Annotated in this window: 110 protein-coding genes; 40 read left to right on the top strand and 70 right to left on the bottom strand. The window is 60.4% G+C overall.

What is annotated here, in order from left to right; all coding sequences use genetic code 11:
- Positions 1-100 precede the first annotated feature (100 nt).
- From KHO33_RS12025 to KHO33_RS11985, 9 genes are all read right to left on the bottom strand, one after another.
- Positions 101-1,135: a zinc-dependent alcohol dehydrogenase gene (locus KHO33_RS12025; RefSeq protein ID WP_200565016.1), complete on the bottom strand. Its 1,035-nt coding sequence runs from the start codon at positions 1,133-1,135 to the stop codon at positions 101-103.
- 33 nt (positions 1,136-1,168) lie between these two features.
- Positions 1,169-2,620, bottom strand: coding sequence for an NAD(P)(+) transhydrogenase (Re/Si-specific) subunit beta (locus KHO33_RS12020; protein WP_200565017.1), 1,452 nt, complete (start codon positions 2,618-2,620; stop codon positions 1,169-1,171).
- A gap of 10 nt (positions 2,621-2,630) precedes the next feature.
- Positions 2,631-3,002, bottom strand: coding sequence for an NAD(P) transhydrogenase subunit alpha (locus KHO33_RS12015; RefSeq protein ID WP_054034215.1), 372 nt, complete (start codon positions 3,000-3,002; stop codon positions 2,631-2,633).
- 61 nt (positions 3,003-3,063) lie between these two features.
- Positions 3,064-4,239: an NAD(P) transhydrogenase subunit alpha gene (locus KHO33_RS12010; RefSeq protein ID WP_234480556.1), complete on the bottom strand. Its 1,176-nt coding sequence runs from the start codon at positions 4,237-4,239 to the stop codon at positions 3,064-3,066.
- 21 nt (positions 4,240-4,260) lie between these two features.
- Entirely contained in the window at positions 4,261-5,643 is a 1,383-nt protein-coding gene (locus KHO33_RS12005; RefSeq protein ID WP_154559352.1) for an NAD-dependent succinate-semialdehyde dehydrogenase, read from the bottom strand.
- A gap of 146 nt (positions 5,644-5,789) precedes the next feature.
- Positions 5,790-5,954 (bottom strand): hypothetical protein, encoded by a 165-nt coding sequence (locus KHO33_RS12000; RefSeq protein WP_200565018.1) that lies wholly within the window; start codon positions 5,952-5,954, stop codon positions 5,790-5,792.
- A 213-nt stretch (positions 5,955-6,167) separates the two neighbouring features.
- On the bottom strand, positions 6,168-7,724 hold the full coding sequence (locus KHO33_RS11995; protein ID WP_200565019.1) for a DUF2235 domain-containing protein: 1,557 nt from the start codon (positions 7,722-7,724) through the stop codon (positions 6,168-6,170).
- Between the two features lie 30 nt (positions 7,725-7,754).
- Positions 7,755-9,680, bottom strand: coding sequence for a potassium transporter Kup (locus KHO33_RS11990; RefSeq protein WP_407946173.1), 1,926 nt, complete (start codon positions 9,678-9,680; stop codon positions 7,755-7,757).
- A 203-nt stretch (positions 9,681-9,883) separates the two neighbouring features.
- A complete protein-coding gene (locus KHO33_RS11985; protein WP_200565020.1) occupies positions 9,884-10,687 on the bottom strand; it encodes a helix-turn-helix transcriptional regulator in 804 nt (267 codons plus the stop codon).
- Positions 10,688-10,842: 155 nt separating this feature from the next.
- Between KHO33_RS11985 and KHO33_RS11980 the strand changes: the two genes are divergently transcribed.
- From KHO33_RS11980 to KHO33_RS11970, 3 genes are all read left to right on the top strand, one after another.
- Positions 10,843-11,955 carry a DmpA family aminopeptidase gene (locus tag KHO33_RS11980; RefSeq protein ID WP_200565021.1) on the top strand — a complete coding sequence of 371 codons (1,113 nt, stop codon included), beginning with the start codon at positions 10,843-10,845 and terminating at the stop codon, positions 11,953-11,955.
- A 50-nt stretch (positions 11,956-12,005) separates the two neighbouring features.
- On the top strand, positions 12,006-13,115 hold the full coding sequence (locus tag KHO33_RS11975; protein ID WP_200565022.1) for a polyamine ABC transporter substrate-binding protein: 1,110 nt from the start codon (positions 12,006-12,008) through the stop codon (positions 13,113-13,115).
- 147 nt (positions 13,116-13,262) lie between these two features.
- Positions 13,263-14,150: an SDR family oxidoreductase gene (locus KHO33_RS11970; protein ID WP_200565023.1), complete on the top strand. Its 888-nt coding sequence runs from the start codon at positions 13,263-13,265 to the stop codon at positions 14,148-14,150.
- 71 nt (positions 14,151-14,221) lie between these two features.
- On the opposite strand, the gene KHO33_RS11965 is transcribed toward KHO33_RS11970, so the two are convergent.
- From KHO33_RS11965 to KHO33_RS11950, 4 genes are all read right to left on the bottom strand, one after another.
- Positions 14,222-14,584 carry a translation initiation factor Sui1 gene (locus tag KHO33_RS11965; RefSeq protein WP_054034216.1) on the bottom strand — a complete coding sequence of 121 codons (363 nt, stop codon included), beginning with the start codon at positions 14,582-14,584 and terminating at the stop codon, positions 14,222-14,224.
- 20 nt (positions 14,585-14,604) lie between these two features.
- A complete protein-coding gene (locus KHO33_RS11960; protein WP_054033446.1) occupies positions 14,605-14,970 on the bottom strand; it encodes a VOC family protein in 366 nt (121 codons plus the stop codon).
- An 80-nt stretch (positions 14,971-15,050) separates the two neighbouring features.
- Positions 15,051-15,422 carry a VOC family protein gene (locus tag KHO33_RS11955; protein WP_054033448.1) on the bottom strand — a complete coding sequence of 124 codons (372 nt, stop codon included), beginning with the start codon at positions 15,420-15,422 and terminating at the stop codon, positions 15,051-15,053.
- Positions 15,423-15,515: 93 nt separating this feature from the next.
- Positions 15,516-16,523, bottom strand: coding sequence for a DnaJ C-terminal domain-containing protein (locus KHO33_RS11950; RefSeq protein WP_200565024.1), 1,008 nt, complete (start codon positions 16,521-16,523; stop codon positions 15,516-15,518).
- A gap of 340 nt (positions 16,524-16,863) precedes the next feature.
- Between KHO33_RS11950 and KHO33_RS11945 the strand changes: the two genes are divergently transcribed.
- Positions 16,864-18,600, top strand: a complete 1,737-nt coding sequence (locus tag KHO33_RS11945) for a methyl-accepting chemotaxis protein (RefSeq protein ID WP_200565025.1) — start codon at positions 16,864-16,866, stop codon at positions 18,598-18,600.
- 376 nt (positions 18,601-18,976) lie between these two features.
- Positions 18,977-20,719 carry a thiamine pyrophosphate-binding protein gene (locus KHO33_RS11940; protein ID WP_200565026.1) on the top strand — a complete coding sequence of 581 codons (1,743 nt, stop codon included), beginning with the start codon at positions 18,977-18,979 and terminating at the stop codon, positions 20,717-20,719.
- Positions 20,720-20,768: 49 nt separating this feature from the next.
- On the opposite strand, the gene KHO33_RS11935 is transcribed toward KHO33_RS11940, so the two are convergent.
- From KHO33_RS11935 to KHO33_RS11910, 6 genes are read right to left on the bottom strand one after another with little or no spacing between them, the layout of a single operon-like run.
- On the bottom strand, positions 20,769-20,990 hold the full coding sequence (locus tag KHO33_RS11935; protein WP_200565027.1) for an FmdB family zinc ribbon protein: 222 nt from the start codon (positions 20,988-20,990) through the stop codon (positions 20,769-20,771).
- Between the two features lie 6 nt (positions 20,991-20,996).
- Positions 20,997-22,418 carry a dihydropyrimidinase gene (gene hydA, locus KHO33_RS11930; RefSeq protein ID WP_200565028.1) on the bottom strand — a complete coding sequence of 474 codons (1,422 nt, stop codon included), beginning with the start codon at positions 22,416-22,418 and terminating at the stop codon, positions 20,997-20,999.
- Positions 22,415-23,365 carry a dihydrodipicolinate synthase family protein gene (locus KHO33_RS11925; RefSeq protein ID WP_200565029.1) on the bottom strand — a complete coding sequence of 317 codons (951 nt, stop codon included), beginning with the start codon at positions 23,363-23,365 and terminating at the stop codon, positions 22,415-22,417. The genes hydA and KHO33_RS11925 overlap by 4 nt, the downstream gene beginning before the upstream one ends.
- On the bottom strand, positions 23,362-24,522 hold the full coding sequence (locus tag KHO33_RS11920) for an NAD(P)/FAD-dependent oxidoreductase (protein WP_200565030.1): 1,161 nt from the start codon (positions 24,520-24,522) through the stop codon (positions 23,362-23,364). The genes KHO33_RS11925 and KHO33_RS11920 overlap by 4 nt, the downstream gene beginning before the upstream one ends.
- The gene (locus tag KHO33_RS11915; RefSeq protein WP_234480558.1) at positions 24,519-25,943 is read right to left on the bottom strand and encodes an NAD(P)/FAD-dependent oxidoreductase; all 1,425 of its coding nucleotides are present in this window, start codon (positions 25,941-25,943) and stop codon (positions 24,519-24,521) included. The genes KHO33_RS11920 and KHO33_RS11915 overlap by 4 nt, the downstream gene beginning before the upstream one ends.
- Positions 25,933-26,238: a (2Fe-2S)-binding protein gene (locus tag KHO33_RS11910; protein WP_234480559.1), complete on the bottom strand. Its 306-nt coding sequence runs from the start codon at positions 26,236-26,238 to the stop codon at positions 25,933-25,935. The genes KHO33_RS11915 and KHO33_RS11910 overlap by 11 nt, the downstream gene beginning before the upstream one ends.
- 160 nt (positions 26,239-26,398) lie before the next feature.
- Here KHO33_RS11910 and KHO33_RS11905 point away from each other — a divergent pair, with 160 nt between their 5' ends.
- The 4 genes from KHO33_RS11905 (at position 26,399) to KHO33_RS11890 (ending at position 29,371) form a co-directional block, all read left to right on the top strand.
- A complete protein-coding gene (locus tag KHO33_RS11905) occupies positions 26,399-27,229 on the top strand; it encodes a transporter substrate-binding domain-containing protein (RefSeq protein WP_054033460.1) in 831 nt (276 codons plus the stop codon).
- Positions 27,230-27,298: 69 nt separating this feature from the next.
- Positions 27,299-27,967 carry an amino acid ABC transporter permease gene (locus tag KHO33_RS11900; RefSeq protein ID WP_175049186.1) on the top strand — a complete coding sequence of 223 codons (669 nt, stop codon included), beginning with the start codon at positions 27,299-27,301 and terminating at the stop codon, positions 27,965-27,967.
- The gene (locus KHO33_RS11895; protein WP_054033465.1) at positions 27,967-28,656 is read left to right on the top strand and encodes an amino acid ABC transporter permease; all 690 of its coding nucleotides are present in this window, start codon (positions 27,967-27,969) and stop codon (positions 28,654-28,656) included. Before KHO33_RS11900 ends, KHO33_RS11895 begins: the two co-directional genes overlap by 1 nt.
- Complete coding sequence (locus tag KHO33_RS11890) at positions 28,634-29,371, top strand: amino acid ABC transporter ATP-binding protein (protein WP_054033467.1); 738 nt, start codon at positions 28,634-28,636, stop codon at positions 29,369-29,371. Before KHO33_RS11895 ends, KHO33_RS11890 begins: the two co-directional genes overlap by 23 nt.
- Before the next feature lie 42 nt (positions 29,372-29,413).
- Here the strand turns inward: KHO33_RS11890 and KHO33_RS11885 are convergent, their stop codons facing one another.
- The 4 genes from KHO33_RS11885 to KHO33_RS11870 all read right to left on the bottom strand — a co-directional run bounded on the left by KHO33_RS11885 (position 29,414) and on the right by KHO33_RS11870 (position 32,361).
- Complete coding sequence (locus tag KHO33_RS11885; protein ID WP_054033469.1) at positions 29,414-30,070, bottom strand: GntR family transcriptional regulator; 657 nt, start codon at positions 30,068-30,070, stop codon at positions 29,414-29,416.
- Between the two features lie 119 nt (positions 30,071-30,189).
- Positions 30,190-31,428 carry an EAL and HDOD domain-containing protein gene (locus tag KHO33_RS11880; RefSeq protein WP_200565031.1) on the bottom strand — a complete coding sequence of 413 codons (1,239 nt, stop codon included), beginning with the start codon at positions 31,426-31,428 and terminating at the stop codon, positions 30,190-30,192.
- 57 nt (positions 31,429-31,485) lie between these two features.
- Positions 31,486-31,773 (bottom strand): DUF1330 domain-containing protein, encoded by a 288-nt coding sequence (locus tag KHO33_RS11875; RefSeq protein ID WP_054033472.1) that lies wholly within the window; start codon positions 31,771-31,773, stop codon positions 31,486-31,488.
- Between the two features lie 159 nt (positions 31,774-31,932).
- Positions 31,933-32,361: a YciI family protein gene (locus KHO33_RS11870; protein ID WP_054033475.1), complete on the bottom strand. Its 429-nt coding sequence runs from the start codon at positions 32,359-32,361 to the stop codon at positions 31,933-31,935.
- A gap of 474 nt (positions 32,362-32,835) precedes the next feature.
- Between KHO33_RS11870 and KHO33_RS11865 the strand changes: the two genes are divergently transcribed.
- Positions 32,836-34,692 (top strand): hybrid sensor histidine kinase/response regulator, encoded by a 1,857-nt coding sequence (locus KHO33_RS11865; protein ID WP_200565032.1) that lies wholly within the window; start codon positions 32,836-32,838, stop codon positions 34,690-34,692.
- Positions 34,693-34,953: 261 nt separating this feature from the next.
- Positions 34,954-36,777, top strand: coding sequence for a hybrid sensor histidine kinase/response regulator (locus KHO33_RS11860; RefSeq protein ID WP_200565033.1), 1,824 nt, complete (start codon positions 34,954-34,956; stop codon positions 36,775-36,777).
- A gap of 279 nt (positions 36,778-37,056) precedes the next feature.
- On the opposite strand, the gene KHO33_RS11855 is transcribed toward KHO33_RS11860, so the two are convergent.
- The 3 genes from KHO33_RS11855 to KHO33_RS11845 all read right to left on the bottom strand — a co-directional run bounded on the left by KHO33_RS11855 (position 37,057) and on the right by KHO33_RS11845 (position 39,872).
- Positions 37,057-37,638, bottom strand: a complete 582-nt coding sequence (locus tag KHO33_RS11855) for an OsmC family protein (RefSeq protein ID WP_200565034.1) — start codon at positions 37,636-37,638, stop codon at positions 37,057-37,059.
- 46 nt (positions 37,639-37,684) lie between these two features.
- Entirely contained in the window at positions 37,685-38,617 is a 933-nt protein-coding gene (locus KHO33_RS11850) for a hypothetical protein (protein WP_200565035.1), read from the bottom strand.
- 211 nt (positions 38,618-38,828) lie between these two features.
- Positions 38,829-39,872 (bottom strand): AraC family transcriptional regulator, encoded by a 1,044-nt coding sequence (locus KHO33_RS11845; protein ID WP_200565036.1) that lies wholly within the window; start codon positions 39,870-39,872, stop codon positions 38,829-38,831.
- Positions 39,873-40,340: 468 nt separating this feature from the next.
- On the opposite strand from KHO33_RS11845, the gene KHO33_RS11840 reads away from it, so the two are divergent.
- A complete protein-coding gene (locus tag KHO33_RS11840) occupies positions 40,341-40,505 on the top strand; it encodes a hypothetical protein (RefSeq protein WP_200565129.1) in 165 nt (54 codons plus the stop codon).
- A 173-nt stretch (positions 40,506-40,678) separates the two neighbouring features.
- On the opposite strand, the gene KHO33_RS11835 is transcribed toward KHO33_RS11840, so the two are convergent.
- The 3 genes from KHO33_RS11835 to KHO33_RS11825 all read right to left on the bottom strand — a co-directional run bounded on the left by KHO33_RS11835 (position 40,679) and on the right by KHO33_RS11825 (position 43,346).
- A complete protein-coding gene (locus KHO33_RS11835; protein ID WP_200565037.1) occupies positions 40,679-41,884 on the bottom strand; it encodes a tetratricopeptide repeat protein in 1,206 nt (401 codons plus the stop codon).
- A 146-nt stretch (positions 41,885-42,030) separates the two neighbouring features.
- Entirely contained in the window at positions 42,031-42,438 is a 408-nt protein-coding gene (locus tag KHO33_RS11830; RefSeq protein WP_128575964.1) for a hypothetical protein, read from the bottom strand.
- A gap of 17 nt (positions 42,439-42,455) precedes the next feature.
- Positions 42,456-43,346 carry a LysR family transcriptional regulator gene (locus KHO33_RS11825; protein ID WP_054033489.1) on the bottom strand — a complete coding sequence of 297 codons (891 nt, stop codon included), beginning with the start codon at positions 43,344-43,346 and terminating at the stop codon, positions 42,456-42,458.
- 92 nt (positions 43,347-43,438) lie between these two features.
- On the opposite strand from KHO33_RS11825, the gene KHO33_RS11820 reads away from it, so the two are divergent.
- A complete protein-coding gene (locus KHO33_RS11820; protein ID WP_054033491.1) occupies positions 43,439-44,413 on the top strand; it encodes a zinc-binding dehydrogenase in 975 nt (324 codons plus the stop codon).
- A 98-nt stretch (positions 44,414-44,511) separates the two neighbouring features.
- On the opposite strand, the gene KHO33_RS11815 is transcribed toward KHO33_RS11820, so the two are convergent.
- The 4 genes from KHO33_RS11815 to KHO33_RS11800 form a co-directional block, all read right to left on the bottom strand.
- Complete coding sequence (locus tag KHO33_RS11815; protein WP_200565038.1) at positions 44,512-45,549, bottom strand: IS481 family transposase; 1,038 nt, start codon at positions 45,547-45,549, stop codon at positions 44,512-44,514.
- 147 nt (positions 45,550-45,696) lie between these two features.
- Entirely contained in the window at positions 45,697-46,080 is a 384-nt protein-coding gene (locus KHO33_RS11810; RefSeq protein ID WP_200565039.1) for a nuclear transport factor 2 family protein, read from the bottom strand.
- A gap of 30 nt (positions 46,081-46,110) precedes the next feature.
- Positions 46,111-47,052: an aldo/keto reductase gene (locus KHO33_RS11805; protein WP_200565040.1), complete on the bottom strand. Its 942-nt coding sequence runs from the start codon at positions 47,050-47,052 to the stop codon at positions 46,111-46,113.
- 213 nt (positions 47,053-47,265) lie between these two features.
- On the bottom strand, positions 47,266-47,988 hold the full coding sequence (locus KHO33_RS11800; RefSeq protein WP_200565041.1) for a transporter substrate-binding domain-containing protein: 723 nt from the start codon (positions 47,986-47,988) through the stop codon (positions 47,266-47,268).
- Positions 47,989-48,142: 154 nt separating this feature from the next.
- On the opposite strand from KHO33_RS11800, the gene rimJ reads away from it, so the two are divergent.
- Together rimJ and KHO33_RS11790 are read left to right on the top strand one after the other, a co-directional pair.
- Complete coding sequence (rimJ, locus tag KHO33_RS11795) at positions 48,143-48,745, top strand: ribosomal protein S5-alanine N-acetyltransferase (RefSeq protein ID WP_054033495.1); 603 nt, start codon at positions 48,143-48,145, stop codon at positions 48,743-48,745.
- A gap of 25 nt (positions 48,746-48,770) precedes the next feature.
- Complete coding sequence (locus KHO33_RS11790) at positions 48,771-49,631, top strand: alpha/beta hydrolase family protein (protein ID WP_200565042.1); 861 nt, start codon at positions 48,771-48,773, stop codon at positions 49,629-49,631.
- Between the two features lie 93 nt (positions 49,632-49,724).
- Here KHO33_RS11790 and KHO33_RS11785 read toward each other — a convergent pair whose 3' ends face one another.
- The gene (locus tag KHO33_RS11785) at positions 49,725-50,099 is read right to left on the bottom strand and encodes a hypothetical protein (RefSeq protein ID WP_200565043.1); all 375 of its coding nucleotides are present in this window, start codon (positions 50,097-50,099) and stop codon (positions 49,725-49,727) included.
- Between the two features lie 71 nt (positions 50,100-50,170).
- Positions 50,171-50,653, bottom strand: coding sequence for a Spy/CpxP family protein refolding chaperone (locus KHO33_RS11780; RefSeq protein WP_234475225.1), 483 nt, complete (start codon positions 50,651-50,653; stop codon positions 50,171-50,173).
- 179 nt (positions 50,654-50,832) lie between these two features.
- Between KHO33_RS11780 and KHO33_RS11775 the strand changes: the two genes are divergently transcribed.
- Positions 50,833-51,006: a CsbD family protein gene (locus KHO33_RS11775; RefSeq protein ID WP_054034219.1), complete on the top strand. Its 174-nt coding sequence runs from the start codon at positions 50,833-50,835 to the stop codon at positions 51,004-51,006.
- A gap of 65 nt (positions 51,007-51,071) precedes the next feature.
- Here KHO33_RS11775 and KHO33_RS11770 read toward each other — a convergent pair whose 3' ends face one another.
- From KHO33_RS11770 to KHO33_RS11755, 4 genes are all read right to left on the bottom strand, one after another.
- Positions 51,072-52,103, bottom strand: a complete 1,032-nt coding sequence (locus KHO33_RS11770; RefSeq protein ID WP_200565044.1) for an alpha/beta fold hydrolase — start codon at positions 52,101-52,103, stop codon at positions 51,072-51,074.
- Positions 52,104-52,344: 241 nt separating this feature from the next.
- Entirely contained in the window at positions 52,345-53,661 is a 1,317-nt protein-coding gene (locus KHO33_RS11765) for a sensor histidine kinase (RefSeq protein ID WP_200565045.1), read from the bottom strand.
- A complete protein-coding gene (locus tag KHO33_RS11760; protein ID WP_054033505.1) occupies positions 53,658-54,398 on the bottom strand; it encodes a response regulator in 741 nt (246 codons plus the stop codon). The genes KHO33_RS11765 and KHO33_RS11760 overlap by 4 nt, the downstream gene beginning before the upstream one ends.
- Positions 54,399-54,524: 126 nt before the next feature.
- Positions 54,525-54,896: a GFA family protein gene (locus KHO33_RS11755; protein WP_054033507.1), complete on the bottom strand. Its 372-nt coding sequence runs from the start codon at positions 54,894-54,896 to the stop codon at positions 54,525-54,527.
- A gap of 237 nt (positions 54,897-55,133) precedes the next feature.
- On the opposite strand from KHO33_RS11755, the gene KHO33_RS11750 reads away from it, so the two are divergent.
- Positions 55,134-55,715: a thioredoxin family protein gene (locus KHO33_RS11750; RefSeq protein WP_054033509.1), complete on the top strand. Its 582-nt coding sequence runs from the start codon at positions 55,134-55,136 to the stop codon at positions 55,713-55,715.
- Positions 55,716-55,745: 30 nt separating this feature from the next.
- Here KHO33_RS11750 and KHO33_RS11745 read toward each other — a convergent pair whose 3' ends face one another.
- Entirely contained in the window at positions 55,746-56,504 is a 759-nt protein-coding gene (locus tag KHO33_RS11745) for a creatininase family protein (RefSeq protein WP_054033511.1), read from the bottom strand.
- 126 nt (positions 56,505-56,630) lie between these two features.
- Positions 56,631-57,914, bottom strand: a complete 1,284-nt coding sequence (locus KHO33_RS11740; RefSeq protein ID WP_200565046.1) for an MFS transporter — start codon at positions 57,912-57,914, stop codon at positions 56,631-56,633.
- A gap of 137 nt (positions 57,915-58,051) precedes the next feature.
- On the opposite strand from KHO33_RS11740, the gene KHO33_RS11735 reads away from it, so the two are divergent.
- Both KHO33_RS11735 and KHO33_RS11730 read left to right on the top strand, forming a co-directional pair.
- Complete coding sequence (locus KHO33_RS11735) at positions 58,052-58,975, top strand: LysR family transcriptional regulator (RefSeq protein ID WP_200565047.1); 924 nt, start codon at positions 58,052-58,054, stop codon at positions 58,973-58,975.
- 209 nt (positions 58,976-59,184) lie between these two features.
- Entirely contained in the window at positions 59,185-59,421 is a 237-nt protein-coding gene (locus tag KHO33_RS11730; protein WP_054033513.1) for a DUF4148 domain-containing protein, read from the top strand.
- 124 nt (positions 59,422-59,545) lie between these two features.
- Here the strand turns inward: KHO33_RS11730 and KHO33_RS11725 are convergent, their stop codons facing one another.
- Positions 59,546-60,559: an aldo/keto reductase gene (locus KHO33_RS11725; protein WP_200565048.1), complete on the bottom strand. Its 1,014-nt coding sequence runs from the start codon at positions 60,557-60,559 to the stop codon at positions 59,546-59,548.
- A gap of 235 nt (positions 60,560-60,794) precedes the next feature.
- Here KHO33_RS11725 and KHO33_RS11720 point away from each other — a divergent pair, with 235 nt between their 5' ends.
- From KHO33_RS11720 to cuyB, 6 genes are all read left to right on the top strand, one after another.
- Positions 60,795-61,697 carry an AraC family transcriptional regulator gene (locus KHO33_RS11720; RefSeq protein WP_054033516.1) on the top strand — a complete coding sequence of 301 codons (903 nt, stop codon included), beginning with the start codon at positions 60,795-60,797 and terminating at the stop codon, positions 61,695-61,697.
- Positions 61,698-61,872: 175 nt separating this feature from the next.
- Positions 61,873-62,172: a helix-turn-helix domain-containing protein gene (locus KHO33_RS11715; protein ID WP_234475223.1), complete on the top strand. Its 300-nt coding sequence runs from the start codon at positions 61,873-61,875 to the stop codon at positions 62,170-62,172.
- A gap of 2 nt (positions 62,173-62,174) precedes the next feature.
- Positions 62,175-63,398: a type II toxin-antitoxin system HipA family toxin gene (locus tag KHO33_RS11710; RefSeq protein ID WP_200565049.1), complete on the top strand. Its 1,224-nt coding sequence runs from the start codon at positions 62,175-62,177 to the stop codon at positions 63,396-63,398.
- Positions 63,399-63,460: 62 nt separating this feature from the next.
- Positions 63,461-64,375 (top strand): LysR substrate-binding domain-containing protein, encoded by a 915-nt coding sequence (locus tag KHO33_RS11705; protein WP_200565050.1) that lies wholly within the window; start codon positions 63,461-63,463, stop codon positions 64,373-64,375.
- A gap of 180 nt (positions 64,376-64,555) precedes the next feature.
- Complete coding sequence (locus KHO33_RS11700; protein ID WP_200565051.1) at positions 64,556-65,845, top strand: dicarboxylate/amino acid:cation symporter; 1,290 nt, start codon at positions 64,556-64,558, stop codon at positions 65,843-65,845.
- Complete coding sequence (gene cuyB, locus KHO33_RS11695; protein ID WP_200565052.1) at positions 65,842-67,323, top strand: cysteate racemase; 1,482 nt, start codon at positions 65,842-65,844, stop codon at positions 67,321-67,323. The genes KHO33_RS11700 and cuyB overlap by 4 nt, the downstream gene beginning before the upstream one ends.
- A 94-nt stretch (positions 67,324-67,417) precedes the next feature.
- Here cuyB and betA read toward each other — a convergent pair whose 3' ends face one another.
- The 3 genes from betA to KHO33_RS11680 all read right to left on the bottom strand — a co-directional run bounded on the left by betA (position 67,418) and on the right by KHO33_RS11680 (position 72,293).
- Entirely contained in the window at positions 67,418-69,109 is a 1,692-nt protein-coding gene (betA, locus tag KHO33_RS11690) for a choline dehydrogenase (RefSeq protein WP_200565119.1), read from the bottom strand.
- A gap of 44 nt (positions 69,110-69,153) precedes the next feature.
- Positions 69,154-70,680 (bottom strand): purine-cytosine permease family protein, encoded by a 1,527-nt coding sequence (locus tag KHO33_RS11685; RefSeq protein ID WP_200565053.1) that lies wholly within the window; start codon positions 70,678-70,680, stop codon positions 69,154-69,156.
- A gap of 104 nt (positions 70,681-70,784) precedes the next feature.
- Positions 70,785-72,293, bottom strand: a complete 1,509-nt coding sequence (locus tag KHO33_RS11680) for an aldehyde dehydrogenase family protein (RefSeq protein WP_200565054.1) — start codon at positions 72,291-72,293, stop codon at positions 70,785-70,787.
- A gap of 280 nt (positions 72,294-72,573) precedes the next feature.
- Between KHO33_RS11680 and KHO33_RS11675 the strand changes: the two genes are divergently transcribed.
- Entirely contained in the window at positions 72,574-73,500 is a 927-nt protein-coding gene (locus KHO33_RS11675) for a LysR family transcriptional regulator (protein WP_054033525.1), read from the top strand.
- A gap of 57 nt (positions 73,501-73,557) precedes the next feature.
- Here KHO33_RS11675 and KHO33_RS11670 read toward each other — a convergent pair whose 3' ends face one another.
- Positions 73,558-74,700 carry a branched-chain amino acid ABC transporter substrate-binding protein gene (locus tag KHO33_RS11670; RefSeq protein ID WP_200565055.1) on the bottom strand — a complete coding sequence of 381 codons (1,143 nt, stop codon included), beginning with the start codon at positions 74,698-74,700 and terminating at the stop codon, positions 73,558-73,560.
- Between the two features lie 228 nt (positions 74,701-74,928).
- Between KHO33_RS11670 and KHO33_RS11665 the strand changes: the two genes are divergently transcribed.
- Positions 74,929-75,852: a LysR family transcriptional regulator gene (locus KHO33_RS11665; protein ID WP_200565056.1), complete on the top strand. Its 924-nt coding sequence runs from the start codon at positions 74,929-74,931 to the stop codon at positions 75,850-75,852.
- Between the two features lie 78 nt (positions 75,853-75,930).
- Here the strand turns inward: KHO33_RS11665 and speB are convergent, their stop codons facing one another.
- Complete coding sequence (gene speB, locus KHO33_RS11660; RefSeq protein ID WP_200565057.1) at positions 75,931-76,908, bottom strand: agmatinase; 978 nt, start codon at positions 76,906-76,908, stop codon at positions 75,931-75,933.
- A gap of 279 nt (positions 76,909-77,187) precedes the next feature.
- Positions 77,188-80,505 carry an adenylate/guanylate cyclase domain-containing protein gene (locus KHO33_RS11655; RefSeq protein WP_236074665.1) on the bottom strand — a complete coding sequence of 1,106 codons (3,318 nt, stop codon included), beginning with the start codon at positions 80,503-80,505 and terminating at the stop codon, positions 77,188-77,190.
- 225 nt (positions 80,506-80,730) lie between these two features.
- On the opposite strand from KHO33_RS11655, the gene KHO33_RS11650 reads away from it, so the two are divergent.
- Entirely contained in the window at positions 80,731-82,962 is a 2,232-nt protein-coding gene (locus tag KHO33_RS11650) for a SulP family inorganic anion transporter (RefSeq protein WP_054033533.1), read from the top strand.
- A 72-nt stretch (positions 82,963-83,034) separates the two neighbouring features.
- On the opposite strand, the gene KHO33_RS11645 is transcribed toward KHO33_RS11650, so the two are convergent.
- From KHO33_RS11645 to nac, 15 genes are all read right to left on the bottom strand, one after another.
- Entirely contained in the window at positions 83,035-83,790 is a 756-nt protein-coding gene (locus tag KHO33_RS11645) for a glucose 1-dehydrogenase (RefSeq protein WP_200565121.1), read from the bottom strand.
- A 19-nt stretch (positions 83,791-83,809) separates the two neighbouring features.
- A complete protein-coding gene (locus KHO33_RS11640) occupies positions 83,810-84,349 on the bottom strand; it encodes a gluconokinase (RefSeq protein ID WP_236074669.1) in 540 nt (179 codons plus the stop codon).
- A gap of 113 nt (positions 84,350-84,462) precedes the next feature.
- Positions 84,463-85,311 (bottom strand): transporter substrate-binding domain-containing protein, encoded by an 849-nt coding sequence (locus tag KHO33_RS11635; protein ID WP_054033536.1) that lies wholly within the window; start codon positions 85,309-85,311, stop codon positions 84,463-84,465.
- A gap of 127 nt (positions 85,312-85,438) precedes the next feature.
- Positions 85,439-86,167, bottom strand: coding sequence for an amino acid ABC transporter ATP-binding protein (locus tag KHO33_RS11630; protein WP_054033538.1), 729 nt, complete (start codon positions 86,165-86,167; stop codon positions 85,439-85,441).
- 27 nt (positions 86,168-86,194) lie between these two features.
- Entirely contained in the window at positions 86,195-86,944 is a 750-nt protein-coding gene (locus tag KHO33_RS11625; protein ID WP_131240328.1) for an amino acid ABC transporter permease, read from the bottom strand.
- Between the two features lies 1 nt (position 86,945).
- A complete protein-coding gene (locus KHO33_RS11620) occupies positions 86,946-87,647 on the bottom strand; it encodes an amino acid ABC transporter permease (protein WP_054033540.1) in 702 nt (233 codons plus the stop codon).
- A gap of 350 nt (positions 87,648-87,997) precedes the next feature.
- Complete coding sequence (locus tag KHO33_RS11615; protein WP_200565059.1) at positions 87,998-89,008, bottom strand: 2-hydroxyacid dehydrogenase; 1,011 nt, start codon at positions 89,006-89,008, stop codon at positions 87,998-88,000.
- Positions 89,009-89,040: 32 nt separating this feature from the next.
- Entirely contained in the window at positions 89,041-89,799 is a 759-nt protein-coding gene (locus KHO33_RS11610) for an SDR family oxidoreductase (RefSeq protein WP_054033544.1), read from the bottom strand.
- Between the two features lie 172 nt (positions 89,800-89,971).
- Complete coding sequence (locus KHO33_RS11605; protein WP_200565060.1) at positions 89,972-90,739, bottom strand: LamB/YcsF family protein; 768 nt, start codon at positions 90,737-90,739, stop codon at positions 89,972-89,974.
- 85 nt (positions 90,740-90,824) lie between these two features.
- Entirely contained in the window at positions 90,825-91,295 is a 471-nt protein-coding gene (locus KHO33_RS11600; protein WP_200565061.1) for an acetyl-CoA carboxylase biotin carboxyl carrier protein, read from the bottom strand.
- 3 nt (positions 91,296-91,298) lie between these two features.
- Entirely contained in the window at positions 91,299-92,306 is a 1,008-nt protein-coding gene (locus KHO33_RS11595; protein ID WP_200565062.1) for a 5-oxoprolinase subunit C family protein, read from the bottom strand.
- Positions 92,303-92,974: a 5-oxoprolinase subunit PxpB gene (gene pxpB, locus KHO33_RS11590; protein WP_233464789.1), complete on the bottom strand. Its 672-nt coding sequence runs from the start codon at positions 92,972-92,974 to the stop codon at positions 92,303-92,305. The genes KHO33_RS11595 and pxpB overlap by 4 nt, the downstream gene beginning before the upstream one ends.
- Before the next feature lie 83 nt (positions 92,975-93,057).
- On the bottom strand, positions 93,058-94,410 hold the full coding sequence (gene accC / locus KHO33_RS11585; RefSeq protein ID WP_131240323.1) for an acetyl-CoA carboxylase biotin carboxylase subunit: 1,353 nt from the start codon (positions 94,408-94,410) through the stop codon (positions 93,058-93,060).
- 6 nt (positions 94,411-94,416) lie between these two features.
- Positions 94,417-94,923, bottom strand: a complete 507-nt coding sequence (gene accB / locus KHO33_RS11580) for an acetyl-CoA carboxylase biotin carboxyl carrier protein (RefSeq protein ID WP_200565063.1) — start codon at positions 94,921-94,923, stop codon at positions 94,417-94,419.
- Between the two features lie 224 nt (positions 94,924-95,147).
- Positions 95,148-96,074 carry a nitrogen assimilation transcriptional regulator NAC gene (nac, locus tag KHO33_RS11575; RefSeq protein ID WP_054033557.1) on the bottom strand — a complete coding sequence of 309 codons (927 nt, stop codon included), beginning with the start codon at positions 96,072-96,074 and terminating at the stop codon, positions 95,148-95,150.
- 275 nt (positions 96,075-96,349) lie between these two features.
- Between nac and KHO33_RS11570 the strand changes: the two genes are divergently transcribed.
- From KHO33_RS11570 to KHO33_RS11560, 3 genes are all read left to right on the top strand, one after another.
- Positions 96,350-97,558 (top strand): aspartate transaminase, encoded by a 1,209-nt coding sequence (locus KHO33_RS11570; protein WP_200565064.1) that lies wholly within the window; start codon positions 96,350-96,352, stop codon positions 97,556-97,558.
- A 123-nt stretch (positions 97,559-97,681) separates the two neighbouring features.
- Positions 97,682-98,794 (top strand): porin, encoded by a 1,113-nt coding sequence (locus KHO33_RS11565; protein WP_236074664.1) that lies wholly within the window; start codon positions 97,682-97,684, stop codon positions 98,792-98,794.
- A 249-nt stretch (positions 98,795-99,043) separates the two neighbouring features.
- Entirely contained in the window at positions 99,044-100,078 is a 1,035-nt protein-coding gene (locus KHO33_RS11560) for an L-idonate 5-dehydrogenase (RefSeq protein WP_200565065.1), read from the top strand.
- A 125-nt stretch (positions 100,079-100,203) separates the two neighbouring features.
- On the opposite strand, the gene KHO33_RS11555 is transcribed toward KHO33_RS11560, so the two are convergent.
- The gene (locus KHO33_RS11555) at positions 100,204-100,872 is read right to left on the bottom strand and encodes an RraA family protein (RefSeq protein WP_054033565.1); all 669 of its coding nucleotides are present in this window, start codon (positions 100,870-100,872) and stop codon (positions 100,204-100,206) included.
- Positions 100,873-101,145: 273 nt separating this feature from the next.
- Here KHO33_RS11555 and KHO33_RS11550 point away from each other — a divergent pair, with 273 nt between their 5' ends.
- Positions 101,146-101,529 (top strand): hypothetical protein, encoded by a 384-nt coding sequence (locus KHO33_RS11550; RefSeq protein WP_054033567.1) that lies wholly within the window; start codon positions 101,146-101,148, stop codon positions 101,527-101,529.
- A 52-nt stretch (positions 101,530-101,581) separates the two neighbouring features.
- On the opposite strand, the gene KHO33_RS11545 is transcribed toward KHO33_RS11550, so the two are convergent.
- Positions 101,582-102,517, bottom strand: coding sequence for a LysR family transcriptional regulator (locus KHO33_RS11545; protein WP_054033569.1), 936 nt, complete (start codon positions 102,515-102,517; stop codon positions 101,582-101,584).
- A 116-nt stretch (positions 102,518-102,633) separates the two neighbouring features.
- On the opposite strand from KHO33_RS11545, the gene KHO33_RS11540 reads away from it, so the two are divergent.
- Both KHO33_RS11540 and KHO33_RS11535 read left to right on the top strand, forming a co-directional pair.
- Positions 102,634-103,491, top strand: a complete 858-nt coding sequence (locus KHO33_RS11540; RefSeq protein WP_054033571.1) for an oxidoreductase — start codon at positions 102,634-102,636, stop codon at positions 103,489-103,491.
- 182 nt (positions 103,492-103,673) lie between these two features.
- Positions 103,674-105,362 carry a hypothetical protein gene (locus KHO33_RS11535; protein ID WP_054033573.1) on the top strand — a complete coding sequence of 563 codons (1,689 nt, stop codon included), beginning with the start codon at positions 103,674-103,676 and terminating at the stop codon, positions 105,360-105,362.
- Positions 105,363-105,442: 80 nt separating this feature from the next.
- Here the strand turns inward: KHO33_RS11535 and KHO33_RS11530 are convergent, their stop codons facing one another.
- Positions 105,443-106,465 carry an aldo/keto reductase gene (locus tag KHO33_RS11530; RefSeq protein WP_054033576.1) on the bottom strand — a complete coding sequence of 341 codons (1,023 nt, stop codon included), beginning with the start codon at positions 106,463-106,465 and terminating at the stop codon, positions 105,443-105,445.
- A 111-nt stretch (positions 106,466-106,576) separates the two neighbouring features.
- Between KHO33_RS11530 and KHO33_RS11525 the strand changes: the two genes are divergently transcribed.
- Positions 106,577-107,488, top strand: a complete 912-nt coding sequence (locus KHO33_RS11525) for a LysR family transcriptional regulator (RefSeq protein ID WP_054033578.1) — start codon at positions 106,577-106,579, stop codon at positions 107,486-107,488.
- An 84-nt stretch (positions 107,489-107,572) separates the two neighbouring features.
- Here the strand turns inward: KHO33_RS11525 and KHO33_RS11520 are convergent, their stop codons facing one another.
- Complete coding sequence (locus KHO33_RS11520; RefSeq protein ID WP_054034224.1) at positions 107,573-107,905, bottom strand: DUF2322 family protein; 333 nt, start codon at positions 107,903-107,905, stop codon at positions 107,573-107,575.
- A gap of 219 nt (positions 107,906-108,124) precedes the next feature.
- Between KHO33_RS11520 and KHO33_RS11515 the strand changes: the two genes are divergently transcribed.
- On the top strand, positions 108,125-108,586 hold the full coding sequence (locus KHO33_RS11515; RefSeq protein WP_200565066.1) for a TerB family tellurite resistance protein: 462 nt from the start codon (positions 108,125-108,127) through the stop codon (positions 108,584-108,586).
- On the opposite strand, the gene KHO33_RS11510 is transcribed toward KHO33_RS11515, so the two are convergent.
- Complete coding sequence (locus tag KHO33_RS11510) at positions 108,559-109,440, bottom strand: LysR family transcriptional regulator (protein WP_054033580.1); 882 nt, start codon at positions 109,438-109,440, stop codon at positions 108,559-108,561. The genes KHO33_RS11515 and KHO33_RS11510 overlap by 28 nt on opposite strands.
- Before the next feature lie 121 nt (positions 109,441-109,561).
- Here KHO33_RS11510 and KHO33_RS11505 point away from each other — a divergent pair, with 121 nt between their 5' ends.
- From KHO33_RS11505 to KHO33_RS11490, 4 genes are all read left to right on the top strand, one after another.
- Complete coding sequence (locus tag KHO33_RS11505; RefSeq protein WP_054033582.1) at positions 109,562-110,311, top strand: TerC family protein; 750 nt, start codon at positions 109,562-109,564, stop codon at positions 110,309-110,311.
- A 40-nt stretch (positions 110,312-110,351) separates the two neighbouring features.
- Positions 110,352-110,675 (top strand): TFIIB-type zinc ribbon-containing protein, encoded by a 324-nt coding sequence (locus KHO33_RS11500; RefSeq protein ID WP_200565067.1) that lies wholly within the window; start codon positions 110,352-110,354, stop codon positions 110,673-110,675.
- 360 nt (positions 110,676-111,035) lie between these two features.
- Positions 111,036-111,977: a YVTN family beta-propeller repeat protein gene (locus KHO33_RS11495; RefSeq protein WP_234480568.1), complete on the top strand. Its 942-nt coding sequence runs from the start codon at positions 111,036-111,038 to the stop codon at positions 111,975-111,977.
- Between the two features lie 48 nt (positions 111,978-112,025).
- Positions 112,026-113,030 (top strand): sterol desaturase family protein, encoded by a 1,005-nt coding sequence (locus tag KHO33_RS11490; RefSeq protein ID WP_054033583.1) that lies wholly within the window; start codon positions 112,026-112,028, stop codon positions 113,028-113,030.
- Between the two features lie 25 nt (positions 113,031-113,055).
- Here the strand turns inward: KHO33_RS11490 and KHO33_RS11485 are convergent, their stop codons facing one another.
- Positions 113,056-113,901: a DUF2182 domain-containing protein gene (locus KHO33_RS11485; protein WP_054033585.1), complete on the bottom strand. Its 846-nt coding sequence runs from the start codon at positions 113,899-113,901 to the stop codon at positions 113,056-113,058.
- Between the two features lie 8 nt (positions 113,902-113,909).
- Positions 113,910-114,683 (bottom strand): DUF899 domain-containing protein, encoded by a 774-nt coding sequence (locus KHO33_RS11480; RefSeq protein ID WP_054033587.1) that lies wholly within the window; start codon positions 114,681-114,683, stop codon positions 113,910-113,912.
- Between the last annotated feature and the right edge of the window lie 15 nt (positions 114,684-114,698).

The following is a 114,698-nucleotide window of genomic DNA, read 5'->3' as shown; positions in this document are numbered from 1 at the left end:
CTGGCGACCGGAGTGTTCGGCGTCAGCTCCGTTTAGTTCGATTGCGTTATATGGCCATAGCGCCGGACCGGAGTCCGGCAGCCACGATAGCGCCCTCCTCTCAGCCCTTGGCGAACTCGAGCACCACGCGCGATGGGACATCGCCATGCGCGAGACGATGGAACACGCTGTTGATCGCCGAGAGCGGCTGCAACTCGATATCGGCCTTGACCTTGCCGTCAGCGGCGAAGGCAAGCGCTTCGGCCATGTCCCGGCGATTGCCGACAAACGAGCCGCGAATCGTGATGCAGTTCGCCACGACGTCGAACAGGGGTGTCGGAAACTCGCCCGGCGGCAGCCCAACCAGCACACAAGTACCGCATTTGCGCGTCATGCCAACGCCTTGCTTGAATGCGGCCAGCGACGGCGCCGTAATCAGTACGCCATGCGCACCGCCCCCAGTGGCCTTTCTGACGGCCGCAATCGCATCGCCGTCTTTGGCGTTGACCATGGCATCGGCGCCAAGGCGTTTGGCATGCGCGAGCTTGCCGTCATCAATGTCGACTGCACACACATGCAAGCCCATCGCCTTGGCATACTGAATGCCGAGGTGTCCGAGGCCACCGACGCCCGAGACCACGACCCATTCACCTGGGCGCGCCTGAGTCTCCTTGATGCCTTTGTACGAGGTGATCCCGGCACAGATGAGGGGCGCCGCGTCGCGGGCCGCCAGATGGGCTGGGATATGGGCCACATAGTTCGGATCGGCGACGATGTACTCGGCGAATCCACCGTTCTTCGTATAACCGCCGAACTGCGCTTCGGCACATACGGGCTCACGCGCCGCGAGGCAAAACTCGCAGTGTCCGCAAGCGGAGTAGAGCCACGGTACGCCGACCCGGTCGCCTTCCTTCACGGCCGTTACACCCGCACCAAGGGCGGTGACGATGCCGATGCCTTCATGGCCCGGTATGAATGGCAACGTGGGCTTTAACGGCCAGTCCCCGCTCGCGGCATGCAAATCGGTGTGGCATACGCCGCACGCTTCGGTCTTCACCAGGATCTGGCCTGGACCGGGCTCGGGAATATCCAGTTCCTTTAGCACCAACGGCTTGCCGAACTGTTCAACGACGGCAGCTTGCATTTTCGATGTCATGGCTTGTTCCTCGGTAGCGATGAATTCAGCGTGCTAGGCAACAGCGGGCAATCCAAGCCCTCTGACCGCTTCACTCATCTTGATGAGCACGGCCTGGGCGTCGCCATAGACCATGTTGCAGTTGTCTGCGTAAAAGAGTTCATTGACGATGCCGGCGTAGCCCTTGCCTTCCCCGCGCTTGATCACAAACACCTGCTTGGCGTGATCGGCGTTGAGAATCGGCATGCCGTAAATGGCCGACGATTTGTCGGTGCGCGCGGCCGGGTTGACCACGTCGTTGGCGCCGATCACTAGCGCAACATCCGTAGTGGCGAACTGATCGTTGATGTCTTCGAGTTGGAAGATCACGTCGTAGGGCACGCCGGCTTCGGCCAGCAGCACGTCCATCTGGCCCGGCATCCGGCCAGCCACCGGGTGCACCGCAAACTTCACCGACACGCCGCCCGCCTGCAGCAACTTGACGAATTCGTACAGCTTGCCTTGCCCCTGCGAGACCGCGAGACCGTAACCCGGGACGATAATCACCGAGGCCGCATAGCGCATCGCGATGCCGGCGTCGCCGGGCTGCGTCGGCTTCAGGCTGCCCTTGATCTTCCCCTGCTTGCGCGTGGCGACCTCACCAAAGTTGGTGAAGATCACATTGCTCACGGAACGGTTCATGGCCTTGGCCATCAGCAGTGTCAGCAACATGCCGGCTGCGCCGACCACCATGCCGGCGATCATCAGTGCGGGGTTCTGCAACACGTAGCCTTCAATGCCGACCGCGAGGCCGGTAAAGGCGTTAAAGATCGAAATCACCACCGGCATATCGGCACCGCCGATTGGCAGCGTTATCAGAACGCCGAGCGCCAGCGCACAACCGAAGAACAGATAGATCCAGGTCGGCATCGTCAATATCAGCGCGGAGTTGTCCGCGCTTGCGACGACGATGTAGCCGCCAACCACGAAGGTAGCCAGCAGCACCAGTCCATTGAACACCTGCTGCCCTTTCACTCGTACGGGCTTATTGATGACCCCATCGAGCTTAGCCCAGGCGATCAGCGAACCAGACAGCGACACCGCGCCGATCAGCGCGCCTAGCAAGGTCATGATGAGCGCGGTCGCGCCCTGCGCCTTGTTGCCGAACAGTTCCACCGCGGCAATCGCACCGGCCGCTCCGCCACCCATGCCGTTGTAAATCGCCACCATCTGCGGCATGGCGGTCATCGCCACCTTGCGGCCTCCCCACCAGGCCACGCCGCCGCCCAGCACCAAAGCAACGACGGCAAGCCCCAGGTTGACCGGCAGGTTGGGCCGGGCCGCCGCGCCGACGTCGAAGGCATACAGGAAGCTCGCGAGCACGGCCACGGCCATGCCGATACCAGCGACGAAAATGCCCGAAGGCGCCGTAACAGGCGACGACATGCGGTGCAGGCCGTAGAGAAAGAGAAACGCAGCGGCGAGATCGACCACGCCGATGCCGAGTTGGGGGATCAGGGTCAACATGGCGGCGTCCTTAATGCTTCTTTGCGTGGATGGACTTCACGGTGCCGGACTTGCTGTGCGCACCGTGCGTGCCGTGCGCCGCGGGATGACCGCTGGTCTTGAACATCGCGAGCATGCGATCGGTGACGGCATAACCGCCTGCGGCATTGCCCGCGCCGAGCAACACAGCAACGAAGCCGATGACTTGCTCCTGGACCGTACTCGCGTTCAGGAGCGCATAGATGCCGCCCACCACGACAATGCCGTGTACGAAATTCGAGCCCGACATCAACGGGGTATGGAGGATGGCCGGTACGTGTCCGATGATCACCCAGCCGGCGAAAGCGGCCAGCATGAAGATGTAAATCGCGACGAAGCCGGAAATGCTGATCTGGAAGTCCATCACTTGGTCCTTGGTCAGAGCGTGTTTGTGCCGGTGTTGATACAGGCGCTGATACCCGCGCTCATGCCGGCGTAACAGGTTCGGCTTTCGCAGGGGGTTTCTTCGCGTCGGCAACAGGCTTGGCCGCCGCGTCGCTCGCCTCAGCCTTGTTCTCGCCTGCGTGGGTGAGCACCGTTTTGGCGAGCACTTCGTCGCTCCAGTCGATCTCGATGACGTTGTTTTTCATGATCAACGCGAGCAGGTTGTACTGATTCTTCGCGTACAGTTCGCTCGCATCCTCGCCGAGCAGCGAGGGCACATTCAGCGGCGCGACGATCGTCACGTTGCCGATCCGCGTGGTCTCGCCAGGCCGCGTGTCTTCGCAGTTGCCGCCGCCCTCCGCCGACAGATCGACGATCACCGAGCCCGCTTTCATGCCGGCCACCTGTGCGTGGCTGATGAGCTTGGGCGAGGCCTTACCGGGAATCGCGGCGGTTGTGATGATCAGATCGGCGCTCTGAATGTGCTTCGTCAGCACATCCGCGACCCGGGTCTTTTCCTCGGCGCTCAGCTCACGGGCATAGCCGCCTTTACCACGCGCATCGATACCGGTATCGACGAAGGTGGCGCCCAGCGAGAGCGCCTGCTCCTGCGTTTCCGGCCGCACGTCGTAGCCCTCGACGACAGCCCCAAGGCGGTGCGCCGTCGCGATCGCCTCCAGCCCTGCCACACCGAGCCCCATTACCAGAACGTGAGCCGGTCCGATCGAGCCTGCCGCGCTGGTAATCTTGGGCACCACGCGAGCGAGACGGGTCGAGCCGAGTTGCACCGCGTAGTAGCCTGCAAGCGCGGACTGGCTCGATAACGCGTCCATGGATTGGGCACGCGTAATGCGTGGCACCCGCTCCATCGCGAAGCAGGTGATCTTCTTGTCGAGCAGGCGCTTCACCAGCGCGGGCTCGTTGTGCGCATAGATGAACGAAACGAGGATCGCGCCTTCCTTCATCGCGTTGACCACCTCGAGCGCGGGAGGCTGAACGGCAAGCACGACATCGGCGTCTTTCACCAGCGCCGTGCGATCCGCTATAAAGGCGACGTTCTCGAACGCGGCATCATCCAGATGAATCGCCGCGCCCGCCCCCGGCTGCATATGCAGCCGGGCACCCAGTTTGACCAGTTTCTGGACCACGGAGGGCACGAGCGCCACACGGCGTTCATGGGCCCGGGTCTCCGTCAGAACGGCAACGTTGACATACATGGCGGGCTTTCCTTGTGGAGATCAGGCCGGTGCATCGAGGCGGGCGGTACGGACCAGCTTCGTATTGACGAACTCCTGGATGCCCATGTTGCCGAGCTCACGGCCGTAGCCGGAATCCTTGATGCCGCCAAACGGCAGTTCCGCATCGGACCAGTCGATGTTGTTGATGAACATCATCCCGGTCTCGACCCCACTCGCCACACGCTTGCCGCGCGCTTCGTCTTTCGTGAAGACCGAACCACCAAGGCCAAAGTCCGAATCGTTGGCTAACGCGATGGCCGCGGCTTCGTCCTTGACGCGGAAGAACGACACCACCGGACCGAAGAATTCGTCGCGGAAAGCCGGATTGTCCGGTTTGATATCCGTGAGGATCGTCGTTTCCATGAACGAGCCGGGTCGGTCGATGCGTTTGCCGCCCATCACCAGCGTGGCGCCATGTGCCACTGCATCGTCGACCTGCTTGAGCAGTTGAACCAGCGCCGCCTCGGTGGACAAGGGGCCGTGCGTGGTCTTCTCGTCCATCGGGTCGCCTGCCTTCAGTTCGGAGAGCGCGGTCTTGAACTTCGCAAGAAATTTGTCGGCAATCGAATCGAGCACGATGAATCGCTTCGCCGCGCAACAGGTCTGGCCGGCGTTATACATCCGCCCCCACACGGCCCACGGAACGGTCTTTTCCAGGTCGGCGTCGTCGAGCACGATGAACGCATCGCTGCCGCCTAGCTCCATCGAAGTCTTCTTGAGGTTTTGCCCCGCTCGCGCCGCAATACTTCTGCCGGCCTCGACGCTGCCCGTCAATGCCACACCCTTGATGCGCGGGTCGTCGATGATTCGCTCAGACTGCTCGTGCGAGATCAACAGGTTGGTGTACGCCCCCTTAGGCGCGCCGGCGTCGAGCAGGAGTTTCTCGAAAGCAATCGCGCATTGCGGTACGCAGCCGGCATGCTTGACCACCAGCACGTTACCCGCCATCAGTTGCGGGCCGGCAACGCGTGCAAGCTGGTAGTACGGGAAATTCCACGGCTCCACGCAGAAGAGCACGCCGAATGGACTATTTTCCATATGCGCCTCACCGACTTTCGGATTCAGTTTGGTCGGTGCCAGGAAAGTTTTCGCGTGCTCGGCGTAATAAGCAAGGATGTCGGCGCTGAACCTGACTTCGCCACGCGCTTCGTCGATGCGCTTGCCCATTTCAAGGGTCGCCAGTTTGGCAAATTCATCGACGTTCTTACGCATCAGCGTTGCGGCCTTATCCACGATTTCGGCACGCTGGGCGTAGGTCGTATGCTTCCATGTCTGGAAACAGGTCTCGGCGGCAGCGATCGACTTTTCAAGTTGCTCATCGGTCAGTTTTTCGAAGCTCTTCAGAACCTTGCCGGTGTTAGGGTTGACGCTTTGATAAGCCATGATTTGTTTTCTCTTTAAATGGAGGTTGGCTTGAGTTCCGGGGCGGAACGTCAAGCACGTGTCGAACACCAGTACATCTTGTGTTCGACATCCTAAATATTAGTTTTCGAACGATCCTAATTCGGACGCCACTTGCGTGCCTGACCTCAGGCGCCCTGCTTCTTCATCGCGGTCTTCGACTCTTTCACGTCATGCTCAGCCCTCGGACCGAAATCACGCAAAATGATCTGTCTTGCCGCGCCATTGCATAGCAGCGACTGCCTCCGCCATGAGCGCGGCGGAAAGAAATAGTGTTTTCGGATTGTGAGCATGATGGCCACTCCTTGCTGGAGGGGGCGGCCCGGGCGAGCGATTGAAGAAAATCATACTGCGCGAGGGTGTTTCGGGCGCTTTTGGATGAAAGACGCAAGGCGCGTGTAACCACGGTGCGCTTAACCTCCGTGGAGGTCGGTACGGTGCCGTACAAGTGCGGACCCGGCCCCAATGAGCACGAAAAGAAGTCCCGATCTCCGTCGCGGTACCGTTCAGGACGGTTCGCCCGCTCCAGACCCTCCGGGTGCTGTTGCCGGCGCAGTCAGGTCTTCGTCTGAGTGCCGGAATGCCGCCCCCTTGCTGCCCGGCAGCCCGCTTGATTCGACAATATCGACCCGCAGACTGCCTTGATTGTTCCAATACGCCCAGGTGGCGTCGTTGGCAAAGCAATACAGGTAACCCGAGTAAGGAGCCTTGATCTCCATCTCTCTGCCAATTCTGAAGTAGAAGGGTTGCGGTGACACGCCTGCTTCGCTCGGTTCCCCTGGGTATGAGATCGCACCACAGAGTTCGAACCAGTTCGCGTCCCTAACCCGCTTGGACCATGCAAACAGGCGTAGCATCCAGTTGCCTGGCGTGCCCTCCGCTCCCGATACGGTGTCCCCATCCAGCCATGTTTGACCTTCAAGCACCTTGAACCGGTAGCTCACTCCCTCCTTCATGAAAATACCTGTCCAGTTCCACAACGTGCCGGCGAAAACGCGCACCTGCACCCCCGTCCCAGGGTTGATGTTCGGTCGATAAGGAGCCTGAAAGATTGGCGGACTGGCCTGCCGTGCCAATGCCAGATCCGAGATCGATTCGGAGCATATGCGTGAATCCTTCGCCAGATAGGGAAACGACCGAGGACGAAATCCGATCCTCCTGTAAAAGCCTGTGAGCGAGTTGTGCAGGACGCCATGTACCGCGGATGGCGACAACTGGCCCGCATCGGCTATCTGGTCCAACATCTTCGGTTCAAACACCGCACCGCATTGCGCGGCCTCGGCAATCATCCATTTGAGCGTGGCGTCGGAAAGCCCGGTCTCCTTGTAGCCGCCCCCAACGTCCGCGTGCACGCCAGGGAACCACACTTGCGTCACGCGTGCCGGGTCGCACCCATCGGCGTCCGTCCACAACGTTGGAAAGAAAGTGTTCCGCTGCTCATCAATGGCAAGGGCTTGCACTGCGCGTTCAACTTCTGGCGAAAGCGTCGTGTCGTGAAATTCGAGGCGCTGTCTCCCTAAGCCGAATAAGTTCGCAATTTCAGGAATACCGAGCGCGCCCACCGTCTCCCACACACCCAAAAAGCGAATGGGAGGCGGTTTGCCATTCTCGATGCAGAACCGCTCCTGTCGGGTGACGTTTTCCGGTACCTTTGGATCGAGCCGGTACAGGTTCCATGCCTGCTTGACTAGCGCCCAGCTTGCCTCGCGAGGAAGTCCACAACGGTGAAGCATGCCCACCAGGCTTCGTGCCGTGAACGCGCCGCGCGAAAAGCCAATGACAAAAATTTCAGAACCTTCCTCGTAGTGGTCGGACAGCCACTTGTACGCAGTTCGAATGTCTCGGGAGAGACCCAATCCCAGCGCACCGTCTACGAGGCGACGAACCCGCCCTTCGTTGGCGCCAATGCCGACGTGGTAGTAGCGGAGCTGCTCGACGCCGTCTTCGCCGTGCTCGCTCAGCGCGTTGAAAAAGCGAACGACATTGGTTGGAACAGGCACCCCCTGAAACTCGTCGCTATCCGAGTTCCATGTGCCGTCGCAGCAAACGAAAAGTCTCTTCATGTTTGCAGGTTCTACCTTATAGGTTCTACCTCATATTTCGACGCGCGAGCCCAGCTCGATCACCCGGTTTGAGCTCAGCTTGAAATAAGCCGCAGGGTTGCCGATATTGTGCGCCATCACGCTGAACACTCGTTCACGCCAAACCGGCATGCCCTTGCCTCCAGTCGCCACTACGGTGGCATGACTGAGGAAATAGGAGACCTTCGCCGGGTCGACCACCAGGCCCTTCGGCTCGCAATCGCGCAGCGCTTGCGGCAGGCTGGCCTCGTCCTTGAAGCCGTAAGTCACGAGGATGCTGTGGCAGTTGTGGCCCAGCGCCGTGATCGCCACGCGCTGCTCACGCGGGACATAGGGCACATCCAGGTTAGTCACGTGCACGAACAGCACACGCTCGTGCAGCACGTGGTTATGTGCCAGGTTGTTGATCAGCGCGTGCGGCACGGTGTTCGGGTCGATGGTCAGGAACGCCGCGGTACCGGGCACGCGTATGGTTTCCTTCGCGAACAGGCTGTCCAGGTACTTGCCCAGCGGCAACGCGCCGGCATGGATGCTGGCCTCTTCGACCATCAGCGCACGGCCGCGGTGCCAGGTGGACATTACGGTGAACATGATGGCGCCCAGCAGCAGCGGGAACCATCCGCCATCCACGAATTTGAGCAGGTTAGCCGAGAAGAACGCGAGGTCGATAACGAAGAAGAAGCCGGTGGCCAGCACGCACAGCCACCAGTTGTAGTGCCAGGCGTAGCGCACCACGTAGAACGTGAGGAAGGTGGTGATCATCATGGTGCCCGTCACCGCGATACCGTAGGCCGAACCCAGCGCCGTAGAGGAACCGAAGCCCAGCACCGCCCCTACCACCGCGATCAGCAACAACCAGTTGATGGCGGGCACATAGATCTGGCCGACCTCGCGTTCAGAGGTGTAGACAATGCCCATGCGCGGCATGAAGCCGAGTTGCATAGCCTGCTTGGTCATGGAAAACGCGCCGCTGATCACTGCCTGCGACGCGATCACAGTCGCCACCGTGGCCAGCACCACCATCGGAAACAGCGCCACCGACGGGAAGAGGTGGAAGAAGGGGTTGTCGACGGCCTTGGGGTCCGACAACAGCAGCGCGCCCTGGCCCAGGTAGTTGAGCGCCAGCGCGGGTAGCACGAGTGCGAACCACGACAGGCGGATCGGCGGCGCGCCGAAGTGGCCCATGTCGGCATACAGCGCCTCGGCGCCGGTCAGCGCCAACACCACCGCGCCGAGCGAGACAAAGGCCCGCCAACCGTTACGGATCAGGAATTCGAGGCCCACGAACGGGTTGAAAGCATCAAGGATGGCCGGCGCGCGGCCGATGCAGAGCAGTCCCGACACCGCAATCACGACAAACCACAGTACCATCACCGGCCCGAACACCGCGCCGATGCCGGCCGTGCCGCGCCGCTGCACCAGGAACAAGGCGATCAGCACGACCAGCGCGATCGACACCACGAAGGGCTTGAGCTGCGGCTCCGCCACTTCCAGCCCTTCCACCGCGCTGAGCACCGAGATGGCCGGCGTGATGACGCCGTCGCCGTAGAACAGCGCCGCGCCGAACACGCCGGCGAGCAGCAGCCCGTTGCGCAGGCGTGGCCGGTCCATTACAGAACTGGAAGCCAGCGCCAGCAGCGCCATGATGCCGCCCTCGCCGTGGTTGTGGGCGCGCATGATCAGCGTCACGTACTTCAGCGTCACCACGATGATCAATGACCAGATGATGAGCGACACCACGCCCAGCACATTGAAGCGGTCGAGCACCAGCCCGTGGCCCGAGTCGAACACCGTGCTCATGGTGTAGAGCGGACTGGTGCCGATGTCGCCGAACACGATGCCGATGGCAGCCAGCGCCAGCTTGGGCATCGACCCGTGGCTGCTTTCCGCGACGTGGCCGGCAGGGGCGCCCGGTTGTTGGCCTGAAGACGATTCCATGAATGGCTCCTTCTCAGTGGGTGGCCCCCCGGCCAGCGAACGGTGCGCCGGCGCTCAAGCGCCTGGCGGCCCGCCTGGTCACGCTAATCCCCCTGCAGCAATGGGCTGATCGGCGGACGGCCTGTCGGTGACAGCCTACAGAAGAAAGGGCGCGGCTCAAAGCCGGGCATCTCCTTAGGATCGCCCATCAGAACCGGTTCGCCTCAGTTAGGCTCCGGCTCTTCATCCATGATGAGCAGAAACAGTGTCGCCTGAGATGAGATGTTCAGCTTCCTGTAAAGATTGCGCCGATGAACTTTGGCAGTAGCGGGTGACACGCCAAGCAGCCTTGCCATATTCTTGGTCGAATGACCGGCAAGAATCATCAGCGCGATTTCGATTTCGCGGTTGGTCAACGATGTGTTGGAGCGCTTGCGCAACGCCTGTTCGAAGTGAAGGCGTCGATCACCTCCGGCGGGTGAACTTACCGGCGGCGGGAGCACGGCTGTTTGTGCTACCAAGGCGTGGCACATCAACGGAAGCAACCATGCGCCGTAAAGACAGAGGGTTCCGATTTCAGTCGAGCTAAAGCGGCGTTCACTGCCCATCGATACGGACAGCGTTCCGCCCGCAGGCAGCGGGGCCAGCAACTGCACCTCATCTTCCAGCACGTTGACCGAAAAATAGCGGCGAAAATATTCGGTTTCCCGGAAGTGATCGGGCGCGACTTCGTCCAGACAATACACACCCGGACTGATCTCGCCCAGGCTGAATTGATAGAAAGGGTCCAGCAAATAGACGCTGTTCAAATATCCCTTGAACAGTTCGTCGTTCGGCGTGCGCGACTGGATCTCCGCAATTAACTGGGGTTTCCCGTTGGGCCAGAAGATCACCACTACCCAGTTGTCAAAGTGGACCACTTTGCGCAACAGGTCGATCAGCGCATGCCAGAACTGTTTGTCGTCGAGCTTTTCGACCAGACGTCCAAGCCGCTGATGAAAGGCAACGTCCGATACATCGAGCTGCATGTCAGTTTCCCCCACTACCCCTTAAAGGGTAGGTCGTCCCATCGTTCTAGCCCTTCGGCCTGATTTTCACCCGTCGTCCCCCACCCTACCATCTCTGTACCCCGTCGCATGCGCGTCGGCAGGCTTGCTCGCAGCGAGCAACACAGGAGAAAAGTATGGGTATCAGAGACATCGGTGTTCGAGTTGGCCACGGCACGCCCGGTCCGTTTAACAGCATCACCGACGTGCAAGGCGTAAGAGTCGGTCATCGTACCCTGGTCGAAAACGACGCAGAAGCTTCGATTCGAACCGGCGTGACGATCATCGAACCACGCGCCGGCATGGCGCGGCTCGATCCATGTTTTGCCGGGTGTCATGTGCTCAACGGAAACGGCGATGCCACCGGCCTGGAATGGATCCGCGAATCAGGCTTGCTGACTACGCCTATCGCCTACACCAACACGCACAGCGTCGGCGTGGTTCGCGACGCATTGGTCGCCGCCGAACGCGCATGCGTCGGCAATAGCCAGTACTGGTGCATGCCGGTAGTGCTGGAAACGTTTGATGGAGTGCTCAACGACATCTGGGGGCAGCATGTCACCGCTGCGCACGTTCACGAGGCGCAGGCCGACGCTCGCAGTGGACCGGTGGCCGAGGGTTCGGTTGGCGGTGGTACCGGCATGATTTGTCACGAGTTCAAAGGCGGCATCGGAACAGCCTCACGCAAGCTCGCAGCAGCGGACGGTGGCTGGACCGTCGGCGCGTTAGTCCAGGCGAACTACGGCCGTCGCGATGCGCTGCGTGTGGCCGGCTATCCGGTGGGCGAAGTGCTGCGAGGTCTGCCGTCGCCATTCGACCGACGTCGTGCGGGTGTCCCCGGAATGGGATCGATCGTAGTGACGCTTGCGACCGACGCGCCACTTCTGCCGCATCAGTGCGAGCAGATTGCACGGCGCGCGAGCATCGGATTAGCCCGCGTGGGCGGCGGCACCGAATACTCCAGTGGCGACATCTTCATCGCCTTCTCGGTAGGCAACCGTGGCATACCGCCGGCGGATTACGGCAAGGCGATCGAGCCTGTCATCAGCGTGCGCAGCGTCATTCACGATTTCATTTCTCCGCTATTCGTCGCGGCTGCGGAAGCGGTCGAAGAGGCCATTCTCAACGCCCTCGTTGCTGCCGAAGATATGGACGGCCAAGGCGTTCATGTCCCGGCGCTCGGCGCCGCCCGGTTGCTGAAAGCACTGGAACAAGTTGGGTGGCGCCGTGACCGCCCGATTGTTGACTGACGCTTCTTCCCCCCTCGCATGAGTTCCTTCATTAAAACCGAAAGGCTGATATGACACCCCGCCATCTCATCACTGTCGTCACTGGAATCCTCGCAACTGCGGGGATACTGGCCGCGACCGCAAATCATGCTCAAGCCGAAGAGCTGAATGTCTACAACTGGTCGGATAATATCGCCGACGACACCATCTCGGGATTCGAAAAGGAAACCGGCATTCACACGCGCTACGACGTCTATGACGGCGACGACACCTTGCAGGCAAAGTTGCTAAGCGGGTCATCGGGCTATGACGTTGTCGTGCCGTCATCCAGCTACGCCGGCAAGCAGATCGAAGCGGGGGTCTATCGGAAGCTCGACAAGAGCAAGATTCCAAACCTGGCCAATCTGGATCCCGTGCTCATGAAGATGCTTGCGTCGGCCGATCCGGGCAATCAATACACCGTGCCATGGTCATGGGGAACAGACGGCATTGGTTACAACGTCACGAAGGTAACGCAGATATTAGGCAAGGATGCCCCCTACGATAGCTGGGACCTGCTGTTCGATCCGCAATACGTATCGAAGCTGAAAACCTGCGGCGTTTCCGTGCTCGACTCCGCCGAGGATGCGTTCTCGGTTGGGTTGATCTACCTGCATAAGGATCCCAACAGCAAGAACCCCGCTGATTATCAGGAAGTGTTCAAGCTGCTCAAAACGATTCGCCCGTACATCACCCAGTTCAATTCGTCCGGCTACATCAACGATCTCGCCAATAACGATGTCTGCATCGCGCTAGCGTGGTCGGGCGACGTCGGGATAGCGAAGCGGCGTGCAGAAGAGGCGCATCGCTCGTATGAGATTCGCTACGTCATTCCTAAGGGCGATGGGGTGTTGTGGTTCGACCTGATGGGTGTTCCCAAAGACGCGCCGCACCCGGAAGCTGCAATGCAATGGATCAATTACATTCTTCAGCCGAAGGTGAGCGCGGCGATCACCAATCAGGTTTTCTATCCGAACGCTAATGCTTCGGCCCGTGCCTATGTGAAGCCGGCGATCCTCGAGAATGAAGCGGTTTATCCTCGCGGAGAAAAGATGAAATCGCTCACGCTGTCATTGCCTTTGCCGGCCGATATCCTGCGCCTTGAAAACAGGCTGTGGACACAGCTTAAGGCCGGGCGCTGAGGTTGAGGCGGGTCGACGTATTGCGTCAGCGTTGGATTGACCGGCCGACATCGGCATCCTGTTAGTTCTTTTCATAGGATGACGTCACCACTTCAACAGAACGGGAAATGGTCAGATAGTCGCAGTGACAATCACGGAGGTTTCACTATGCGTATCTTTCTGACGGGCGCGACAGGTTTCATCGGCGCGGCCATCGTTCCCGAACTCATCAACGCTGGCCATCACGTGATCGGCATGACGCGTTCGGACGCGGGAGCGCAAGCGCTTATCGATGCAGGGGCGGAGGTGCATCGCGGAACCCTGGAGGATGCGAAGAGCCTGCGCAGCGGCGCCGCAAAAGCAGATGCCGCTATTCACACGGCGTTCGATCACGATTTCTCAAGATTCGTGGAGAACTGCGAAAAGGACAAGCGTGCGATTGCGGCACTCGGTTCGGCGCTCGCTGGCTCTGACCGCCCTTTAATCATCACCTCCGGGACCGGCATGGGTAGCGGTGAGCATGGTCAACTGGCGACCGAGGATGTCTTTAATGTCAGTCATCCCAATCCGCGGATCGCATCTGAGCTGGCTGGGAATGCTCTCCTGGAGGCGGGTGTCAACGTGTCGGTGGTACGTCTACCTCAGGTTCACAACCCGTTCAAGCAGGGACTCATCTCGCCGCTCGTTGCTATCGCTCGGGAGAAAGGCGTCTCTGCTTTCGTGGGCGAGGGTCGTAACCGCTGGCCGGCCGGCCATCTCTCCGATGTGGCGCATCTCTATCGGCTCGCCGTAGAAGAGCGCCAACAGGGGGCTCGATATCATGCGGTCGGCGAAGAAGGGATCAGTAGCCGAGAAATCGCCGAGGCGCTTGGTCGGGGTCTGAAATTGCCCGTCGTTTCGATCAACCCGGATGAAGCAGCGGCGCATTTTGGATGGATGGCAATGTTCATCGGATTGGATATGCCGGCTTCCAGTGTTCAGACTCAAGCTCGGCTGGACTGGCATCCAACCGGGCCGACGCTCATCGCCGATCTCAACGAAGCGCAGTATGTTTAGTCACCTTTGTTGAGTGGCACGAAGCGAAGCAGAATCGATCTGCACCGGGGCGTTAACTCTCACTGAAGCGATTAACCCCCGGCGCGCTTCGCGCTGTGTCCGTACTTCTTGAGCGCTTCGATGACTCGCTCGCAATGATCACCCTGCACTTCAATCACGCCGTCCTTGACCGTTCCACCAGAACCGCAGGCCGTGCGCAATTGCTTGCCTAACACGGCCAAAGCAAGAGGATCGAGCGCCAACCCTTTAACGATCGTTACGCTTTTCCCGCCCCGGCCCTTGGTCTCGCGTGACACCCGCACCACGCCATCGCCCACCGGCAATGCCCTGGCAACTGCCTTGCAGATACATTCCGCGAGCGCCTTTCTGCATTCGGGACACATCTGTCCGCCATCGGTGGAATAGACAAGGCCACCTTTTGAACTATGTTTCATGATTGGTTTATTCAAAGTCACTACTTTGCTGCGAAACTGCGGCTCGAAATAGATATGGAGTTCCCGTCTGGGTCTTTCGCATTGGCAAAACTGTAGCCATTCGCTTGATGGGTTGCGCCAAATTCAAGACCGCCTCTCGCGCATTTGTTCTTGAAGCCTTCGACGTCGTCGATGTCGAACACCAACTTCACCGTAGCTTGCCCTGACCTTACTCCCTTCGCGGCTTGATGCACCATGATGATGACGCCTCCGTGCGGCGATACGAGTTCGGCAATACGATCGTCGTCATCGAACTTGTAGGCGAAACTGAAGTATCGTTCGTAGAACGTGCAGGTTTTTTTCACATCTTTTGCATACAGCAATATCCGGTTTAGAGACGGACCCATCTTTCCCTCGACTATTTTTGTAAGCTATCGCGCAGTGCAAAAATCGCAAGCAATCGGACCGCACCTGACACGCCGCGATATCAGTCCGCTTGCGAAAGCTGGAACACATTCCCTTCCGGATCCTCGCCGTCACACATCAGTTGGGCGAAGCCGTCGTAGCGCTTCAGGTTGCGCATCGGCACACCGGCATTCACAAGTTTCTCGCGCAACTCTGGCAATCCCGATAGCACCGAGAAAACGATTTTGGAATTCGAGGTGTTGGCGCCTGCTGGTCGGTCGCGGTAAGGCTCGCCGATACGATGCAGGGCAATCTCGACCTCGCCCGCCTTTAGCACAACCCATTCGCCTTCAATTTCTTCCGTGACAGCAAGGTCGAAATGTGTCTGATAGAACGATTTCAGCAGTGCAACATCGCGGACATACAGCATCAACCTCGTCATGGATACGGACATTGGATTCTCCGAATATGTTGTGCGACGGATCTTGAGCTTTGGCAGCATGCTGCTGTTCGTATTCGGTGCGCCAGAGCAGCGCTGATTGTCCAGCTATGACGGCACGCCGTTTGGCGCGGCCGCTGTGATTACCTGCATTGCTCGACGCCCGGCGTCCGCAAACATCTCACGCAGCCGTTGTCGTTCGTCGTCGGTGAGATGTGACGCCGCAGCCGGCATCGCGAGCACCAATTGCAGCGTCAGGTCACCGCGCGAGCCGTTGCGGTCCGTGAGTCCATGGCCGCGCAGACGGATCGTGCTGCCCTGTTGCGCATTCGGCGGAATCGTCATCTGGTGGGCGCGGCCGAGGATCTGCGCTTCGAAGTTACCGCCGAGCGTGGCGGTCACGAAATCAACCTGAATCTCGCTTGCGAGGTTCAGGCCGTCTCGACGAAAGGCCGCGCCGCACACAATCACGATCGAGAAGATCGCGTCGCCCGGTGGACCGCCATTCGGCCCGGGATGCCCGCCACCTTCGACGACAAGACGCTGGCCGTCCCACACACCCGCTGGAACCTTCACTGTCTCGGACTTCCGCCAGGTTCTGATACCCGTGCCGAGACACGCTTGACACCGCTCACTCGCTGGCGGGCGACCGGTCCCTCCACAGGCGGTGCAGTGCGTACCCGAGACCGACAGACCACTGCCGTTGCAGTTCGCGCACTGGGCGCCTCTTTCTTGACATGGGTGACACGGTCCCCTCACCGCATAGCTCGCTTCGACCTCGCCGCCGTGGATCGCGGCTTCGAGCGGCACGAAAAGTTCGATCAGGCAGTTCGCACCGCGCATCGGCGGCGGGCTGCGGTGTTCGCGTGAGTGGGCTGGCTCGTCGCGGCGCTCGGTCGATGCCGCCATCGGATTGAAGACGGGCGGCTCACGCTTGCCGGTCAGGATCTCGAACGCCTCCTGAATGCGCTTGAACACCGGCTCGACTGTCGATTCGCGCCCCTTGTTGCGATCGGGGTGGTACTTCGCTCTTAGCCGTCGGTACGCGCGCTTGACGTCTGCCGGCGACGCGGTGCCCGGCAACTTCAGCCGCCCATAGTATTCGTCAAGACTCACGCACTTCCCCCGCATTTCTTTCTGTACGCGCAAGTCTATCAAGACGCGACGCAAGGACTGCCAGTTGTCGAAACGTCATCTCATCTGCCGGGTTCAGTCGCTGAACCTGCGACCGTCGTCTTCGCGCCAACCTTACAAAGTAATAACTTGAAAGTATAAAAATACAAAGAATTTGCGCGTAAACGATAATTGGTATGAAGAATAGATTGTGCCTGCCGTTAACTGAATACATGGAGCACTTGCCGCATCCCCGGACGGCATTGCCGACTATCCGGCGACGCGCGAGCGTTGTCGGATCTATTTCTTTGTTCCAATTTTTTTCACGTTGACGAAGCAAGCTATGAATATCGGCAATATGAAGCTCGGCGCCAAACTAATCAGCGCCTTCATCCTCGTATCAGTCATCAGTGCCATCGTCAGTGTGATCGGCGTCCGCAGCATGGGACAGATCAGCGCAAACGCAGACACGACCTATCGAATGGATCTCGTGGGGCTTAACCAGATCCAGCAAGCAAACGCCGATGTGCTGAGAGTCGGTACCTATCTACGCAACGCCATTCTGGCCGCCACTGCCGAGCAGCGGACCGCCTCGCTAGGCCAGGCTGAAAAAGCCCTGGCTTCGGCGCGCGAGCACCTCAATCAAGCCGAGCCCCTCGTCTACACCGATAAAGGGAAGGCGACCTTCGCCGAGCTGGATCAGGGCTGGCACGACTACATACAGGCCTTCGATGAAATGAAAGGCCGGATTAACGCCGCCGGGCTACAGGATCAAGCTGCCCTGACTGCCTATCTGTTGGGCGAATACCATGAGAAGGGTTTCAAGACCCTGGTCCTGATGGGCACGCTGGTCAATGTGAAACAGAGCGACGCCCAAGCGACGGCCGGATCTAACGACAAGGTCTACGAGGACGGCCGCAATCTGATGCTTGTTCTGGTGGTCCTGTCCGTGTTGATCGGTTGGGGAATCGGCGTCTGGATGGCGCGCAGTCTGACACGGCAACTGGGCACTGAGCCGGCAACAGCCGCCGACCTCGCCAGAAGCGTGGCAGCCGGCGATCTCAGCGTAAGCATCGACCTCCGGCCCGGCGACACGACCAGCCTCATGGCATCGCTAAAGGCAATGCGTGATGCGCTGGCTCAGGTCGTGGCGGAAGTCCGCGAAAACGCCGAAGGCGTGGCGACGGCGAGTTCGCAGATCGCACAAGGGAATCTGGATCTGTCGAGCCGCACAGAGGAGCAGGCAGCATCGCTCGAAGAAACCGCCTCGAGCATCGAAGAACTGACCGCTGCGGTCCGTCACAACACGGACAACGCGAAGCAGGCAGCAACGCTCGCCGGTACGGCCTCCGGCATCGCCCAGCAAGGCGGCGAGGTCGTCGGACAGGTGGTCGAAACGATGCGCGATATCTCCGCGAGCTCGACCAAAATGTCCGAGATCATCAGTGTGATCGAGGGTATTGCCTTCCAGACCAACATCCTCGCGCTCAACGCGGCAGTCGAGGCGGCTCGTGCCGGCGAACAGGGTCGCGGCTTCGCTGTCGTGGCCGGTGAAGTGCGTGCGCTCGCGCAGCGCAGTGCCAGCGCCGCAAAGGAAATCAAGGACTTGATCGCGGATTCGGTCAACCGGGTGGAGGTGGGCTCGGCTCTTGTCGAGCAGGCGGGCGGCACGATCAATGAGATCGTTGGGTCGGTGAAGCGTGTCACCGATATCGTGGGCGAAATCTCATCGGCGTCGCAAGAACAGAGCACCGGCATCGAACAGGTCAATCAGGCAGTCAACCAGATGGACCAGGTCACCCAGCAGAATGCCGCGTTGGTGGAAGAAGCTTCGGCGGCGGCCCAGTCGATGGCGCAGCAGGCGCAAAGCCTGCGTGCAGCGGTAGCCTTCTTCAAGATCGACGTCAAGCGCGTATCTGCGTCACCGGTGAACACCGCCCGGAAGGAACCGCATCGAAAGCCGCACGCAGCGGCCACTGCAAGGTTGGCAAAGCCCGCGGCGACGCCACGTTTAACAAGCGGCGGAAGCACCGCGGCCGCGACCAGTGCAAATGAAGCTGCCGATTGGCAGACATTCTGAACGGGGCAACGCATTCAAGCTGGACGACAACCTGTAGTCGAACGGACCGAGGTTCGCGATTCACGCGCACCGCACGGCCGATAACACCTCGCAGCCCTCGCCTCAGCCATCGAGGCAGCGCATGCGAGCGACGTCGTAACCGAGAAAGAGTACTCACGGATGGAGACACGGGCCCATTTCAGACGGGCTTGATGAAGCAGCACGGGACGCGATTGCAGCCGGTGTGCAACGCGTTCAGGGCCGTCTCGCTGTCTCCACATACCGGCGTTGTGCCGCCGGCTTCGTCACGTTGCTCTTTCGAGGGCCACGCGCGACATCCGGATGAGGGATAGCGAGATCCGATTATTGGTTTCTACTCGGATCGTACTCAAAAAATATGGAATCACACGCTCCTCTCAATGTATCGACAACGGTCGTGAAGTCGTTGGAAGTCGCGAAAATCGACCACGTCTTCCTCGTGCCGGGGAAGATGATCTACCCCCTGCTGGATGCAATCGACAAGTCGCCATCGATTCGCGGAATTGTTTGCGCGCATGAGACCAGCAGTGCTTTCATGGCCGACGGTTATGCGCGGGCCAGCCGGAAATTCGGCGTATGCGTGGGAATCTCCGGACCAGGCACCATGAATTTCGTGCCCGGTATGGCGGCCGCTCACGCCGACCGGATTCCCATGCTCTATATCGCCGGAGGGGTTTCGTCGCGTGCGGAAGGCAAAGGCGCGTTCCAGGACGCTACGATGAGTGGCATTTTCGAAAGCGGCGTGGTGAGGAGCCTGGTCGAAAATGTCGTTGAACTGAAGAACAAGGACAATCTTCAGGCCGAGATGCGTCGCGCGACAGACGGTTTGAACTGGATGCGTCGAGCGCAGTCGTTCGTGAGCATCCCTGTCGACGTTCAACGGCAGGAAGTGCTACCCGGCCACAACGCATCACGGCAACCGTACGATCATGACGAGTTCAACGCCTGCGAGGTCCCCGCGAACCGCGCTGCGTTGGAGGCCTTGTGCAATCGGTATCTGCTGAAATCGAAGAGGGTCGCTTTCCTGATCGGCAGCCGCGGCAACGACCCGGAAACCGCGAAGGTCCTGCTCGACGTGGCCGAAAAATTCTGCATTCCTGTTGCGACCACGCTATCGGGAAAGGGTGCGTTTCCTGAGGATCATGTCCTCTCGCTCGGCGTGTACGGATTCTCGGGCCACTCGCGGGCCGTTCGCGTCATCAACTCGGACGAGCTCGACGTCCTCGTCGTATTCGGCAGCGATCTGAATCAACGCGACAGCATGAACTGGACGGAGAAGCTCTCTGCCTGGAAGGAACTGATCATCTTCGACGACAGCTTCGACGCACCCGCGACGGGGCATGTCGCGCGCGGCAGAGTTTTCTCCGGGATTGGCGCCACATTCCGCTTGCTGTCCCAGATGGACACGGACCGGACCGCCGACTTTCACACGGTGTTGGAAAGAAGAAAAGCGTGGGTCGCCGAGGTCAACGAAACTCCTCTGTACGACTATAAGTTCGAGCAACCCGGCGTGCGGGGTTCAGATGGCGATCAAGCGCTCTATACAGGCGACGTCGTCAAGCAACTGTGTCAACTCCTGCCCAAGGATGCAAACGTTGTCGTGGATTCCGGCGCCCACCGGATATTCATGGCTCACTACTGGCTCTCATCGGGCATTGGCAACTATTTCTCATCCAGCTCCCTTGCGCCGATGGGTTGGGCAGTCGCCGCCGGGATCGGCGTCAAGCTTGCGGCGCCGGAGCGTCCGTGTGTCGTCGTGACCGGAGACGGATGCATGCTGATGCACGGCATGGAAATCCAGACCGCAGCCCGATACGGCGTAAAGGTGCTTTATGTCGTGTTGAACAACGCTGCGCATGGCGCGGTCCATATCGACGCAATCAGCAATGGCTCTATTCCGGCGCAGTTCAGCGAGCTGCCGAGTCATGACTGGGCCGCTTTTGCCGCTTCGCTTGGTGTCGCGTCGCGCAGGGTCGAGCACCTCGATGATCTGGCAGATGCGCTGAGCGAAGCGTCACAGCTTAACGGTCCATTCCTGATCGAAGTGATGACCGGCGTCTTTCCGGCACCGAATCGGTACTACGCGGAATGTGCGGCTTGAACAGCAGCTATCAAGGTGCAACGGTGGTTTGCGCAGTCGTGTCAGTTTTCTAGCGACAGCAACCGCAGCCACCTTGATGCCTGAAGCCATAAGCCCCTTCTTCCGTCGGCATGGTCTCGCCGCGCTGCGCCAGCAACACCGTCGCACCGCTGGCGATGCGCGCCGACAGCAGGCCGCACTCCGGGCACGGCGTTCTCTCATCTCGCCTCGCAACCGGGCGGATCGAATCGAACGTCCCGCATGCGTCGCAGGCATATTCATAGATGGGCATGACGCTCTACCAGTGACCGCCGAGTTCGCCGCGGGAGACAAACTGCCCCTGACCGGTCCGTCCGACCCAGTCGCCGTTGTCGATCAGCAACTCCCCCCGTAGCAGCACTTTCTTCACCCGGCCCGTGACTGCGTGGCCTTCGAACAACGTAAAGTCGCAATCGCCGTGTTGCGTGTCCGCACTGATCATGTGCGACTCGTTCGGATCGAACAGGACGATGTCGGCGTCGCTGCCGATCGCTAACGTTCCCTTCTTCGGGAACAGGCCGAAGAGCTTTGCTGGCGCAGTCGACATCAATTCGACAAAGCGATTCAGCGAAATGCGGCCGCCGCGAACGCCACCGTCGTAGACCACCGTCATGCGCGTTTCGACACCAGGCACGCCGTTCGGGATCTTCGAAAAATCGTCGCGTCCAAGCGGCTTCTGGTTGACGTTGCCGCGGTGCCCCTCCTTCATGCAATACGGGCAGTGATCGGTCGAGATCAGTTGCAGATCGTCGGTCTTGAGCGCGGTCCAGAGCGCGTTCTGCGCTTCCTTCGAGCGCAGTGGCGGACTCATCACGTAACGCGCGAGCTCGAAGCTGTCGTCGGCGTATGCAGATTCATCGAAGAAAAGATAGTGTGGACAAGTCTCCGCAAACACCGGAATGCCCAGGTCGCGCGCTTCGATCACATGCTTCAGTGCCTCTTTCGCCGAAAGGTGTACGAAATAGACCGGCGCTTCGGCGAGTTCGGCGAGCTTGATGCCGCGATGCGTCGCTTCGCCCTCCATGATCGCGGGCCGCGTCAGCGCGTGATAACGCGGCGCGGTATGGCCTTGCGCGAGCGCCTCGCGAATCAGCAGGTCGATGACCGTGCCGTTCTCGGCATGCAACGCGATCATGCCGCCGTGCTGGCCGACCATCCGCATCGCCTGAAAAATCGCGGCGTCGTCCGACATGACCGTGCCGGGATAGGCCATGAACATCTTGAAGCTCGAGACACCTTCGTGACGGATCGCGTATTGCATGTCGCCGAGCACGCGCTCGTCTACCTGCGTCACGATCACATGAAAACCGTAGTCGATGCTCGCGGCCGATGCGGCTTTCGATTGCGCCCGCGAGATCGCGTCGAGTGGACTCGTGCCGGCGGTTTGCAACGCGAAGTCGATGATCGTCGTCGTTCCGCCGAAGGCGGCCGAGCGTGTGCCCGACGCAAAGTTGTCGCAGGTCACCGAGGCCCCGAAGGTGTTCTCCATGTGCGTATGGCAATCGACGCCGCCCGGAAACACCAGCAGTCCTGCCGCGTCGATCACCCGTGCATCCGGTCCTCCGTCGAGATTCAGTCCGATGCTGACGATGCGCTCGCCTTCCACAAGAATGTCGGCGACGTAGTCGTCAACGGCCGTAATGATGCGGCCGCCTTTGATGAGGGTTGGGGTCGAACTCATAAACCACTCCGTTGAGTGTCGGTTGCGATAGCGAGCGCGTCTTCGAGACGCATCAGCTCTGCATGGGAAAGCAGTGGGATCGGTGGGCGCATCGACGGATGCGGAAAATGGCCCAGCAAGTGCAGGCAGGCTTTCAGGCGCGCATTGGCGTACGAGGCCGGCGCGGTTCCGTAGATAGCCTTCGCAAGCGGATAGATGCGCTCGTGAAGCTGCTGCGCGCGGCAGAGATCACCGTGTTCGATAGCGCGATACAGTGCCACGACCAGTTCGGGCACCACAGCCGCAAGGCTGACGAGGCTGCCTTCGGTGCCGATCGCAAAACAGGTGAACAGGTGTTCGTCGCCGGATGCCATCACGGCCACATGCGGTGCGATCGATTTAACGAGCCGGCGGTTTGCTTCGTACGCGGCCGTCTCCCAACTGCCTTCCTTTATCGCCACGACCTCGGGCAAGCCGACGAGCGCGGCAAGCATCTGCGGCGTGTAGGCCATGCCGCCCGTGGCGACGCCGGCCTGGTAAAGCATCATCGGCAGGCGGGCCTCGGCGTTGGCGATGCGGTGATGCGTCAGTACGGTGTCGAGATCGGTCGACAGCGCCCATGAGAATGGCGGAAACAGCAGCATGGCATCGGCGCCAGCCTGTCTTGCGTCGTTTGCGTGGGCCTGCGCTTCATAACTGTCCTCGGCATTCACACCGGCCACGATGATCGAGCGGTCGCCGCAGACGGCATGCGCAATTTCCACGACGCGTCGCTTGTCTGCCGCCGAGAGCGTGAAGTTCTCGCCGGCATGGCCGTTCACCAGAAGCCCGACAATGCCGTCGACGCTCGCCACCGTTTCGATATGCCGCTCGAGCGCCGCTTCGTCCAGGTGTCGCCCATCCGCGTCGAGGGGGCATAGCGTAGCGGCATAGATGCCGTTGAATGGGTCGGCATGCGTAGGGATCATTCTGTCTTTTCCCGATGAAGTTGGGCGGGCGCATCGTCATTCACGACGAGCCGCGCCGGATCGAACAGGGGTAACTCGGGTTCTTCGCCGAGCATGGCCTGAGCAAGCAGCTTGCCCATGTAGGGACCGCTGGTGTAACCGGAATGCACACAACCGATTACCCACGCATCGGGGGAACCGGGGAGCGCACCGATCATCGGCATGGCGTCGGCGGTTTCGGCTTCGAGGCCGAGCCAGATGCGGGCCACGCGCGCTTTGGCGAGCGCGGGGATCACATGCTGCGCGAGCCGGAGATTGCCGATCAGGTTGTCCGGCACGGTTTCCACGCCACCCCGCTCGCGATCGCCGATGCCTTGCCAGCCACCGCCTATCAGGACACTGCCGTTGGCGAACTGCTTCATCGACAGCAGCCCGTTCGCGATGCTCAGCACCGATTTCATCACGGGCGGCATGCGTTCAGTGACGATCAACTGGTTGACGAGCGTCTTGACGGGGATGCGGATGCCGAGCATCGCGAGCAGGGGTTCCAGCCACACGCCGCCCGCCATCACCAGACGCGTCGCGTCGATACGGATGGCGTCGTCCGGGCCGTACACCTGATACATCCCCGCGACGCGCTCGATGCGCGTGACCGGTGTCTGCTCGAAAATGTGTACACCCGCTTCGCGCAATGCCGCATGGAAAGCACGGCCCGTGAGATAGGCGCTGGCGAAGCCATCGGTTGCACAGTACGCGGCTTGCAGCATTGCGGGATTCAGGCCTGGCTCGACGGCGAGCGCGGCATCCCGGTCGAGCAGATCGATCTGCGCGCCGTACTCGCGCCTCGCCGCCGCGCGTTGCTGCAGCAGCACTTTCTCGGATTCGGTGAAGGCGAGCGAGAGGCCAGGCGCCGACGTCGCAAGCACGCCGTGGCCTAGCCAAGTGTCGGTGTTCATCCACATTTTCCACGCGCGGATCGCGTAGGGAACGAGCGCGGCACGCGTCATATGCAGCGTCAGCGTGCCGGCGTTGACGCCCGACGCGCCACGGCACAGCGCATCGCGTTCAATCACCGCCACTCGCATGCCGGCTCGCGCCAGAAATAGTGCGGTGGTGCATCCCATCACACCGCCGCCAAGCACGGCGACATCGAATGCGGTTGTCGTCGGCTGGCTCATAGCGGCGCAGCCTTCGGGATCGGAATGTCGTCGTAGCTGAACTCGCCGGTCAGCGCTTCAACCGTCACGGGCCGCAACGGCGTGCGGGCAGAAAAACAGCCCGCGCGTTCGCGCGAGCCGCCGCATGCGCGTGCCGCAAGCAGTTCCGCCGTCACGTCTCCGCATGTGCGCCCCTGGCACGGTCCCATGCCGCAGCGCGTCCATGCCTTGAGCTGGTTCACGTCGTGCGCGCCGGCGTCGCAGGCGGCATCAATCTCGGCGCGCGTCACGTCTTCGCATCGACACACGATGGTTTGCGGCCCAATGCCGTCGGTATGTCCGATTCGTAGCGCCATCAATTGCGCCATCGAACGACCGAAGCGCGCCGCCTTGAGATGCGCCCGACGCACAGATGACAGTCGCGACCGGAGCCCGGCGACGTCCGTGCCGCCAAGCTCGATGGCGCAGGCGAGTCCTGCGAGCGTGCCATGATGGCTCGCCGCGGCCGCGCCAGCGATGCCTGCGCCATCGCCCGCCACGTAGAGCCGCGGGCGCGAGGTGCGGCAGTTCTCGTCGGTGATGGCGATCCATCCTCCCGCCTGCCGCGAGTACCGATGCTCCGCCCGCAGGAGACGCGTGATTTCAGTTGACGGGGTCAGCCCATGACCGACGGCGATGCAGTCCGCGACCACGCTGCGGTGTTCTCCGGAGACGGGCCGGCCTGCTGCGTCACACGGCGCCAGAGTCGCACGCAGCCGATCGCCGGCGGGCTCGACTTTGACTATCGTGTGCCGCGCATGAATCGGCACGCCTGCGTGGCGAATCTCGCGCCACCAGCGGAAACCCTCGCGCATCAGATCGGGGCGCGACACCATGGCGGGGAGCGCGCGGACCCAGTCGCCGAGGCCCGCGATATCCGCAATTGCTTCGACCTTGCCACCGCTTTCTATCGTCTTCGCGGCGACGGCCGCAAGCAACGGCCCGCAACCTGCGACTAATGTCGAGCAGCCCGGCAGAATGGCTTGCGATTTGAGGAGGATCGTTGCGGCGGCCAGCCCGATAACGCCGGGCGTGGTCCACCCGTCGAAGGGCACGACACGTTCCGTGGTTCCCGCTGCGATGATCAGCGCGCGCCCAATGCAATGCACAGGGCCGGCCGGACCCACGGCGTCGACGCGATAGTCGGCGGTGACCGCCCAGACCACGTAATCGAAGTAGGTGGTGACCTTACTTTCAGCGAGTTCGCGCCGTAGCGCGTCGCCCGCTTGCTGATCCGCACTCGACGGAACAGCGGCGCTGACCGGTGCGCGGTAGACCTGCCCGCCGGCCGCCAGATTCTCATCGAACAGCGCGACCTTGAGACCTGCTGCCGACGCAGCCAGCGCCGCGTTCACGCCGGCAGGGCCGCCGCCGAGTACAAGGACATCGAACTCAGATATCAAGGCCGATCTCCGGTACTTTGTCGACGCGCATTCCTTCAATGACCGTCGTCCGGCATGCAAGCGCGCGGCAACCATCGACTACGACCAGACACTCCTGACAAGACCCCATCAAACAGAACATGCCGCGCGGCGCGCCATTGCACGGACTCGCCCGTAAGGTCTTCGTACCCGAGGCGAACAGCGCTGCCGCCACGCTTTCGCCCTGGCGCGCCCGCACCGGCCGGCCGTCGAAGAGAAACCTCACCGTAGCCGCGCCGCCTGCCTTCTCGATGCGCATGGTCTTCTCATCCAGCATGGGGCATGGCTCCCTTGACAACTAATTTCGTCGATGTTTTTATCTTATCGTATACGTTTCGTATACGCAAAATGGCCAAAATAAAGGCGGTCCTGAAGATGCCCGAACCACGCGCCAGAACGGTCAGCATTCGCCCCCGAACCTATTACGGAGTTGCAGCATGAAATCCTTTACCCTCCTCACCCGCATGCTCGCCGTGGGTGTTGCCGCCTGCGCGTTGCTCGGCTCGTTGGACGCCAGCGCCCGTACGCTCGATGAAATCATCGCGTCGAAGAAGATCGTGTTCGGCATCAACCCGAACCTGCCGCCGCTCGGCATTTACGACGCGAAAAACAACATCGACGGCTTCGATGTCAGTATTGCTAAGAAGATTGCCGACTCGCTCGGCGTGAAGCTTGAGATCGTTCCGGTGGGCTCGAACGATCGCGTGCCGTTTCTGATGACCGACAAGATCGACGCGGTAATGGGCGGCATGACGCGCAACGCGGACCGCCTGAAGGTGATCGACTTCACCGACCCGGTCAACACCGAAGTGCTAGGTGTCCTGACGACGCAGGCGACGTCCTATTCAGACTGGACCCAGCTGAACGATCCGGCGGTACGCCTCGTTCAGGTACGCGGCACGACACCTATCCAGCTGATTCATGACAAACTGCCCAAGGCGCAGCTTCTGATTCTCGACAACTATCCGGATGCGGTTCGCGCGATCGCTCAGGGCCGCGCCGACGCATTGATCGACGTGCTCGACTTCATGCTGAGCTACACGAAGAACTATCCGACGAAATGGCGTGTAGTGGATGCGCCGATCGAAGTGGACTACGACTGCATCGGCGTGCAAAAGGGTAATGTGGCGCTGACGCAGCGTCTGAACAAGGAAATCGGCGCGTTGCAGAAGAACGGCTTTGTCGCCGCAAGCTGGAAGAAGTGGTTCGGCAGCGCGATGCTGCACGATCCGACCGCCTCACCTACACCTGTTGCAGCCGCGCAGTAAGGGAAACTGGCGACAGCGCTCGTCGCCGTAACGGACGAGCACTTCGCATCCGGCGGGAGCCACTATTCGATGACCCTACATTTCGAACCCATCCTCCAGCAGTGGCCTTATCTGCTTGCCGGCGCATGGCTCAGCCTGCAGATCGCCGTGCTCGCGTTTGGGTTCGGCATGATCATCGGCCTCGTCTGTGCTTCGGTGTTGCGCTACGGGCCGGCGTTTCTGCGCAAAGTGGTGATGGCTTATGTGGTATTCGCGACCAATACGCCGCAACTCGTGCAGATCTTTTTCCTGTTCTTCGCGCTGCCTGAGATCGGCGTGACCCTGTCGCCGTTCACAGCGGTGTTGATCGGAGCGACGTTCAATGCGGGCGCGTATCTGTGCGAGATCCAGCGCGCAGGGTTCAATTCGGTCCGGCTAATGGAGATCGAGGCCGCAGAAGTACTCGGCTTCTCCACGCCGCAGATCGTGCGGCATGTGATCTTTCCACACGTACTGAAGGTAATGTTCCCGCCGCTGTCGAACCAGTTCATCGTCATGACGCTCGGCACGTCGATGGCGTCGATCTTCGGCGTCGAAGAACTGACGGGGCGCACGTACAACCTCAGTTCACAAACCTACCTTTCGGTCGAAGCGTTCAGCGTGGCCGCCGTTCTGTATGTCGCCGTCACATTGATCGCTACGTTCGCGCTGGCGATGATCGGGCGCCATGTCTGCCGCGCCAAAATCAAGGTGTTCTGATGTTCGCTTCCTCACACGCCGAAATCGCACAACTGTTTTCTTTCTACAACCTGCTGTTGCTAGTGGAAGGGTTCGCCGCAACCTTCGTGCTGTCCGCTGCCGGCTGCTTTACGGGCTTTCTCGCGGGCTTTGTCATAGCGATTGTCCGCGTCACGCATTCCCGCACGATGGCGCCTTTACGCGCCCTCGCCTTTGTCTATTGCTTTCTGTTTCGCCGCATCCCGTTTCTGGTCACGCTGATGCTCGTGTTCTTCGCGAGCCAAACGTCGAAAGCCAATCTCTCGACGTTTGCCGTCGCGTCGCTGAGCGTCTGCCTGATCGCGTCCGCGTACCTTGGCGAGATCATTCGAAGCGGACTCGAATCGGTCCATAAAAACCAATGGGAAGCCGCGCAAACGCTGAATTTCTCGTACTTCGAATCGCTGCGCTTCGTCATCGTGCCGCAAGCGTGGCGCGTGATCGTGCCGCCCACGTTCGGGTTCTTCGTCATGTTCATCAAGGACACGGCGCTCGCCTCGCAGATCGGCGTGATGGAACTGACGTCCGCCGGCAAGGTGCTGACCAATAAGGGGTTTTCCTCATGGCTCGTGTACGGAACGGTATTGGTGCTTTATTTTGTGATGTCGTACCCGTTGTCGCGCTTGGGTAAGCGCCTGGAGAAGAAACTTGCCGCAACTCGAAATCGTTGATCTGAAGGCGTCGTATGGGCCGCACACGGTCCTTGAACGTATCAACCTGTCAGTCGAGAAAGGTGAAATCGTCAGCCTGATCGGGCCGTCCGGATCGGGCAAGAGCACGTTGCTGCGCGTTCTGTTGGGGTTGTTGCCGCCGGAGCACGGCAGCGTACGGCTGAACGGTGATCTCGTGAACTATGGGGACAAGGCGGCCGTGCGGTCGTTGCGCTCGGAAATCGCGATCGTTTTCCAGCAATACAACCTGTTCCAGAACATGACCGTGCTGGACAACGTGATGATCACGCCTACCCGGATCAAGGGCTGGCCGCGCAAGCAGGTGGAAGACGATGCCATCCGGTTGCTCACGCGCGTGGGCCTGGAACACAGACTGAAAGCGTATCCGGACGAGTTGTCAGGTGGTCAGCAGCAACGTGTGGCAATCGCCCGCGCGCTGGCGTTGAAGCCAAACGTGCTCTTTCTTGATGAAGTCACCGCCGCGCTCGACCCCGAACTCGTCACCGAGGTGCTCGATACGATTCGCGCTCTGGCACTGGAGGGCATCACCATGTTCATCGTGTCGCACGAGATGAGCTTCGTGCGCGAGGTGTCGTCGAAAGTCGTGTTCATGGCCGGTGGCCATGTGATCGAAACAGGCTCGCCGCAGCAGATTTTCGATGCCCCGCAGGAAGCGCGCACGCGTGAATTCGTCGGCAAGATCCTGCGCCACTGATTGAGTCGCTGAGGCCGCGAGCCACTAGCGGGCCGATCCGGCTCAGGGACCGCTGCCTCCACTCAGACGGTTAAGCACGAAACTGCGCAGATTCTGTAAGTGCGTGCGAACGGCAGCGCGTGCAGCTTCCGCGTCGTCGGCAGCGTACGCTTCGAGGATCGCAAGGTGTTCGGCGCGATCCTCCTCGATTCGATTGAAAGGTGTCGTGAGTTCAAACAGCCGGCTGTTCGTGCGCACCACTTCGATCGTCCGCGCGAGCACGTCGTTGCCGCTTGCATGCGCCATCATCGTGTGAACCTGGTCGTCGATCTGCCAGTGTTCCTGCTCCTGCTGCCCACTGCGCAGAGCCTTGATCTTCTTTATCAGTTGCTGGATCTGCTTCTTGTCGATCTTGCCGATGGCAAGGCCGACGGCCTCCGCTTCAAGGAGCTCGCGCACCTTCATCGCCTGCAAGTATTCCTGCGCGCTGACGAAGCGCACCGAATAAGAGCGGGCCCCGGCGCGCGTCAACAGCCCCTCGCCCTCAAGCCGCAGCAACGCTTCGCGCATGGGCGTGCGGGAAATGTTGAGTTCCTCGGCCAGCCGCCCTTCAACGACGGCGCCGCCGCTGCGTAATGCCTTATCGAGGATCATTCGCCGCAAAGTCTGATAGGCCAGTTCCCCCAGTTTCTCCGGGGTTGTCAGGGAAGATGCTGTCACGTCGTCTCACTCAATTCGGATGCACGGTATACGTATTGTATGCGATCGAATGTCCACATTGATACGCCGTCGAACGACTGAGACTGGCCGTCATACCACCCGCGATACTGCAAATCGCCTCAGTAGCACTCAACGATCTTCCGAACCCCTGCGGGGGAAAATTCCAGCTGTTGCAGTCTCCCCGTCGCCGCATCCACATCGCCCCGTTCAAGCAGCGTGGCGACCGACAGCAATTCGCCGAGTACGCCACCGCCGTTAAGGATCGCCAGCCGGATGGAATCGGAAACGGGTAGCTCGTCGACGAAGCTGCGCAGTTCCATGTGATACGCCACATGCAGTAGCGACAGCATGCCCGTCAGATAGCCTGCCGACGCCAGCGAACGCGAGCCATCCGGCATCGCGTCGATCGCCTCTTCCATGAAATGTGCGCGTCGTTGTGCGAGCAGCACAAGCGGATCGTCCTCGACTGGAAGGCCGTCCCGGCCGACGTAAAGCAGAAGTCCGCACCAATGCAAAAGTCTGCGGCTTCCGGCTATCGAGAGCGCCTGCTTGAGCGACGAAATGCGCTCCGTTTTGCCGTTAGGCTGCTCGCTGCTGTTTGCAAGCCGTAAGAGTTGGGCAACCAGCATGGGCGTCTCTTTTAGCGCTCGCGCAATACTCCCCAACGGCGCATCGGCGCCGACCAGGTCGAACACGTGAAGAATCGCCTTGACTGGCGGCATCGCGCGCTTGCCTGAAAGAATTTGCGGTTTGGCGAAATAGTAGCCCTGCAGCAGATCGCAACCCAGTTGCCGGGCATGCTCCGCATCCTCCGCAGTTTCGATTTTTTCGGCGAGCACGACCTTTCCCGCCCGTTTGAACTGACTGACCAGTTCAGGTAATTCCGCACGTTCGACAAACGGCCAGTCGATCTTGACGATGTCGACGGAAGGAAGAAACCATCGGACCTCGTCTGTCATGCTCCTGACATCGTCCAACGCGATCTGAAAACCCGCTCCTCGCAACTCGCTGCACCGTCGCGAGAGGTCAGAGGTCAGCTCGACAGACTCCAGAATCTCCAGAACGAAACGTGACGCCGGCAGCACATACGGGTAGTCCGAAAACAGAAAATCACGTGGGCAATTCAGGAAACAAGCCTTGCTGCCGGCAAGCCGTTCGAGACCGATCGAGCCCACTGCGCGTTCAATCACCGCCGTGGTACAGCGCAGTTCGTCCCCGATCCGCGCTCCCCCGGTGGGACCGTCTCTGAAGAGAAGCTCGTATGCGACAACGCGACCAGCCCGATCCATGACGGGTTGGCGTGCCACAAACACGTCGGCATCGTCCGGCGCGACGGCCTCAATTGAAACGCTGTTCACGACTACCCCTTGCTGGAAGGCCTAACAATATGCAAAACAATTATGCGCAGCCGTTCGTCACAGGCCTTCGACGAGAACGGCGCGATAGCGCGCACCCTTGAACCGGTGCTGCGCGACCTCCTGATATGCCGGGCTGTCGTACCACGCGCGCGCGGCCTCCGTCGTCGGAAACTCCACGATCACGACGCCCTCTGGCGCATCGCCCTCAAGGATCTGCTGAGGTCCGTAAGCCGCGAGAATTTTGACGGGATGACCTTTAAAGGTTTCGCCCACCTTGCTTTGGTAGATGTCGAGTTCCCCCTGATCCTGCGTGCTTTCCTTTGTGAAAACTATGTAAGTTGCCATGACGTATGCTCCAGCGGTGGTGTGAAGGTGCACACGATAATGCCATGAAACCGCGTTGCACCTCGTCCCCTGCACAAAGCCACGACGCCTGACCTAAGCCTCAGACAGACGGAGCGGGGGCGCCTCCGCGCGCCCCGCAGACTGATGCGGTGAAAGTTATCAGCGGGTCTGCCCGTCAATCTGCTGCCGCAGACGCTTTTCCTGCTCCTGAAGCTCAGGCGTAAAGGCCTCGCCAAAATCCGCAGGCTCAAAGAAAGGCCGAATCTCAATCTCTGAATCACTCACCATCGGATTCGGGCAGCGCTTGACCCATTCAATCGCCTCCTCCATCGATTGAACCTGCCAGAGCCAGTACCCGGCGATCAATTCCTTGGTCTCAGCAAATGGGCCGTCAACAACGGTTCGATCCTTCCCTGAAAACCTCACGCGTACGCCTGCCGAACTCGGCTTCAGCCCGTCGCCGCCTTGCATGATCCCGGCCTTCACCAGTTCCTCGTTATATTTGCCCATCGCCGCGATGAGCTCCATGCTTGGCATTTGCCCGGCTTCGGATTCCGGGGTTGCCTTGACCATGACCATTACACGCATTTGGGTTTCTCCTTTGAAAACGATAGTGTTCGGAGACAAAAGCGCCTCCTGTGAATACGACGAATGATCGTGGGAGAAATCGACATGCGCAAGACATGACTTGCCCGTTCTTTCAGAACGCGGCGAACGTAGTCATGCATTGCCCGTCATTAAGACAGTAAGTGCCCTCGACGCCATCGCAGTCCGCGTCTGCCACGTTAAACCGCTTCTGCCATACCTCCTCGGCCCCGGAAAGGACGGATACATTTGTGGCTGACAGCAGGGATGGTGACCTGTTAGTCTGCATTCATCTCCCTGTGGCCACGCACGAGGGCGCTGTGCACTCGTGATCACCGGCGCCGCTTTCGCGGGAATGTGCCGTCTTACTCCGTTAGCGACGCTCGGTGGGGACCTGTCTAACCTGCGGTGCGCCGATACAGTCTCCCGACGTCGCGCACTATCCGCCCACAGCGCCTTTCCTGATCAAGCGGCCCTATGAGATTGTCAGGCTTCCTGGTAAGCGAGTTTGGATCGGCGGCGATGGAGCGTGCGTTCCGTGTGGACTATGCGCGTCGCTACGCGAGCCAACGCAGGCTGGCCGTCGCCAGCCTCATACTGATCTGGACCGTCGTTGTGGTCCGTGACTGGTTGCTGCTGCACACGCTCGATCCCAGCATCCTCTCCCACGTTGGCTATGCGCGACTCGCAGGTGCCGTGGGTATGGCCCTGCCGTTATGGCTGCTGTGGGGACCACGCGCCTTTGACGAACGTCGGGCTGTCAAATTACTTTGTGTAGTGACGCTGAGCTGCTGGTTCGCCCTATTGGCGTTGGTGAACCTCTACCCGCCGGTCCAGGTCGGAAAGGAGATTTTCCCCGGCTTTTTTGTTGCCCTTTTTCTGATATTCACGTTGTTCCGACTTCGCGCAATCACGGCAGCATGGCTAGTCGGACTATGCGTTGTAAGCTATCACCTTATAGTACTGTTCCAATACATCTGGGGTACTTCCACGCCGTGGTCTCACTGGATTACCCGTGGGGCGATGGTGTCCATGATGTATTTCGCCGGTATTGTGGTCTGCATTCAGTTCGAACGCGCTGCCCGGCGCGAATTTGTGTTCCGGCGCACGTTGCGCGCAGCCAAGGCACGCGTTGAAGCGGCATCCCGCGCAGTCAACCAGCAAAATCAACGTATGAAAGAACTCGTTAAAGAGAAGGAGCGGTTCTTTTCATCGGCCTACCACGATATCCAGCAGCCTCTCGCCGCGATCAACCTCTTTATCCGCAGTGCGCGGATCAAGCTCGAAGGTGAACACGCCGCAAGCCATGATCTCGACGTCATCGAGGAAACGGCACGCGACATCCTCGATATGTTCAAGGATATCCAGGACTACAGCGAACTGGGTTCATACATCCCGCACATGGCGTCAGTCGATACGCAGGCGGTGCTGACGGAAGTCTTCGAGCAATACCTTGAACCGGCGAGGGCGCGGGGCATTGAATTCAGAATCAGTGTACGTCGGCGCCGTCCGCCACCCATCGAAAGTGACCGTTCTTTGTTCAAACGGGCGTTGTCCAATCTTGTATCGAATGCGATCAAGAACACCTCCAGGGGCGGAGTCATAGTTGGCTGGGTGCAGATTGGGGAAAGCCTTCGCATCGACGTACGGGACACAGGCGTCGGCATCTCGCCGATGCATCGGGATGCGATATTCACCGAGTACTACCAGATTAACAACCCAGGCCGCGATCGGTCGAAAGGCCTGGGACTGGGGTTGTCTATTGTCCATCGGGTTGTCGGAATTCTGCCGAAGCACAGCATGCGTTTCTGGTCGGTTGAGGGACGCGGGTCGCGCTTTTCCCTGTACGCGCCAATATCCGGAATGACGCCTGCTGTCGAGACGGTCGATCGAAAGGACGACGCGTGCACGTCGATCCTTAAGGGCAAATACATCCTGCTTTGCGACGACGAACCGGCCGTTCTCGAGGGCCTGCGCCGGTTGTTCCTCAGTGCCGGCGCACTGGTGGATACCGCCGGGTCGATGGCGGGATTCGACGCGATATTGTCCGAGGACGGTCGCGCGCCAGATGTCATCGTCACGGATATTCGCCTGCGCGATGGGCCGACGGGCATGGAGGTCGCCGAACGGATCAGGCAGCATTTCGCCTGGGCGGGTGTGCTTCCGGTTGTGTTCATCACGGGCGAACTGGTGTCACCTCACGCACTTCGCGATTTCACCGAACCGTTCGTGCTGCTGCGGAAGTCTTCCGCGCCGGCAAGCACGCTTGCTGAGGTCAGCCGGTTCGTTGCCGCCCAGCAGCCGGCAGGCTTCAGTCAGGCGCCGGATCCGTGACAGGCGTGATCGGCGTCCCGTTGGCCGATTCGGGCGACGGATCAGATAGTCGTCGTCCGTAACCGGGCACCTTGCCAAACCGTCAAGGTGGGGGCAATGGCACCACCTTGTTGATACATTTGTGGGTGATGGCAAGGATCGCGACCTGTTATTCTGGTTTATCGCGAGTGGCTACGCATGACGATGGGGTGCGCCCGTATGAGATCGTCTGGCTTCGTAGTGCGCAAGTTCGGGTCAGCGGCGATGGAGCGTGCGTTCCGTATGGACTATGCGCGTCGCTACGCGGGCCAACGCAGGCTGGCTGGCGCCAGCCTCATACTGATATGGATCGTGTTTGTTGGCCGGGACTGGTGGCTGCTGCGCACGTTTGATCCCAGCATCATCTTCCACGTTAGCTATGTGCGACTCGCAGGTGCCGTGGGTATGGCCCTACCGTTGTGGCTGATGTGGGGATCCCGCGCCTTTGACGAACGCCGGGTTGTCAGATTACTTTGTGTAGTGATACTGAGTTGTTGGTTCGCCCAAATAGCGTTGATGAACGTTTACCCGGCGACCCAGGTCTTCGAGGATCTCTTCCCCGAATTTTTTCTTATCATTTTCCTGATATTCACGTCGTTCCGACTCCGCGCAATCACGGCAGCGTGGTTGGTCGGACTATGCGCCCTGGTCTTTCGTCTTGCCATTTACCTCTGGATAGGGGGTCATGTTTCCACGCCAGGGTTTCACTGGGTTTCCTGGCTTTCCCGTGGGAATACGGTGTCTATCATGTATCTCGCCGGTATTGTCGTCTGCATTCAGTTCGAACGCGCTGCCCGGCGCGAATTCATATTCCGGCGCACGTTGCGCGCAGCCAAGGCACGCGTCGATGCCGCTTCCCGCGTAGTCAAGCAACAAAATGAGCGCATGAGAGAACTCGTTAAAGAGAAGGAGCGGTTCTTTTCATCGGCCTACCACGACATCCAGCAGCCTCTCGCCGCGATCAACCTCTTTATCCGTAGCGCGCGAATGAAACTCGAAGATGAACACGCCGCAAGCCATGATCTCGACGTCATCGAGGAAACGGCACGCGACATCCTCGATATGTTCAAGGATATCCAGGACTATAGCGAACTGGGTTCATACATCCCGCACATGGCGCCAGTCGATACGCAGGCCGTGCTGGCGGAAGTCTTCGAGCAATACCTTGAACCGGCAAGGGCGCGGGGCATTGAATTCAGAATCAGCGTACGTCGGCGCCGTCCGCCGCCTATTGAAAGTGACCGCTCTTTGTTCAAACGGGCATTGTCCAATCTTGTATCGAATGCGATCAAGAACACATCCGAGGGCGGTGTCGTAGTCGGCTGGGCGCTGATTGGAAAACAGCTTCGTATCGATGTATGGGACACGGGTATCGGCATCTCGCCCGTGCATCGGGAAGCGATATTCACCGAGTACTACCAGATTAACAACCCAGGCCGCGATCGGTCGAAAGGGCTGGGACTTGGGCTGTCTATCGTCCATCGGGTTGCCGGAATTCTGCCGAAGCACAGTATGCGTTTCTGGTCAGTCGAAGGGCGCGGGTCGCGCTTTTCCCTGTACGCTCCGATATCTGGAATGACACCTGCTGTCGGGACGGACGATCGAAAAGACGACGCGTGCACGTCGATCCTTAAGGGCAAATACATCCTGCTTTGCGACGACGAACCGGCCGTTCTCGAGGGCCTGCGCCGGTTGTTCCTCAGTGCCGACGCATTGGTGGATGCCGCCGGGTCAATGGCGGGATTCGAAGCGATTCTCGCCGATGACTGCCGCGCACCCGACATCATTGTCACCGATATCCGCCTGCGCGATGGGCCGACGGGCATGGAGGTCGCCGAACGGATCAGGCAGCATTTCGCCTGGGCGGGTGTGCTTCCGGTTGTGTTCATCACGGGCGAACTGGTGTCGCCTCACGCACTTCGCGATTTCACCGAACCGTTCGTACTGTTACGGAAGTCTTCCGCACCGGAAAGTACGCTCGCAGAAGTCAGCCGCTTCATTGCCGCCCAACAACCGACAGACTTCGGTCATACGCCGGATCTGTGCCAGGCGGGACGCCGAGTTTGATCCCTCAGTCCGCCAGCATGACGATGGGTTCCGCGCGGCGCCGCAACGCGTAGCCAAAGCCGCAATTGGATCGATCCTATATGGGATGGTACGATCGTCGCGACGCCGCGAAGGCGGCGAACTGCTTTCTCTTCTGCGTGAAGTGAGGCCTCGTCTAACCATGAGAAGGCTGCTCAGGCCGCCTCGCGATGGTTCGGTGAACCGAAGACTGCGTGAACCACGCTAGAGCCTGCGAGCGCGACGAAAACGATTCGAGTCGCCGCGCCCGCATCGCGAAGTTCACCCGACCACAAGGGTAGATTTCAGAACGACGGCGTTCGCCAGATTGTAGACGTTGGGGGAAGTGGCCATTACCGCGTCATGGACTTCCGCGAATTGCTGGCTGGTACCACTGCCCTTGATACGGACGGTGTAACGCAGGCTCTCATAGCCGTTTGCCACTTTCGGATCGATCCCGAGAAAACCCCTGAGGTCGATTTCACCCTCGGTCTCAATCTGCAGGGATTCGAGCGTAATCCCGCGGACGGCGCATTGCGCCACGTAACCCACCGCTATGCAGGCATTCAGCGCGGCGATCAGGTGCTCCTGAGGATTGGCAAACTTGTTCGAGCCACCGAGTTCGCAGGGCTCATCGATATCGATCGTGAACCGGCGCGGCACATCCTGCCCGCCGATCGAGAACCCCTCTACCTCGGCGCGCGTTCGAGTCTGGCCCTGCCAGCTCGTCGCTACACGCCAGCTCGTGGTGGCTTTCGAAACATCCTCCTTGACGCCCTCAATCAGGGCGAACAGGTCGTCGACGTTAAGGCCGTTAACAACATTAACGACGTTAGGTTCGTTGGTCTGTGCGTTGGCATTCATGTTCCCTCTCCTTCAGCATAGGTGGATTGTTCAGCTTCAGTAAATCTCATTGCAATGTGGCGAGCGCAGCATGGATGCGCCTGCGCTGGTCTTCGGAGATGAGGCTATAAAGCACCTGGCCGAAATGGGGATGACGCACACCCGAGTGGATGTACTGCCACCGGTAAGCCTCTAGGAAATTCGCTTCGATCGACTGGGCTTCCGTCTCGTCGACTGCGCGGCCGCAATTCGCCTTGAAATAACGCGCGTCGGCTGCAGCCTGCGCCCGCAGAATGTCGTCGATCGCGGCGACCAGCTCGATGAATTCGTCAACAGCCTTGTCGCGATCACTGTCCGTCATGGTGGCGTCGTGACGGACCCATTCGAGCTCGTCCAGGATGGCGTGCTGGCTCTCCTCCTTCCAGTGGTAGAGGAACACGCTCTTGAACAGCTCCGATAGCTGATCGTCCGGAGCGATACTCTGGCGGTAGTGGAGCTGGCTGAACAGTTCGATATGCAGCGTCAGCGCCAATACGGCCCACGTGCTTTTCCCGAGGACTGCAGAGGCAACAACATTCGGGTCGACGTCGAAGCGATAGCCCGGGGGGAGCGTCTCACCGATCATCTCGTCGATGCGACGAAATAACGCCTGATGCTTGAGTTCCTCTTCACTGAATCGGACCAGCGCCTCAAGCGCTATCTGGTCGCCGAGCCAATGATCACGGCTGACTTCCAGCACCTTGGCGTTGATGAAACGCTCCACGAGTCCGAACACGTTGGCATACGTGCGCCCCTGAATCTGGCTGACGAAACGCTTTTCGCTCTCGGAGAGTGTGAAGAAATTCGGAGCCAGTGAGAGCCCATCGGGAAGATACTTCTGCGACGTGTCAAAGCTGCGGCCTCCAATCACGTCACGCTCGATTTCCCAATTGACCATCTTTGAAGCGCGAATGCAACGGGCGTAACGATCGTGGTTGGAGAGTCGCGATACTGCGTTCATGGCATTTCTCCCAATATGAACCTGCGTACGGTCGAGCCGTAAATGTTCATCTACCGGTCAGAACCAGATGGTTGATCTGGCATCCGGTACGCTCGAATGTACGATTGGGAGACGCGAGGTTCTATGGCCGGGCCACCGGGAGATATGGCCGAAACGCCGGGTCAGCTTTGACGCGTGCGAGTGAATGTTGCTTCGGGTATGGCAGTAAACGTCACTGATCTGCCGGTGGCGTGATGCCACTTGCAGCGGGGGCGGCCTGCGCGGATTCGGCAGCGCCGTTCATCTTTCCTTTGCTCTTGCGCCAGCCTGCCGGCGGCATTCCAAATTCCCGCCTGAAGGCCCGACTGAATGCCGCCTCAGACTCATAACCAATCTGCTCCGCTACAGCGGCGAGGGACTTTCTGCCCGCGAGAAGTTCCTGCGCCGCGATCTGCATGCGCCATCTCGCCAGATATTGCATTGGCGGTTGTCCAAGGAGATCGGTGAAGCGTTGCGCCAACGCGGAACGCGATAACCCCACCTTGCGTGCAAGCTCGTCGACGGTCCAGGGGTGGACTGCTTGAGCATGAAGCAACGAAAGCGCGCGCCCCACGTAGCGATCGCGCACGCCCGCGAGCCATCCTGTCTGGTGGTCAGGAAGCGCTTCAATACAGCTGCGCACCGCCTCGACAAACAGGAGTTCGGACAGTCTGGCGAGGACAATCGTACCGCCCGCCCGCGAACTCGCAGCTTCGCTGGCTGCAAACTTGAGAGAGGATTCAAGCCATGCAGCTCGCGGATCATGGCGCATATCAACCTTGAAGAGTCGCGGCAGCGATGAGAGCAGTGGGTTGCTCAGCGTATCGTCGCAGGCTAGAAAACCGCAGACGATGCGAGTCGTAGGCCCCCCGCCTCCGTAAGACACCGTCATTACCTCGCCTGGTTCTACCGCCATCTGGCCAGCCAATAGCACCTCAGTTGGCGTGGGTGCAAGATCCACAGCACTACCGATCAAATGCGTTTCGCCTTGCGGCACAACCAGCAGTTCACCAGCGTTGAGATGAATCGCGGAATCAGGGTCGTCTGCCAGTTGAGCCCAGCAGCTACCCTCAATGATCAGATGATATGAGACGACACGCTCGGAGCGCGGCAGATAGGCCGCGCAGAGCGCAGCATCCGTGCGGCCTATCACGCACCACGGTGCCGTGAAGGTTCCGGTCAGATACACCGCGCCGCTTAGGCGCACAGCGCGCAGGACGTCAGAAACTGCATCCATGAAGAGCTCGCGTGATATGCGATTTCCCGGGCAAGGAACCGGGAGGCCGGTCGTTCTTCAATTTGACCGAGGGGTTCATGTTATACCCGCCGCGGCGGTAGATGACAAATGCCTTACCGATTTATTTCACCACGCGCGATGCGTCGCCGCGTGACATAAACACGTGCAACACATCGTCCCCTTTTGCAGGAGGAACAGACAATCTTTCCGGACGCTCGGCAATGGCCAGGAGAATCATCGGCAAGACTTGGACGATAGGGCAAAAGACAGCGACGCACGGGCAGGACGGCAACCGGTTGCGCGAGGCAAAGTTCATCACAGGACGGGACGTGACAGATCAGCGTCATCCCTACTTCGCAGCCAAACCTTCCACGGATTCCGGAAACCTGGCGCGCCACGAAACTTGCGCAGATCGGTTCACGCACAGTGACTTACCGGTTCGTGCAAACGAAACCGCGTGAGATGCCGATGAAACGCCTGATAAGCCTTGCGATGTGCCACCCGCTCATCGCGTTAGCCATGTTCTATCTGATCGACTTGATGTTCAACGTCGACTACAGCGTCTCCGGCGCTCTGCTCGTTCTGGCGGCGAAATCTATGTCCCGTGTCGTGAGTCTGTTCAATAAAGGGTAGTGGTGCAGGTTGGTGCGTAGGTCGGCGGGTAGGTCAGCGACCGTGCAATCTATAAACGAACTATCACTTATGGGTTCGGATTGCCGTTGCAACTGGCTGCCGACGCTCTCACTCAGCGCTATTGGTGAATCGTCCCAGCCAATCTCTACAAGATGACCTTTAGACCGGAGAGGTCACTGACCGTCTGCTCCGATTGGCTTCAATGCCGGAGCTACAATTCGACGCCATTGCTTTTGCAGTCGCCGCTCCCTTTCCTGCGCGGCGCGACTGGCCCACAAATTAGGAAGCAAGTCCCGCTCCGAGTCCGACGCATACTCGACTCCCAGGTCCAGAAATTCTTTTGCAAGCTCCTTATCACCAAGGGGATCTTCTTTCCCAGTGAAGTGAGCGAGGGAAGCCTGCATGCCGAGATTAGTCATAGCTGGCGGGTATCCCTGATCTGCAGCCTTACGGATCCAGATAAGGCTTTGCGCGGCATCCTTCGGGACACCCTTTCCATGCTCATAGTCGTCACCGAGCATGAATGCGGCGTCACGTCGCCCCTGTTCAGCCGCTGTACGTTGCCAGAAGGAGGCCTGTACAGGATCCTTCGGTACGCCACGCCCCATCATGTAGAAGGTGGAGAGGACAAGTTGAGCATCAGCATATCTATGGTTAGCTGCGTTGATACACAGGTCCGCGGCACGCGTCATCTCGGCTGGTATGGTCCAGTCATCATCGGAAGCTGAGATAGCAGCAACAAGACATTGAGCTTCGGTCTGTCCTTGCCCGGCAGCCTGCTGAAATAGCCAGGTCGCCTGAGTCCGGTCTTTAGGCGTCCCCACACCAGTCAAATAGGCGACGGCGAGCGTAACCTCAGCGTCTGCATTGCCTTGGGCAGCAGCAGCGTAGGTCCGAGAGAAGGATTGTGACTCATCAGCCGCTTGCTCCACGAGCCCGTGCCACCATTTCCCGCCCCGATCATCATCGACAGGTGTAAGTTGTCCATGAACAAACATTGTCCTGAGGCGTGCCCGGGCTGCGGTTACGCCTTGCTCCGCAGCCTTTCTATACCAGACCACTGCTTCTGTCTCGTCTTTTTCTACGCCTCGGCCAACCTCGTAGCTTTGCGCGACGGCGTACTCGCCGTTAGCACTCCCCTGATCGGCCGCTTTTCGGAACAAGGCAAATGCTTGGGCATAGTTCTTCGATGGGCCCATCGTGTACTGCAGTCCATGCATCACTTCCGCCTCGGCGCCGCCCTCCTTTGCTTCCCCGTGCGCGCCCGCGTTAACAGCATTGTTCGTCTGGACCTGTGCACAGCCGCACGTCGCAGCAACTGCAATCGCCAGCCCCGCAACTGCGCTGCAATGATTCCGGATATTTTTTTTGGGCACCATTGAAATCTCGAACTGAAATGTGGGGTACCTAGTTATTGTCAGCCTCAGTCGGGCCAAATCTATCACGGCTTGACTCGATTCGAGTGGTGACAGCAGGAATCCGCCTCTGACCGTTCACTGTCCCGTGCGATTGACATATCCGCTATCTATGCACGGATCAGCGTCTCACCATGGAATACGTGATAGGGAGCCGACTCGAGGCTCATCCGCTCGGGGATTGGTAGCCCGTTTCCACAATAGTCGATCTCAACGTAGGTCAAATGACCCGAATCATTGGTGAACAAAAGTACTTCAAGCGATCGTGACTCGTCGGATTCGTTACGGTCCCGAAAGTCTGCTTCAAATACCAGGCCGTAACCGTGTCCCCGCGCCGATATTCCAGGAACGTCGTCAGGTGCAGCCATTGATAGCGCAAAACTGTTGCACCCGCATTCACAAAGCTCGCCGATTTCGGAGTTCGCAAATTGGGCGGCGAGCGCATCGCGATTGGGAAATTGACAGCGTTCGAGGATGAACGCAATCCAATAAGCTGCGCGGTTCAGATCATTTCGCATGTTGCGCCTATTCGCATTTAACCTGCACCCTGCTCCAGCAACTGACTCCAAAGACGCTGCGCAACGGGACCATGCGCGGCGTCGCGAAGCCGGGCCGCGTAGTGTTTGAACGTCGCGCCTTGCAAGTGCCGCCCCTCGAGTGACACAAGCCGCTTTTTCTCGAGATCGCCGGCGACGAGATGGTAAGGCATGTGCCCCCACGCGAGCCCCTGCACAATTAACTCGCGTTTCATCAACTGGTCGGGCACGGTGCAGGTTGGCGCGCCCTCGATCAGATAGTAGTTGGCGTCCGAAAACTGCTTGCTCGTATCGCGGATGATGCACTGAATATAGGGTCTCAAATCGGCTGGCGTGAGCGAGTCGGCCGTCAATGGCTTGATGTACCCAGGGGCTGCGACCGGAACCAACTTGACCTCGAACAATGCAACCGATTCGATCGCGGGCGACGGTTTGTCGATGTGATGAAATATCAAGTCACACTCGCCGTTCTGCAGCCGTTCCCAAGGGCCGCTAATCGCCTCGAACAGCAGCGTAAGACGCGTGCCGCGACTCGTCTCGAAGAACCGTTTGAGCGTGCCGAGGGTCTCGGTCAATGGACACAGGTCACCCACCACGACGCGTAACTCTGCCTCCTGTCCAGCAGCGAGCTGAGCCGCTTCGCGCCGCAGATTTTCATATTGACGAAGAAACTGCATCACGCGCTCGTGATACGCCGTGCCTTCTGCGGTCAGCGTGACACGGTATCCGGCCCGGTCTAGCAGGACCATTCCCACTTGAGCTTCAAGCGCCCTTACCGCCGCATGGACCGTTGGATGCGTTCGGTTTAGCCGCGCAGCGGCCGCGGCAAAGCTGCCTTCGGCAACCAGTGCTTCGAAGCACTGCAACTGTAAAAGCGTGGGCTCGTTCATTGTAGAGATGGCCTTCAGTCTTTGTCGAAAGAGAGTAATTTCTATCGACGAAGCTCGATCCTACCATTCAGTCTCCCAATGAGGAGATCGACATGAAAGCAATCGTGAGAAGCAAGTTTGGTGGTCCTGAGGTGCTTCAAATCGTGGAGAGGCCACGTCCCGTCCTCAAACCCGGCTGCGTCTTGATTCGCGTTCGGGCGTTTGGTCTGAACCGCGCCGAACTCTACATGCGGCGAGGATTATGGGGAGATGTAGCGGAAGTAAGTGGCATCGAATGTGTTGGGTCCGTGGTATCGGATGCAGCGGGGATCCTGCACGAGGGCCAGACGGTAGTCGCGCTGATGGGCGGAATGGGGCGAACGATCGACGGCAGCTATGCAGAATACGTCGTTGTACCCGCGACCAATGTCGTGGCCGTTGAAACGCCCCTCGACTGGGCAGAACTCGCCACGCTGCCGGAAGCTTACGCGGTCGCCTGGACGTGCCTTCACAGAGACCTCGAAGTAAAGTCCGGGCAGCGACTCGTCGTACGCGGGGGGACCTCGAGTCTCGGGCTGGCGGCGATCGATATCGGCGCCCAACTCGGTGCGGAGGTGATTGCGACGACGCGTCGGCCGGATTGCGAAGCCATGTTGCGCGCGCGGGGAGTCGCCCATGTAGTGACGAGCACAGGTGAGTTATGTGCAGCGCCCGGATGGCCTGGTGGTAAGGCCGACGCGGTGCTTGATCTGATCGGAAACAGCACTGTTCTCGACTCGCTCCGTGCGACACGTCGTGGCGGCCGTGTTTGCCTGGCCGGATTCCTGGGCGGCCTTACGCCACTCGCCGAGTTCGATCCGCTCGGCCAGATGCCAAGCGGCGTTCATCTGAGTTTTTTTGGGAGCTTCGTGTTTGGGGCTCCGGAATTCCCGCTGTCGGATGTGCCAATGCAGAAAATTGTGGAGCTGGGCGCAAGCGGTTTTTATCAAAGTCGACCCGCACGCATCTTCGGCCTATCCGAAGTACCGATTGCTCATGAATTGATGGAGCGTAATGAGGCCGTGGGGAAGTTTGTCGTCGTAGTTTAGGTTGGCAGTAGGAACGGCGAACGTCGGCGACGGGCATTATTTGTATTAGCCTGGACTGCACCTGACAGGTAGTCGGGCGAGTAAAGAAGGAAGGCGTTTTAGTGAGGGATCAGTTTCTCCCTGGCGAGCTCGAGCGAATCAAGGAAGGTTCGCATGGGTGTCTTGCCATAGCACCATCGTCCCTGATGTTCGCGCTCATTGTTGTACTGGTCAAGCCATGCATCCAGATCGGTCTGTAATGCCGGGATCGAGTCGTAGATCTTCCTACGGAAGGCGATGCGATAGAACTCGTTGAGCATGGTCTTGTGAAGCCGCTCGACAATGCCGTTGGTCTGCGGCGAACGGGCTTTGGTGCGGGTGTGATCGATGTTCTCGACGGCCAGATAGAGCTCGTATTCGTGGTGCTCGGGGTTGCCGCAGTATTCGGTGCCCCGATCGGTCAGCACGCGCGAGAGCGGAATGCCGTAGCTATCGAAGAACGGTACAACGCGATCGTTGAGCAAATCGGCTGCCGGCAGCGGCGTCTTGCGGTCGTAGAGTTTGGCGAACGCCACCTTCGAGTAGGTGTCGACGAAGGTCTGCTGGTAGACGCGGCCCACGCCCTTGAGCGTGCCGACATAGAAGGTGTCCTGGGCGCCGCAATAGCCGGGGCATTCCGATTCGAATTCACCGTGCGTTTCCTTTTCCAGTTTGGCACGTTCAAGCGCGGTGAGTTGCGATTCGGTCAGCACCAGTCCTTCCTGGGCGGACTTCGCCTCCAGCGCCTTCAGGCGCTTGTTCATGGTCTCGAGGTCGTGACGTAGCCAGATGCTGCGCACACCCTGCGGCGAGACGCTCAGGGCATGGCGCTTGAGTACCTCGTTGGCAATACGGATCTGGCCGTGGGCAGGCAGTTCCAGAGCCAGTTCTACCACCGCTGCCTCGACCTGCGGATCCACGCGGTTCTTCGGTAACGGACGATGGTGGGAGATTTCCTGCAGTGCGGCTTCGCCACCCTTATCGTACAGTTCCTTAAAACGGTAGAAGCTGTCGCGGGAATATCCCATTACGCGGCACGCCTGGCTGACATTGCCTAGCTGCCGGGCCAACTCGAGCATGCCGACCTTGGCGCGAATGACTTTCTGTTCCTGAGTCATGGTGGACTCCTTGCGGTTCGCCGCGCGCGTCACCGCTTCGGGCTACGCCCTCCGCGCCAACGCGCATCAGCACGAGAAACCGACCACTGTCAGATTTAGTCTAGTCCACTGCACATTATTCGACTTATCCCGCCGCAACGCGTCGCCTCACGCACTCTGCTGAACCCATTGACTCCGCCAACCCGGCGCCTCGAAAGGATCCGAAAAATACTGGGTCTCGTGAACAACCTTGCCGTTGCGGAACTCCATAATGCTTACCGTGTAAGCCGCTCGCCCCTGATAGTTGATGGAGTATTCCGTGACCCAGAGACTACCTTCTCCCTGAATTCGCCTGACCTCGAAGCCTGATGGCTTGCCTGGATGATGACCCCGAAGCGCCTGCAAATTAGCTCGCCCGAGGATTCGTTCGCCTGATTGCGGATACTCACAGATGGCGTCCTCATCGTAAATGTCGTGCTCCGCGTCGAGATCGCCGGTCGCTGACGCGCGCCAGTGGGCATTCAGTGCTTCACGTATCTGTTCCTCTTGCATGGCTTGCCTCCGGGTACTGTTCACGTCGATCTATTGCGTAATTCGCGGAATAAACCCCGGGCTACCCGTCTTGACGACTTCGTTGAACCTCTGCCTCGTCTCAATCCGGTTGATCTCATCGAACGCGTCTGCCGGAAGCGCGGAGATATCGAAATTCTCACGCGAGCGGGCCGCAGTTTTGGGGGTGGTAAGCAAAGCGCAGCCACGCTGGATCGCCCAGGCAAGCAGCACCTGTGCCGGCGTCTTTCCAATTCGCGCGGCGATCTGCGAGACGACGGGGTCCTCGAGTGGCCCCGGCCTGATTCCGTGACCCAATGGCGCAAAGGCCAAAAACACAATCTCTTTCGCTTTGCAGAATTCCAGAAGTTCCGTTTCTGGAAGATATGGATGTGCTTCGACCTGCACTACTGCCGGCTTGATTCGCGCCGATTCATAGAGAGGCTGTAGTTCGTTCAAGCCGATGTCAGACAGTCCGATGGCCCGGCATCTTCCATGGTCGACGAGATCTTCCATCGCCCTCCACGTGTCTTGCAACGTCACGCCTTGATCGTAAATGACGTTACCGTTTTCATCGCGCGGGTCCTGCTCATCCCCCGCCTGAAATGCAAAGGGAGTGTGTATCAGATAGAGATCAAGATAGTCGAGCCCCAGCCTTTCAAGACTTGCCTCGAAAGCCGGTTCAACACGCTCAGGCCGATGATTGGAGTTCCACAATTTTGTGGTCACGAAGATGTCTTCGCGTGCGATCCCTCCGGCAGCCAGCCCTATTCGCAGAGCCTCGCCGACCTCGCGCTCGTTTCGATATCGCTCGGCACAATCGAAGTGTCGATAGCCGGCCTCCAGCGCGTCTCTGGTGGCACTGGTCGTCGTAGCTGCGTCGGGAATCAGCGTGCCGAATCCGAGCGCGGGCATACGGCCGCCTCCGTGATTGAGCGCCAACTTTTTGCTTCTGAAATCGGAAGACTCAATCATGGCGACACCTCCGTGCTATTTCGTGCCCTAAGATGAAGGACCGACGCTCAGGCTTGCAATTGTGGTGCCAGGTGTATGAAGAGAAAATGTCAACGTACTCGAGTCGCTACTCGGCAGCCGTCATCAGGGTCAAACCGAGCACCAAACAGGTCTGCTCCTCGATCGAGTGTAGCAAACGAATCAGTGGGCGGCAGTGGAGGGCTTCTGAAAGGTTCAACCTAGCGCGGGGTCAATCTCTTTGCGTGTGATGCCGAATTTCGACATGCGAGTCCGGTGATCGGGAGAGCCCAGATACAAGCGAAGTTGCTCGTTCACGGCATTGAGCAATCGGCCGTTGTTCTTGTTAAACGAGAATGCCCCGGCCGGGGGGAGTTGCGTGCCATCCTTTTCGGTGTCGTGCTCAACGGCCTCGAATACCGCGCCACCGATTCGGTCAGCCAGTACGCGATTTCCCACTGCGGTGCTAGCGTAGGCGTCGATCGTTCCTGAGCGAAGCGCTTCGATTGCGTCGGATTGCTGTTCGAAGATGACGATCTGGTCCTCGCTCACGCCTGACGCTCTGGCTGACTCGCGTTGCACTTGTCCGGCAATGATGCCTAGCCGGGCATCGTGGCGTTCGGCAAGTAATGCGTAGCTATTGAGCCCTTTCGGATTTCCTGACCTGACCAGAAACCCATCGCCAATCGTCCACACGGGCAAACTGAAGGCAACCTGGCTAGCCCGTTCAGGCGTCACGAAGAGTGGAACGTTCATGTCCCAGCGGGCCGCCTCGACACCGGGCAGCAGTTCGCTGAACGTAGTCAAGCGATGCTCGATATGGGTGACGCCGATAGCCCGAAGGACGGCTTCCGCCAACTCAATGTCCGCCCCCGCCGCCTGATTTGATTCTGTCCAGCCAAATGGGGGTTCTTCGATGTACGCGATCACTACTTTCATTGCTTCGCCTCGCTTGCTAAAAGGGAACGGCCGGGATGCCGTTCTAACCGCTTGTTCGCCGATCCTAAGTGCGCTGGTGACTCGCCGGCGCCGAAAGTAGTTTTTGGCCTCGGTACAATCACGCGCAATATTGCATATCAAGGGCGATAGACTAATGGCAAATGCGGCAAACCATCCAGACGAAGGATTGACCACCGAACGCGTGATATTGCGAGCCGTCAGCGAGAATGATGCGAGCGCGTTGCAGGCGTACTACGCAGCCAATCGAATACATCTTCAGCCTTGGGAGCCTGCGCGGCAGGAAAGTTTTTTTGACCTGGATGCCATCACTGACAGGCTACGCGCAATGGCTCATCAAACCGCAACAGGAAACGCTCTTCATCTCGTGCTGTTCGAACGTGAAGGTGGTCAGTTGATCGGAGAGTGCAACTTCACCAATATCGTTAGAGGACCGTTCCAGGCGTGTCACCTTGGATTCTCTCTTGCGAAAGTGGTCGAAGGGAAAGGCCTGATGCGAGAGAGTCTCGCGGTAGCCATCCAGTATGTGTTCAGAAATATCGGCTTGCATCGCATCATGGCCAACTATCGACCGGAGAACGCTCGCAGCGAACACCTACTGGCTAGCCTTGGTTTCGAGAAGGAAGGCCTGGCCCGGTCGTACTTGAAGATCAATGGTGTCTGGGCCGATCACGTACTTACGTCGTTGGTCAATCCAGACGATCTTGCCGATCCCGTATCCAACTCCCGTATGCTGTGAATGGAACAATAACGCGGTCTTCAAAATGCGCGATCAGAAATCAACACGAGCAAGGCCCGTAACCTGTTTCGCCAACAGGCATTGGAAACAGCTGCGTAGATTCGCGGCTCCAATCTGCGTATTCGCCTGCACAGTCCTAACCGCTATTCCCGCGTATGCCGGCGAACTGCTGCAAGTGCCGGTACGAGGACCACAAACCGAAGCCATCTTCATCGAACAGCCCGCCAGCGCGCCGCCATGGGTCATCGTGTTATTTGCCGGAGATGACGGTGCGATCGCCCTCGGCGAAACCGGCCCGACGACAATGAGAGCAAATTTCCTCCTCCGGACCGCCGGATACTGGACTTCTGCGGGCGATGCGATTGCTATCGTCGATGCGCCATCCGATCAATCATCCGGCATGAATGACGCATTCCGTTTGAGCGAAACTCACGCTCAAGACCTGCACGTCATTGTCGCAGCGCTGAGGCAACGCTTTCCAGCTGCAAAAATCGCCCTCGTGGGCACCAGCCGGGGCACGATTTCGGTTGGCAATGTGCTCCAACGGGAACCACGGCTGGCCGACGCGTATGTACTAACTTCGCCCGTCACGATCGGCAGGCGTGGGGAGGCCGGGCTTTCGGGCATGCACTGGGACGTCAGCGCGACTCCGGTGCTGGTGGTGTCGAACGAAAATGACGGATGTCGGGTTTCACCGTTTAGCGCGGCACGCACGCTCGCCAAGGACAACCGGTTCCAGTTCCTGCCGGTATCAAGTAACGAACGCGGCGGGATTGGCGCCAATGAATGCGGGGCGAAGTCGCCACATGGCTTTCTTGGCATTGAGGCACAGGTGCTGTCCGCTGTCTCACGATGGCTGGAAGATCCGGGAACCGTGCCGCGCTAGCAGCTTGTCTCAATGCGGCTGTACGCGGCAGACAGAACCCGGCCCGATTGAGCCGCTCAGGCAACGGCAATCACCAGGCGCGGGTCCTGCGTTCTATCGGAACTGCAGCGGTATAAACAAGCTTATGCCAGGTGCCGACTCCGGAGCATAGACCACGGGTGGCGGCGCATACACATAGTCCTGGTTGCCGTAATAGTCGCCGCGACGATGGTCATCGCCGGGATGTTGATAGGCGTGCCGGTTGCCATGGTCCGACTGATGCCCCTGGTTATGCTGATAGTTGTTATTCGCGCCATGCTGCTCCTGGCCCTCGTGATTACCATTGCCGTTTCCGTTGCCGTTGCCGTTGCCTTCGCCAAAGGCAGGCGTCATGGACATGCCGCCAAAGGCCAATGCCAAACCAACTGCAATCGTGATTCCGGTATTCACCGAGCCCATGCACGCGGCTCTCACTCTTTGGATTTTCATGATGTACTCCTGTCTGCGATCCGGGACCTTACTGAGGTGCCAGTCCGCTTCCCGTTGCGGGTGTCTTGAGATCACCCTTTCTTTGCGGCGTGGTGGTGGTCAGTCTGGAAAATCAGATCAGCGTTCTTCTTCTGAACGTCGGACATGCTGTCGTAGAGTGCCTGAAACGCCGGAGTGAGCTTTCTGATGCCGTCCGCATGGGCATCGGCAATCTGGCTATAGGACTTGAGATCGTCGACAGCGGTCATGCTATTGGCTTGACTGGTTCGTGCCTGTCTGAGCGAGTCCATCGTTCCCGCATTGTCACGCATGACCTGAGCAACCTTTTGCCAAAGTTCTTCCTGCGCCGCGGTGATCTGCAGCCTCGTGTGAAGTCCGCTGATGCGCGTATCGATCTGGCTATGGGCGGCAACGTTCATCACGCTTGCACGTGGTTGAGTCTGGGTGGGGGAGGCAGCGCTCGCAGGATTGGCGAATGCCGTTATCGCGAGAAAAACCGCTATCGCGAACGCCGGCGCGGGTCGCGGTTGGAATGGGGTGGCAACGAGTCTCATGATCGGTCTCCAAAGGAGTTCGATGGACTCGCGAAGGGATTATCGTCAGTGCAGCGAATTCGATCGAACAGATCATTTGTGCGCCGACTCCCGACGGGCGTCTGTCCGGTGCCGTACCGACTCCTTCGTCCATTGAACTCATGCTGTCGCGATGGAAGCAGCGCTCAAGGAGCGAGGTGATGAACAAAGACCAGATGCAGGGATGGATAAGAGAGATCACGGGCAAGCTGCGTACCGGCCTGGGCAAGACCATCGGAAGCCGGAGGGTCGCGTGGAGGGGGCGCGTCGAGCAGGTCGTCGGCAAGACGCAGGCATCGTATGGCGATGCCAAGGCGCGCTTCAGGAAACGCTAGTAATCGGCCGATGCGCCGCATGTTGCAATACGTTAGCGCGCCATGACCCCGCTCCTCCGCTCCGCTTAAAGCCGAACGACGTCGACGATGGCATCGGCAAATGCCTTCGGCGCTTCCTGTGGCAGGTTATGTCCGATGCCGCCGTCGATGTTCCGGTGCTGATACTTGCCGGTGAATTTCTTCGCGTACGCTGCCGGCTCGGGATGCGGAGCACCGTTGGCGTCGCCCTCCATCGTGATGGTCGGAACCGAAATGGTCGGCCCCTTCGCCAGCCGCGCTTCGAGCTCGTCGTATTGCGGCTCGCCCTTAACCAGCCCCAGACGCCAGCGGTAGTTGTGAATCACCACCGCGACGTGATCGGGATTCTTGAAGGACTCAGCCGAGCGGTCGTACGTCGCATCGTCGAAATTCCATTTCGGCGACGCGAGACGCCAGATCAGCTTGTTGAAGTCGTGGCGGTTCGCTTCGTAACCTGCGTGGCCACGCTCCGTGGCGAAATAGAATTGATACCACCAGGCCAGCTCAGCCTTCGGCGGCAGCGGCGCCCGGTTGGCTTCCTGACTGCCGATCAGATAACCGCTGACCGACACCATCGCCTGGCATCGCTGCGGCCACAGCGCAGCGATAATATTCGCCGTACGCGCGCCCCAATCGAAAGCGCCAAAAATGGCTTTGTCGATCTTCAATGCATCCATCAACGCGATGATGTCGACGGCAACCACCGCTTGCTGACCGTTGCGCGGCGTATCCGCGGACAGGAACCGTGTCGAACCATAGCCCCGCAGATACGGCACGATGACGCGATAGCCAGCGGCTGCCAGTAACGGCGTGACTTCGGCGAAGCTGTAGATATCGTAGGGCCAACCGTGCAGCAGGATCACCACCGGTCCATTCTGCGGACCCGCTTCCGCATAGCCCACGTTGAGGGTTCCGGCATTGACCTGGCGAATGTTGTCGAACGAAACGACACGCGTTGCAGCGTTCGTGCCGGCCGACTGCGCCTTGGCGAGCCCGCTCAAACCCAACTCCATCAAGCTGATACCAGCAACTGTCGTCCCAAGCAGACGACGACGTCGGGTATTGATCTGATCCGGCATCGCGGATTCTCCTCAAAGGTTAGCTGCAGAAGCGCAGGACATGTCCGGCCTGCGAAGCCAGACGATCTGGCCTGGAATCATTAAAGCCCGTGGACGTATCTGGCGTATGTCTGCGAAAAGCGTCAGTGAAACCTTATGTATTTACCGAGGGTGCAGATACATTGGGATACAGAGACAGGGGTAGTTGACGTTCATCGACGAACAAGTACGGCATACAACGCCATCGGCGAGCGATCGGAATCTAGCCGGCGCCTTTCAGCACGAGTGTGGCTTCAAGACCGCCATCGGGCCGGTTCTGCAACGACAGTGTCGCGTCCATCGCCAAAGCGAGTTGCCGCGCAATTGCGAGGCCCAAGCCGGTACCGCCGGTTCCGCGATTGCGCGATCCTTCCAGCCGATAGAACGGCTCGAACACCGCTTCGAGCGACTCATCCGGAATTCCCGGCCCACGATCGAGCACGGAGACCCTCACGTGCCCGTTCTGCGAGGCAACCCTGATCTCGGCAGCACCGCCGAACTTCAGCGCGTTATCGACGAGATTGCCCACGATCCGGCGCAACGCCTGAGGACGCGTCACCAGTGCAGTGTCGATTCGACCGTGTAGCGAAACGTCCTTGCCGGCATCCATGTAGTCGAGCACCAGGCTGTCGAACAGCGCGTCCGGATCGATACGCAGAGGTGCCTCGCTGGCGCCGTGCATCGTGCGCGCGTACGTGACGCCTTCCTTGACCATCGTTTCCATTTCCTGCAGGTCCTGCTGCAGCTTGGTGCCCTCTGGGCTCTCGTCCATCACGTCGACGCGCAATCGCATGCGGGTAATCGGCGTTTGCAGGTCGTGCGAAATCGCCGCGAGGATCTGCAAGCGCTCGGTCATGTACAGCCTGATGCGGTCCTGCATGGCGTTGAACGCTTTCGCCGCCCGCGCCACTTCGTCCGGGCCGTCTTCCGGCAGGCGCTCCGCCTTAAGGTCGGGGCCCAGGGTATCCGCCGCTCGCGCCAAATGGCTCAACGGGCGCGTTGCCAACCGTACGGCGAGCCAGCAGCACGCGGCCAGCACCACCAGTTGCAGCACCAGCAACCACGACAACCACGGCGACAGCGGCGCGCCCGGCATAGGGCGATAGTCGATCGTCAGCGGCGTGCCGTCACTCAACTGCAGATGAACCTGCAGGCGGTCCGGATCGCCGGGGACGGCGTTGGCCGTGAGCGGATAGCGCTTGCCGATACCGTCCGCGATAGATTGCGCGACTCTCGCTGAGAGCTTCGCATCCGGAGGAGCGCCGGCGACCCCTGGCCCGAGATTGAAGGTATAGGTACGCCGCGCCAGCCTCGGCAGCCATTCAGCCCGTTCGTTAGCAGGCAAATGATCGAGCAGCGCGACGGAACTGGTGACCTCGCGTTCGATGTAACCCATCATCACGTTCGTCATGGTCTGGTCCCGCTCAGTCATGGTGAGCCAGACCGACAGCGTTTGCACCAGCGCAAGGCTGACAAAAAGAATCAGCGCAAGCCGCGCGAACAGCGTGCGCGGCCAACGCAGCAATGTATTCAGCTTCATGGCGTGCCTTCGATCATGGTCACCGCCGCCGAAAATACATATCCCTCGCTACGCAGCGTCTTGATGTACCGAGGCTCGCGTGCGGTGTCCTGCAAGCGCTGCCGCAAACGGCTGACCAGCAGATCGATCGAGCGGTCGAACGCATCGGCCTGGCGGCCCTGGGTCAGATTAAGCAACTGATCCCGTGTGAGCACGCGCTGCGGATGATCGAGGAACACGCGCAGCAAGCGGTACTCCGCGCCGCTCAAGGCCACCATGGTGCCCTCGGCGTCGAGCAGATGACGCGCCGTGGTGTCGAGACGCCAGTCGCCGAAGGCGATCATCGGCGCGGTTTCCGTCACCTGCATGCCGGGCGGCAACATCCTGGCGCGACGCAACACGGAGCGGATGCGCGCCAGCAGTTCACGCACCGCAAACGGCTTGGACAAGTAATCGTCCGCGCCCATTTCCAAGCCGACGATCCGATCCGTCTCCTCGCTGCGGGCGGTCAGCATCAGGACCGGCACCGCGCGAAACTTGCCGGCGCGCAATTCCCGGCACAGCACGAGACCGTCCTCGCCGGGCATCATCAGATCGAGCACGATCAGATCAGGCGCGCCCTGTTCGAGGACCGTGCGCATCTGCCGGCCGTTGGCGGCCAGCGAAACGCGCATGCCGTTCTTCTCGAGATAGGTGGCAAGCAATTCACGGATGCCGCGATCGTCGTCGACGATCAGGACGTGGTCGGTAGTTTCCATCAACGGATCAATCCTTTCGACGATTGACGCGCACCCGGTTCACGTTGATCAGCGAACAGTGCACGGGGTGTGCCAGTTCCGCCGCCAATCCGCCCGCGAGGAAGGCGAGAATTGTCATGAGCCGTCTCATGCATCCTCCACGACGGACAGGCTGGCGCCATTGGCTACGCTCGCCTCCAGCGTATACGGGTCGACACCCTCCAGGCAACCGATGTTGACCCGCCACAGTTGCGGATCTCTACGCGTCTGATGGAATGGATAAATACCGCAGTGCTTGCAGAAATAGTGCTTCGCCGTGCGCGTATTGAACTGATAGAGCGTCAGCGCTTCCTCACCCTTCAGGATTTTCAGTTCACCCGCGGCAAACGGCGGCGTCATCAGCGCACCCTTGCGCCGGCACAGGCTGCAATTGCAACGCCCAGCAGGCTGGACATCGGTACGGACTTCAAATTTCACGGTCCCGCAATGGCAGGATCCTTGCAGCAGTTCGGTACTCATGTGGCTTCTCCACGGTAGGAATGGCTGCTTTATAGCCTGGTACGCGCGACGCTTTGTATCCCAATGTATCTGGACCTTCCCCTGACACAAAACATTGCACCCACACCGCTCCGGCGACACAAGCCAGATACGAACGGGCGTTCAAATGCACCCATGCCAACCACTGGAATGCCTGAGGCGACGTACGGGCCCATGCCCGGATCGCCGCTCTGCTCTCCTATCTGAAAGGACGCTGACATGCTCTCCCGACTCAAAACCACCGCTACCGTCGCCCTGTTCGCCGCCACGGTGGCAGCCGGCGCCGCCGCAATCGCAACGCTCGTTGCAAGTCCCACGGCCAGCGCTGCTGCCGGTCCCGTCGCAAACCAGCTCGATAACAACACCACCGCGCCGGATTTCACCGGCATCGACAAATGGCTCAATAGCGATCCCCTGACTCTGCAGCAGTTGCGCGGCAAGGTCGTGCTGGTCGACTTCTGGACCTACACCTGCATCAACTGCATCCACGTGCTGCCCTACGTCAAGACCTGGAATCAGAAGTACAAGGACCAGGGCCTGGCGGTGGTCGGCGTCCACACACCCGAGTATCCGTTCGAGCGCAGCACGGACAACGTCAAGACGGCGATCAAGCGCTTCGGCATTACGTTCCCGGTCGCGCAGGACAACAACTACGCAACATGGCGCGCCTACGACAACCAATATTGGCCCGCGTTTTATCTGGTCGACAAGAAAGGGCACATTGCCTACACGCACTTCGGCGAAGGTGACTACGAACAGACCGAAGCGAAGATCAAGGCCTTGCTCGCGGAAAACCCGTGATTCGTATCGCAATGTGCCTGGGCTGATCAATCAGTCACGTCCGCCCGGCACGATCTCGCGGCTGAACGCATCCACCGCGCGAATCAAGCTCTGGGCGGCCAGCTTAACCAGCGCGCCGCCCTTCTCCTGAGATGCCTGAGCTGGATCGGAGCCCATCCGTCCGTCGGGATAACGCGCGCGGAACTCGAGCGCCTCGCGAATCGGCCCGGACGGCGCGATCTGCGGAGCGTAGCGGGCGGTCTTGATCGTCTCGGGAAGCGCCCACTGAGTGATGGCGATCTCGGAGGGCGTCGCATGCACGCCATGACCTTCGGGAAACTGCTCGCGCGCCAACTCGCCGACGCCTTCGAGATCCCACCAGTTGCATAGCTTCAGTGCGAACCCCAAGCGGCGCCGCGCGAAACTCGCCTCGGCATAGATCTCGGAGAAAGCGGCTTCAATCGACGCGATGTTGCCGCCGTGGCCGTTCAGAAACAGGATCTTCTCGAAGCCATGAACTGCAAGCGAGCGCGTCCAATCACCAATGGCTGCAATGAAGGTCGATGGCCGCAACGAGATGGTTCCTGGAAAGCCCAGGTGATGCTGCGCCATGCCGATGTTAAAAGTCGGCGCAATCAGGATGTCCGCACTCTTCTCGGCTTCGTGCGCGATGATTTCCGGACACAGCCAGTCGGTGCCCAGAAGACCGGTGGGGCCGTGCTGCTCGTTCGAGCCGATAGGAACGACGATCGAACGGCTTCGCTCCAGGTATTGCCCCACTTCGGCCCATGTCGACAGGTGTAAAAGCATTTGAAGTCCTTTGCTTCGCCGCGTCCCGCAGGAACGCGGCGCATTGGGTTGACTGCTGCTCCTCGACGACGCCTGCGGGTGACTGTCGAGGAGCGTCCTTATCCAGATCTGGGCGTGCCCAGATCGCTATTCTGACGGTAATCTGTTCGCGACGAGCAGCGCAGAGCCACATAACGCCAGGCCGGCAATTATCAGGAGTCCAAGGTGCAGGTTGCCGGTTGCAGTCTTGGCCCAGCCGATGATGGCAGGCCCCCAGAATCCGCCGGACAAACCGATCGTGTTGATCAAGGCGATACCGCCCGCTGCCGCATCGCCCTTGATGTATTCGGAGGGAATGGCCCAAAACACCGTGTACGCCATCCACAACATCGTCGTGGTAAGCGTCAACAGGACGAGCGTGGCGACGAGGTTACCGTCCATCAAAACCGACAGGGACAGCAACACCGCGGCGAGCAGCGCCGGCACCGAGCTGTGATAGCGCCGTTCACCACGTGTGTCCGATCTGCGGCCGATGAAATACATGCCGAAGGCGGCCCCAACATACGGAATCGCCGAATACCAGCCAAGCCGGATCGTATCGTTGACGCCTTGCGACTTCACGATGGTCGGCAGCCAGAAGCTCATGGCATAGATCGACGCGATGATGCAGAAGTACGCGCACGCCAGCAGATAGACCTTAGGGTTGCGCAAGACAGCCTTGAACGAGTGATCTCCAGCGGGGGACGCCACGAGCTCGGCCTCGAGCAGGCGCTTCTCGTCATCGCTCAGCCAACTGGCCTGCGCCGGCCGATCCGACAGGACAAACAGCGTCAGCACACCCAGCACAATGCACGGCAAGCCTTCGGCGAGAAACATCCACTGCCAGCCGGCGAGACCCGCTGTGCCGGCGAAGGTGGTCATCAGCCAGGCCGAGACGGGGCCACCTACAATGCCGCCGATCGGTCCGGCGAGAAAAACGATCGCGATGGCCCGAGCCATACGCGAGGGACCGTACCAGCGCGACAGGTAAAAGATCATGCCCGGCGCGAAACCCGCTTCGAAGATGCCGAGCAGAAAGCGCATTCCGTAGAACATATGCACGTTGCGCACAAACAGCATGCAAGCCGATGTGATGCCCCACAACACCAGGATGCGGCAAAAGGTTTTCCGTGCTCCGACTCTCGGCAACATGAGATTGCTCGGCAACTCGAACAGCACGTAGCCCAGAAAGAAGATCCCGGCGCCCACACCATAAGCGGCATCGGAAAAACCAAGATCGCTTTGCATCTGCAGCTTGGCGAAACCGACGTTGACTCGATCCAGATAAGCGAACAGATAACAGATCAGAAGAAACGGCAATAGCCGCCAGTTCAGCCTGTCATAGAGCGCGGAAACATCGTCCCCGTCGATTGTGGTTTGAATTGCTGCCATGCCTGTCTCCCTGTTCACCGTTCTGTTCGGCTCGCCTTCCGGATGAATAGTGGCGACGCCCAGCCGAACTAGCAACAGCAACTAAGTTCACGTATCGTTGCTCACAGGGCAACGGCAGCAACGAAAGGACAGCCGACATGCGAGAAATCAACCAGCAACGCCTCCGGTATTTCCATGAAGTGCTGACTCACGGCACGATTCGCGGCGCCGCGGATAGCCTCAACACGTCCCCCTCCGTGATTACGCGGCAGATCAAGCTACTGGAAGACGAACTCGGCGTGATGCTGTTCGAGCGCCAGGCCCGCGGCGTCAAGCCCACTGAGTCGGCGGCGCATTTGCTCGAATTCTGGAGAGGGTACCGGTCACAGCAGGAGAAACTGGAAGACCAGCTTCATGCCTTGCAGGGCCTCCAGCAAGGCCATGTTCAACTGGCCATCAGTGAAGGCTATGTCGATGCGCTGGTCGACGAAGTGCTCACCCCGTTCTGCGCGCGCTACCCCAAGCTGGACATCGGCGTGGAGATCCTGGCGGTCGACGACGTACTGAACGAAGTGGCCGAAAGCCGCGCGCATATCGGTCTTGCCTACAATCCGCCGCCGCATTCGCGCATCGAATATCGCGCAAGTTCGGCGCAACCCGTCGTTCTGCTGGTTCGCCCGGAGCATCCGCTGGCGGCGAGAGGCGGCCCGGCAAGCATCGAAGACGTGCTCGCCTACCCGCTTGCATTGATGCCGGCCACCTTCGGAATCGGCCACGCGGCAAAGATGTTGGCGTTCGCCGAAAACATCGAGATTCGTGCGACGCTCACCACGAATTCGCTAAGCGCGCTCAAGCGCTTCGTCGCGTCAGAAAACTTCGTGACGCTCGTTGGCGAATTTGCCGCGTATCGCGAGATCGCGGCGGGCGAATTGACCGTCGTGCCGATCGACCATCCCCTGTTCCGTGGTACCAAGGCGCGGCTGCTCGTCAAATCCGGCCGGCCGCTCGCGGCCGCCCCGCAGGAGATGCTCGAATGGATCCTGCGCCACATGACCATGTTCGCAAAAGCGGAAAACCCGTGATTCGTATCGCAATGTATCTGGGCAGCGAGGTGATACAGAACATTGCAATTGCCCCGGTTTCTCGACACAAGTCAGATACGTCCGGACGTTCTAATGCATCAACGCCGGATGCAAGACACCAGCAAATCGCAGATGACTGATCGAATTGCTGCCCTTGCTCCTGACATCGCGGCGCCTTCCTTTTAATTGATTGGTTCACGGAGAACGACATGAAAACCTCAATGATCGCTTTGGCATTCGCTGCATTCGCTACCGCTGGCTTCGCTCACGCCTCTGAAGCTCCTGCAACAACCGCGGCCCAATCGGCCGCCCCGCAAGTGCAGCAATGGAACCCGAGCCAAACCGGCGCAACGCAGAAGACCCGCGCAGAGGTCCGCCACGAACTGGTGCAAGCCCAGCGGGATGGACAGCTCGCCCAACTCAGCAGCTTGTATCGCGGCAGCTGATTATCTGAGTTCCGCCGGATTGAACTATGCTTCCAATACGGTAAGCAATCCTCTTGGTTCAAGATCCTTCGCGCGTTTCAATACTTCGACGCCGAGAGTTGCTCGGCGTCGAATATCTTTTGCATCAGTACCGAACGCTGCTCGCGGTAACCAGGGGCAACGCTTGCGTCGGCTGTCCGTCGACCGTGGCGCCGGCAAAGATAAAGCTCGGCGAAAGATGAGCGTTGATATCCGCAGGGAAGTTGAGCGCGGGCTTCGACACTTCGTCGAGCATCGTGATCTGCGCAGCGCTGAGCTCGAGGTCCAGCGCAGTCAAATTGGTTCGCAGTTGATCGATACGTCGCGCGCCGATGATCGTCGAGGTCACGCCGCGCCGTTGGTGAACCCATGCGAGCGCGACCGCAGCGGGGCTCACCTGAAGTTCGGCGGCGACCGCCACAAGCACGTCGATCACCGGAAACTCCTTGTCGCCCGGCACACCGACAAGCGCCGAGCGTTCTGATTTCACAGCTTGAGTGTTTTCGCGCGTGTATTTGCCCGACAACCAGCCGTTCTTCAACGGACTCCACGGCACGACACCTATGCCGAGTTCTTCGGCCATCGGTATCAATTCGCCTTCGGACGTCCGCTCCAGCAGCGAATACTCGACTTGCATTGCAATGATCCGGTTCCAGCCGCGAAACTGCGCCATGGTCTGCGCTTGCGCAACCTTCCAGGCTGGTGTGTCGGAAATTCCGATGTAACGAATCTTGCCGGAGGCGACCAGATCGTCGAGCGCGCGCATCGTCTCGTCGATCGGCGTGGTCCGGTCCCAGTTGTGAATCCAGTAGAGGTCGATGTAATCCGTCTGCAGACGGCGCAACGACGCTTCGCATTGTTCGACCATCGCCTTGCGTCCGGCGCCTCCACCGTTCGGGTCGCCCACGTGCAGGTTTCCGACAAACTTCGTCGCAATGACGCTGCGATGGCGACGGTCCTTGCGCGCCGCAAAGAAGTCTCCGATGATTTTTTCCGAGTGGCCCAGCGTATAGATGTTGGCCGTATCGATGAAATTCCCACCGCGCTCCAGGTACTCCGAAAGTATGGCTTCGGATTCGGCGGGGCTCGTGCCCCAACCCCAGTCTTCACCAAAGGTCATTGTCCCAAGACAAAAGGGACTCACGCGTAGACCAGAGGATCCGAGTGTGACGTATGAATCGAGCGACATAAAGTTTCCCCTGGAAAACGAGCCAACTGGCTAGCTCCAATGAGACCATCGCACGAGTGCGGCACGGTAGACCGAAACGCGCAAGCTCTTGCACAATCCTCTCAGATTGGATCGATTCGGGCAGATCCGCTTGCGCTTTCATCGCTCGCCAGGATACGTTTGAGTTATGGATACGCTCGCTGAACTTCGCACCCTGATTGGCCGCCATGCTGCCGACGACGTGACGGCAACGAGCCTACCCGGGGTCATCGTGTCGGTGTCGACCGCACAAACGCACTCGGTTCATCGCATCTACGAGCCAGTCTTCGCTCTGGTCGCCCAAGGCGCAAAGCGCGCGACCCTTGGCGATCAGATCCTCGAATATCACGCAGGACAATGTCTGGTCGTGACCGTCGATCTCCCGATGTCCGGACACGTGATCGAAGCGAGCGCGAAAAAGCCGTTTCTGGCAGTGGGCCTGAAGTTGAAACCCGCGACTATCGCTTCATTGTTGCTCGACACTGCTTCAGACGCACCTGTGGTGATGAACCCGTTCGCCGCGGCTGTCGGCGAAGCGACGCCCGAACTGCTTGACCCGTTTGTGCGGCTGCTACGGCTGCTCGAGCATCCGGAAGACGTGCCCGTTCTCGCGCCGATGATCGAGCGCGAAATCTTGTGGCGGATACTCACAGGAAGCCAGGGTGCGCTGCTGCGGCAGGTCGGCCTTGCCGACAGCCGCCTGTCGCACGTCGGGCGCGCGATTCGCTGGATCCGCATGCACTATGCGGAGATGCTGCGCACCGAAGAGCTCGCGGAGCTGGCGGCGATGAGCGTGTCCTCGTTCCATCGGCACTTTCGCGCCGTCACCGCCATGAGCCCGCTGCAGTATCAGAAGCAGATCAGGCTTCAGGAAGCTCGCACACAACTGCTGACCACCTCGAAGGACATCGCCAGCGTGGGGCTGAGCGTTGGCTATGACAGCGCCTCCCAATTCAGCCGTGAGTACAGCCGGCTGTTCGGAAGACCGCCGGGACGGGATGCGGAGCGGCTGCGATCGTCGGCCATGCAGGGAGGTGGTGCAACTGCGTGATCGTGAGTGACTTCAACGTCGATTTCTAATAATCATCACTTTTGGGTCGGTTAACCGCGAAAATTCAACATAAACGGCAAAAATTTGCCTGTTAACTAAGACTTGTCTTGCCGCACTGAACATCAACCGGTAAAATATCACCGTTTATCGGTGAATTTAAAGGATAACCGGCGAAATGTTGCTCTTTGATCTCGCTACCGCAGATGAAATTGCGCTTGAACTGGGTCACCGGCTACGCGCGCAGCGCCTCGCCCAGAATCTGCAGCAGAGTGAACTGGCCTCCCGAGCAGGGGTGTCGGAACGCGTGGTACGTAACCTCGAGCGTACCGGGAAGGCAACGCTTGAGAGTCTTCTCCGGGTAGCTATGGCGCTTGGGCTGACCGGCTCGCTGTCGCCTCTATTCGAACACAAACCGAACTCCATTCGCGCGATGGAGCAGGCGAGCGCCACGCGCGAACGAGCTTCCCGAAGGTGACGATGAAAAAACTGAGCGTCGTCTACGCCGGCTGGAGCGAGCGCTTCGAACTGGGCAAGCTCGGGGACGACGGAACAAACCTGATATTCGAGTACTCCTCCGAAGCGCTGCAACGCGGTCTCGAGCTTTCGCCCTTGCATCTGGCATTGCGTCAGCAGGCCTACGATAGTTTCCCGGACTACCAGTTCCGCTTGCCAGGGCTCGTTTCTGATGCCCTGCCCGACGGCTGGGGCATGCTACTAATGGACCGTCTCTTTCGGCAGCGGGGTTGGGAGCCTGCGCGGATGTCCCCGCTCGACCGTCTTGCGTTCATTGGCGAGAAGGCAATGGGTGCTCTTGTTTTTGAGCCGACTCAGGGAGACGATCTTCAACCTTCAGATGTGCAACTGATCGAGCTTGCCCGGGAGGTCCGCGAAGTGATGACGGACGGCAGTACCGAGTCGCTGCGTGAACTCGTCCTGATGGGCGGTTCACCTCACGGCGGCCGCCCTAAAGTGCTGGTCAACTTCGACCCGCACAGTGGCCGCATGTCGAATTCGGAGCAGAGTGCCGGCACGCCCTGGCTGGTCAAATTTCCTGCCCAGTACGACCACAAGGAAGTGTGCGCAGTCGAGGCGCTGTATGCCGTGCTTGCGCAAGCGTGTGAAATTCCGGTGCCGGCAACAAGGTACTTTGACCTCGGCCCCCGTCTTTCAGCATTCGGCATCGAGCGTTTCGACCGGTCTGGCGCTCAGCGCGTGCCAATGCACACCGCTGCCGGCGCGCTGAACGCCAACTTCCGATATCCATCGATTGACTATGGTTCGCTTCTGAAATTGACTCGCTTCATTACGCGGGACGAGCGTGAAGTCTTGCGGGCCTTTGAACGCTGTGTGTTTAATGTGGTGTTCAACAATCGGGACGACCACGCAAAAAACTTTTCATTCCGCCTGTCTGCGCAGGGGCAGTGGCAATTCTCACCGGCTTACGACTTGACCTTCAACGAAGGGCCGGGTGGCGAGCATCAAATGGACGTGTGCGGCGAGAGCCGTGAGCCGGCGCGTAAGCATCTATTGCAGCTTGCCAACCTGACGGGTGTACCGGCCCGTGCCGCGGAGGCGGTGATTGAACGCACTGCGGATGTGGCCAGCCGGTTTCGGGATCAAGCGAAGAGTTTTTCCATTCGGCGCGCAACGGTAAGCCTGATTGCAGGCAGGATAGAAACGAACCGCTCGCGCATGCTGTGAGGCGAGATCGATGATCAAGCACACTGACAGCACGCACACTCGCCGCACACATCGGACCCGACATGGAAATCAAGTGGATTGAGGACTTCATCGCGCTCTCGCAGTATCAGAGCTTCTCGCGAGCGGCGGAATTTCGGAATGTCACCCAGTCGGGGTTCAGCAGGCGCATTCAGTCGCTTGAGCAGTGGGTGGGCGCGGACCTCATTGACCGAAGCAGCTTCCCTCCCACGCTGACGCCTGCCGGACAACTGTTTCGGGAAGCAGCGGTAGACATTCTTGGAAAGCTATTCGATACGCGAGCCATCATTCGCATCGACCAACGCATGGCGGGCAAAGGCCTGCAGATTGCAGCAGGCCATACGATCGCGCTAAGTTTCCTGCCGGCCTGGTTAAAGGCGCTCACTGCCCGTTTCGGCGAGGTACGTGCCCGGGTGATACCCACCAATGTCCACGACTCCATCCTGATGCTCGTGAACGGCAACTGCGAATTGATGTTTGCCTATCATCATCCGGAACTGCCTCTCCATCTCGATCCAATCAGGTACGAACATCTCACCGTCGGCGTGGATGTACTGATGCCTGTCTGCCGGCCGAATCCGCGTGGTGCTCCCATCTTCCGGTTGCCGGGCACGACAGCGCGTCCATTGCCGTTGATTACCTACACGGAAACCAGCTATTTCGGCCGCTGCCTCGCACTCCTCCTGGGCCGCGTCGACGCAACCCCAGCTTTGCGGCCTCACTATGAGTCCGACATGGCCGAGGTCCTCAAGAAACTGGTTCTGGAAGGCGAAGGTGTGGCCTGGCTGCCAAAAAGCTCGATCGTCGCCGAGCTCGAAGCGGGCGAACTCGTCCCGGCCGGCCGGGATACGTGGCATCTCGAAGTCGAGCTTCGCGTCTACCGGGATGCCTCGAATCGCAGTGAGTTTCTGGACACGCTCTGGCGCCACCTTCGCGCCGAATCGCAGACTGTCGATTAAGGGTAATCCCGTGTTATGCGAGTTTCGCATATCCCCATGCAGGACCCGCATTGAGTCTTTTTTGATCATCTCTATCATCCGTCCATACACAGAAACGTCGCTTCTCTAGCGGCGTTTTTGCCTCCTGCCAGTGCACGGTGGTCACGTCGGACCCTTGTGCGCCTTCTCGGACTGATGGAAATGAAAAATCGCCTAACGTTCTATATTCTGGTCGGCATGGTGCTCGGCGTGATTGTCGGTTACGTGTGCCATCGGACCGTAGCCGATGCTGCAGAAGCCAAGACAATCGCCGGTTACTTCTCGATCATTACCGACATCTTCCTGCGTCTCGTGAAGATGATTATCGCGCCGCTTGTCTTCGCCACGCTCGTGTCCGGGCTCGCCGGAATGGAAGGGACGAGCGACGTGCGCAGAATCGGCTTCAGGTCGGTGGGATGGTTCGTGTGCGCCTCACTTTTCTCGCTCGCGCTTGGCCTCGTCCTTGCGAATGCGTTGCAGCCCGGCGCCGGCTTGCATATGACGCAGACCAGTTCCGATGTTGCCACCGGCCTAAACACCGCGGGTCTGAACTTCAAGGACTTCATCACGCATGCGTTCCCTTCCAGCATCATCGATGCGATGGCCCGCAATGACATTCTTCAAATCCTCGTCTTTTCCGTGCTGTTTGGCGTGGTGCTGAGTGCCATCAAGACGGACCCGCGCGTCACACCGTTGATCGCCGGCATCGATGCGCTCGTCCCCGCGATGCTGAAGCTGACCGACTATGTGATGCGACTCGCTCCGATTGGTGTCTTCGGTGCGCTTGCCTCGGCGATTACGGTGCATGGCCTGGACGTATTGACCACCTACGGCAAGCTCGTCGGAAGCTTCTACCTCGGCCTCGTCCTGCTGTGGGCCGTGCTCATCCTCGTCGGCCATGTCTTTCTGGGCAAATCGATCTGGAAGTTGCTAAAAGCGGTCCGCGAACCCGCGATGCTCGCCTTCTCTACAGCAAGCAGTGAAGCTGCTTATCCGCGCCTGACTGAGAAGCTTGAACAGTTCGGTATCGACAAGAAGGTGGTCGGCTTCACGTTGCCGCTCGGCTACGCGTTCAACCTGGACGGATCGATGATGTACCAGGCGTTTGCTGCGATCTTTATCGCGCAAGCCTTCGGCATCGACATGCCGCTCAGCGCTCAAATCATGATGTTGCTGATGCTTATGTTGAGCAGCAAGGGAATGGCCGGTGTCGCACGAGGTTCCGTGGTAGTGGTGGCGGCCGTTGCCCCGATGTTTCATTTGCCGCCGTCCGGCGTGGTGTTGATCCTCGCCATCGATCAGATTCTCGATATGGGGCGAACCGCCACGAACGTGATCGGTAACAGCATCGCAACGGCCGTGATTGCGAAGTGGGAGGCCAAACGGGTTGCCAGGCAGAACGACGCAGAGAACAGCATTGTCCTCGGCCAACTGCAAGGCGAAGCAAAATGATCAGCGCCAACGTGCTGAGCGGGAAGAGGTTCGGCGTGGTGGGCGGCCTGGGTCCACTGGCGAGCGCGGATGTCTTTTTCAAGCTCGTCAAATCGACGCCCGCCTCTAGCGATGCCGAACACGTCGATGTCATTTTCGAGCAGCATCCCTTCCGAAGCGCGGCCATAGGAAGCGAGGCGACGACGCAACGGAAACTGTACATTTTCGACATGATTAGCGGCTTCGAGAAGCGGGGGGTGACGACCGTCGTACTCCCCTGCTTTCTCAGCCACACGTTTATCGAAGAACTGAAGGCTAATTCACCCTTGCAGATTGTCGATATGGTGGAAGCGGTCCGCAGCCATGTCCGAAGAAAATTTCCGGCCGCACGGCGAATCGGCGTGCTGACCTCGGACTACACCCATCGAAAGGGGCTATTCGAAAAGTATTTCGCGGAGCCGGAATTTGAAGTCATTCATCCCCGGCCGCGCGACAGTGTCGATCTCATCACCGAAGCCGTCTACGGTGCGAACGGCATCAAGAGCGGAAATCTGTCTGGTCGGCCCGTCGCGCTTCTGCGCGAGGCGTGCGAGGACCTCATCGCGCAAGGTGCACAAATCATCGTGCCGGGTCTGACGGAGATTGCGCTCGTGGCGGAGGAAATGGGCTCGTTTCGAGTACCGCTGATCGATTCGAATCTCGCCTACGCGCAGTACGTGATCGCGGGCGAATACGGTTTGCCCGAATCCATTTTCAAAGTGGGCGTGGTCGGTGGAGTTGGGCCTGCAGCGACTGTGGACTTCATGCAGAAGATCGTGCGCAATACGCCGGCGAATCGGGATCAGGACCATATAAGGCTTCTGATCGAACAGAATCCGCAGATTCCCGATCGCACGGAAAATCTGATCGGCGACGGACCCGACCCGACTATTTCGCTTTACGCGACCTGCAAGAAGCTCGAGTCGGGCGACGCGGATCTCATCGCGATTCCGTGTAACACCGCTCACGCATTTGTCGAACGCATTCAACCGTATCTGGGCATACCGATCGTCAACATGCTGACGGTGACGGTCCGCCATCTGCGCGAAACGTTTCCGTTGCTGCGCTCCGTTGGCGTGCTGGCCACCTCCGGCACGATCGCAAGCGGCGTCTATGAAAAGGCCCTCGAGTCGCAGGGTTTGCACCAAATCGTTCCGGCTGCGGAATTGCAGGCCCGCGTGATGGAGGCGATCTACGGCAAGGAAGGGGTGAAAGCGGGATTCACTAGCGGGCAATGCCTCGATGACATTGCCGCTGCCATTGATGGGCTTATAGCGGAAGGCGTCGAGGTCATCGTCCTGGGATGTACCGAGTTGCCGCTTTTATTGCCACAGACGAGTTTCGTGGGCACGACTGGTGCACGCGTGAGTCTTGTCGATCCAACCGATGTCCTTGCACAGCAATGCGTAGCCCTGGCGACGGCCGGCAACCTCCAGCAGGCCTTTTCGGCCACCCTTTGACCGTGATACGGCAAGCTCTGATTAGCGACGTGCGCCGCTAATCAGGCAGCGCACGCCGCGTCGATGCCCCTCGACGTTGTCGCTGTCAATCGACCTATCCGACATGCAAATCACGAGTCGGCGCATGCGTGCGTTGCCGCGTCTCCCACCCTTCTGCCAAGCCCACATCGGCATCGGACGCGGGTAACATGGACACCGCGCGAACCAGGTCCGAAGCGCGTTCAGCGAGCATGATCGTCGGCGCGTTCAGATTGCCATTGGGTTCAGTCGGGAAAACAGATGAATCGATGACTCGCAAGCCTTCGATGCCGCGAACCCGTAACTCGGAATCGACCACAGCCATGTCATCCTCTCCCATGCGACATGAACCGCAAGGATGCATCGTACTTTCAAGGTTCGCCCTGACGAAGGCATCGATCTGCTCATCCGTTTGCACGTCCGGTCCAGGAGCGAGTTCAGCATCACGAAAGCGGTCCATCGCCGGCTGCCAGATGATCTCCCGGGTCAAGCGCACGCAGCGTCGAAAACCTTCCCGGTCCTCTTCCCGGTCCAGGTAGTTGAAGCGGATCTCCGGATGCGTATAGGGATCGGCCGACACCGCTCGCACGTGGCCCCGGCTCTTCGGCTTGTTCGGCCCGGTCAGCACCATGAATCCGTGTCCTTTGAACGGCTTGTCGCCGTCATAGCGCATGGCGGCCGGCAAGAAATGGAATTGAATGTCGGGCCAGCGCAACCCGGCTTCGGAGCGGATGAATCCGCCCGCCTCGAAATGGTTGCTGGCGCCCAGACCATCCTTGAAAAGAAGCCAGCGCAATCCAATCATGAATTTGCTAAACGGGTCCATTTTCGCGTTGAGCGTGACGGGCTCCTTGCACGCGTACTGGATATAGATTTCCGCGTGATCCTGAAGGTTTTCGCCGACTCCGGGCAGGTGGTGCCGAACCTCGATCCCCGCTTTCCGCAGTACGTCGGCCGGGCCGATTCCAGAACGTTGCAGCAAGTGCGGCGAACCGATAGGACCGGAGGCGATCAATACCTCAGAACGGCACCGCGCAACATGCGTGCGTCCGCCTTGATCGTATGCGACCCCGACGGCGCGCTTGCCCTCGAGAATCACGCGACGTGTCATCGCATTCGTCACTACGGTCAAATTCGGGCGCTTCATTGCAGGGCGCAAGTAGGCGTTCGCGGTCGACCAGCGCACACCATCCTTGACGGTCATGTGCATTGCCCCGAAACCCTCCTGCATATGGCCGTTGCAGTCTTCCGTCTTGATGTATCCGGCCTCTGCTCCTGCCTCGATCCACGCACCGTACAGCGGATTCTCCATGTTGTTGCCGTTGTTGGTGCTCAGTGGCCCCTCCGCGCCACGGTACTCATCCCCCCCGAACTTGTAGCTCTCGGCCCGGCGGAAATAGGGCAAACAGTTGCGATAACCCCAACCTCGCGCGCCCAGTTCCTCCCATTCGTCGAAGTCGCAAGCGTGGCCGCGAATATAGACGAGGCCATTGATCGACGACGATCCTCCCAGCACCTTGCCACGAGGACAATGCAACTGGCGGCCATTCAAATGAGCCTCGGGCGCGGTCTGATAACGCCAGTTGTACTTGGCCGTATTCATCGGCATCGAAAACGCGCTCGGCATCTGAATGATGATGCTGCGATCGCTGCCGCCGAATTCCAGCACCAGAACGCGGACCGCCGGGTCCTCCGTAAGCCGGTTGGCCAACACACATCCAGCCGATCCGGCGCCCACAATGATGTAATCGAATTGCTCGGTAACCATGATATTTGCCCTGATTTCCAGATCTTGACGGGGTTGTCCGTATTTCAGTAGCGACCCTTGTCGCCGGTGGTGTATTGCGGTGATGTCTTCTCGATATGGGCGATGACCGATTCCTCGTACTTCAGATCGAGCGAGCGCGACAACGCGTAGTAGGCGATGCCCGAGACGAACAGACCGACCAGCCATGCCAGATCGACGCTACCCATCGCACGGGCAAGCGGGCCCACATACACTTCGTTGGCGCCGTCGAGAACGCAGAAGAACGGAATCATCGCGACAAAGCCGATTGCGTACGCGATCAGACCTCGTGCGCCCCATGTCCCATACAGATTGTTGTGAGGCATGAAGAAGTGCGGAATGGCATAGCGACCCTTGCGGACGAAGAAGTAGTCCGTCAGATTGACCGCGGTCCAGGGCACGAGAAAATACAGCATGACGACGAGGTAAATATTCAGGACGGAGAGTCCCTTACCCGAGGTATAGATACTGAGCGCAACACCGAGCTGAAGGATCACCACAAAGAGAATCGCCAGAATGCGAGCCTTGGGAGTCGGCTGGACTTTGTGGAACGAATCGAGTGCCGTGATCGCCGTCAGTTTGGCGCTGTAGATGTTCATCGCGATCACCGGCAGGAACGCCAGAATCGTGACGCCGACCACAACACTTCCCATCCCCGGCGCCAGGTCGTTACCCACCTGACTCAATGCGACCAGCACATCGGTCGCGTGCAGATGGTCCGCGAGCCAGCCGCCAATCGCGATCATCCACGCGCCCGACAGCGATGCGCCGAGGAACACCGCCGCGATCAGCTTGCCGCTCGGCGTGTTTTTCGGCAGATAGCGCGAGTAGTCGGACACATACGGTGCGTAAGCGATGTTGTAGCTGGCGGCAGCCGCGAATTGCGCAATGAACGCAATCCAGTTGAAGCCTAGCGGTGGCGTCGGTGTCGCGCCCGGTGCGACGGCGGCGAGCGGCACGTCAGGCACCCAGTGCATAAGAACGGCCACCGTGACGAGTCCGTAAAGCGGCAGCGACAGATACAACGCCCATTTGAAACTGCGGTGCATCCAGTCGTGGCCGAGAATCGCCAGAACCGAAGCCGGCACGGTCACGGCCAACGCCACCTTGACAGGATCCCAATTGAACAAGGCTTTGAGACCTTGCATCATCAGCACCAGGTTGACGATGTTGAATCCCGCAAACACGAATAGCGTTGCCAACAGGACGACAATGACCCCGCGATAGCCGAATTGCGCTCTTGACTGGATCATCTGAGGCAAGCCGAGATGCGGCCCTTGCGAGCCGTGAAAGGCCATGAACAAGGTACCGAACATGATGCCAAGCGTGCCGGCTATCGTGGTCCACAGCGCGCTCAGACCAATGCTGGGACCAACAAAACCGATGGTCATCGTGAAGAATGTGAAATTACCCAGAAACCAGAATGGCCCCTGCCTGGATAATCTGTCGGTTCTTTCGCTATCCGGAATGAAATCGATCGAATGACCTTCGATCGCGCCGTGCTCGACCGCAACTACAGTGCTTTTAACTACTTCGTCTGTTGCTTGCATCATGTACCCCTGACAGCAAAGAGAGGTTGATGGAATAGATTTGACCCGGCATGCACGCTGACCGCCGCGCCGCGCTGGTCTGGAGACGCCATTGGCGCAGTGCCGGCTCAGTACAGCGTGATCCAGACCGCCTTGCTCTCCATCAGATGATCGAGCTGCTCGGGGCCGAGGTCTTTGCCAAAGCCGGATTCCTTGAATCCGCCGAACGGCATCGAAGGATCGATCGTGCTATGGGCATTGACGTAGACGGTACCCGCGCGCAGTTGCGGGATCAGTTTGTGAACGCGATTCAGGTCATTGGAGTAGATCGCGGCAGCAAGACCGTATGGCGAATCATTCGCTTGCGACAACGCATCGCCCAGATCGTCGAAGGGGGTGGTCACCAGCACAGGTCCGAAAATTTCTTCGCGAACGATCTTCATGTCGCTGCGGCAATGCGTAAAAATGGTCGGTTCGACGAAGTAGCCTGCCCGGTCCAACACGCGGCCACCATGCACGATTTCCGCGCCTTCGCGCCGCCCGGCTTCGATATAGGACGAGACGCGATCCTTCTGCAGCGCGGAAACGAGCGGGCTGATGAAGCAATCGCGATCGAGGCCCGGTGCGATCTTCAACTTACGCGTGTGCTCGACTAGCGCGCCAATGAATCTGTCGTGAATGCCGCGCTGGATGTAAACCCGCGTACCCGCGTCGCAGACCTGTCCAGAATTGAAGAAGACGCCGTTTGCTACGGCCTGGGCCGCCGCTTCGATGTCTGCGTCCTCGAGCACGAGTACCGGCGATTTGCCGCCCAGTTCGAGTGTCATACGTTTGATGCCGCCCACAGCCGCTCGCCCGACAGTTCGACCCACCTCGGTGGAACCGGTGAACGTGATCTTGTCTATGCCCGGATGAGCGGCCATAGCGGCACCAATTTCGCGCCCCCGCCCCGTTATGACATTCACGACGCCATCCGGAATTCCTGCCTCCTGCACCAACTCTGCGAAGCGAAGTGTGGACAGCGACGTGAGTTCGGCGGGTTTGATCACGGTCGTACAACCGGCAGCGAGCGCCGCCGCAACCTTCCACGCCATGGTTTGCAGCGGGAAATTCCACGGCACGATGACGCCCACCACGCCGATGGGCTCCTTGCGCGTGTAGGCAACGTATTCACCAGGCAGGGAGGGTTCAACCGTACGGCCGTGGAGCTTCGATGCCCAACCGGCGAAATAGCGGAAGGTGTCGATCGTGCCTTGTACGTCGACGTCACGCGCATTGGCAACAGACTTGCCTACGTCGATCGATTCGATCTCGGCCAACTCAGTTGCATTCGCTTCGATCAGATCGGCGAGGCGATGCAGCAGTCGTTCGCGCTCAAGGGGTTTGAGCTTTCTCCACGGTCCACCGTTGAACTGCTTGCGGGCAGCGTCGACCGCACGATCCAGATCGGTGGTCGTACCCAGGGGAATGTGCGTGATCACGCCCGCGGTAGACGGTTCGAGCACTGTGCAGGATTCGCGATCGCCTTGCGGCACCCAGGCACCGCCAATTAACATCTTCTGCGGCCGGGTGAGAAAGCGTTGCGTCTCTTCCCGGATGCCGAACGTCTCCAGGTAATTCTGTACGACCTTGTCCATCGTTGTCTCCTGTCTTACGGATTGACTGCTATTCGGCCTCTCATGGGCCGGTTTCGTGCAGAGCGGTTCGCCTGTTTCCGCCACGTTTGTTCGTGGATCCCGCGTTGTAGCCGACAGGTCCGGTCGATCAAAAGCGACCGGGGTCCATCGATATAAACGCGGCTTGTGGCAGCGCGGTGTTTTGAGAGACTATGGACGACAAGGTCGCGGGTAAAAATCACGTGAATCAGATGTTCATATCGGGAATACCGAAGCAAGTCGCGCAAGGAGAGCAACGACCGTGATCCAGTTGCAGGACGTGGACCTCAAGCTACTGAGGGTTTTCATGACGGTGGTACGGTGCGGCGGATTTTCCGCTGCCCAGGCGACCCTGAACGTCAGCCAGTCGACAATCAGCGAGCAAATGACAACGCTCGAAACGCGCCTCGGCCTCAAGCTTTGCGAGCGGGGGCGCAGCGGATTTCGCCTCACTGAACACGGTGTGGCCACTTTCGAGGCAGCGCAACGGCTGCAGGTGGCGGTAGAAAGCTTCTGTGTGGATACCGACGCGCTGAAGAAACACGTCTCGGGAAAGCTGTACCTCGGCATCATTGACAACACAGTGACCGACTCAGCCTCGCCGCTGCCGCAGGCGCTGCAAGCGTTCGTGTCGAGGGGGCACGACGTGCATCTGGACGTCTACGTCGGCACGCCCGCCGAACTGGAAGAACGTGTGCTGGACGGCCGGCTGCATATCGCAGTCGGGCATTTTCCGCTTCACGTGCCGGGGCTGACCTACACCGACCTGTATTGCGAACCGGACGGTCTGTATTGCGGGAAGGCTCACGCACTCGCAGGCCGATTGCCTGGCGACGCCGCGCTCGACGAGGCCATCGCATCCAGCCGTGTAGTAGCGCGAGGGTATCTTCAGCAGCACGACCTGCGAATGCTGAAAGTGAGCAAAGCCGCAGCAACCGTCGACAATATCGAGGCGCAGGCCATCCTTATCTTATCGGGCGCCTACATCGGATTTCTGCCGATTCACTACGCGGCTCGTTGGGTTGTGCGCGGCGAGATGCATCAGATCTGTCCGGAGCAACTCGGCTCGCATTGGCCATTTTGCGCGATCACGCGGCGGGCCGCCGCGCCGCCAACCATCCTGCAGGTCTTCATGATCGACCTGATGGAAAGCTACCGTATGGTTCAGCGGGCGGCACCCATGGCGTAGGGCCGCCGCAGTGTCATGCGGCGCCGCGACCCTTCGCCATGCTTGGGCGACATGAACCTACGGCTGTGTGGACGCCAGCGGTGTAGGCTCACCATTTCGATAGGTATAAATCGTGATCGGCGAGTCCGTCAGGTCGCGGTTCCTGTCGAACTGGTAGTGCCCGGAAACACCATGAGAATCGATGCCGGCGAGCGCGGCACGATATTGAGCCGGTTCGATCGAATTGGCTTTCTGCATTGCCTGCGCCACGATATTCACGCCATCGTACAAGGCCGCGCTGTAGGTCAACGGGTCGGTATGAAAGCGTTGCTTGTAGTCCGCCTTGAACTGGCGGCCCTGGGGTGTCTGATCGAGCACCGGTCCGCCTTGCGGGCAATACACGCGTGTATCGACCGCATCGCCGCCGAGTTTCGCCAGTTCGGCGTTGCACATGGCATCGCCGCCAAGGAGATAGCCGTTCATCGCAAGGCGCTTCATCTGTTTGCGCAGCGCACCGGCTTGCGCGTAATAACCGCCGTAGAAAATCCCTTCCGCGTTCGCGCCCTTGACGTGTGTGAGGATCGAGACGAAGTCGGTCGCCTTGTCGGTCGTATATTCCCGATCGACAATCTCGATGCCGTTGGCTTTAGCGGCATTGACGAATTCATCGGCGAGGCCCTGCCCATATGCGGTGCGATCGTCAATCACCGCAATGCGCTTGATCTTCAGTTCCTTTGCCGCAAATTCACCCATCCGGCTGCCCAGTTGCGTATCGCTGGCGGAGATGCGAAACACGAACGGATAGCCGTGTTGCGTGATCGACGGATTCGACGCGACGGTCGCCATCACGATTCCGGACACGTTCACCAGGTTTGAAATCGGAATCGCGACCCCCGAATTGAACGGCCCGAAGATGACCTTCACGTTGGCGTCGACCAGGCTTTGCGCAACCGTCATGCCGGTACGCGGATCGGCGGCGTCATCCTGCGAGACCAGTTCGAAACGGGTTTTCTGGCCGCCGATCACCAGCCCCTGGGCATTCAGACGCTCGATCGCCATCCTCACGCCGTTTTCGTCGTCCTTGCCGATGGCGGCCTGCGGACCGGTCAAGGGTCCGGTCAAACCGATTTTGACCACCTGCTCCGCCGCCGTCACACCCACCGACACCATGCTCAAAGCGACTGCTGCCAACCAGCTTGCACCTGCGTACGACTTTTTCATCGCGCTCTCCTCACATCATGACGTGCCTGCTCGCCTCGCCGCCGGAAGTGGCGAACGCGTGGCGCTTCGGCACAGAAAACATCGCTTTGGGGCCGCACTGTCCGCATGCCCTCGCCGAACGTTGGGCAGTGGGGTTGACAGCAATTCTGTGTAGCCAAATTCCCCAATAAAATGCACCATTGATGAAACACATTTCGGAAATTCCCGAAGTAATCAAGGGGCGGCACGATGCAAGTTCAGGACACGGATCTTAAGCTGTTGCGGATCTTCGAAACCATCGTGCGATGCGGCGGTTTCGCCGCGGCGCAACCGATTCTCAACATTGGTGCATCGAGCATCAGCGAATACATGTCGCAACTGGAGACCCGGCTCGGACTGCGGTTATGTGAACGCGGACGTGCGGGTTTTCGCCTCACGGAAGAAGGCGCGGAGTTGCATGCCGCCGCGCAACGTCTGCTCGGTGCCGTCGACACGTTTCATATGGAAGCCGGCGCGTTGCGCAATCAGCTCTCTGGCGTGCTGCGCTTCGGCATGATCGAAGCGACCTTGACCGATAAATACTCGCCGCTGCCGGCTGCGATTCGCGAGTTCGGCCAGATGGCGCCAGAAGTCCGCCTGCATGTGCAGATCGACACACCGGGCAGCATGGAGCAGCACGTGCTGGACGGTCGCCTCCATCTCGCCGTGGGGCCGTTTCCCGCGCGTATTCCCGGGCTCGACTACGTGCCGCTCTATCGCGAGGAGCAGGGGCTCTATTGCGCGTCGACCCATCCGCTGTATGAGCGGGCAAGCGGACGCGTGCCCGTTGCGGTGCTCAGCAAACAGCGGCTCGCTGCCCGCGCATATCTTGGCAACCAGGAGCTCAAGCTGTTGCGCATGCCGCAGGCCGCCGCCTCGGTCGACAACGTCGAAGGCCGCGCCATGCTGATCCTGTCGGGCAACTACATCGGCTTTCTACCGCCCCACTACGCGCAGCCTTGGGTAGACGGCGGTCTGTTGAGCCGCATCGATCCCGAGCACTATGTGACACATTTGGACTTTCAGATCATCACGCGCAAGGGCGGCGAATCGGCGCGGGTAGTGCTGGCCTTTTGCAACCAGTTGCAGGTTGCGGCCAAACAGGTGAGCCGCGCCACGCGAAACAGCAAATAGCGCGCGCCGCGTTATGCGATTGCGGTCCACGATAAGCGTGGCCGGCAATCGCGTTCGCGTGGCGTAAGAGAATCCCGTTTAGCGGGTGAGGTTTCGCTTGACCTTGCGTTGATGCATCACGCGGCCGATCGTGTTCAGCAGCAATTGCGCCGCCAGAATCGAAGTCGAACCGGAATGGTCGTAGTCCGGCGCGACTTCCACGAGATCGATGCCGATCACGTCACCCTGCTCAGCGAGTCCTGCAAACAACTCGAGTCCTTCGTAATAGAGCAGGCCACCGTGGCTCGGCGTGCCCGTGCCCGGCGCGATCGACGGATCGAAACCGTCGATATCGATCGTCAGGTAATAACGCACGCCCTTGGGAATACGGTCCAGAACGCCCTGGATGCCGAGGCGCCGCAGGTCGCGCACCGAGATGATGTCCGAGCCCATCTCGCGCGCCTGTGCGTATCCTTCGCGTGCGGTGGACGACACGTTGCGGATGCCGATCTGCGTCATGCCCGACACCACGCTTTTCTCAGCTGCACGACGCAACGGATTGCCATGGCCGTGACGCACGCCGTGACGCTCGTCGACGAAATCGAGGTGGGCGTCGATATGGACGATATGAAACGGCTCCTGACCTTCGAACGCATTGATGCAGGGAATGTTGATCGAATGATCGCCGCCCATCACCACCGGCAACGCGGCCGCCGCCAGGATCTTGCGCACGCCGTACTCAATATTTGCGTGACTCTTCTCCGTGTTGGTGTGCACCATGTCCGCGTCGCCGATATCGACGATCCGAACTTCGTTGTTCGGCAAATAGACGACATCGTCTTCGAAATCGTATGCCCCGCCGTGGCCAAACGAAAACAGGGTCGACGCATCGCGAATCGAACGCGGACCGAACCTGGCGCCTGCCCGCCATTGCGTACCGCAGTCGAAGGGAGCGCCCATCACCGCGACATCCGCGTCGATCTTGTCCCAGTCAAGACACAACGGAGACTTCGCGAACGTGCAGATTCCAACAAACGGCAAATTGAGCCGCCCTGTTTCGTAGCTGTTTTCAGACATGCTTATCTCCGTCCTGTTATGGGTTCGGCCAGGTGCGGCGCACGCGCTGCTGCCGTCTTCACTGCAGCAACGCCCGTCGTGACGGGCCAGCGGTTTATCTGGAACAGAGTCTAGGCAAACAAATTCAACGGAAAAATGCCAAACATGAGAAATGCACTTCGGGAGATTCCGAAGCAATGTTACAGCGCGGCAGACACTCCGCCACGTCGTTACGTACGAGTGGCCCGGTGCGGTCATCGAGATGTTGAAGACTATCGATCCGCTAACCAATCCCACGGCCTATGGCGCGAGCGCTGCGTCCACCGCAGGCAGATAGCTGTTGAAGCCGGCTTCCACGAGGGCTGCACGCACACGCTCGAGTTCGCGCTGTGTTTCCTCACCGGAATAGTCTTGCAGCACGCGAGCGAGGACCCGGCCGCGCGCTACAAACAGGTCCGCCCACGGCAGCGGCTCGGTTTGTGTATAGCCTTCGAGGGCTGCGACATAGCGCAGTGCGCCAGCCGCGTCGCCGGCGGATATCATCGCTTCGATGGCGTCGCGATAGAACCACAGATGATTGTGACCCACCGCGCCGCGGTCCAACATGTCGGCACCTTCGGCGAGCAGACGCGCGCGTTCGCCGTCGTCCTCGACAGCACGGCTCAATGCACCCACCGCCTTGGGCGCGCTGAACTGCGTGCCCACCTCACGGCACAGCGCCAGCGCTTCACGCAACAACGCCGTGGCCTCACGCCGATGGTCGGTCGCGAGCAGCACGCGTGCCCGCATCTCCATATTTTGTGCCTCGAAGCGGCGAGCACCCAGTTGACGGATGATCAGCGTCTCGCGCTCGAGATGGGCGAGCGTAGCCTGCATGTCGCCCAGTTCGTAGCTGGCAAAGACACCCAGCGTTTCGCACAGCATCTGCGCACGTGGCTGGCCGACCAGCGCCGCGGCGCGTGCAGCGGCGCTAACGTCCTCGTGCGCCAGACGTGCCTCGTTGAGATAGATCCTGCTGAAGCCCGCCATCGAACGATTCGCGACCTCGATGCGGCCAAAGCCGTGTTCGCGGCTTAGCGCAACGCACCGGCTGAAGTGCTCGAAAGCAGTGCGCATGCGCCCTTGCGCGTAGGCCGCATCCGCAAGGCCGCCAAGCGCACGCGCCTCCGCTTCCGGCGCGCCGAGACGCCGCGCATAGCCAAGCCCGCGCTCATGTTCGGTGCAACAATCGTCGATCTTGCCAAGCGGAAAGAGGATGTTGCCGCGCAGATGATGCAGGCGCGCAAGTTCGGGCACCTGATCCAGACGTTGCGCCACGTGCTGGGCTGCGTCGAGCAGCGCGAGGGCTTCGACGAGGCCTTCGCTCACTCGCAAACCTTCGGCGAGGCCAAGCTGGGACTGGCAGAGGCTCGCTTCGTCTGGCGCGGCGGGCACCGCCGCACGGTACGTCTCGATCGATGCGGCGATGTCGCCGAGATCTCGTTGGAGCTCTCCCCTGAAACAGATCAGCGCGTGGCGATCCTTATCCGTTTGTGCGATTTGCCGACCTCGCTCGACGAGCCGCAATGCCGCGTCGGCAAAGTAGGCAGCGCGTTGTGCGAGCGCGGCGTCGAGGTAGGCCCGCGGTGCACGCTCGTCCTCAGCACGGTCGAGATGCTGGGCGCGCAGTACGGGGTCCGTCGCCGCAAACCAGTCGGCGGCGAGGCGATGCAACTCGCGCCGACGTGCCCGCAGCAGTGTCGAGTAGGCGCTCTCCTGGATGAGCGCGTGGGCAAACAGAAAATCCTCGCCCTCCGGTAAGACGAGTGCGTTGGCGACAAGCCCGTGACAGACGTACTCCGGCGCATCGATCAGCCGCCGCAGCAACGCGAGGCCAAAGCGCTGTCCGATGACCGCGGCAGCCTGGAAGGCCTCGCGGTCGCGCGCAGTCAACCGGTCCATGCGCGCCAGCACGAGACTCTGGATCGTCGCGGGGACCGCCTCCTCACTCCCTTCTTCGGCGTTATGCAGAAGCTGTTCGAGGAACAGCGGATTGCCGCCGGCCCGCTCGATGCAGGCACGCGCGATACGTTCGCTCGCATCGATAAAGCTGCCGGCAAGATTCAGCGCCTCGTCGCGGCGCAATGGACCAAGGTCGATCGTGGCGAAGGGCGTGCCGCGGCAACCTGCCCGCCATGCCGCATCGAGCGGATCGCCGTCCACGCGCGAAGTCATCACCAGCAGGCCCGGGCCGTTCGCGATCGCTACGGCGAACGCGGCCAGATAACTGAGCACCTGTGGGTCGGCCCAATGAAGGTCTTCCACGACAATCATGGTGGGCCCGCGCCGGCATGCATCCTGCGCGATCGCCGCGGCAACCGTGCGCTTGCCGCGCGTCCGGGCGGTGTTGTCCATCGCGTTGTACAGCGTGCGCCATTCGCCGGTTTGCGCAAGGTCGAGGAGGTCGTGGAGAAACATCAACTGATCGGGCCCGACAGCACCGGACGCGGCAAACCGCTCGGCGGCCGCGCGCCGCTCGTCGGAGCCGGCTGCGGGCGGCAAGCCCAGCAGACTGCCGACAATGGTGCGAATCGGGTCCTGGCCTTTGCCCACGCCGAAATCCAGCACGAGGCCGCGGTGGCCGCCAAAGCCGAGCGTTTCGACGAAACGGCGCATTTCGTCGACGAGCCGCGTCTTGCCGATGCCCGCCTCCCCGCGAACATAAACAACGTGGCCGGCTCGCTGCTCGAGACATGTACGGGCGACGCCCTTGAACTGCTCGAGTTCAGCCTTGCGGCCGACAAACACGCTGCGGCTCGCCATGACGGGTTCAAAGGGGAGACCGCGCAGACGCCACACCTGCACCGGCGAGTCGATCCCCTTGAAACGCATTGCGCCGACGGCGTCGCTCATCACGCCATCGCCCAGCGCGCGATGCACGCTATCGGAGAGCAGCGTTTCGCCGGGGCCGGCGGCAGCAACCAGCCGCGCGGCGAGGTTCACGGAGTCGCCGAGCACCGTGTAGTCCTGAACATCCGCGCGCTCGAGCGGCCCCGCGACCACCTCGCCGCTGGCGATGCCCACATGCGCCCTCAGCGGAGGCGCGCCCTGCTCGCCCAGTGCGTTAAGTGCCTCATGAATCTCCAGCGCGGCACGCGCCGCGCGCAGCGGATCGGTATCGTGTGCGCGCGGCGCACCGAAGATTGCCATCACGGCATCGCCGATGTGCTTGTCGATCGTGCCGCCGTAACCGAGGACGATCCCATCGACGAGCGCGGTGTAACGGCCTGTCAACTCGCGCAACTCTTCAGGATCGAGCGTCTGCGATAGCGCGGTGAAACCACACAGATCGGCGAAGAGAATGGTGACTTGCCGGCGCTCGCTGGCAGGGGCATTCACAGCGGGCGCCGCCGCGCACACTGCCGCGTCGCGCTGCTCGGCAATCGCCGCCAGCAGGCGCTTGCGGTGGCCGAGCGAGAGGACACCGAGCTCTTTCAGGTCCGCGTCGTCGAGCTGTGCCAGCATCGAGAGATCGATGTCGTTCCCGGCAAATGCGGGTGCGTATTGCTCAAGCCCCAATGCATGTAGCCACTGATCGATATCCATCGCCGCCGCCCAATCCGGTGCGTGTACGAACACGCATGCTGCGTCGCAACTCGTCGCCGCGCGGGTCGTCGAAGCGTATGCCGGAACCAGGCCGCGTCGCGCGAACAATCATACGAATCGGCGCACCGCCTGGTGCCGCGCTGCGACTGGCGCAACGTACTCCGTGTTCAAGTCCTTCCCGCCTAAAATACAGTGTACGTCCAGCGTGAAGGAAACGGCTACCGGGCGAGATTCCATCCGCCCTCACCGGGAAGCACCGTGAAACCAGCGACCACAGGTTCCTCGCCCGTTGTCCGCTCCGGGCTACGCATTACGGGCCTGGTCGGAGACCTGTCGGCGGGAATGGTGTCGACCTTGGTCATGCTCTGCTACGCAATGAGCCTGGGCACCCTGATCTTCAGCGCCGACCTCGCCCGTTACGCCGAGCTTGGCGTACCCACCGCCTTCATCAGTTGCGTGGTGACGGCGCTGGTGATCGCCTTGACGAGTTCGATGCGCATGAACATCGCCGGACCCGACGGCAACGCGACGGCGTTTCTTGCCGGTGTGGCGGCCGGCGTTGCGAGCAGCGTGCGCGCTAACGGCGGTACGCCGCAGACAATTCTGCTGACGGTGCTGATCGCCATCGCGCTGTGTTCCGTGGTGACAGGCATCATTCTGTATGCGGTCGGTTCGTCGAAGCGCAGCCGTTCCCTGCAATTCCTGCCTTATCCGGTCGTAGGCGGATTCCTTGCAGGCACGGGCTACCTCCTGCTAGCCGGCGCGTTTCGGGTCGTGACCGGCGAATCCTTGAACTGGCACACATTGGCGCTGGTGACACACCTGAACTGGCTAGCGTGGGCGCCCGCCGTGCTGGTGTGCGCGTTAGCCACGCTCCTGTCGCGCACATGGAAACACGCTGCGGCGCTGCCGATCACGCTTGCATTCGGCGTCGCGCTGTTTTACCTGCTTCTGCTTGCTGCAGGCTTGTCGATCGACGACGCCCGCAACTCGGGACTGTTGCTTCCGCGCGTGGCGCTGCATGCGATGCGGATTCCAGAACTGCATCTGCCGGCATCGCTCGCGCACGGAAGCGTCGACTGGTCGGCCATCGCTGCGCACTTGCCGGAGACACTCATGGTCACGTCGATTTCGGCAATCACGATCCTGATGAATTCGACGGCGATTGGCGCGGCCACGGGCGAAGACATCGATCTGAACCGTGAAATGCGAGCGGCCGGCATCGCCAACATCGCGAGCGGGATGTTAGGCGGAATGGTCGGCTATCAGTCGTACAACCGATCGATGCTCAACGCACGCGCGGGTGCGACAAGCCGTATGGCAGGCGTATTCGCCTCCCTCGCGTGTCTGTTCGTGCTGGCCGTTTCGCCGGACCTGGTGGCGCTATTTCCGGTGCCGGTGCTGGTCGGGCTGCAGCTCTTCATGGGACTGCGCCTGTTGATCCAGTGGCTAGTGGGCGCATATCGCCAGCTCAACTGGTATGAGTATCTGCTTGTGCCGCTGATTCTGGGCGCTATTGCGTTCTACGGCGTCGTCCCGGGCGTGGTGGCCGGCGTCATCGCCGCCTGTGTGATGTTCGCCCTGCTGTACGGCCGTATCAGTTGCGTCCGGATGGAGTTCGATGGCAGTACGCGCACATCGAATGTCGAGCGCAGCATCGAGGCAACCGGACGGCTTCACGAACTAGGGGCACAGGTCTGCGGAACGTGTTTGCAGGGCTTCCTCTTCTTCGGCACCGCCAATTCGATCCTGCAGCGCGTGCGCGAACGGCTAGCCCGGCACGGGCCGATACCCGTTCGCTTTGTGGTGCTCGACTTCGCTTCGACCAACGGCCTGGACGCGTCGGTATCGATCAGCTTCGTCAAGCTAAGGCAACTGTGCGCGACGCTCGATGCGGACCTGGTGTTGACGGGGCTGCCGGCACGCTCGCGTAACCTGCTCCTGAAGACCGGCACGCTGAACCTGCGGATCCACGAGTTCGCTACGCTGGACGCGGGGCTGGAGTGGATCGAAGATTCGCTTCTCGCGTCGGACCCACGCGCGCTGCCGCGCGGCGAAGAAGATTTTCAGGCGATGCTCGCGCCGCATTTCACGCCGTGCGCGCTTGAAAGGCTGCTGGCCCTTCTGGAAGTGCGCGAGCTTGACGCGGGGCAGCCGGTGTTCCGTCACGGCGAACCGGGCGACGCCATGTACTTTGTCGAGCGCGGCCGTGTCACGGTCTTACTGCGGCTGGCGGACGGCAGATCCCTCAGGTTGCGCTCGTTCGGGCCGGGTACGATCGTCGGCGAAATGGCGGTCTACACGCAGCAGGTGCGTAGCGCGGATGTGCTTGCAGAGGGCCCCGCGCGCGTCCGGCGTTTGGCGCTCGAGTCGTTGCGCGCGCTCGAGCACGACGATCCCGAAACCGCGCAGCAGGTTCATCGCTTTGTCGTCAAGGTCATGGCGTCACGGCTAGCTGTCGCGGACGAGGCATTGCGCGCGGCGCATTGACAGGCTCGTTCAATTGTCGCGCGCTGACGCGAGATGCCCCGATGTCTTCGATCTGCCAATACAAACCAAACCCTACAACGTGGCCGTCACGCCGCCATCCACGTAAAGGATATGGCCGTTCACGAAGTTCGAGGCGTCGCTCGCCAGAAACACCGCAGCGCCGACGAGATCTTCCACATCGCCCCAGCGTCGCGATGGCGTGCGTCCAATCAGCCAGTTGCTGAACGTTTCATCCTTGACGAGCGCCTCGGTCAGCTCCGTCTTGAAGTAGCCCGGCCCAAGTCCATTGACCTGGATGCCATGTTGCCCCCAGTCGATTGCCATGCCTTTCGTCAGCATCTTCACCGCGCCTTTGCTCGCGGTGTAGGCCGCGATGTTGGGACGACCCAGTTCGCTTTGCACCGAACAGATGTTGACGATCTTGCCGCGCTTGCGAGCAATCATGTGTCGCGCTACCGCCTGGCCGACCAGGAACACGCTGTCGACATTAGTCTTCATCAGTTCTTCCCATTGCGCATGGGAGAACTGTTCCAGTGGCGCACGGCGTTGCATGCCGGCATTGTTGACGAGAATGTCGATCGCACCGATTTCGCGTTCGATATCGGCGATCGCCGCGTCGACCTCAGTGGCCGACGTCACGTCGAAACTCGCGGCATGAACGGTCGCGCCTTCATCGCGCAACCGGCCGACAGCTTCCTCCAACCTGGTCGCGTTGCGGCCATTCAGAATCACTTCAGCGCCGGCACCTGCCAAGCCCTTGGCCAGCGCATAACCGATACCCGTACTCGACCCGGTAACCAGAGCACGACGCCCCGACAGATCAAACATCTTCAGATTGTTGTTCAACTCAACTCCTCTTCGACTCTAATTCGTCCGACTTCCATGCAGTACTATCCAGCGCGCCCAGCCATTGAATGATCTCTCTCAGACTGCACGCCCTGTGCAGCGAAGCGGAAAGGTGGAGCACACCCTCTTCACCCACAGGTGATTCGAGCGTTGCGAATTGATTCGCCACCAATGTCGCTGGAAACTCATGATCCAGGCGCCTGGAAACCCGTGCAACCGCTGCGGCCAAGGTGATGTCGAGAAACACGAATCTCAGCCCGGCGACGCGCGCGCGCATGCGCTCCCGATAGCAACGTCTCAACGCGGAACAGGACAGCACGGCCGCTCCCTGCGTATCATCCACCAGCTCGGCGAGGCGGTCCAGCCATGGCTCGCGGTCGCTATCGCTCAACGCGATTCCGCGACACATCTTGTCGCGGCTTTCCGCCGAGTGATGCTCGTCTCCTTCGATGAAAACGCCCTCCAGCGCCACGGCCAACTCACGCGCAAGTGTCGACTTACCCGAGCCCGACACACCCATCACCACTATTTTATGTGTCACGTTGCACAATCCAGCTACGTTGTCCCGACGCGAGATCTACGGAACCGCGCCGGCCATTCAAGCGACAGCGGTGCGCGAATGAAAGCGCACCGCTGCATCACACGCTTTCCGGCTCAGGACACCGGCGTGAACTTGAGCTGGTCGATCGGCGTGACCTTGTCGGTTCGGGTCAGGCCGTAGGGCGTCTTCGGTCCAAGCCACTTGTTGAAGATGCCGCTCATCTCGCCGCTCTGCTCCATCGAAGCCAAGGCCTTGTTGACCGCGCTCAGCATAGCCGGCTCGTTCTGGCGCAAGCCCACCGCGATCGGCTCGATTAGCATCGGCTCCGACGCAATCGCCACCGCGCCGTCCGTGCCGTCCACCTGCTTTGCGATCTTCGTGGCCGTCATCTGGTTGGTCACGAAGCCTTTGACCTTGTTCTGCTCGAGTGCGAGAAACGCCGAGCTGGTATCGTGAAACGTCACCGCCTGGCCATCCTTGATCGAAATTGGAATCGACTGAGCAGACGTCGAACCGTCGGCAGCGCTGATTTTCTGACCCGCGAAATCGGTCAGCTTCTTGCTCGCGTCGGCCTTCTTCACGACAAGGACTTCCTTGGTGGAGTAGTACGAATCGCTAAAAGCGATCTGCGTGGCGCGGGTTTTGGTGTAGGCCAGGTTGGCGACCACAATGTCGACACGCCCCAGCTTCAATTGCGGAATGCGCGCCTCGACAGCCAACGGTTCGAGCTTCGCCTTCACGCCCAACTGTTTCGCCACCGCGTTGCACAGGTCCACGTCCATGCCTTCGAGCTGGCGCGTCTGCGCGTTGGGATACGAGAACGGCTCGACGTTCGAATACACACCGCAGCTCAACTCGCCGCGGCCCTTGATATCGGCCAATTGATCAGCATGTGCCGGGGCAATCGATGCAACCGCGCCGCCAACGACCAACATCCCCGCGAAAATCTTCTTTACCTGCATCGTGATGCTCCTGAAGTTTATGTGTAAAGCAATCGACTGCTGATCAACGGTGGTCAAACCGAATCTGAATCTGAACCTGTATCTGTGCCGCGAAAGCCATACCGCCTTGCTTGCTTCAATGCCTTCCTCAATGCGAGCGAAGGTCGGACAGGAATCGCTGCGCCCGCTCGTGTTTCGGGCGCAAGAAGAATTCCTCCGGCTCAGCCGTTTCGAGAATCTTCCCTGCGTCCATAAACCAGACGCGATCGGCAACCTCACGTGCAAACCCCATCTCATGCGTGACGCACATCATCGTCATGCCTTCCTGCGCGAGGCTCTTCATTACGTTCAACACTTCGCCGACCATCTCCGGATCGAGCGCACTGGTGGGCTCGTCGAACAACATTGCTGGCGGGTCCATCGCCAATGCTCTCGCAATCGCGACACGCTGCTGCTGACCACCGGACAATTGCGGCGGAAACGCACTGGCCTTGTTCGACAGACCGACGCGCGCGAGCAAATCCGCTGCTTTACGTTCCGCATCCGCGCGCTTGAGGCCGTGCACGCGCATCGGCGAAAGCGTGATGTTGTCCAGCACCGACAAGTGCGGAAACAGGTTGAATTGCTGAAACACGAAGCCGACACGGCTGCGGTAAGCATTCAGACCCAGCTTCTTGTCGTGAATGTTCTGACCGTCGAAGAAGATCTGCCCACGATTGATCTCCTCGAGCCGGTTGACGGTGCGAATCAGTGTCGACTTACCCGATCCGGATGGTCCGCAGACCACCACGACTTCGCCTTTGCGAACTTCGGCGTTCACGTCCACGAGAGCGTGATATTCGCCGTACCATTTGTTGACGCTGGAAAACTTGATCATGCGAAATACCTCGAAGTGATTGAGCGCCTAGTTTTCGGTGGGCAGCGGATCGGTCAACGCGACGTTGGCCGCCTTCTGGGTCCGCGATGCGACACCGGCCCGCTTGCGCGTCACGCGCCGCTCCAGATACTGCGCAAGCTGTGTGAGCGCGTAACACAGCGCGAAATAACTCAAGGCGAGAATCAGGTACACGGGAAAGGGCTTCGTCAGCAGCCGGTTGTTGATCTGATCCGCCGCGAAAGAGATTTCCTGGACGTTGATGATGTAGCCCAGCGAGGTCTCCTTGATCGTCGATACGAACTGCGTGACCATGCTCGGCACCACGTTGTAAAGCGCCTGCGGCAGGATGACTGCACGCATGGTTTTCATGTAGCTCATGCCGAGCGCTCTCGAGGCTTCGGTCTGCCCTTTCGGCAGACCCTCGATGCCCGCGCGGATGATTTCCCCGAGATAGGCCGAGTCATAAATAACGAGCGCGCACAGCATCGTGACAAACCCCGTGACCGGATAGCCGGTCAGAACAGGCACGAGAAAGTAGACCCAGAAAATCACCATCAGGAGCGGGATGCCCCGCACCATGTAGACAAGACCTGTGGCCGGCGCCCGCAAAAATCGGAAGGGGCTGATGCGGGCCAGGGCGACCAGGATACCCAGGGGGAATGCGATGACGAGCGCTGAAAGCGACAGCAGGATCGTCAGTACGATGCCGCCTAACGGGCCATGCGGATACTGCCCGATGAGCAGCAGTGTCCAGTTATCGCGCAGGATATCGAGCATGTCACTTCACTCCCGGAATGCGGTAGTGCATCGCGATTTTGGCGCCGCACAGCATGATGACGAGGGAGAGCCCGAGATACACGGCCGTGGCGATGAAATACGATTCGAACGACAGGAAGGTTTCGTTCTCGATCTGCCGGGTGACATAGGTCAGTTCCGCCGCGCCGATCGCCATTGCGAGACTCGTGTTCTTGAACAGCAATACTGCGTGATTGACCATCGGCGGAATTGCATTGCGCAGCGCTTGCGGGAGCACGACGAAACGCATGACGTTCAGGAAGTTCAGACCCAGTGCTCGCGACGCTTCGTACTGACCGTAGGGAATCGCACGCAGTCCGCTGCGGATATCTTCGGAGAGATAGGCCGCGCTGCACAGGCCGATCGCCACGACCGCAAAGATGAACTGACCGTTGTAGTGGTTCAGCACGGTCTGCACCGATTCCGGCAGGATGTTCGAAATGCCGAAGTACCAGAACAGGATCTGGACCAACATCGGCACGTTGCGATGATAGGCCACGAATGACGCGACAAACGCCGTCGCGAGGCGATTGTTGGTCAGGCGGATCAGCGTGAGAAGAATGCCCACCACCAGCGAGAGTATCCACGCCAGCGCGGCCATCGCGAGGGTGAGCTCGATCCCATGGAGAAACAGCGCCCCATAGTCGCCTCGCAGCACCGTCGCCAGGTCAAAATGAAGTTTCATGTTGCACGTCCCAATGATTCGGATCGAAGCGATGATCCCGGTCTGACTCGAAGCCGCGGCACCATCGTCATTCCCCCGGAAGCCGTCATTAACTTCCGTGTTGAATTGATACTAGCTCGCGAAAAAAGGCTGTTGCAGAGGCCTTTCTTCTGGTGCAATAAGTTTCGGGAATGATGAATCGGAACGACGTCCGGCAGTGCGACAGGCGTGGTTGTGCATGGTGTTTGTCTCCAGTATGCGGCGCCTCTTCGGGCACCTCATCATCAGTGGCGCACTCCTCTATCGGAGCGCTCACGCTTGAGAAACAACGGCGGTACTACACCGGCGCAGCATGCTGCGCCGGTCATCGTTCAGGCTGTGGCTGTCGGGCGCGTCAGCACCTGCGGGTTCACCGGTGTCGGCGGCTTGCCGGCCGCTGCGCCGTACCCTAGCGCGGCGATCAAATTGTCTGCGCAAAGCGCGGCCATCGCGCGCCGTGTGCTGACAGACGCGCTGCCGATATGCGGCGTGAGCACCACATTTTTTTGCGCAAGAAGCGCCGGGCAGATAACCGGTTCACCTTCGAATACATCCAGACCGGCCGCTGCGATGCTGCCTTCGTTCAGCGCCACCGCCAAAGCGGCATCGTCCACTACGCCGCCGCGTGCGATATTGGTCAGCGTGGCCGACGATTTCATCTGCTTGAGCTCCGCGGCGCCAATCGCGTGATGCGAGCTGGCCGAGTAAGGCACCACGATGATCAGGTGATCCGACTCGCGCAACAGCGTTTCCTTGTCGACATAGCGTGCCTTGCAGCTTTCCTCGACATCGGGCTCCAGTTGCGAGCGATTGTGATAGATCACGCGCATGCCGAAGCCGAATGCGCCACGTCGCGCAATCGCCTGGCCGATACGTCCCATGCCAAGAATGCCGAGCGTCGAACCATGCACGTCGTTGCCGACGAACATGTCGAAGCGTCCGGTTTTGGTCCATTCGCCGGCATGCAGGAAATGTTCCGACTCGGTGATGCGCCGCGCCGTTGCCATCATCAGCGCGAAGCCGAAGTCGGCGGTGGTATCCGTCAGAACGTCCGGCGTATTGGTCACCAGCACGCCGCGCGCGGTACAGGCTTCCACGTCGACGTTGTTGTAGCCCACGCCGATATTGCATACCGCCTTCAACTGCGGGCAAGCGTCGAGCAAGGTCGCGTCGATGCGGTCGCTGCCGGCCGTCATGGCCCCCACCTTGCCTTGCAGCCTGGCAATCAGCTCTGGTTGTGTCCAGATCGTGTCGTCAGGGTTGTCGGTCACGTCGAAGTTCGCGCGCAGGCGATCGACGATATCCGGAAATGACGCACGGGTAACCAGTACCGATGCACGCATGGAAAACCTCCTAGTTGAACTCTGGATTGCACTTACTCGTTGTGATCAGCGGGATCGCGTTTGATCGTCGTCAGGCCGCCCGGCACCTGCAGCGTGGGCAGAATTTCCATGTTGCTGATGTTGACCGCGAGCGGCGCGGCGATCGCAAAGGCGATGGCGTCGGCAATATCGGACGGCAGCGGCAGCTCGAAGCCGTCGATGAACTGCTTGCGCGCCGCCTCGATGTCGCCATGCACGTGGCCAAAAATATCGGTGGCGACACGGCCCGGACAAATTTCCGTCACGCGTACGCGTCTGCCGGTCGCATCCACTCGCAACTGGCGCGACAACGCATGGATGCCGGCCTTCGTCGCTGAGTAAATGGAGTTGCCGTTGAAGTTGTAGATCCCTGCGATCGAGCTGATGTTGACGATATGACCGCGATCGCGGGCAACCATACCCGGCATGGTGAGCCGCACGATGTGCAGAACGGCTTGCAGGTTGACTTCCACCTGAAGGTCGATGTCTGCGGCGGCGGCATCCAGAATCGAGCCTTTGGTCGATATGCCGGCGTTATTCACGACAATGTCGAACTGCACGTCCTGCGTCAGCTTGGTGACGGCCGGCAGATCGCACACGTCGATCGCGTGCGGGATGCAACCGGTTCGCTCCGCCAGCTCATTCAGACGTTCCGCGTTGCGAGCGAGCGCATGCACTTCGAGTCCTTCACGGCAGAAGCGCTCGACGATCGCAGCGCCCATTCCGGTCGAAGCGCCCGTCACCAGCGCGGTCTTATAGTCTGAAAACGGCATGAATGACCTCTATCTGTAGTTCTGAACTGTCGCCCTTTGAGGCGTGCGATAAGCCTGTTACCAATGTATACGCCGTGAAAACGCGGGGCAAAGACGGATTGGCTTTGTGGCGATAAGACTGGCTTATGGTTGGTCAATTCGGGTTGACCGATGCAGGTTGGCCTGCTCGTGCCTAGCGTACGAGCTTCGACACCGGCACGACACGCCCGCCCGCCGATTCGATCACGCCGCGCACCGTGCGCGCCAGTTCGACGGCACCCGGCGTATCGCCATGCAGCAGGATCGATTGGACGGCGATCCTGAGCTTGTTGCCCGTGATCGTCGTGATCGTGCCGTCTTCGAGCAGTTCCTTGACGCGTGCCAGGACGGCCGCGCGGTCTTTAATGACCGCGCCTTCCAGCTTGCGCGACACGAGCGCGCCCTGATCGTCGTAGGCACGGTCGGCGAGAAACGTGTTGGCCGTGCGCATCCCGATGTGATCGGCGGCCCGTTCGATTTCCGTGTTCGTCGAAACGCTGATGATCAGATCGCGATCGAATTCGGCGAGCGCCCGCACCAACGGTTCAGCCAGTTCATACGATGCCGCAGCCATGTTGCCCAACGCGCCGTGAAAGCTCATGTGCGTGACGCGATGTCCGGCCCGCTTCGCGATGCCCGCCAGCGCGCCCATCTGATACACGACGTAATTCGCCAGTTCAAGCGGGTCCGCCTGAATCTGCCGCCGGCCGAAGCCCATCATGTCGGGAAAGCCAACATGCGCGCCGACGTCAATCTGGCGCGCGAGAGCCATCCGCACCGTCTTGTCCATGATGACGGGGTCACCCGCGTGATAACCGCACGCAATGTTGGCGGACGAGACGATATCGAGCATCGCTTCGTCTTCGCCCATTTGATAGGGTCCAAAGCCTTCGCCCAGGTCCGCGTTCAGGTCGATTTCCACTATCCACTCTCCATTCTTTAAGCGGTCTGTGCCGGGCTATCCGCAGCGGACCACACCGGCTCAGTGTCTATCTATCGATATGTGTCTATGCCGACGACGAGAGTTCGAGCAAGGGCGTTCCGTAACCGACCGTTGCGCCATGCGCGACGCACAAGCGCATAACCATGCCATCCGCTGACGCGACCACAGGCACGCACAATTGCGCGATCTGCAGCAGGCCGACAATGTCGCCCGGTTTGACGTGATCGCCCGCGCTAACCAATGGCGTGGAACGCGCAGGATGCGTCGACAGAAAGATGCCGGCCGACTTCGCGGTGATGCTGACGGCCTGCGTCTGCGCCGTGTCCGCTGCGCGCGCGAGTCCGCCAGGAACCACAGTCGAAACCGCCTGCGCCGACGCCGGCGCATCCGCACCGATCGAGCCAGGCGCCTGCTCCATCGTCAATCGAACCGTCGCCCCGGGCTTGCTGATTTCGATGAACTCGATATCGACTTCTGCAAGCCACGACGTGATCTGCCGAAGCTCGCCGATATCCACTTCGATTTTTTGTGTCATGTGTCAGTGTCGGGAAGGGCAAAACAGTGCAACGAGATTGCGCACCCTGACGAGATAACTGTCCAGTTCTTCCAGCGCCGTAACGGCTTGCGCGTACGTCGTCTGAGCAAAGCGAATCTTCGTACCAATACGCGCCTGCGCGAGCCGCCACAAATCGGCTTCTATCACGGTGCCGATCTTCGGATAGCCACCTGACGGCTGCGCATCCCGCAACTGAATGATCGGCTGGCCGCTATGCGGCACCTGGATCACGCCCGGCACGATGCCGTGCGAGCGCTTTTCGATCGCATGCGTCGCGACCAGGGTGGGACCTGCGAGGCGATATCCGTAGCGATCGCTCTGCGGCGTCACTTTCCACCCATCGCGCCAGAACGCTTCGAGCGATTCCGGCTCGTAGCACTCGTATTCCGCGGCCGGCAGCACGCGCACCACGGTTTCGCCTGCATCGGCTGCGGGCAGGGCTAACGGCGCCGGCAACGAGTACTCAGGCGGCACCGTGCCGAAACCCGCGGCGAGCACAGCATCTTGCGGCACGACGCGCTCGGCGAGACCCACTGCCTTCACCACATCACCCTTCTGCAACTGACGACCGTTGAAGCCGCCGAACTGGCCACGCAACTGCGTACTGCGCGAGCCAAGCACCACCGGTACGTCCACGCCACCCGCGAGCGACAGGTAACAGCGCGTGCCACTGGTCGGCACGCCGATCGTCAGCACGTCGCCCTGTTTCGCATGCACGGTCCACCACGGCAGCACCGGCCGGTCGCCTAAGCGCGCCGAACAATCGGCACCGGTGATGGCGAACGAAAGATCCTCAAGGAAGCGGATGCGGAAGGGAAACATCGGAATTTCGATGCCGGCCGCATCGTCCGGATTGCCGAGCAACAGATTGCCGACCGCGAGCGCCAGCCGGTCCATCGCGCCGGCCGTGCCGACGCCGTAGCGCAAATAGCCTTCACGCCCCTGGTCCTGCACCGTCGCGAGCGCGGACGAAGACAAGATTTCGATCATGGAACAATCCTCTCGACGCGAAACCGGATCATGTCGCCAGGTGCGAGCGTGGCCGGGTTATCGCGCGTGGGGTCGAAGAACGACATCGACGTATGACCGATCGTGTTCCAGCCGCTCGGTCCCGTCGATGCCGAGACCCCGGTCTGCACGCCACCGATCGACACCGCGCCGCCAGGCAAGCCCAGCACCGGCACCTTGCGCCGCGGCGTGGCGATACGCGGGTCCATGCCGCCCAGATAGCAGTACCCCGGATGGCTGCCGAGCGCATAGACCGTGTAGAGCGGCGCGCAGTGCAATTGCACGACCTCATCGATAGAGAGTCCTGTGTGATTCACCACGTCTTGCAGATGCGGCCCGAACTCGCCGCCGTATTCCACCGGCAAGTCCACCACCCGCCCTTCGATCTGCAACTCGCCCGCCGCGGCCCACGCGTCGCGCAACGCGGCGCCGAGCGAGTCCGGATCTGCAGGCGGCGTGGAAAACGTCAGCATCAGATTGGTCACGCCGGGCACCGCTTCACGCACGCCCGGCCATGATTCGACTTCGCGGGCTAGCGTCCAGATGCGGCGCTGCGCATGCAGATCGAGCGCGCCCGGCGCTTCGAACAGCATGGCCGTCGTACCCAGCATGCTGATGCAAAGCGCCTGCTCCGATTCATCCTGTTTCATTGCAAGGACAGTCCTCTGTGAATCCGGACGCAGCCGTTCGACTACATCCCCGTGCGCAATCGACGCATGCTCAACAGTCAGCGTCATGTCTGTTTCCTCTTTGCGAGCCAACGCTCCAGATGATGAATATCGACGCCGCCCTCCGCGAACCCTTCGTCCTCGAGCATGGCCTGATGCAGTGGCACGTTGGTGCGAATGCCTTCAATGCGCATCTCCGAGAGCGCGATGCGCATGCGCGCCAGCGCCTCTTCACGGGTTGCGCCGTGGGTGATGATCTTGGCGATCAGCGAGTCGTAATACGGCGGCACGACCGCGCCGCCACTCATATGCGAGTCCACCCGCACGCCGTTGCCACCCGGCAGTTCCCACACGGAAATCTTCCCCGGACACGGGGCGAAGGTGAACGGGTCCTCAGCGTTGATCCGGCATTCCAGCGAATGGCCGAGCGTACGAATGTCCGACTGACGAATCGTCAACGCGTGCCCTTGGGCGATCCGGATCTGTTCGCGCACGATGTCGACACCCGACGTCATTTCCGTCACGGGATGCTCGACCTGCAGCCGCGTATTCATTTCGATGAAGTAGAACTGACCGTTCTCGAACAGGAATTCGAAGGTGCCCGCGCCGCGATAATTCGTCTGCCGGCAGGCCTCGACGCAGCGCTCGCCCACTTGCCGGATCAATTCCGGGTCGATGCCGGGTGCGGGCGCCTCTTCCAGTACCTTCTGATGGCGCCGTTGCAGCGAACAGTCGCGCGAACCGAGCCACAGGGCATTGCCGTGCGTATCGCACAAGACCTGAATTTCGACGTGACGCGGATGCTCGAGAAACTTCTCGACATAGAGTTCGGGCTTGCCGAAGGCGCGGCGTGCTTCCTCACGCGTCACCGACACGGCTTCGAGCAACTGCTCGGGGCCCGGCACGACGCGCATGCCTCGCCCGCCGCCACCGCCCGCCGCCTTGACGATCACCGGATAGCCGATTTCTTGCGCGACCCGCAGAATCTCCGTAGGGTCGTCCGGCAGACCGCCGTCCGGGCCCGGCACACAGGGTACGCCGGCCGCACGCATGGCCCGTTTGGCGGCGACCTTGTCGCCCATGGTTCGAATGGAATCGGGCTCGGGGCCGATGAAGGCCATACCAGCGGCCTCGACCTGAGCCGCAAAATCCGCGTTTTCCGACAGGAAGCCGTAGCCGGGATGAATCGCCTGCGCGCCGCTCACGTGCGCTGCGAACAGGATCGCGGCCCGGTTCAGATAGCTCTGTCCTGGCGCGGCAGGACCAATGCACAGCGCCTCGTCGGCGAGCCGCACATAGCGCGCGTCGGCATCGGCCTCGGAATGGACGGCGACGGTTTTCAGACCGAGTTCACGGCAGGCGCGCTGGATTCGAAGCGCGATCTCGCCGCGGTTGGCAATCAGTACTTTGTTGAACATGGTCGATCAGCCGATCCGGAACAGCGGCTGCCCGGATTCCACTTCGCTGCCCGGAGCCACAAGAATCTCCAGAACGACGCCGCTGAGTTCGGACTCGATCGCGTTGAACATCTTCATCGCCTCGATCGTGCAGAGCACCTGCCCTTCCTTGATCGTGTCGCCGGTATTCACGAAGGGCGCCTCGCCAGGCGCCGGCGTCAGATGCACGACGCCGAACATGGGCGCACGAACGAGTTGCGGCTCACTGGTGGTTGCGGGGGCTGCCTGGGGGGCGTCGACGGATTGCGCAGGCTCGGCGAGCGGTGATTGAGCCCCTTGGCTCCCCTGGGTCCCTTGTGTGCCCGGGGTAGACGCCACGGCTACACGTTCATCGCCCGAAGGCGCCTCAGCCCGCTTGCCGCGCCGTTTCGCCTTCACAAGCTTGACCCGTTCCTCGCCCTCGATGACTTCGAGCTTGGCCAGCGGAGAGTCCGCCAACAGGTCGATAAGCGCCTTAATCTTCTGGAGATCCATCTTTGAGTCCGTAGCCGGTTGGACGCGCGCCGGTCGATTGGCGTGCGCGAAGCACCGCTGGGGCTGTACGGCAACCCGATTCAATCTTCGGTTGCCCCGCCCGCGTGACGGCTAGCCTCGTCGCGCCGGCTCACTGCGAGCCGAGGCGATCGACGATGGACTCAATGTATCCGGCGCATAAAAAATGCGCCAAGAGGGTTTGGCTTTGTAGCGATAAGGCGCGCTTATGTATCGGCGCCGGACTCGAAACGCACGTCGAGCGCAAGGTCGCCGGCCAGTTCCAGCAAGATATCCTTGACGGCCGCGGCGGGCTCGGAAAGCGGCAAATGGTCGGACAGACAGACCGAAAGCGGAATCTTGATGACGGGTGAAACGATCCGGCATTGCACGACGTCGCCCGCCGCGGCCACGACCCGTGCCGTGGAATCGGGCAGGATGGTCGCACCGATCCCGGCGCTCACGGCGGCCGACAACGTCGACGCGGATTCGATTTCGGCCACGACCTTGGGGATCATCTGCACGCGCGCGAAACCCTCGTCGACGTACTTGCGCAGATAGTTGTATGGACGCGGCAGCAGCAAAGGCACGTCGCGCAACGCCGTCACGGCGATCTGCTCCTGCGTGATCCCCATGCTGCGCGGCGCCACGAGGAACAATTCCTCGTTCATCAGAAGCTGGAACGACAGGCCGTGGACGGGCTTATCGCCATACAGCACGGCCATGTCCATACGCCCGTTCATGATCAGCTCGCTGAGCGTCGTGCCGAAATTCTCGTTGATGTAGAGCAGGATGTCCGGATGCCGGGCGCGTACGGTCCGCAACAGCGGCAGCGACAGCGCCGACGCGCCGGTGCCGGGCGCAAGCCCTACCGAAACCTGGCCTGACAGCGTCTGGCCGGCGCTCTTCACGTCGGCCTGAGCCTGTTCGTACTGGCGCAGGATCAACTGGGCGTGCCGATACAGCGTGGCGCCCGCCTCAGTGGCCGTGACGCCCCGTTTGGTGCGCACGAGCAGCTGTTGCTGGAATTCGTCTTCGAGCGTGATCAGCTGCTGGCTCAGCGCCGGCTGGGCGATATGAAGCACTTCGGCGGCCTGCGTCAGGCTGCCGATATCGACGATCTTCACGAAGTACTTCAAACGCCGCAGGTTCACGGTAGTCGCGTCTCAACGTTAAGTGATGGCAACAATGATAGGGCAAGCGCCGCCCCGCGCACAGTGCTTAAAAAAACCTCACTCCCGCTCCTGCAACGCTAAAAGCGTGGCCTGTCAGCGTATTCCCGCATGGACCCTGATGGGTAAATGCCGGACGCGCACACGTACCGTCACGTCATAAGTGGATGTTATTGCGCCAGCGGAAAGACGTCTTGGCTTGAACTTTTTCGCGCGCTTAAGGTGAAGCCTCATCAAATGCCGTTGAGGAGTCAAGTGTGAGTGCATCGCGAATTGCCGCCCGCGTCCAACGAATCAAACCTTCGCCGAGCAGCGCCGCGGCGGACCGGGCCGCGGAACTGCGGCGGCAGGGGAAAACCATCGTCAACCTCGTTGTTGGCGAACCCGATTTCGACACGCCCGCGCACATTCGCCAGGCCGCTTTCGACGCGATGGAACGCGGCGAAACACGCTATACGCAAACCGCGGGCACGCCGGCGCTGCGCGCCGCCATCGCGGCGAAACTGCAACGCGAGAACGGCCTTTCGTACGATCCCAAACACATCATCGTGACGTGCGGCGCCAAACACGCGATCTTCAACGCGCTTGCCATCACCGTTGAAGCAGGCGATGAAGTCCTGATTCCCGCCCCTTACTGGGTGTCCTATCCGGACATGGTGCTCGCCTGTGACGGCGTGCCGGTCGTCGTGCCCTGCACCGAAGCAGACAGCTTCAAGCTCACCCCTGCCACCCTCGAAGCGGCGATCACGCCCAGGACGCGCTGGCTGATCATCAATTCGCCGACCAATCCCACGGGCGCAACGTATAGCGCCGCAGAACTGCGCGCATTGGCGGATGTGCTGTTGCGTCACCCGCAGGTGCTGGTGATGATGGACGACATCTACGAACACATCCGGTTCGAAGGCGAGGCATCACAACACCTTTTGTCGATTGAACCCGAACTCAGCTCGCGCACCCTGGTCGTCAACGGCGTGTCCAAGACCTACGCGATGACCGGCTGGCGCATCGGCTACGCCGCCGGCCCCGCCGACCTGATCGCGGCCATGGACACGCTCCAGTCCCAATCCACCAGCAACGCCAGTTCGATCAGCCAGGCCGCGGCACTCGCGGCGCTGAACGGCGACCAGACATTCGTGCGGCAATCGGTGCGGACTTATAAAGAACGCCGCGACCACGCACTCGAAGCGCTTAACGCGATTCCCGGCATCAGCTGCAAAACGCCGGGCGGCGCTTTCTATCTGTATGTCAATTGCGGCGGCATGATCGGCCGCACCACGCCGCAAGGCAAGCGCATCGAGGGCGACGTGGATGTCGTTCTGTATCTGCTCGAGCACGCCGGCGTCGCGCTGGTTGCCGGATCGGCCTATGGCGTTTCCCCTTTCTTCCGGATGTCGATCGCAACGAGCATCGACATCATCGATGAGGGCTGCAGGAAGATTGCCGCCGCGGTCGCCGCACTGAACTGAGAGTACGGCGACGACGTGAATACGTCGCGTCGTCGCTTTGTAAAAAAGACATGCCGCGCCGAGAGGACGTGGCAGTCGGTTTGGAGTTTTCCATTTTTCGTCAATCTGCAAGGGGATCTACTCGTGAAAAAGCATACATTAGGCATACTAACTGGATTAGGACTGGCAGTTTCTGGGATCGCGCACGCGCAGTCGAGCGTCACCCTGTACGGCATCATCGACGAAGCGGTGCGCTACGACACCCACCAGAACAAATCCGGCGGGAAGCTTTTCACGATGGGTAGCGGCGGCGAGATTCAGGGTAGCCGCTGGGGTCTGCAGGGAACCGAAGATCTGGGTGGCGGCTTGTCCGCGATCTTCCAGCTCGAAGGCGGCTTTACACCGAACACCGGCGTGACACAGCAATCCACGCCTTCCGGCACCGCCCGCCTGTTCGGCCGCACCGCGCTGGTGGGCCTGAGCAGCACGTCCTACGGCACGTTGACGATGGGCCGGCAATACACGCTGGTGCATGAAATGGGCTGGACGCACGATATCTATGCGTTCGCCAACTACACCGGCACGGTCGGCTTCCAGGGCGCCGGTCTGACTGGCGGCGGCCGCCTGGACAATTCCGTGCGATATACCTCGCCGACGCTGGCCGGTTTTACCCTCAAGAGCTCGTATACGTTTGGCGGTGTAGCGGGAAATACTCACCAGAACTCGTCGCCGGCCGTCAGCCTTTCTTACGACCACGGCCCCTTGAGCGTTGGCGCGGCCTATCAGATCGTCAACGACATTGGCGGCCTGACGCCTGCAACCAGCACCTATGGCAGCACGTACTTCGGCGTGACGATCCCGGACAGCTCGCAAAAGATCTTCACCGCGGGCGCAACGTATAAGTTCGGCGCGGCGAAGGTGTTCGGCTCGTATATCTACAGCCACGTCTATCCGGCCGACTATCGCAACGACTCCTTCTCCACCGCGGTCCAGTACTTCATCACGCCGGGACTCGTGCTCGATCTGCCGTTCTACATCGACTTCGTCCATCACGCAGGCCAGAGCGGCACGCGTATCACGACCGGTCCGACGTTCGACTATTTCCTCAGCAAGCGCACCGACGTCTACGTCGGCGTGGACTACAACCACCTGACCGGCGCATGGACGACTCTCGCCGCCGCCTCCGGCTCGAACCAGCCGTTCTATGGCTTCAACTCGCTGTTCGAAGCCACGATCGGTCTGCGTCACAAGTTCTAAGGTTTGCAGTGTGGCACGTCTGTTCGGTGTCGCCCGACACCGGCAGACCTCTCCAACGGCCGAACGACATCGGGACGCGCAGTCTTGTCCCGATCGTCAACAATGTGATCGAGAACATGCCCAAGGCGCTCGAATAAGCATCCATAAGCGTCGACTATCGGCCCAGACAACTTTGATCTTTGTCGACTGAGCCTTGAGACGCTACCGTATAGCGTGCTGATCCCGCATTCACCGTTATAGGCCCTCACCATGCATGCACTTGTCATTCACGCCCCACTCGATCTGCGCATCGAGGACGTTCCCACGCCTGAACCGGAAGCCAACCAGTTGCTCGTACGGGTTCGGGCCGGCGGTATCTGCGGTTCGGATCTTCACTACTTCAACCACGGCGGTTTCGGCACGATTCGCATCAAGGAGCCCATGGTGCTCGGTCATGAAGTCTCGGGTGCCGTCGCGCGCGTGGGATCTGGCGTGACGGATATGCCGGTCGGTACGCGGATCTCCATCAGCCCGAGCCGGCCGTGTGGCCTGTGCCAATACTGCCAGCAAGGGCTGCAGAACCACTGCCTGGATATGCGTTACTACGGCAGCGCGATGCGCACGCCGCACGTGCAGGGCGCATTCCGGCAGGAGATCGTGATCGACCGTTCACAGGCGCACGTTGTGACGGACTCGTTGAGCGATGCCGAAGCCGCGATGGCCGAGCCGCTTTCGGTCGCCCTTCACGCCGTTCGGCGCGCGGGTCCGTTGCTCGGCAAGCGGGTGCTCGTCACAGGATGTGGACCGATCGGCGCGTTGATCGTGGCGGCTGCGCGCAGAGCCGGTGCAGCGATGATCGTGGCAACTGATGTGAATACGCTGCCGCTCGACAGCGCGAAAAAGGTCGGCGCCGACCTCGCGTTCAACATCGCGGAGACGCCGGACGCGCTCCAGCCGTTCGCGGTCGACAAAGGTACCTTCGACGTTCTGTTCGAAGCGAGCGGCAACGCAGCGGCATTACGCGGGGCGTTCGACGTGCTCAAACCGCGCGGCGTGATCGTCCAGGTCGGCCTCGGTGGCGACATCTCGTTGCCGATCAATGTGATCGTCGCCAAGGAGTTCGATCTGCGCGGAGCGTTCCGCTTTCACGAAGAGTTCGCCGTTGCCGTCGAACTGCTGAACAAGGGATTGATCGACGTGAAGCCTTTGATCTCGGGTATTTTCCCGTATCAGGATTCGGTCAAGGCGTTCCAGACAGCGGGTGATCGCTCAAAATCGATGAAGGTGCTGGTGAGCTTCGATTGATTGATCTCGCATGTATGGCGACGATGGCGCGGCAAGCTGCGTTCTCGTCGCCATACATAAAGCGCCCACAAAAAAGCCGACGTCGCAATACAGACGTCGGCTTTTTCCTTCCCGTTGCGCGATGCTCAGTTATTGCATCGTGCTTCGAGCGCATCGATAAACGCGCGGTTCCAGCGGCCTTCCTTCATTGCTCGCATCGTCTCAGCTTCTGCTTCCAGAACGGCCAGCGCTTTTTCGATGACAAACTCGGCATCCTCCTGTGGAATGGCCAGCAAGCCATCCTGATCGCCGACAACGATATCCCCCGGATTGACCACCATTCCGCCGACCGATATCGGCACATTGATTTCACCCGGACCGTCTTTATACGGCCCCCGGTGCGTGACCCCACGGGCGTAAACCGGAAAATCCCGATCGCGGATTTCCGCGACATCACGGATCGCACCGTCGATGACCAAGCCGACAACGCCTATGTTTGCTGCGTAGAACGACAAAATGCCGCCGACCACAGCGTTGTTGAGATCGCCACCCGCGTCCACGACCAGGACATCGCCTGGACGGCAAAACTCCAGGGCGCGCAGGTAAGTCAGGTTATCCCCGCCACGCGAGCGCACGGTGACCGCGGTGCCGGCCATCGTCTTCTTGCCAGGCCGCTGATACGGGTGCAGACCCACGCTACCGATGTTGCGATGCATGTTGTCGCTGAGCGCTGAGACGGGAATATCGCGCAATGCGCTAAGGATGGTATCGGCAGCCTGAGCCGCCGACGGGTTCTTCCTGATGGCTTTGTACATGGTCGATCTTCGCTTCCGGATGTAAGGGGGAGCGGCTCATGCAGATCAGGAACGAGTAGGCACGACACCGCTGCAACACGGATATAACGGTATATCGCCCCCACAAATCGCGCCAAGACGGGTTCGTTCTTGCGCGATAGGAAACGCTTATGAACCGCAATTGCCGGGCGGCGCGGCGCTGAGATACGTGGAGGTCGGCTCTCGACGATCAGCTATAGGCAGCGAAAGCAGACATTGGTTAACATCGCTCATCGCCCCCTGGATTTCACACCGATGCCCTCTTCCATCCGTAACTCGCTCGTCTGGATCTTCGACGCATTCGAGCGCGACGCCACCTATATTCGCAAACGGATGTTCGGCAGCGATGCCGCCTATATCGACGGCCTGCTGTGTCTGATTGCCGCCGATCGCGACAAGCCGTGGAATGGCTTGCTGGTGTGCACCTCGCAGGACCGCCACGCCGCGCTCATTGAAGAAGTCCCCGCTTTGCGGCCGCATCCGGTGCTTGGGAAATGGCTTTATGTGCCGCAAGACGATCCGGCATTTGAAACCACGGTCGAGACGATGACCGCGCTCGTGCTCGCACGCGACCCGCGCATAGGTGTCGAACCGAAGCCGCGCAAACGGAGCGGCAAATCCACGTTGCCGAAGACGTAAAGCATCGCTGTCAGCCGCCTCGCCGACTCATCGAACCCGACACGCTCAACACTCAACGCGCCGCACGAAGCTCAGACGGCTCGAGATAGAAATTCCTGTTCCCCGCGAGGCGCTCGACCATAAAGTCGATGAACGCTCTCACGCGCAGCGGTTGCTCGGTTCGATGGCGATAGTAGACGTAGATGGCCTCACGCTGCGTGACATGCCTGACGAGCAGCGGAACAAGTTCGCCACGTTTGATAGGCAAGGTTGCCGAAAAGCCGCCGAGTTGCCCGATGGCGAGTCCCGCCAGCACGGCTTGGGTCTCCGCCTCCGTGTCATTGACGCACAAGCTGGCGGCGACGTCGCGATAGACGATCTCGTCGTCGATCAGAAATTCCCACGGAGACTGCTTGCCGGTATTCGCCCGCCGATAGCCAGTGCAACGGTGCTCGTCGAGTTCGTCGATGGTCCGCGGCGCGCCGTGACGCTCTATATAGGCAGGCGACGCACAGACAATCAACTGGATCGGCAACAGCCGTCTCGCGATCGTGCCGCCCGACGGCGGAGAACCACCGCGAAAGCCCACGTCGGCGCGATCGCTGACGAGGTCGGTAAAGTGATCGTCGAACTGCACGTCCAGTTGCACATTCGGGTGCAATTCGGCGAATTCGAGGAAATACGGCCATAGCACGGTGCGCGAGAACGCGCTTGGCGCGCTCACCCGCAGCGGCCCGGCGATTGCGTCTTTCGATCGCCGCGCGTCGTCGAGCGCCGACGAGAGTATCGCCAACGCAGGTCTCACGCTGTCGAGGAGCCCCTGCCCCTCCTCGGTCAAGCTCAACTTGCGTGTGGTTCGGTGGAAAAGCCGAACCCCAAGCTCCTTTTCCAGTTGCATGACCGCGTGGCTCGCGGCCTGCGGCGAGATGCCCTGATCCACGGCGGCCTTGCGCAGGCTTCCCAGCGCCGCGGCCCTGACGAATATCGTGATCGCGCGTACTTCGTTCATGGCCGCCCGGATTAGCAAATAAAAATTGATTATCAGTCTACCAACCGGCGTCTAGTTTGTGCCAATCGACACTCCTATTATTCGTTCACTTCCACCCGAATCGCAGGAGAAACATCATGGCTAACAACACGAACAACGGCTTCAAGCGCGTCTGGTTCATCACCGGCGCGACGCGCGGCCTGGGCGCCCTGATCGCCGAGGCAGCTCTCGCCGACGGCAATGCGGTCGTTGCCACTGGCCGTAATATCGCAGCGATCACCGAGCGTTTCGGTCACTCGGCGGCCCTCCTTCCCGTCGCGCTGGACGTGACCGACGAAGCCCAGGCGAAGGCCGCGGTTCAAGCCGCAGTTGAACGGTTCGGCCGGATCGACGTTCTGGTCAACAACGCAGGCTTCGGTTTGCTTGGCGCCATCGAGGAGTCGAGCGATGCCGATGTGCGCCGCATGTACGACACGAACGTATTCGGCTTGCTGAACATCACACGCGCCGTTCTGCCGGTGATGCGCGCGCAGCGAGCCGGTCACGTCATCAATATGTCGTCGATCGGCGGTTATCGGGCAGCCGCCGGGTTCGGCGCCTATTCTTCGACCAAGTTCGCCGTTGAAGGCTTGACTGAAGCATTGCGCGCCGAGCTGAAGCCGCTCGGTATTCACGCAACGGTCGTGGAGCCTGGTTACTTCCGTACGGACTTCCTCGACGCGACATCGCTCGTGGTTGCCGGGAACGTGATTGCCGACTATGACGAGACCTCAGGAGAAGTTCGCCGGCGCGCTACCCACATGAATCACAACCAGCCGGGCAACCCGGAGAAGCTCGCGGCCGCCATGGTCGAATTGGTCGACGCAGAAACGGCTCCGCTGCGGCTGCCGCTCGGCACCGATACGCTGAAGGCCATCGCTGAAAAGAATGCGTACGTCACGCAGGAAACCGAAACGTGGCAGGCGTTGTCGGCATCGACTGACTTTTCTGAATAAATGCTGACACCATCCGCTTCCCGTTTGCATTGTGTAATGGGAAGCGGATAGGCCGATACGCAATGGGGGTTTGCACCGAAGCCGCCGCCACTAATCCTTCATCATGCGTTGATACGGTAACCGGGTTGTACGTGCTAGTTCGTCTGAAAAAGAACTTCTACTTCCCCACCCGGAACCAACAGATGAAAACGACTCCCGTCTGCAACGCGACACGCCGCCTGTCATTTCCCCGACCGGCTTCCACAGTAGCAATGGTGCTGTGCGCCGCCGCTCTCAACGCACATGCCGAACAGTCCGATTTCCGCGGTGAAAATCGCTTTGAGCCAGGCTTACTGGTTGTAAGTCGAAGCGTGTACGACAACCAGTCGAGCAACGTTCAGGTTGGCGCGATCCTACCGCCGAATTGCGGAGCCACTCAGGACGGCTGTAGCGCGGCCACTGGCGCGCCGAACGACGGTACCTATCCATTTGTATGGAACAACGATGGTTACGACGCCAGCTTCGGCATCACGTCGCGGATCTTTCTCGATCAGCTCACGCCGTCAGGCGAGTGGGTCAGCTCGCTCGAAGTGCCCAACAGTTTGCAGAAAACGCCGCGGCGCGACCAACTCGTCACCAGCTTCAGTTCCAAATCGGAACTCGGCCTGCACCTTTCGCTCGACGGCCAGTACCTGACCTTTATGGGTTATGTGGCGCCGGTCAATACGGTGGACGTCTCCAATTCGAACACGCCAGGCGCAGTCGATCCCACTAATCCGGTGGGGCAGAATTTCTATCGGGCAGTCGCTCGCGTCGACCGTGATGGGCACTTCCGCATCACCGAGACGAATGCATATAGCGGCAACAACGGCCGTTCGGCGATTCTGAATAACCGCAATGGCGAAGATTTTTTCTACACGGCCGGCAACGCGGGTAACGGTGCCAACCCGCAACCGGCGGGAGTGGTCATCGGCGCCGGCGCACAATTCATCGACGCCACGAAAAAGCATGAGGCGCAGCAGGACCCGGGCGCACCGACGCCGGTCGCCAGCTTCTCGGTCACTGAACTTGGCAAGCCGGCGGACAAGATCGGCAAGGACGACAACTTCCGTGGCATGACCGTATTCAACAACGTCCTCTACTTTACGAAGGGTAGCGGCAGCAACGGCGTGAACACGGTGTACTTTGTGGATACCACTGGAAACGCCTGCCCGTCTGGCACGGGTGTGCCGGCTGCCAATGCGGCATTGCCCAGCAAGGCGCTTGCTTACGACGCCGCCACGGTCCAAACCAACGGACTGCCAAACAATATGTGCGTGCTGGCCGGTTTCCCGTCGACGCCCAACAAGACCGCGACCACGCTCTCCTATCCGTTTGGCCTCTGGTTCGCCAACGCAACGACGCTCTATGTCGCGGACGAGGGCGATGGCTACACGGGCGGCCCCGATCTGTACACGCATGCGGCCGCGCAGACTGGCGCGGGTTTGCAGAAGTGGGTGTATAACGCCGGGGCGAAAAAATGGACGCTCGCCTACACCCTGCAGGCGGGTCTGAACCTCGGCCAGCAATACACGGTCTCCGGATATCCGACCGGCTCCAATACGGCAACTGGACTGCCGTGGGCACCGGCGACGGATGGGCTGCGCAACCTGACCGGCCGCGTCGAAAATGACGGCACAGTCACGCTCTGGGCAATGACGTCGACCATCAGCGGCAACGGCGATGTGGGCGCCGATCCGAACAAGCTGGTCGCCATTCGCGACCTGCTCGCGAATACGACTGCGACCGGTGCAGCTCGCGAGAAATTCGTCGCGCTGCGAAGCGCGGGTTTTGGTGAGGTATTGCGCGGCGTCTCGTTCACGCCGGGTACTGATCCGGACCACCGTTTCTGACGCGCTGACAACAGGGTGAGCCACGCCGCGGCGCATTCAACCGTGCGTGGCTCACCCGGTTTGCACGACCCGTCAACGCATCAGGCCGTGTGGCCCTTACTTCCCTGCTCGCTGTCGAGATGCGCCATCTGCGCCGCGGCGTAACGTTCACCTGCGGCGGCCCCGTGCGGTACTGCCTGCGCGATCGCGGCCAGATCCTCGGCGCCGAGCGTCACGTCAACCGCACCGAGTGCTTCGGCAAGACGATCGCGCCGACGCGCACCAATCAGCGGCACGATATCGCTGCCCTGGGCCGCAACCCACGCAATCGCGATCTGCGCAACAGAGACGCCCTTGGCATCGGCCACCTTGCGCAACGCATCCACCAGCGCGAGATTGTGGTCGACGTTGTCACCCTGAAAACGCGGACTCATGGCGCGAAAATCGCCTTTCCCCGCAGAGTCCTTGCTCCAGTGGCCGCTGATCAAACCGCGCGATAGCACGCCGTACGCCGTCACGCCGATTCCGAGTTCGCGGCACGTCGGCAGGATCTCGTCTTCAATGCCGCGTGAAATCAGCGAATACTCGATCTGCAGGTCGCTCACCGGGTGTACCGCTGCCGCACGGCGAATGGTCGTCGCGCCCACTTCGGACAAGCCGACGTAGCGCACATAGCCGGCCTTGATCATGTCGGCAATTGCCCCGACCGTGTCTTCGATAGGGACGTTGGGATCGAGCCGGGCAGGGCGGTAGATGTCGATGTGATCGACGCCCAGGCGCTGCAGCGAATAGGCGAGAAAGTTTTTGACCGCCGCGGGACGTGCATCGTAGAGCGACCAGCCACCTGCGGGGTTGCGCATGGCGCCGAATTTCACGCTGATGATCGCCGCGTCGCGGCGTGACGGCGGCGCACTTTTCAGGGCCTCGCCGATCAGGATTTCGTTGTGACCGGAGCCGTAGAAATCGCCGGTATCGAGCAGCGTGATGCCGGCCTCGAGCGCGGCATGGATCGTTGCGATGCTTTCAGCGCGGTCGGACGGACCGTACATGCCCGACATCCCCATGCAGCCAAGACCGATGGCGGAGCTTTGCGGACCCGTCTTACCCAGTTGAAGTTGCTTCATGATGTCCTCAGTAGGTGCGCCGCAAGAAAGGCGCTTGCGTTGAAGTATCGGTCGATTTCCAGCGTGCGATAATCCACCTCAATCCGGATGACCCGTGCGGGAAAGCGAACAATGCAGGAACCCGACCTGTCCGATTTGAAAGCATTCGTCGCCGTCACACGGGCACGCGGGTTCCGTCATGCCGCACTGACGGGCGGCGTGTCAGCCTCATCGCTTAGCGAAGCGGTTCGACGGCTGGAACAGCAGCTTGGCGTCAGGCTGCTCAACCGCACGACGCGCAGCGTCACGCCAACGGAAGCCGGGCAGCGTCTTTTTGAACGGCTCGCGCCGGCCTTCGGCGAAATCAGCATCGCGCTGGATGCGGTGAACCTCTTTCGCGAGAGTCCCACTGGAACACTGAGATTAAACGTTCCGTCGATCGCGGCAAGAGAAATTCTGCCTGCTCTCCTTTCCCGCTTCCTCGCCGCCCATCCGGGTATCACGGTGGACGTCGGCACCAACGACACGTTCATCGATATCCTCGCGGCGGGCTTCGATGCCGGCATCCGCTACGACGAACGCCTCGAACGCGACATGATCGCCGTGCCGATCGGCCCACGCGTTCAGCACTTCGTCGCGGCGGCCTCGCCGTCCTACCTCGCGGCCTGCGGCACACCGCAACATCCGGGCGAACTGTTGAACCACGCGTGTATCGGACACCGCTTCGACAGCGGCGTGCTCGCGACATGGGAATTCAAGCGAGGCGACGAGGTCGTGCGGATCGAGCCAAACGGACCGATGATCGCCTCCGTGATCGAACTGCAACGAGGCGCGGCCATCGCGGGACTGGGAATCGTCTACTCGTTCGATGAATTTCTGCGGCCGGCAATTGAGCAAGGCGCGCTCGTGCCTGTGCTCAGTGAGTGGTGTCAATCCTTCACTGGACCGTTTCTGTACTACCCGAGCCGGACGCATATGCCGGCTCCGCTCCGGGCGTTCGTTGACTTTATTCTTGCCGGTGACGATTCAGGTAGTCATCCGTAGGCAGGGCGCCACGGTGAACCGATATGGGTTACGGCGCGGACCGGTGTCACACGATCCACGCCGCGCCGTGCAACAGCAGCGCGCTCAGCCCGCAGCGACGACGTTGATGCGCAACGCTTCCCCACCGGCCACGATCGCGAGCAGATGGTCGACGTTCGGGTGCGCGCCCGGACGGTTGCGCGCATCGGCCGTATGCTCGGCGAACACCGCGAGGCCGTGTTCGGCCGCCTTGGCGTCCAACGTGCCGAAGGCCTGCTGCAGATAGTTGTACACCGCGAGCGACCCCTGCTTACCAGGCTTGTTCTCGATGCTGGCCACCACGGCGCCCTTGCCGTCGAGCAGATCGATACGTTCGATACCGTCGATGGCCGGCAGCTGGGCGAGGTTGTCCTTGAACACGTTGCTCGGTTGAATCACTGAAAACACTCCTTGTATTCGGAAAATTGCGGCGAGCCGTATCTTATCCGATAGGGTGTTCTGCATCGTGCTGAACGATCAGGCTTCGCACAGTCCGCCGCGGAAGCTTCGGTTTTTCCGAACCTTAGCTCCCGGATTAGCAGATTTATCCGTTCCCCAACCTGACGCAGACTGAGGCTCATCACCACTGCGGACATTGTCCGCGCCAGGAGCCCGAACATGCGAACCTATCCGCGCAACAGTCCCCAAGCCGCCGCACGTATCGTCGCGCTGGCCCTCACGTCCGACGGACATGTCAGCAGCTCGGAAGAGCTCGCCCTCGAAGGCCTGGATATAGCGGGCCAACTCGGTCTCGCACCAGAGCAATTCGCGCAGATCGTGCAGACGCTGTGCGAGGACCAGTCGGTCGCGAACACGCCGTTCGCGCCGCCGGTCGGCCAGCTCGGCGCGGCCCTGCTCACCACGTTGTTAGACGAGATCGACGACCCCGCGTTGCGTCGCAAGGTGATGCGCCTGTGTATCGCCGTCGCGATCGCGGACAACTATCTGGCGGATGGCGAAATTGCCTTGCTGGCTGCTGTGTTCAACGCATGGGGACCTAAACCAAACCAGATGGCAAGCCGGCACATCCCGTTGCCGGATGCGCCGTACACTCACGCCCGCCCGGCAGCGACCACCTGAGAAGCGAGCGCATGATGTTGCCCGCGCCGCGAGCGGATTGCGTGGATCTCTTCGACCACGCCTTCCGCCCGACCGAGCCAACGCAGTCCGCGCAGCAGCGCCACGTCGCCCGCGCCCAACTCCGCGAGCGGAAACACGCCGAGGCCACGCGCGGCGAACACCGCCATCAGCGCGCTGTCTTCGAACTCCCCAACGATCCGCGGCCGGATTCCTTCGGTTTCGAACCACCGGTCGAGCCGCGCCCGCAACGCGCCGTGCCCGGTGGGCAGGAGCACGGGCAGTTCGGCCAGGCATTGCGGAAAGCCGGTGCGGGCGGACTTGCGAATGATCTCCGCGGGGCCATACCAGTCGACCGGCGAACCGACGAGGCGCTGGCTCACGACGCGTAGATCCGCATTGTGCGGCGCAGGCTGGCACGCCAGCACGAGATCGAGCCGATGGAGCGCGAGCTCCGACAGCAACTGCGCATGTTCGCCCTCGTGGCAGAGCAGCCTGAGCGACGGCGTTTCGAGCACCGGCGCGAGCAGCGCGTGCGCAGCCAGCTTTGAGATGCCGTCGGAAAGACCCACTGCAAGCCGGGCAACACGTTCACCGCCCGCCTCGCGCATCTCGTCGAGTAACGCCTCGCCGATCTGAAAAATCTGTTCCGCGCGATTGAAGGCCGTCTCGCCGGCTTCAGTCATCGTGACGCCGCGACCTGCCGGTTTCAGCAACTGGCGCCCGATCGATTTTTCCAGTTCGCGCACCTGCGCGCTGATCGTCTGAACCGCCATGTCGAGACGCTCGGCCGCGCGCGCGAAGCCGCCCTCTTTCACGACGATCCAGAAATAGTAGAGATGGCGATAGTTGAGCATGTTGTCGATACTTCGAAAAAATCGATATATCACTCAGATTATCACTGATTTATCCGAACCATGAAGACGGCGATGATAACGGCATACCGACGTTGCCTGCCACCCTTTGCCTACGGACCCCATGGACTCTTTACTCACACTCGCTGCCGACCCCGCCGCATGGGCTGCGCTTCTCACGCTCGTCGTGATGGAAATCGTGCTCGGCATCGACAACCTGATCTTCATCTCGATCCTCAGCAACAAGCTGCCGGAAGCACAGCGCGCACGCGTTCAGCGCATGGGCATCATGCTTGCACTCGTGCTGCGGCTCGCTCTGCTCGGCACCGTCGCGTGGATTGCGCAACTGACCGCGCCTGCCGTGACGCTGTTCGGCCACGCGTTTTCATGGCGCGATCTGATCCTGCTCGGCGGCGGCCTGTTCCTGGTCTGGAAGGCGACGAGCGAAATTCGCCACCACGTCGTTCATGCGGAAGAAGTGCGCGACAAGGCGAGCTCAACCGTGCAGTTGACCGCGATGGCGGCGATTGGACAGATCCTGGTGCTCGATATCGTGTTTTCGGTCGACAGCATCATCACTGCAGTCGGGATGACCGAGCACATGCCGATCATGTTCGTTGCCGTGATTGCCGCAGTCACCGTGATGCTGTTCGCCGCCAACCCGCTGTCGCGCTTCATTGATCGTAATCCGACCATCGTCATGCTCGCGCTCGGTTTCCTGCTCGTGATCGGCATGACGCTCATCGCAGAAGGTTTTGGTTCACACGTGCCGAAGGCTTACATCTACGCGGCTATGGCGTTCTCCGCCTTTGTCGAGGCACTGAACATGCTCGTGCGCCGGGCGAATTCGAAGCGGATGGTTAGCGCGGAGTAATGAGCGCTAGATGAATTTTTTACTCTCAAGGAGCATTGAAATGAAATGTCCCGTTTGCAAGACCACTGACTTGCTGATGACCGAGCGACGCTCGATCGAAATCGACTACTGCCCGGTCTGCCGGGGCGTCTGGCTCGATCGCGGCGAACTCGACAAGTTGATTGCGCAGGACGCCGGGAGCGATGACGTGCAGGCTAACGCTACCGCACGCACGAGCCGCGACAGCTATCCGGATCGAGATCGAGATCGGGAACGGCATCGCGACCATGCGTACGACAACAACCGCACGTATGACAATCACCGGACGGATTATCGGGGACACAAGAAGAAGCGCTCGCTTTTCGACATGTTCGATTTCGATTGAAGGTGTCCGCGAGTACGAGAACCAGGCAGCAGTTATCAAACCAAAGGCGCGCGCTGTTATCAGCCGCGCCTTTTTCATTTTCCCCTCCGACGTTGCCTCAGCCGGCGTCGAACCCTTCATACAAATAACAACGTGCCGCGTGTCATCGACAGAGCGAAGTGGCGCGTTAAGCCGTTAACCGTTTGACTGCGGGTTTGAGCGCGCGGCCCAAGCACGATCCACGCGCTGAATCCCCTGCACCCGCCACCATGATGTTCCCCCAAATTGTTTTCCTGCCCGTCTATCGTTCAGATGCCACTTTCTATCGTTTCGATTACAAAGACCTGCGCGCTTGCCGCGCTAACGTATTGCACGCTAACCATGGCGATGCCGGCGCAGGCAGCCGACAACGTGATCGTGCTCGACTCCGGCGAAGCCCAACTGACGCTGATCGATCCTGCTACGCATAAGGTGATCGGCACGGAGCCGACCGGTAAGGAACCGCACCATCTGATGATTACGCCCGACGGTCACTCGCTGATCGTCGCGGATTCGATCTCGAACGATCTGATGTTTCTCGATCCGCACACCGGCAAGGTGCAGCGCAAGGTCGACGATATTGAAGATCCCTATCAGCTCGGTTTCTCGCCGGATCACAAATGGTTCGTGACGGCAGGTCTGCGGCTGGATCGTGTCGACGTGTACCACTACGACGGCCAGAACATGACGCTCGCCAAACGCGTCCCGCTCTCGAAGACGCCGAGCCACATGACGTTCTCGTCCGACAGCAAGACGGTATTCGTCACGCTGCAAGACACCGGCGAAGTGGCCGCGATCGATCTGGCGACGCAGACGGTGCTGTGGAAACTGCATGTGGGCAATACACCCGCCGGACTCTGGATGACGCCGGGCGACCGCTATCTGTTGATCGGCATGACGGGCGAAGACGATGTGGCCGTGGTCGACTGGCATAAACAGCAAGTCGTGAAAAGAATCCAGACCGGGCGCGGCGCGCACAACTTCCGCAATCTCGACGACGGCCAGCACGTAGCGCTCACGAACCGCGTGGAAAGCACGATCAGCATTCTCGATTACAACACGCTGACGAAGACCGCCGACATCACCGGACTCATGCCCGGCCCTGACGACATGGAACTGTCTGCGGATCACCGCTACCTGTGGGTCACATTCCGTTTTTCGCGGCATGTCGGCATCATTGATCTGACAACGCATAAACTTATCGACTCGATCGCGGTCGGACGTTCACCGCATGGTTTGTATTTCGCCAACCGTGCGCCCGTGTATGCACCCAATCCAGACTGAACAGGCTTTCGTTCTGATGACAGCACCCGCAATTTCACGAGGTTTCCGATGATCCACGAAATCCTCGCGCTACTCGACAACGGCATCTCGACGTTGCAGACGCTCCTGTACGTCGACGTGGTGCAGCCGTTTTTCTATCGCTTCGGCCTGATGGGATACGACGAGGACACTTACGATGCACTCTATTGGGTGATTGTCGGCGTGCTGGAAATCCTGGTCACGTATATCGCCTTGCGGCCGCTGGAAGCGCTGCGCCCCGTCGAGGCGTGGTCCGATCGAAAAGCGCTGCGCGCCGATGTGATCTACACGTGGATCGCCAAGCTTGGCATCATCAATATCGCGTTCTTCTTCATGCTGCAGCCGGTGTTCAATCACTGGCAGAGCTTGATGGCGATCTACAACGTGCCGAACATCGACATCGACGGACTGTGGCCGGGCGTCACCGATCAGCCGGTTGTGTCGTTCCTCATCTACCTGATCGTGCTCGATTTCTTCGGCTACTGGTATCACCGCTGGCAGCATCGCTTCGGCGTGTGGTGGGAATTGCACGCGGTGCACCATAGCCAGCAGCAAATGTCGTTGTGGGCCGACGATCGCAATCACTTTCTCGACGACATCATTCAGGCCGCGTTCTTTGCCGCGATTTCGCTGTTCATCGGTGTGCAGCCGACGCAGTTCGTCGTGCTGGTTGCGGTCGGCAACTTCATGCAGAGCGTGCAGCATGTGAACGCGCGCTTGCCGTACGGATGGCTGCTCGAACGCACGATCGTGAGCCCGATTTTTCATCGGCGTCATCACGCAATTGGCTACGGCCATGAAGGCACGCGCTACGGCTGTAACTTCGGCGTGCTGTTTCCGTGGTGGGACATGATGTTCAAAACGGCATCGTGGGACCGGACCGTCGAGCCGACCGGCATCCGTGACCAGTTGCCCGTGCCGCACGGCGCGGCGCGTTCCTATGGCGACGGGTTGATCGCACAGCAATGGCGCGCGTTTGGCCGCATCGCGATGCGGCTGCGCGGACAACGCAATTACGGCGGCGTGACGGACTGATTGTCATTGCGATGGAGCGGGTGACTTAACCCAAGCCCACGGCTCGCACGATCAGCAACACGCCCGCGCCGACGATACCAACTCCAATCACGCGCGCCACCCGCTCACCCCGCGGTGCAAGACGTTCAACGGTGATAGCTGCCGTCACGGCAGCCATCACACGCAAATCCATGACCCCGGCAACGAGCAGGACCGTCGTCAGGCTGGCGCAGCAGTAGCTGCAGTGGAGGCCCAAGCGCAGGCCGTGATGCCATGCCGTGACGGCGTCGGCGGGCAATGCGGGCAACATGAGGCAGCGAGCAGGTGTTGCGCGGCAGCAGGCAAGGCGCCGGGCCTTCCACGCCGTGAACTGCAGCGCCCCGGCGATCAGCACAATCACACCCATTGCGAACGGAACGGCGCGCGCCAGCGTCGGCTGTTGCATCTCGAGCGCCGCCAGCGCAGCGCCGAGCGGAAATGCGGCGATGCCGAACGCGGTCCACACAAAGAAGTAACCCACGCCCACCACCAGCGTCAGCCAGCCCAAGCCTGTCACGCCCGTCCGGCTGACGGCTTCGCGATAGCGCCACAGCATGGGGATGAGAGATGGCAGCATCATCGCAACCATCATCACCACCCACATGCCGAGGAACGACGCCGCGAGACCTGGCCACGTTTGTCCGCACATCGGCATCCATGTCGCCGACATCGTCCAGCCGCCGGGCATCGGCATCTCACCCATCGCCGACATGGACGCGGCGCCGGCGATCGTCACCGCCGTGCTGACGGCGAAGAGTAACGCCGAGACGCCGAAGAAAGCCCGCTGGGAAACTCGCGCTTCGATCGTACGTCCTGACATTTCGCCACCCACGGTTGCGCTAACGTGTTCCATCGCCAGGCTCAGCGCGTCGTCTCGTACTCGTCGTGACGCTTCCACCAGACGCCCGTCTCGTTACGCCCCTTGGGCGCACGGTCCAGCCACTGATACATGCCCCAGATGCCGTCCACGCCGCGCGCATAGGTGGAATACGTGTGATAGACGACACCGTCCTCGAGTACGAATGCACTCAAGCCCGGCCTGTCGCGCGTGTACGTCGCCGCGTCGGTTCCGCATGTAGCCGCGAACTGGGCGACGGGCTCCGGGACGACCTGTGTCTCGTCCATCGCGTGGCCGCCGCGCTCGTAGTTGTATTCGATGCTTCCTTCGCGTTGCTGCGCCTCGGTGAACGCGATGTTGAAGTCGAAGTTGAAGTCGCTGCCAGCGGATGACGCCCAGGGGAACGTCCAGCCCATCCGGCGCTGATACGTCTGCAGCTTCTCGAGCGGCGCCCGCGACACCGCCGTCAGCGTGACGTCGTGATTCGCCAGATGAACGGCGATGCCATCGAACCCATCCGCAATCGACGAGCACGACGGGCAGCCCGCCTTGTAGTCCGGCCCGAACATGAAGTGGTACACGAGAAGCTGCGAGCGTCCTTTGAAGAGGTCCGCCAACGAGGCGCGTCCCGCAGCGGTTTCGAATGTGTACGCCTTGTCGATTCGCACCCAGGGCAGTGCCTGCCGTTGCTGCACCAGCGCGTCGCTCTGCCGCGTGAGCGCCTTCTCCGCCTTGAGCAGTTCGATCCGCGCTGCCAGCCACTCGTCACGCGTCCCGGTTTGATGTGTCGTGGTCATGCTTCCCTCCTTGGG

It is taken from the genome of Paraburkholderia nemoris (assembly GCF_905221015.1).
Lineage (GTDB): Bacteria > Pseudomonadota > Gammaproteobacteria > Burkholderiales > Burkholderiaceae > Paraburkholderia > Paraburkholderia nemoris.
The sequence above is the reverse complement of the archived record's forward strand: the minus strand, read 5'-3'. Positions and strand labels throughout refer to the sequence as shown.

Coding starts and splice junctions, on each gene's coding strand:
- KHO33_RS11945 (WP_200565025.1), top strand. CDS start 16,864: ATGAATATCGGCAATATGAAGCTCGGCGCCAAACTAATCAGCGCCTTC.
- KHO33_RS11900 (WP_175049186.1), top strand. CDS start 27,299: ATGACCCTACATTTCGAACCCATCCTCCAGCAGTGGCCTTATCTGCTT.
- KHO33_RS11985 (WP_200565020.1), bottom strand. CDS start 10,687: ATGCAGCTCGATGTATCGGACGTTGCCTTTCATCAGCGGCTTGGACGT.
- KHO33_RS11720 (WP_054033516.1), top strand. CDS start 60,795: ATGGATACGCTCGCTGAACTTCGCACCCTGATTGGCCGCCATGCTGCC.
- accC (WP_131240323.1), bottom strand. CDS start 94,410: ATGTTCAACAAAGTACTGATTGCCAACCGCGGCGAGATCGCGCTTCGA.
- KHO33_RS11500 (WP_200565067.1), top strand. CDS start 110,352: ATGAAATGTCCCGTTTGCAAGACCACTGACTTGCTGATGACCGAGCGA.
- KHO33_RS11935 (WP_200565027.1), bottom strand. CDS start 20,990: ATGCCCATCTATGAATATGCCTGCGACGCATGCGGGACGTTCGATTCG.
- cuyB (WP_200565052.1), top strand. CDS start 65,842: ATGATCAGCGCCAACGTGCTGAGCGGGAAGAGGTTCGGCGTGGTGGGC.
- KHO33_RS11790 (WP_200565042.1), top strand. CDS start 48,771: ATGCGCGATCAGAAATCAACACGAGCAAGGCCCGTAACCTGTTTCGCC.
- KHO33_RS11735 (WP_200565047.1), top strand. CDS start 58,052: ATGCGAGAAATCAACCAGCAACGCCTCCGGTATTTCCATGAAGTGCTG.
- KHO33_RS11805 (WP_200565040.1), bottom strand. CDS start 47,052: ATGATTGAGTCTTCCGATTTCAGAAGCAAAAAGTTGGCGCTCAATCAC.
- KHO33_RS11670 (WP_200565055.1), bottom strand. CDS start 74,700: ATGAAAAAGTCGTACGCAGGTGCAAGCTGGTTGGCAGCAGTCGCTTTG.
- KHO33_RS11995 (WP_200565019.1), bottom strand. CDS start 7,724: ATGAAGAGACTTTTCGTTTGCTGCGACGGCACATGGAACTCGGATAGC.
- KHO33_RS11610 (WP_054033544.1), bottom strand. CDS start 89,799: ATGCCGTTTTCAGACTATAAGACCGCGCTGGTGACGGGCGCTTCGACC.
- KHO33_RS11800 (WP_200565041.1), bottom strand. CDS start 47,988: ATGAAAGTAGTGATCGCGTACATCGAAGAACCCCCATTTGGCTGGACA.
- KHO33_RS11975 (WP_200565022.1), top strand. CDS start 12,006: ATGACACCCCGCCATCTCATCACTGTCGTCACTGGAATCCTCGCAACT.
- KHO33_RS12000 (WP_200565018.1), bottom strand. CDS start 5,954: ATGCTCACAATCCGAAAACACTATTTCTTTCCGCCGCGCTCATGGCGG.
- KHO33_RS11730 (WP_054033513.1), top strand. CDS start 59,185: ATGAAAACCTCAATGATCGCTTTGGCATTCGCTGCATTCGCTACCGCT.
- accB (WP_200565063.1), bottom strand. CDS start 94,923: ATGGATCTCCAGAAGATTAAGGCGCTTATCGACCTGTTGGCGGACTCT.
- KHO33_RS11515 (WP_200565066.1), top strand. CDS start 108,125: ATGCGAACCTATCCGCGCAACAGTCCCCAAGCCGCCGCACGTATCGTC.
- KHO33_RS11810 (WP_200565039.1), bottom strand. CDS start 46,080: ATGCAAGAGGAACAGATACGTGAAGCACTGAATGCCCACTGGCGCGCG.
- KHO33_RS11870 (WP_054033475.1), bottom strand. CDS start 32,361: ATGCGTGTAATGGTCATGGTCAAGGCAACCCCGGAATCCGAAGCCGGG.
- KHO33_RS11830 (WP_128575964.1), bottom strand. CDS start 42,438: ATGCGAAATGATCTGAACCGCGCAGCTTATTGGATTGCGTTCATCCTC.
- KHO33_RS11970 (WP_200565023.1), top strand. CDS start 13,263: ATGCGTATCTTTCTGACGGGCGCGACAGGTTTCATCGGCGCGGCCATC.
- KHO33_RS11525 (WP_054033578.1), top strand. CDS start 106,577: ATGCAGGAACCCGACCTGTCCGATTTGAAAGCATTCGTCGCCGTCACA.
- KHO33_RS11680 (WP_200565054.1), bottom strand. CDS start 72,293: ATGGACAAGGTCGTACAGAATTACCTGGAGACGTTCGGCATCCGGGAA.
- KHO33_RS11510 (WP_054033580.1), bottom strand. CDS start 109,440: ATGCTCAACTATCGCCATCTCTACTATTTCTGGATCGTCGTGAAAGAG.
- KHO33_RS11820 (WP_054033491.1), top strand. CDS start 43,439: ATGAAAGCAATCGTGAGAAGCAAGTTTGGTGGTCCTGAGGTGCTTCAA.
- KHO33_RS11555 (WP_054033565.1), bottom strand. CDS start 100,872: ATGTACAAAGCCATCAGGAAGAACCCGTCGGCGGCTCAGGCTGCCGAT.
- KHO33_RS12010 (WP_234480556.1), bottom strand. CDS start 4,239: ATGTATGTCAACGTTGCCGTTCTGACGGAGACCCGGGCCCATGAACGC.
- KHO33_RS11840 (WP_200565129.1), top strand. CDS start 40,341: ATGAAACGCCTGATAAGCCTTGCGATGTGCCACCCGCTCATCGCGTTA.
- KHO33_RS11910 (WP_234480559.1), bottom strand. CDS start 26,238: ATGCTGGATGAGAAGACCATGCGCATCGAGAAGGCAGGCGGCGCGGCT.
- KHO33_RS11865 (WP_200565032.1), top strand. CDS start 32,836: ATGAGATTGTCAGGCTTCCTGGTAAGCGAGTTTGGATCGGCGGCGATG.
- hydA (WP_200565028.1), bottom strand. CDS start 22,418: ATGAGTTCGACCCCAACCCTCATCAAAGGCGGCCGCATCATTACGGCC.
- KHO33_RS12015 (WP_054034215.1), bottom strand. CDS start 3,002: ATGGACTTCCAGATCAGCATTTCCGGCTTCGTCGCGATTTACATCTTC.
- KHO33_RS11785 (WP_200565043.1), bottom strand. CDS start 50,099: ATGAAAATCCAAAGAGTGAGAGCCGCGTGCATGGGCTCGGTGAATACC.
- KHO33_RS11530 (WP_054033576.1), bottom strand. CDS start 106,465: ATGAAGCAACTTCAACTGGGTAAGACGGGTCCGCAAAGCTCCGCCATC.
- KHO33_RS11490 (WP_054033583.1), top strand. CDS start 112,026: ATGATCCACGAAATCCTCGCGCTACTCGACAACGGCATCTCGACGTTG.
- KHO33_RS11625 (WP_131240328.1), bottom strand. CDS start 86,944: ATGCTCGATATCCTGCGCGATAACTGGACACTGCTGCTCATCGGGCAG.
- KHO33_RS11495 (WP_234480568.1), top strand. CDS start 111,036: ATGGCGATGCCGGCGCAGGCAGCCGACAACGTGATCGTGCTCGACTCC.
- KHO33_RS11480 (WP_054033587.1), bottom strand. CDS start 114,683: ATGACCACGACACATCAAACCGGGACGCGTGACGAGTGGCTGGCAGCG.
- KHO33_RS11630 (WP_054033538.1), bottom strand. CDS start 86,167: ATGATCAAGTTTTCCAGCGTCAACAAATGGTACGGCGAATATCACGCT.
- KHO33_RS11535 (WP_054033573.1), top strand. CDS start 103,674: ATGAAAACGACTCCCGTCTGCAACGCGACACGCCGCCTGTCATTTCCC.
- KHO33_RS11705 (WP_200565050.1), top strand. CDS start 63,461: ATGGAAATCAAGTGGATTGAGGACTTCATCGCGCTCTCGCAGTATCAG.
- KHO33_RS11685 (WP_200565053.1), bottom strand. CDS start 70,680: ATGATGCAAGCAACAGACGAAGTAGTTAAAAGCACTGTAGTTGCGGTC.
- KHO33_RS11770 (WP_200565044.1), bottom strand. CDS start 52,103: ATGCCGGATCAGATCAATACCCGACGTCGTCGTCTGCTTGGGACGACA.
- KHO33_RS11925 (WP_200565029.1), bottom strand. CDS start 23,365: ATGATCCCTACGCATGCCGACCCATTCAACGGCATCTATGCCGCTACG.
- KHO33_RS11845 (WP_200565036.1), bottom strand. CDS start 39,872: ATGGATGCAGTTTCTGACGTCCTGCGCGCTGTGCGCCTAAGCGGCGCG.
- KHO33_RS11620 (WP_054033540.1), bottom strand. CDS start 87,647: ATGAAACTTCATTTTGACCTGGCGACGGTGCTGCGAGGCGACTATGGG.
- KHO33_RS11710 (WP_200565049.1), top strand. CDS start 62,175: ATGAAAAAACTGAGCGTCGTCTACGCCGGCTGGAGCGAGCGCTTCGAA.
- KHO33_RS11745 (WP_054033511.1), bottom strand. CDS start 56,504: ATGCTTTTACACCTGTCGACATGGGCCGAAGTGGGGCAATACCTGGAG.
- KHO33_RS11905 (WP_054033460.1), top strand. CDS start 26,399: ATGAAATCCTTTACCCTCCTCACCCGCATGCTCGCCGTGGGTGTTGCC.
- KHO33_RS11765 (WP_200565045.1), bottom strand. CDS start 53,661: ATGAAGCTGAATACATTGCTGCGTTGGCCGCGCACGCTGTTCGCGCGG.
- KHO33_RS11875 (WP_054033472.1), bottom strand. CDS start 31,773: ATGGCAACTTACATAGTTTTCACAAAGGAAAGCACGCAGGATCAGGGG.
- KHO33_RS11635 (WP_054033536.1), bottom strand. CDS start 85,311: ATGCAGGTAAAGAAGATTTTCGCGGGGATGTTGGTCGTTGGCGGCGCG.
- KHO33_RS11550 (WP_054033567.1), top strand. CDS start 101,146: ATGCCCTCTTCCATCCGTAACTCGCTCGTCTGGATCTTCGACGCATTC.
- KHO33_RS11485 (WP_054033585.1), bottom strand. CDS start 113,901: ATGGAACACGTTAGCGCAACCGTGGGTGGCGAAATGTCAGGACGTACG.
- betA (WP_200565119.1), bottom strand. CDS start 69,109: ATGGTTACCGAGCAATTCGATTACATCATTGTGGGCGCCGGATCGGCT.
- KHO33_RS11895 (WP_054033465.1), top strand. CDS start 27,967: ATGTTCGCTTCCTCACACGCCGAAATCGCACAACTGTTTTCTTTCTAC.
- KHO33_RS11955 (WP_054033448.1), bottom strand. CDS start 15,422: ATGTCCGTATCCATGACGAGGTTGATGCTGTATGTCCGCGATGTTGCA.
- KHO33_RS11505 (WP_054033582.1), top strand. CDS start 109,562: ATGGACTCTTTACTCACACTCGCTGCCGACCCCGCCGCATGGGCTGCG.
- KHO33_RS12025 (WP_200565016.1), bottom strand. CDS start 1,135: ATGACATCGAAAATGCAAGCTGCCGTCGTTGAACAGTTCGGCAAGCCG.
- KHO33_RS11645 (WP_200565121.1), bottom strand. CDS start 83,790: ATGTTTGATCTGTCGGGGCGTCGTGCTCTGGTTACCGGGTCGAGTACG.
- KHO33_RS11750 (WP_054033509.1), top strand. CDS start 55,134: ATGCTCTCCCGACTCAAAACCACCGCTACCGTCGCCCTGTTCGCCGCC.
- KHO33_RS11940 (WP_200565026.1), top strand. CDS start 18,977: ATGGAATCACACGCTCCTCTCAATGTATCGACAACGGTCGTGAAGTCG.
- rimJ (WP_054033495.1), top strand. CDS start 48,143: ATGGCAAATGCGGCAAACCATCCAGACGAAGGATTGACCACCGAACGC.
- KHO33_RS11740 (WP_200565046.1), bottom strand. CDS start 57,914: ATGGCAGCAATTCAAACCACAATCGACGGGGACGATGTTTCCGCGCTC.
- KHO33_RS11965 (WP_054034216.1), bottom strand. CDS start 14,584: ATGAAACATAGTTCAAAAGGTGGCCTTGTCTATTCCACCGATGGCGGA.
- KHO33_RS11615 (WP_200565059.1), bottom strand. CDS start 89,008: ATGCGTGCATCGGTACTGGTTACCCGTGCGTCATTTCCGGATATCGTC.
- KHO33_RS12005 (WP_154559352.1), bottom strand. CDS start 5,643: ATGGCTTATCAAAGCGTCAACCCTAACACCGGCAAGGTTCTGAAGAGC.
- KHO33_RS11920 (WP_200565030.1), bottom strand. CDS start 24,522: ATGAGCCAGCCGACGACAACCGCATTCGATGTCGCCGTGCTTGGCGGC.
- KHO33_RS11980 (WP_200565021.1), top strand. CDS start 10,843: ATGGGTATCAGAGACATCGGTGTTCGAGTTGGCCACGGCACGCCCGGT.
- KHO33_RS11755 (WP_054033507.1), bottom strand. CDS start 54,896: ATGAGTACCGAACTGCTGCAAGGATCCTGCCATTGCGGGACCGTGAAA.
- KHO33_RS11775 (WP_054034219.1), top strand. CDS start 50,833: ATGAACAAAGACCAGATGCAGGGATGGATAAGAGAGATCACGGGCAAG.
- KHO33_RS11960 (WP_054033446.1), bottom strand. CDS start 14,970: ATGGGTCCGTCTCTAAACCGGATATTGCTGTATGCAAAAGATGTGAAA.
- KHO33_RS12020 (WP_200565017.1), bottom strand. CDS start 2,620: ATGTTGACCCTGATCCCCCAACTCGGCATCGGCGTGGTCGATCTCGCC.
- KHO33_RS11815 (WP_200565038.1), bottom strand. CDS start 45,549: ATGACTCAGGAACAGAAAGTCATTCGCGCCAAGGTCGGCATGCTCGAG.
- KHO33_RS11825 (WP_054033489.1), bottom strand. CDS start 43,346: ATGAACGAGCCCACGCTTTTACAGTTGCAGTGCTTCGAAGCACTGGTT.
- KHO33_RS11715 (WP_234475223.1), top strand. CDS start 61,873: ATGTTGCTCTTTGATCTCGCTACCGCAGATGAAATTGCGCTTGAACTG.
- KHO33_RS11560 (WP_200565065.1), top strand. CDS start 99,044: ATGCATGCACTTGTCATTCACGCCCCACTCGATCTGCGCATCGAGGAC.
- KHO33_RS11545 (WP_054033569.1), bottom strand. CDS start 102,517: ATGAACGAAGTACGCGCGATCACGATATTCGTCAGGGCCGCGGCGCTG.
- KHO33_RS11725 (WP_200565048.1), bottom strand. CDS start 60,559: ATGACCTTTGGTGAAGACTGGGGTTGGGGCACGAGCCCCGCCGAATCC.
- speB (WP_200565057.1), bottom strand. CDS start 76,908: ATGTCTGAAAACAGCTACGAAACAGGGCGGCTCAATTTGCCGTTTGTT.
- KHO33_RS11860 (WP_200565033.1), top strand. CDS start 34,954: ATGGACTATGCGCGTCGCTACGCGGGCCAACGCAGGCTGGCTGGCGCC.
- KHO33_RS11665 (WP_200565056.1), top strand. CDS start 74,929: ATGCAAGTTCAGGACACGGATCTTAAGCTGTTGCGGATCTTCGAAACC.
- KHO33_RS11850 (WP_200565035.1), bottom strand. CDS start 38,617: ATGAACGCAGTATCGCGACTCTCCAACCACGATCGTTACGCCCGTTGC.
- pxpB (WP_233464789.1), bottom strand. CDS start 92,974: ATGAAACAGGATGAATCGGAGCAGGCGCTTTGCATCAGCATGCTGGGT.
- KHO33_RS11600 (WP_200565061.1), bottom strand. CDS start 91,295: ATGACACAAAAAATCGAAGTGGATATCGGCGAGCTTCGGCAGATCACG.
- KHO33_RS11835 (WP_200565037.1), bottom strand. CDS start 41,884: ATGGTGCCCAAAAAAAATATCCGGAATCATTGCAGCGCAGTTGCGGGG.
- KHO33_RS11780 (WP_234475225.1), bottom strand. CDS start 50,653: ATGAGACTCGTTGCCACCCCATTCCAACCGCGACCCGCGCCGGCGTTC.
- KHO33_RS11990 (WP_407946173.1), bottom strand. CDS start 9,680: ATGGAATCGTCTTCAGGCCAACAACCGGGCGCCCCTGCCGGCCACGTC.
- KHO33_RS11540 (WP_054033571.1), top strand. CDS start 102,634: ATGGCTAACAACACGAACAACGGCTTCAAGCGCGTCTGGTTCATCACC.
- KHO33_RS11595 (WP_200565062.1), bottom strand. CDS start 92,306: ATGATCGAAATCTTGTCTTCGTCCGCGCTCGCGACGGTGCAGGACCAG.
- KHO33_RS11855 (WP_200565034.1), bottom strand. CDS start 37,638: ATGAATGCCAACGCACAGACCAACGAACCTAACGTCGTTAATGTTGTT.
- KHO33_RS11700 (WP_200565051.1), top strand. CDS start 64,556: ATGAAAAATCGCCTAACGTTCTATATTCTGGTCGGCATGGTGCTCGGC.
- KHO33_RS11760 (WP_054033505.1), bottom strand. CDS start 54,398: ATGGAAACTACCGACCACGTCCTGATCGTCGACGACGATCGCGGCATC.